Genomic DNA, 113638 nt, shown 5'->3' on the forward strand with positions numbered 1-113638 from the left:
ACCGCATCCCGATCCGTGGTCAGATCCCCCGCGAAGTGACGATCACCCGTGGCATCGGGCACATACTTCACTGCGACAACGATCCTCAAGCTCACTTGATGTCCCTCCACACTCTCGGTTTGCTGATTACGGCAGGTTGCGGGCCATGACGATGCGCTGGACCTGGTTGGTGCCCTCGTAGATCTGGGTGATCTTGGCGTCGCGCATCATCCGCTCCACCGGGTAGTCCCGCGTGTACCCGTAACCACCGAGCAACTGCACCGCGTCCGTGGTGATCTCCATCGCCGCGTCCGACGCGTAGCACTTGGCCGCCGCACCGAAGAACGTCAGGCCTTCCTCCCGGCCGGCGGCCTGACTGCGCTCCGACTTCGCCGCCGCCGCGTAGGTCAGCTGCCGCGCCGCCTCCAGCTTCATCGCCATGTCCGCCAGCATGAACTGAATGCCCTGGAACTCGGCGATCGCCTTGCCGAACTGCTTGCGCTCCTTGACGTAGCCCTTGGCGTAGTCCAGCGCGCCCTGCGCGATGCCGATCGCCTGGGCGGCGATCGTCACCCGCGTGTGGTCCAGGGTGCGCATCGCCGTGGCGAAGCCCGTGCCCTCCGCGCCGATCATGCGGTCCGCGGGGATCCGCACGTTGTCGAAGTACACCTCGCGCGTCGGCGACCCCTTGATGCCCAGCTTCTTCTCCGGCGCACCGAAGGACACGCCCTCGTCGCCCTTCTCCACCACGAAGGCCGATATGCCCTTGGAGCGCTTGTCCGGGTCGGTCACGGCCATGACGGTGTAGAACTCCGACACCCCCGCGTTGGTGATCCAGCGCTTGACGCCGTTGAGCACCCACTCGTCGCCGTCGCGCACCGCACGGGTCTTCATCCCCGCCGCGTCCGAGCCGGCCTCCGGCTCCGACAGGCAGTAGGAGAACATCCCCTCACCGCGCGCCAGCGCGCCCAGGTACTTCGCCTGCAGCTCCTGCGAGCCCGACAGCTGCACCGGCAGCGACCCCAGCTTGTTCACCGCCGGGATCAGCGAGGACGAGGCGCACACCCGCGCCACCTCCTCGATCACGATCACCGTGGAGAGCGCGTCCGCACCCGCGCCCCCGAACGCCTCCGGCACGTGCACCGCGTGCAGGTCGTTCGCCTCCAGCGCCTCCCGCGCCTCCTGCGGGAACCGTCCCAGCTCGTCCACCTCCGCGGCGAACGGCGCGATCTTCGCCTCGGCCAGCGAACGCACCGCGTCCCGGAGCATGTCGTGCTCCTCCGACGTCCGGAAGAGGTCGAAATTGTCACTCACGTCCGTTACTCCAGTCCGCGTCAGGCATTCATGGCATCGAGTACCCTCAATTATGCACACTCAGTGCCATCGATCGATCGGCCCCCGGTGTTAGGTTCGCCTCCATGACCACGAAGCCCCCGATGCGGGACGCGCTCGTCGCCGCGGCCTTCCAGCTCTTCCTGGAACGCGGCTACGAGGCGACCACGATCGACGACATCGTCACCCTCGCGGGCGTCGGCCGCCGGTCGTTCTTCCGCTACTTCCCCTCCAAGGAAGACGTGGTCTTCCCCGACCATGAGCGCGCCCTCGCCGACATGACCCGGTTCCTGGAGGCCAGCGCCGACACGGACGACCCGGTGACCCGGGTCTGCGACGCGGCGCGCCTGGTGCTGAACATGTACGCCGAGAACCCCACCTTCTCCGTGCAGCGCTACCGCCTCACCAAGCAGGTGCCCGGGCTGCGGGCGTACGAACTCTCGGTCGTCTGGCGCTACGAGCGCGCGCTCGCCGAGTACCTCGGCGGCCGCTACGCCGACCGCCCCGACGGCAAGCTCCGGGCCGACGTGATCGCGGCCGCCGTGGTCGCCGCGCACAACAACGGCCTGCGCTCCTGGCTCCGTTCCGGCGCGGAGGGCGACGCCGGCGCGGCCGTGGACCACGCTCTGGAGTATGTACGCACCGCCTGGAACGGGGAGGGCGCCGCGCGGCAGGGCTCACCGGAGGCGGAGGACGACGTGGTGATCGTGATCACCAAACGGCGGACGCCCATGTGGCGGGTGGTCCGGGAGATCGAGGCGGGCCTGGCCGAGGAGAGCCCGTCCGCGTAAGGCACTCAGTGCCTTCCCAAAGTGCACTGAGTGCCATATGGTGTGCGCCATGAATGACCGGACTCTCGACGCGCACGACGAATCGGTTGACGGCGGGCTGCTGGTCCAGCGCTGCCGTTGGTGCGGCAACACCGCCTTCCAGCGCCTCCTCTGTCCCACCTGTGCCTCCACGGACCTCGACGAGGTGCGCAGCGACGGCACGGGGGTGATCGTCCGCTCCATGCGGGACATGTCCCTGGTCGATCTCACCGAGGGATTCTCGGTGCGCGGCCGGATTGTCGGCGCGTCACCGATGCAGGTGCGCAGCGGCGCACGCGTCCGGGTGGCACGTACGCCGGAGGCCGACGCGAACGAGCTCGTCTTCGAGCTCTGCGAGCCGCCGGTGACCCAGTACAGCTGGTAGTGCCGCGGCGGCCGGCCCTCAGTCCATCGCCTGACGGGCGTGGTGATGGTCGAGCAGCCGGGCCAGCAGCCCGGTCAGTTGCTCGCGCTCGGGCCCGCTGAGCGGTGCCAGGAGTTCGTCCTGCACCTGCGCGAGCAGCGCGTCGAGCCGGCGCAGGTGCGCGCGGCCCCGCGCGGTCATGGTGATGACGTTGCGGCGGCGGTCGTCGGGGTCGGGCGCCCGCTCCACGAGCCCGCGCCCGGCCAGTTCGTTGATGACCGCGACGAGGTCGCTGCGGTAGATGCCGGTGCGACGGCTCAGCGCGGCCTGGCTCGCCGGTCCGGACTCGCGCAATGTGGCGAGGGCCGCGTAGTGCCACTTGCGGGCGTCCAGGCCGGCCAGCCCCTCGTTCACCAGGCGGTCGGCGGTCAGCGCGGTCAGCGACAGCAGTCTGCTGGGCAGTTCCCGCAGCGGGGCGGGGCCCTCCGCCGGCCCGTCACCCGTGTCCCTCGTGTTCACGACGGCGATCCTACCCCCTTGCGTTAGTGGCCCTAACGACCTAATTTCGTTAGTGCCGCAAACGTTAGTGTCACCAACGATATGGAAGGGCGCGCCATGCCCGTGATCGACGTGCTCGACTCGACCATGTACTACGAGGAGACCGGGAGCCGCGACGGCACCCCCGTCGTCTTCCTGCACGGCAATCCCACCTCCTCCCACCTGTGGCGGCACGTGCTGCCCCGGATCGGCGGGGACGCCCGCTGCCTGGCACCCGACCTGATCGGCATGGGCCGCTCGGGCAAGCCGGACCTGCCCTACCGGTTCGACGACCACGCCCGTTACCTCGACGCCTGGTTCGACGCGCTCGGGCTGGACGGAGAGACCGTGCTGGTGGGCCACGACTGGGGCGGCGCCCTCGCCTTCGACCGGGCCGCCCGCCGTCCCGGGCGGACCCGCGGCCTGGTCTTCCTGGAGACCATCGTCCGGCCGATGACCTGGGACGACTTCCCCGCCGCCGCACGCGACCGCTTCACCGCCTTCCGTACGCCCGGAGTCGGCGAACGCCTCGTCCTGGAGGAGAACGCCTTCATCGAGCAGGGCTTCGGCCCGACCGTGCTCTCCGGGATCAGCCCGGAGGACCACGACGTCTACCGCCGCCCCTACCCCACCCCCGAGAGCCGCCGGCCGCTGCTGGAGTGGCCGCGCGCGATGCCGCTGGAGGGCGAACCGGCGGACGTGGTCGCGCGCATCGAGCGGTACGACGCCTGGCTGGCGGACAGCCCGGACGTGCCCAAGCTGCTGCTGACCTTCGACTCGTCCCCGACGCTGATGATCGGGGACGGGACGGCGGCCTGGTGCGCCGACCGCATCGCGGCCCTGGAGACCGAGCACTGCGGACCCGCCGGCCACCACGCGCCGGAGGACCAGCCCGAGGCCATCGCGGCGGCCGTCACCAAATGGGCGGAACGGCACCGGCTGCTGGCGTAGCGGGGCCCGCGATGCCCTCAGGTCCCTCAGGTGCCCTCGGGATGCTGGTACTGACGCGACTGGATCAGGTACATCTCGCGGAAGGCCCCCGTGCCGGCCCCCGGGCGCATCAGGTCGGTGAAGGCGCCGTGCTCGACGACGCGGCCCCGGTCCAGGACGTAGATCTCGTCGGCGTGCCGGACGCTGTGCAGCCGGTGCGTGATCAGGACGACCGTCTGGCCGTCGGCGGCGAGCTCCCGGATCAGGTCGAAGACCCGCTGCTCGGCCTGGGCGTCCAGGGCGCTGGTCGGCTCGTCGACGATGAGGATCCGGGCGTCGCGGTACTGGGCGCGGCTCAACTGCAGCCGCTGCCACTGTCCGCCGGATATCTCGTGGCCGCCCTTGTAGCCGCGGCCCAGCAGGGTGTCCCAGCCGCGCGGCAGGCCCGCGACGACCTCGTCGGCGCCGGAGTAGCGGGCTGCGGCGTCGAGCCGCTCGTCGGAGAGGAAGGCGTCGGGGCGGCCGATCCCGACGTTGACCCGCGCCGTGAACGGCCAGCGGTACGCGTCCTGCGAGACCAGGGCGATCCGGTCGGTGATCTGGCGGGGGTCGGCGTGGGCGGCGTCCACGTCGTCCCAGCGGATGCGCCCGGAGTCCGGGGCGTACAGCCCGCACAGCAGCTTGGCCAGGGTGGTCTTGCCGCTGCCGTTGCGGCCGACGAGGGCGACGACCCGGCCGATGGGAATGGTGACGTCGACCTCGCAGAGGGCGGGTGCCTTCACGACCCCGGCGCCGGACTCGACGGGGGAGGCCGGATAGCTGAAGCTGACCTTCTCGAAGTGGATCGCCTCGACCTGTTCCGGCAGTCGACGGCCGCCCTGCGGGATGACCCGGCGTTCCGCCTCGGCGCACAGGCGCTCCAGGTCGGCGACGAACAGCGCCTCCTCGTGGAGGTCGCCGAGTTGGACGACGAGCCGGTCCAGGGCGGCGGAGCCGGTGCGGATGGCGATCACGGCCGTGCCCGCCACGGACAGCGCCATCGCGCCGCTCCACATCAGCGCGCCCAGCACGCCGTACGTGGAGGCGGTCGCGAGCCCGGTCCACGCCGAGGCGATCAGTCCGGTGCGCGCGGCGAGCCGCGCGAGCCGGGTCTGCTCCCGCTCGCCGTTCTCCGCCATGGCCCTGAAGTGCCCCAGCAGGAACGGCCCGAGGTTGTGGACGCGCACCTCGGGCGCCGCGTGCACCTCGATCAGCAGACGGCCCAGCAGCTGGCCCGCGCGGGCGTGCTGCACCCAGTTGTGGAAGGAGACGTAGCGGCGGCGGGCGATGGTGAGCGCGCTCCAGGCGCTGGGCAGCGTCATCACGGCGAGCAGCGGGAGCAGCGCGGGGTGCAGCGCGGTCAGCACACCGGCCGCCGCGACCAGCGAGATCAGCGCGTTGACCACCGACGTGCAGTAGTTGATCATTCGCCGGGCGGACGCGGCCCCCCAGGAGGCCGAATCCAGCAGCTTGTGGAACTCGTCGTCCTCCACGGCCGCGAGCTCCACGCGGGCGACCCGTTCCAGGTACATCTCGGTGGCGGCGCGCTCCACGGTCGGCTCCAGCCTTCCGGTACCGGCCGTGGAGGCCGAGCGCAGCAGCGCCCCGGCCAGCGCGGCGAGGGCCACGAACGCCAGCGCCGGGGCGGCGCCCGTGAGCCGCTCGGTGGTGTCGCCGGGCGCGAGCAGCCGCTCGAGCACCCTGTTGACGGCGACGAGCCCCACCGCCTGGACGACCCCTCGGCCGACCTCGGCGCACACCACGACGCGCAGGGCCCGCGGATCGGCCCGGTGGGCCAGGCGCACGGTGGTCGCGATCAGCTGCGGCAGCCGCCGGATCATCGAGCGCAGGCCCAGCTCCAGGAAGGAGCCGTCGTGCTTGTTCCAGCCCATGTCATACCGCAACGGGCCGCCGAACAGCAGCCGTTCGGAATCCGACACCTCCCCGGGCGCCAGGGAGTCCGGGCTCTTCGCGTCGGCGCGCTGTTTCCCCTTGGTCATGTGCGCTCCCCCCTCGGCAGCCGCGCCGGCGAGGTGCTCGGGCGGCCTGCCCACAGACTTCCCCGCCCGGGGCCGTTCCGTGCTTCGCCGCCCTCAGTGCGCCCCGTCCCCGCTCCCGCCGCTTCCGGCGTCGCCGTCCGCTCCGTCACCGCGTTCCGCCCAGGCGCGGTAGGCCTCGACCGCAGTCGGCAGGGTGGGGAAGATGCGTTCCCGGCCCACCGTCCCGGTCAGCCCGTACGCGTCCAGGTCGTCCAGCAGGTCCTGCTTGACGCGGGCGAGCGCGAGGACGATGCCGCGCTCGGCCAGTTCGCGGCGCAGGGCGTCCAGGGCGTCCAGGGCGGTGATGTCGACCTCGACGTTGGCCTCGGTGTTGAGGACGAACCACCGCACCTTGTCGTGCTGCCGGTCGACGGAGGCGAGGGCGCGGCGCCGGAAGTCCTCGGCGTTGGCGAAGAACAGTGGCGAGTCGTAGCGGTAGACGAGCAGTCCGGGGATCGTGCGGGCCTCGGGGTAGTCGTCCACGTCGTGCATGCCGGCGAGGCCCGGCACCAGACCCTCGACGGCGTCGTGCGGGCGGGCCACGCGGACCAGCATCTCCGCGACCGACAGGGCGACGGCGACCATGACGCCGTACAGGATGTCGAGGGCGAGCACGCCCACCAGACACGCGAGGGCCAGCAGCAGTTCGCGGCGGCGGAACGCGGCCAGGCGGCGGAATCCTGCGAGGTCGATCAGCCGGCAGGCGGCGAAGACCACGATGGCGCCGAGGACGGTGGAGGGCATCGCGGACAGCACCGGGTTCAGGAACAGCAGGACGCAGACCACCGCGACCAGCGTGACCAGCGAGTAGAGCTGAGTGCGGCTGCCCGCCGATACGCCGAGCGCGGTGCGGCTCGCGCTGCTGCTGACCGGGAAGCCGTGCAGGGCGCCCGCTCCCAGGTTGGCGGCGCCCAGGGCGAGCAGTTCCTGGTTGTTGTCGAGGCGGTCGGCGTCCGGGCCGGCGAAGGCCCGCGCGGTGAGGACGAAGTCGGTGTACCCCACCAGCAGCACCCCCACGGCGGGCAGCAGCAGACGGGCCAGGTCGCCCGGGGTGGGCAGCTCCGGACTGGGCAGGCCGGCGGGGACCTGGCCGATGACCGCGATGCCGTGCTCCTCCAGCCCGAACACGCCGACGACGACCGTGCCGATCACCACCGCGAGGAGCGGCCCCGGCGCCCGGGGGACGTATCGCTGGACCAGGAAGAGGAAGAGCAGCGCCGCGGCGGCGAAGACCACCGTCCCCACCTGGGCCTGCGGCAGGTTCCGTACGAAGGAGACCAGCTGGGGGAAGAACGCGTCGCCTGTGACCGGCACTCCGGTCAGTTTGGGCAGCTGGTCGATGATCATGATGAACGCCACTCCGGCCAGATAGCCGACGAGTACGGGCCGGGACAGCAGATCGGCGACGAAGCCCGCCCGTACCGCCCACGCCACCACGGCCAGCAGGCCCACCACGACGGCGAGCGCCGCCGCGAGCACGGCGTAGCGGCCGGGGTCGCCCGACGCCAGCGGCGCGACCGCGGTCGCCGTCATCAGCGCGGTCGTGGACTCGGGGCCGACCGACAGCTGCCGGGACGATCCCAGCAGGGCGTACAGCGCGAGCGGGGCGAGGACGGCCCACAGCCCGGCGACCGGGGGCAGCCCCGCCAGCTCCGCATAGGCCATGACCTGCGGTACGAGGTACGCCGCCACCGTGATGCCGGCGAGCAGGTCGCCGCGCAGCCACGTCCTGCGGTAGCCGGTGAGGGTGGCCAGGCCCGGCAGCAGCCCGCGCCACCCCCGCTTCGTGGTGGACCTCTTCGGTGGCCCGGAGGGCGTGGACACGGCTGACGGCATGGGCTCATCCTCCCCGCCGGGGAGGTCCGCGGCGAGCAGATCGGCGCGGTGCCCCCGACGGCCCGCCATGGGGGCCGGTCGGCCCCTCCTCGCGGTCCCGCGTCCTGACGGACCCTGGAGCCAGGGGCGTACCGGACGAGAGGGAGGACGGCGATGACCACCACCACGACGGGCCTGCTCGACGCGCTGCCCCCGGAGACCCGCGGGCGCCTGCTGGAACTCGCGCGCGACGTGTCCTTCCCGGCCCGGGCCCGGATCTTCGAGGAGGGACACAGGGCCGACCGGTTCTGGATCATCCGATCCGGCTCGGTCGCGCTCGACCTGCACGTTCCCGGCCGGCAGCCCGCCGTGGTCGAGACCCTCGGCCCGGGCGACCTGCTCGGCTGCTCCTGGCTCTTCCCGCCCTACTCCTGGCACCTGGGCGCGCGGACGCAGAGCCCGGTGCGGGCGGACGAGTTCGACGCGACGGTGGTACGTGCGCTGTGCGAGGCCGACGCGGTCTTCGGGCGCGCGGTCGCCGGGCGCATCGCGCAGATCGTCTCGCACCGGCTGCAGGGCGCCCGCGCCCGGCTGCTCGACCTCTACGGTCCGCAGGGCAGCGGCACGGCGCACTGACCTGCGGGTGGTCCGTTCGGCCCTGTCGCCGGGGGGCCGCCCGGGCGATGATCGGGGGATCCGGCGGTGCCGGCGACAGCGGAGGGCGAGGGGCCGGGATGAGCGAGGCACGGGAGTTCACCGCGCAGACGCCGATCAGGGTGTTCCTGGTCGACGACCACGAGGTGGTGCGGCGCGGGCTGCACGATCTGCTCGACGCGGAACCGGACATCGAGGTGGCGGGCGAAGCCGGCACGGTCGACCACGCCCTCGCGCGGGCACCGGCCCTGCGGCCGGACGTGGCGATCCTCGACGTGCGCCTGCCGGACGGCGACGGGATCGGTGTCTGCCGCGAACTGCGCTCGCGCATGCCGGGACTGGCCTGCCTGATGCTGACCTCCTTCGACGACGACGACGCCCTGCTCGACGCGATCATGGCCGGCGCCGCCGGCTACGTACTGAAGCAGATCAAGGGCTCCGACCTGGTCTCCGCCGTCCGCACCGTGGCCTCCGGCCAGTCGATGCTCGACCCCGCCACCACCGCCCGCCTGATGAACAGCCTGCGCGAGCACGAGCAGCCGCCCGAACCGCAGGACGAGGCGCTGGCCGGGCTCACCCCGCGCGAGCGGGAGATCCTGGAGCTCATCGGCGAGGGGCTGACCAACCGCCAGATCGGCAAGCGGCTGTTCCTGTCGGAGAAGACGGTCAAGAACCACATCTCCCGGATGCTGGGAAAGCTCGGCGTGGAACGCCGCATCCAGGCCGCCGTGCTCGCCACCCAGCACCAGCCCGGAGGCGCCGCGCCGGGATCCGGCCCCTGACGTCGTGCCCCGGCGGCCCCCCGCGGCGGGGCCGGTCGGCCCTCCCGCCCGGGCGGCGGGGCGTGCAAGGTGAGACCGTACGTCGGCTGGAGGGAGCGCGCCATGAATCCCACCACACTCAACGGGGCGACGCTGGAGAAGCTCATCTCCGCCGCGGTCGCGGCGCCCTCGTTCCGCGGCAGCCGGCCCTGGCGGTACCGCCTGGATCCCGACACCGGCACCTTCCAGGTGCGCGCGGTCCCCGAGCCGGGCGGCGTGCCCGAGTCGGACGCGGCCGCCCGTGCCCTGCACGTCTCGGTCGGCGCGGCGGTGTTCAACCTGCGGGTCGCGCTGGCCCACTTCGGCTGGGAGCCGGTCGTACGCCTGCTGCCCGTCCCCGCCGACCCCGACCTGCTCGCCACCGTACGGCCGTCCGGCCCGCGCCTTGTCGGCAACCGCCCGTTCCGGGACCTGTACGACGCGATCTGGCGCCGGCACAGCTGTCGTACGACGTTCTTCGCGCACTGCCCGACCGGGGCGGTCGTGCTGGAGCTGATCGACGCCGCGCACTCGGAGGGCGCCTCGCTGGCCCTGCCGCGCACCGAGGAGGCGCTGCGCCTGCTGCGGCTCACCGCCGAGGCGGAGCAGCGCGGTCCCGCCGCCGGCACAGGCCGCGCCGTCGGTTCCGGGGGCCGGATCCACGAGGACTCCGGCGCCGTGACGACTCCGTGCGCCGATCCCGAACGGCGGCCCCTGGTAGCCGTCCTGTGCACCCCGCACGACTCGTGTGCGGACTGGCTGCGGGCGGGGCAGGCCATGGAGCACGTCGTACTGCTCGCCACCGCGCACACCGTCCAGGCGTCGCTGCTGCACCAGGCGCTGGAGTGGCCGGATCTGCGGGCGGCGATGCGGACCACGGACTGCGGCCCGGGTCTGGTGCAGATGCTGATCCGGTTCGGCTCCGGGGCGGCCGCCGGCGGCGCTCCGCGGATGCCGGCCCGCCAGGCCGCCGAGCGGGACTGATCAGGCCGGGCGGCCGCCGTCGGTGGGCACCCGCCAGACCAGGCGGGTGCCCCCGTGGTCCGGTGCCTCGGCGGTCAGCGTGCCGCCCAGTCTCTCCGCGCGCTGCGCGAGATTGGCGAGGCCGCTGCGGCGCCCGCCCTCCGGGATGCCGACACCGTCGTCGCTGACGGTGAGAGTCAGCGCCCCCGAGCCGACCACCAGGGAGATCTCCGCGGCGTGGGCCCGGGCGTGGCGGGCCACGTTCGACAGGGCCTCGCCGAGCACCGCCACCACGTGGTCCGCGACCTGGGCGGGCACATCGGTGTCGATCAGCCCCTCCATGCGCAGCGACGGGGTGAAGCCCAGGGCGGGCACCGCCTCCTCCAGCGCACGGACCGTGCGGACCCGCAGCCCCTGGCGGCCGGGGCCGGTCTCGTGGCTGCGCAGCCCGAAGATCGTCGAGCGGATGATCTTGATCGTCTCGTCCAGGTCGTCCACCGCCCGCAGCAGCCGTTCGCTCGCCTGCGGATGGTCCACGAACCGCATCGCGCTCTGCAGTGTCATCCCGGTCGCGAAGAGCCGCTGGATCGCCAGGTCGTGCAGATCGCGGGCGATCCGGTCGTGGTCCTCCAGAAGGACCAGCTGCTCGGCCGCCCGCCGGCGATCGGCCAGTTCCATCGCCAGTGCCGCCGCGCCGGCGAAGCCCATCAGCGGCGCCGTCTCGGTCTCCGTGAAGCCCGGCTCCCCCTCGGCGCGGGCCAGCAGCAGCGCGCCGCGCACCCCCTGCGGGGTCGCCATCGGCACCGCCACCGCCGGGCCGAGTCCGCCGAACCGGGGCGGGCCCGCGACCACGCGCGGGTCGTGTTGGATGTCGCAACTGGTCAACGGCTCGTTCGCGGCCATCGCCGCCCCGGTGAAGGACCCTTCCTGCGGCAGTGTCAGCCCCCGGTGGACGTCGGCGTCGGTGCCGGTGGCGATCGCCACCGTGATCCCGTCGCCGCCCTCGGTCGGCAGCGCCAGCACCCCCAGGTCGGCGCCGAGGATGCGCCGCGCGTGCTCGACGATCAGCTCCAGCACCGAGGTCTCCGCGATGTCCGACAGCAGACCGCTGGTGATCTCGGCGTTCGCCTCCAGCCAGCGCTGCCTCGTCCGGGCCTCCTCGTACAGCCGGGCGTTGTCGATCGCCACGCCCGCCGCCACGGCCAGCGTGGACAGCACCGACTCGTCCTCCCCGTCGAACTCCTCGCCGCCCCGCTTCTCGGTCAGGTACAGGTTGCCGAACACCTCGTCGCGGACCCGGATCGGCACCCCCAGGAACGAGTGCATCGGCGGATGGTTCGCCGGGAAGCCGTACGAGGCCGGGTGCCGCGAGATCTCCTCCAGGCGCAGCGGCGCCGGATGACGGATGAGCTCGCCCAGGATGCCGTGTCCCGAGGGCAGCGGCCCGATCGCCTCGATCTGCTGCTCACTCACCCCCACCGGCAGGAACTGCGCCAGCCGCGCGTCGTCACCGATCACGCCCAGGGCCCCGTACCGGGCGTCCACCAGCAGCACCGCGGCCTCGACGATCCGCTGCAGCACCTGCGGCAGGGCCAGCTCGCGCCCGACCGACAGCACCGCCTCCAGCAGGCTGTGCACCCGGTCCCGCGTCCCCCGCGCCGCGTCGATGCGCGTCTGCAGCTCGTCCAGCAACTCGTCGAGCTGCAGCCGTGGCAGGCCCTCGGCATCCTTGCCGACGTCAGTCCCCACCGGCACCTCCGTCCGCTGTGGCGGCCCCCGTGGAGCCTCTCTTCAAAGTAGCGCCACCCCGGTACGCGGCACGCGCGGAACCGCGCCGCTACTCGGAGCGGCCACGCTCCCGCGGCGGAACCGCCGCCCAGTACTCGATCTTCTCGTCGGGCGCGAGCCGGGACAGGGCCTCGCCGAGCCTGCGGCAGACCTGCTCGATCTCCCGGCGGGTGTGCTCCCGTTCGGTGACGATCGCCGCCAGCAGCAGGGCGGTCAGCGCGGCGGACCCGTTGAATGCCTGGAGGGTGACCATCTTGGCGAACAGGTCGTGCCCGGCGAACGGGCCGGAGCCGGACGCGGCGGCGCCGATCGCGATGAGCGAGGTGATCAGGGCGCAGGGCGCGGCGCCGGCCAGCTGGAAGCGGAAGGCCGCCCAGATCAGCAGCGGGAAGACGAGGAAGAGCAGCCCGTGGGTGCTGCGGGTGGCCACCTCCGTGACGAACACGGTGCCGGCCAGCAGGGCCAGCGCCTCCACCCAGCGGTACGCCCGGACCCCGCGCGGCAGCCGGCCGGTGCGCAGGACCAGCAGCAGCGGCGCGATCACCAGCACCCCCATCGCGTCGCCCGTCCACCACACCGACCAGGTGGGCCAGAAGTTGCTCGCGGGCACGGCGCCGGATGCCACCAGCACGCCGCTGCCGATCGTCGCGCTGATCAGCATGCCGCCGAGTGCCCCGAGGAAGACCAGGGCGAGCGCGTCCTGCAGCCGGTCGAGTTCGATGCGGAACCCCACTTTCCGCAGCAGCAGGCAGGCGCAGACGGGCGCGATGGTGTTGCCGGCGGCGATCCCCAGCACCGGGAGGATCGACGGCCCGATCGCCACGTTGACCAGGAAGGCGCCGATGGCGATCCCCGGCCACAGCCGGATGCCCCCGAGCAGCAGGCCCACCAGGGCGATGCCGGTCGGCGGCCACATCGGGGTGACCTGTCCGCGGACCAGCTGCTGTTCCAGGCCGATGCGGGCCGCACCGTAGTAGGCGGCGACCAGGACAAGGATCCACAGGACCGTGGCGCCGTGGCGCCGGGGCCCTTCGCGGTGCTCGCCGGCCGTGGTCATGGGGCCGCCTCCTCCGGACCGCCGTGCCGCAGGACCAGGACAGCGGCGTCGTCGCTGTGGCCGGTCAAGTCGGCCACGGCGATCACCCGGGCGGCCAGCTCGTCGGGATCCGCGGCGCAGTCGCCGCCGACCAGCTCCGCGACACGTTGCAGCCCCTCGTCGATCGGGTGCCCGGGACCCTCCACCACGCCGTCGGTGACCAGCACGAACGCGCCGGTACCGGTGAGGACGCGCCGGGTCGACGGGTACTTCTCGCCGTCGAGGATGCCCAGCGGCAGCCCTCCGTCGTCGAGGACGACCTCGCAGCGGCCGTCGGTCGTGGCCCACACCGCCGGGACGTGCCCGGCCCGTGCGTCGGTCAGTTCGCCGGTCGCGGGGTCGAAGCGGAGGAAGGAGCACGTCACGAAGAGCCCGGACCCCATGGAGATCAGCAGGTCGTTGGTGCGCGCGAGCACCTCGGCCGGTTCCGTGGTGGCGACGGCGACGGCGCGCAGGCAGGTCCGCACCTGGCCCATGTAGGCGGCGGCCTCGACGTCATGCCCCTGGACGTCGCCGATCGCGCAGCCGACGGAGCCGTCCGGCATGGGGAACACGTCGTACCAGTCGCCGCCGATGTCGAGTCCGTCGCGTGCGGGGGCGTACCGCCCGGCCACCCGCAGGCCGGGGACGGTCGGGAGCGCGGCGCCGAGGGTGTGCCGCTGAAGTGCTGCGGCCAGCTCCACCCGGGCCTGCTGCATCTTGATCCGCTCGAGGATCCGGCCGGTGAGCTGTCCGAGAGTGTGCAACAGCTCCTCGGCGCTGCTGGAGGGAGCGGTGTGACGTCGGGACATGGCACCAACGCTCCGGGGCCTTGGGCACTCGCGCCACCTCTCACCTTACCGCCGCGGGTCCCTCCGCACCCTGCTCAGAGCCAGCCCCGGCGGGCCGCCTGCCAGGCCAGCTGCATGCGGGTCGCGGCGCCGGCGAGGGTCATCATGTGCTGGATGTGGCGCTGGACGGTGCGCCGGCTCAGGCCCATCTGGCTGGCGATGGCCTTGTCCGCGACGCCGGCGACGAGCAGCGAGAGCAGTCTGCGGTCGGTCTCGCTCAGGGGGTCGGTCTCGTCGGCGCCGTCGGCGCCGCTCATCGCGCCGGACGCGCTGACGTGCAGCGGCACCGCGTCCTCCCAGTAGCGCTCGAAGAGCGCGGTCAGCGCCCCGAGGAGGCTGCTGTCGCGCAGCAGGGCGGCGGTCGGCTCGTTCGGGCTGCCGTGGGGGCCGCCAGGCACCAGTGGGCAGATGGCGATGGTGCGGTCGGCGACGGCGAGACGCAGCGGGAGGTGGGGCACGGAGCGGGCGATCTCGCCGGCCTGGACGCCCTCAACAACGTTGTCAATGGCTCCGTCGTCGTCGAAGAACGCCCGCTCGTACACGACGCGGTAGCGCACGCCGCGGGCCAGTGCCTCGTACTCGGCCCGATTGCTGCCCGAGGGCATGGCGACGTACTCCGCCTTGCAGAACCAGAGCACCTCGTGGCGCGCGTTGTCCTGCATCTGCCGCAGGTGCTGGCGCAGCGCCTCGGCGCCGGTGATGACCTCTATAAGCTGGCCGGCGTCCTGGCGCCGCACGGTGCTGCGGTAGCTCTCCAGCAGGTCGGTCACCGCGGTGCGGGCCTTGTCGAGGGCGTCGGCGTGACGCTGCAGGCGCGGCAGCAGGGCCACGTCGGGCGGGCTGGCGGCGTAGTGCCGGGGCTGCCGGTCGGTGCGGCTGGCGAGCCCCTTGGTGGCGAGGGACGCGAGGACGCCCTCCGTCTGCCCGGGCGGGAGGCCCGTCTGTGCCGCGATCTCCTCGGCCGAGGCCGTCACGGTGCTGACAAGAAGCCGGTAGACGGTCTCCTCGACCGTGGTGAGGCCAGCCGCCTCGAGCATGCCGCGTTCCTCCGGGTCCGTGACGGGTCCAGGGAGGCATGCACAGGTTGCGTACAAGCCGCCCATATCGTTAAAGATTGGACTATACCCGGGAAAGGTTTCGTGCATATGGCGCGGCGGGTGCCGGGGCCCACACTCCCCTGCACCCGCCGCTGTGTCAACGGTGACGCCCCACCGTCACCGTCCTTCGGCGGCCCGTGCGCCGCTGTGCAGATAGGCACGGTCCACCGTCTGCCGGACGCTGTTGCCCGCCGCATCGGTCGCGGTCACGCGCAGCGTCACGTAGGCGTCGCCGCGCACCCGCGACGGACGCTCCACGGTGGCGGTGAAGCCGCCGCCCTTGCGGGCCGTGGCGGCCCGGGTCCAGGTCCGTCCGTCGTCGTAGGACGTCTCGACCCGCAGGGTCACACCGCGCGGCGCCGTCATGCCGTCCTGCATCCGCACGTTCAGGCCGAGGCTGTACCGGCGGGCGGAGCCCACCGCGTTGCGGGCGTCGACCGGCACGGTGTAGTCGACCTGGAGCAGGGGCAGCGCCGTCGGCTCGGCCGCCGTGCCCGAGCGGAACGTCCAGGAGGTCCGGGTGCCGGTGCCGAAGGCCCAGTCGGGGGAGGTGCGGGCGGTCGTCAGGTCCAGCCGGTACTCGGCCTCGCCCGCGGGCACCTCGAAGTTGCCCCACGCGCCCTGGTCGGACTCGGCGATCCGCGTCCCGTCGCGGTACAGCTCGGCCGTGGCCGTGTCGCTCACCATCGGCGCACGGACACCGCCGCCGACACCGCCGCCGAAGGGGTCGACCTCGGCGAACGACCAGTGGTCGGCGCCGGAGTCGTTGAACTCCGGCACGTACACCGCCAGGGTGTCGCCGTTGCGCACCGACGGCAGGTTCCCACCGCGCGGGATCGACGGGCGGACCACCGCTCCGAACCACCGCTCCGTGGCGTGCTGACCGGCCCGGTAGGTGTGCGGGGCGTCGTGCATGCCAGCCAGCAGCGGGAAGTCGGGGTCGCTGACGACGTTGTGGTGCACGACGTGGTTCCACAGCGTGTCACCGCTGCTCACGTACTCGACGCGCTCCTTGCCCACCGGAACGTAACGGTTGTACTGGTTCCAGGCGGTGTCCTCGAACGGCCGCCATCCGAAGCGCTGCTCGCTCGTCCACTCCGAGGCGCCGGTGCGGGTGTAGGTGCTGCGCACCTCGGCGGTGTTCCGCTCCGAGACGGTGTGGACCAGCTGCTTGGGGATGGAGCCCTTCGAGACCTGCATCACGTCGTACAGGTACGGGCTGCGCACCGTCCCGGAGAACTCCACCGAGGTGGTGCCCTTCTCGACGCGCGCCAGGAGTGCCGACCCGTTCTTCCAGGAGGTCCGCATGATGGGCAGGGCCCACCGGTCACCGTCCGGCTGCCACCGGGTCCAGTCGTACAGCTCCTCGGGCTGCACCGTCATCAGCGCCTTGGCACCCGCGGCCGCCGCGGCCTGCGCGAGCGCCCGGTCGTCGACGGGGTATTCGAGCCGTACGATTGCCAGCTTGCCGCGCACCCCGCTGAAGTTGGGCGCGGTCGAGGTCCCGGCGTCCACGGCGGTCAGCCGCGCGCCGCGGTCGCTGAAGACCTGGGACATCGGGTAGTAGTACGGGGTGAAGCCCAGCGAACCGCCGGAGACCTTCGCCCGCAGTTGCGGGGCCGTCAGCTGCCAGCGCGAGGAGTACTCGAAGGCGCCGTCGGTGACCGGGGCGACGGGGCTGACGTAGAGCCGCTTGACCTCGTCGAAGTACATGGCGCCCTGCAGCAGTCCGTGGCCGTCGATCTGACGGTAGAGCATCGTGCTGAGGATGCCGTGCTGCTCGGCGGGACGAGGAGTGCGGATCTTCACCTCGGTGACCTTGGAGGCGTCCAGCGTCACCGTCATGTCCTTGGTGACGTGCACGTCGGGAGCGACGACGTCGCCCGCCTCGTGACCGCCCTCGACCCGGTCGTAGAAACCGCCGCTGATGTTGTACGTGCCCTCTTCGACGACCGCGACCGCCGCGTCCCGGTCCGTGTACTGCACGAACCCGTCGGGGCCCCAGATGTTGGGCAGCCAGCCCGGCATGAGCTTGCCGCTGCGGTCGCGGTAGAGCACGGTCAGCCGGTGCTGCGGGGCGTGCACCACGAGGGAGACGGTGGTGTGGGCGACCACGGTGCCGTCGGCGGACTTGGCGGTGATGTAGCCGTAGTAGTCGCCGCGCGCCGCGTGGGCGGCGTCGGTGCTCAGCGGCACCTCGGCGGTGGCGCCGGGAGCCACCGTCACGGTGTCGGAGCCGAGGGTGACCACACCGTCCGTGAGGGCGCGTCCGCTGCTGGTGGCCAGAGCGGCGGCGAGGGAGAGCTTGACCTCGCGGTCACCAGTGTTGGTGTAGCGGACGGTGGCCGTCTGGCCGCCGCTGCCGCCGGCCTGGAGGGGTGCGAGGGTGACGCTGCCGGTGGCCGTGACCGGGCCGATGGCCGCGGCCAGGTCGATGCGGCCGCCGCCCTGCTCGGTCACCTGGGTGCCGGACACCGTGTGCGAGGTGCTGATCAGGGCGTCCTTCAACTGCTGGGCGCTCCAGTCGGGGTGCTCCTGGGCCAGCAGCGCGGCGGCACCGGCGACATGCGGGGTCGCCATCGAAGTGCCGGACGCCGAGGTGTAGTTGGCGTCGATCGGGTCACCCATGGTGGTGCCGGACGCGCGGGCGGCGACGATGCCGACGCCGGGGGCCGTCACGTCGGGCTTGACCGCCTTGTCGCCCCAGCGCGGGCCACGGCTGGAGAAGGAGGCGATGGAGTCGTCCCGGTCGACGGCTCCGACCGTCAGGGCGGCGTCGGCCGCACCGGGGGAACCGACGGTGCTCGGCCCCGGGCCCGCGTTGCCCGCGGCCACGACGAAGAGCGTGCCGGTCGACGCGGTCAGGGCGTTGAGGGCCTGGCTCATCGTGTCCGTGCCGTCGGTCTCCCCGTCCGAGCCGAGGCTCATGTTGACGACCTTGGCGTGCTCCTCGTTCGCCGCCCACTCCATGCCCGCGATGACCTGCGACTCCGAGCCGTAACCCTGGTCACCCAGCACCTTGCCGACCAGCAGATCGGCCTTGTCCGCCACACCGCGGCGGGTGCCGGACGACGCGGCGCCGGTGCCTCCGACGATCGAGGCGACATGCGTGCCGTGGCCGAAGTGGTCCACCGTGTTGCCGCTGTCGGAGAAGTCCTTGGCCTCCGCGATGCGCCCGGCCAGGTCGGGGTGGTTCGCGTCGACACCGGTGTCGAGGATCGCCACCTTGACGCCCTGGCCCTCGTAGCCGGCCTTCCAGGCGGTGGGGGCGTTGATCTGACCGGTGCTGCGGTCCAGCACGGCCTTGACCCTGCCGTCCAGCGAGACCCGCGGAGTGACCGCGGCCCGGGCCGCGTCCGACGTTCCGCCGGGGTTCAGCGTCTTCCAGAACGCGCCGAGGTCGTCGCCGGCGACCCGCAGCGACCGCGCGTGGATGCTCTCCAGGCTGCGGGAGGGCGTCGCGGCCGCACGGAACGCCACCAGCCGGTCGGCGGTGGCCGCGGCGGTCTTCGCCGCCTGCGCGGTGACCCTGGCACCGTCCCGTGCCGGCTCCGGCTGCGAGGAGACGATCAGCGGCAGCGCGGGGGCGTGTGCCTCGTCGTAGCCGGCGGCGATCAGGGCCGTGACGTTGAACAGCCGGGCGTCCAGGGTGCCGGCGGACACCAGCCCCTCGGCGTCGAACGGCATCACGGTCAGCGCCTTGTCGTCACCCTCCAGCGTGCGGAAGGGGATGTGCTCGCGCCCAGGTCCGGGCTGAACCGACGCGGTACGCCGTCCACCGGGCAGCGACGTCACCGTCACCCGGTCACCGGTCACCAGTCGGACGGTGGCGGACGTCGTGCCCTCGCGGCCGGCGGATCGCGCCGTTCCGTCCGTGGACGTCTGGGCGGAGGCGGTGAATGTGCCCCCGACTGTCACCACCAGCACTGTCGATATCGCCGCCGATAGGCGGAACCATGCCATCAGCCAAACACCTTTCGTACAGCTCCGGGTCACGTGCTGTCCGACAGAATCGGCTGATGGCGAAGAGCGTGTCACCGGGTATCAGCTGTCACAGCTGTGACATGTCCCAACGGCGACAGGGGCGGACCGGACGCGGGCGAGGGCCGCGCCAGGGCGCGGCGATCCCCCGGGACGGCATGAATCGACGCGCCAGAACGGTCATGGAAGGACGAAGCGGCGGTCGCACGGCGGCTGGATGTGGACGGCGGACCGCGGACACGGACTGGAGGTCGCCCGGCGGGTCCGCACCGGCACCTTCCACGTCAACGGCGCCGCCTCCGGCATGGCCGCCCCGTTCGGCGGCTGCAAGGCGAGCGGTCCCGGTCGCGACTTCGGCGCGGTGGGCCTGTCCCACTGCACCGGGCTGAAGACCGTCGCGGTCCGACCCGCGGCCGCGTCCCCCGGGCGGCCCCCGGCGGTCAGGCGCCCGGGGCTGCGTCCCGGGGCGTGCCGGCCAGGGCGGCCTCCACCGCCTCGACCGCCTCTTCGGCGGAGGCCGCCCGCAGGAACGTCTCCCCGGCCGGGGGGCCCTGTACGGCCCAGCCGTCGACCACGACCACGGGCTTGCCGGTCCGCAGCGCGAGCGCCACCTCGCTCAGCGTGCCCCAACTGCCGCCGACCGCGACGACCGCGTCGGCGGCGCTGACGACCAGGCCGTTGCGGAGTTCGCCGAGGCCCGTGGCGATCGCCACCGAGAGCGACGGGTCACCCGCCCGGCGGTCACGGCCCGGAAGGAGTCCGACGGTCATCCCGCCCTGGGCGCGGGCGCCCTCGGCCACGGCGCCCATGACCCCGCCGAGCCCGCCGCAGACGACGACGGCGCCGCGACGGGCCAGCAGTCCGCCGAGTCTGCGGGCGATCTCGCGCTCCCGCTCACCGGCCTCGGCAGGCCCCACCACGGCGACATAACGGCTCGCCACAACCCCTCCCCCGGCGTCCGGCTCCGATTGACACGCAGGACGTTCAGGATATTCGCTGCAAGTGTGACCCTGTACGCCCTCACCTCCCGACGCGTGTCCCTCGCCCTGCTGGCGACGACGCTGGCCCTGGCCGCCTGCCAGGGGGCGCCGTCCACCCCGGAGTCCATGGTCGCCACGGGGCGCGCGGCGGCCACCGCCTCCCCGAAGGCGTCCTGCGCGGACCGGGTCCTGGCGGCGATGAACGACACGCAGCGCGTCGGTCAGCTCTTCATGGGCGCGGCCCAGCTGCCCTCGCCGCCGAAGGCGGACCAGGACGCGTTGCGGTCGTACGCCGTCGGGTCGGTGTTCCTCGCGGGCCGCAGCACGGCCGGGGTGACGAAGACCCGGACCCTGGTGGACGGGCTGCAGAAGTCGCTCGGGCAGACGGTGGCGGGACAGCGGGTCGGCCTGCTGGTCTCCACGGACCAGGAGGGCGGCCAGGTGCAGGTCCTCAAGGGCCCCGGCTTCTCCACCATCCCCAACGGGAAGACCCAGGGCACCTGGTCCACCGCCACGCTGCGCTCGCGCGCGGAGGGCTGGGCGAAGGAGCTGAAGAAGGCGGGCGTCAACGTCAACCTGGCACCGGTCGCCGACATCGTCCCCGCCTCGATCGGCACCGCGAACGCCCCCATCGGCCGCTACGGCCGCCAGTTCGGCTCGACGTCGAGCGTGGTGTCCCCGCACGTCACGGCGTACGTCCAGGGCTCGAAGGCAGCCGGGGTGCTGACCACGCCCAAGCACTTCCCGGGCCTGGGCAGCGTCAAGGGCAACACCGACACGACCGCCTCGGTGACGGACACGACGCTGACCCGCACGGGCAGCAACATCGCCCCCTTCCGCGCGGGCATCTCCGCGGGCGCGGGGCTGGTGATGGTCTCCCTGGCGACGTACAAGCGCATCGACCCCAAGCACAAGGCCGTGTTCTCCTCGCTGATCGTCGATCAGACGCTCCGCCACGACCTGGGCTTCAAGGGCGTCATCATCTCCGACGACCTCGGCAAGGCGGCCTCCGCCCAGTCCGTGGCCCTCGGCCAGCGCGCTCTCTCCTTCCTCCGCGCCGGCGGCGACCTCACCCTCACCGTCGCCCCCAAGGGCATCCCCACGATGGCCGAGGGCATCCGCTACGCCATGCGCCACGAACCGAAGGTGCGGACCCTGGTCGCGAACAGCGTCCGCCGCGTGCTGGCCGCCAAACAGGCGGCGGGCGTGCTGCGCTGCACCTCCTGACGGCCGCGGCGCGTGAACCGGGACCGGCCGGCTGCGGGTCGGGGGCGGACGGCGGACGGCGGTTCCCTCGGGAGACGGCGCACCGGCTCCCGAGCGATCCGGCCCGCCTGATCGCGCTGCCAGAGGGTGGCACCGCCGCCCGCACCACCGCCGGCCAGCGCCCCGCGTGCCGGCGCACGAGCAGGCCCGCGCCACCCGTGGGACACGGCCGGGATGGCGGACCGGGGCCGGGCGGTGGCAGTGTCAGGGCATGGAGCACCTCTCCCGGACGCATGCCGCCCAGCGCTGGCTGGCCCGCCTCGCGCTGGCCGCGGCGGGGGCGGCCGTGGCACTGCCGCTGGCCTTCGCGGGGCTGCGGAGCATCACGCTGGTCGCCGCCGGGCTGGGCGGTACCGCGGTGACGGCTGCGGGGGCGTGGTGGGTGCTGACCCGCCGCGGTGTGATCAGGGCGCTGGCCGTACTGCTCACCGTCGTGACCCCGCTGGCCGTCCTGGTGTACTACGGCACGGCCAATCTGCTGTGGGTCGTGATCACCTCGCTCGCGCTGTGGGCGCTCGCCGTGGCCGCCGGGCGGACCGCGGTCCGTGCCACCCGGGCCCACGAGGCGCGCGTGCGGGAGCGCATGGCGGCCAGGCCGCGCCGGCCGTTCCTGATCATGAACCCGCGTTCGGGCGGCGGCAAGGTCGGCACGTTCGGGCTGCGGGAGAAGGCCGAGGCGCTCGGCGCCCGGGTCGTCCTGCTCGACCCCGAGCACCCGCAGGACGTCGCTGAGCTCGCCCGGCAGGCGGCCGACGAGGGCGCCGACCTGCTCGGCGTGGCCGGCGGGGACGGCACGCAGGCGCTGGTGGCCGGGGTCGCCGCCGAGCGGGGACTGCCGTTCCTGGTGATCTGCGCGGGCACCCGCAACCACTTCGCCATGGATCTGGGCCTGGACCGCGCCAACCCCGCGGCCTGCCTGGACGCGCTCACCGACGGCGTGGAGCTGCGCGTCGACCTCGGCTACGTGGGCGACCGGCCCTTCGTCAACAACGTGTCGTTCGGCGCCTACGCGGCCGTCGTGCAGAGCCCCGCGTACCGGGACGACAAGGTGGGCACCACCCTGGAGCTCCTGCCCGATCTGCTGACCCACCGGACCGGGCCCCGGCTGACCGCGACGGCCGGGACCGCGGTCATCGACGAGCCGCAGGCCGTGCTGGTCAGCAACAACCCCTACCGGACCGACGATCCCGCCGGGCTCGGCCGCCGCGACCGCCTCGACACCGGGCTGCTCGGGGTGCTGGGCGTCAAGGTCGACAACGCGGCCCAGGCGGCGGGGCTGCTGATGGGTCCGCGGGTCGCCTCCGGGCTCACCGTCCTGACGGCGCGGGACGTGGTGACCACGGCCGACGCCGCCGAGGTCGACGCGGGCGTGGACGGCGAGGCCCTCGTGCTGACCACGCCCGTGCGCTGCTGGATCCGGCCCGGCGCGCTGCGGGTCAGGGTGCCCCGCTCCCGCCCCGGTCTGCCGGCGACGGGCGTGCGCACGGACTGGCGGCGGCTGCGGAAGCTGGCGCTGACGATGGGACGGACCGCGGCCGGCCGCCCGGACCGGGCGGACTGACCGGTCCGGGCGGCCGCGCCGGACCCACCGGACCGACCGGCCGGACCGCCTCAGCGCCTGATCAGGCTGGAGTCCCGCACCACCAGCTCCGGCTGGAGCACGACCCTGCGGTGCCGGTGCTCCCGGGCCTGCGGCCCGGTCTCCTCCAGGAGCATCCCGGCCGCCAGCGAGCCCATGGAGACGGCGGGCTGCCGCACCGAGGTGAGCGGCACGGCCGCGGCCGCCGCGAACTCGATGTCGTCGTAGCCGACGATCGCCATCTCGCCGGGGACGTCCACCCCCGCCGCGTACAGCGCCTGCAGCACCCCGAGGGCGAGCAGGTCGTTGGCGCAGAACACGGCGGTCGGCCGTTGCGGGAGGCCGAGCAGCCGGTGGCCGGCGTCCCGTCCGGCCGCGACGTCCAGCCGCTCGGTGGGCAGCTCGCGCAGCGTCTCCGCGGGCAGGCCGGCCTCGGCCAGGGCCGCGAGCGCCCCCGTGCGGCGGTCGCGGACCTGGTGCAGGTGCGCCGGACCGGAGACGTACGCGATGTGCCGGTGCCCCGCGGCGACCAGGTGGCCGACGGCCATCCGGCCGCCGGCCACGTCGTCCACCGACACCGAGCACTCGGCGGTGCCCGCCGCGACCCGGTCGACGAGGACGAAGGGGATGCGGTGCCGCCGGAACGCGGCGAGGTTGCCGCCGTCGGCGTCGGCCGGGGTCACCAGCACCCCGCGCACCCGCTGCTCCGCGAAGAGCGACAGGTACGCGGCCTCCTCCTGCGGGTTCTCCGCGCTGTTGCAGACCATGACGCCCAGCCCCGCCTCCCGGGCCGCCCGTTCCGCGCCGCGCGCCACGTCGACGAAGAACGGGTTGCCCATGTCGAGCACGAGCAGCGCCATGATCCTGCTGCGGCCCGCCCGCAACTGGCGGGCGGACTCGCTGCGTACGTACCCCAGCCGGGCGATGGCGCGCTGCACGCGGACCCGGGTCGCCTCGGGGACCGCGTCCGGCCGGTTGATCACATTGGAGACCGTGCCCACGGACACCCCCGCCTCACGGGCGACGTCCTTGATCCCCACCGTGCGGCCCTTCTCCGCCACGCCCGGACTCTCAGAACTTGAACTGGTCGATGTTGTCCCTGGTGAACACCGTCGGCTTGCCGAGCACCACCACGCCGTCCTTTCCGATGGTGTAGCTGCCCAGGTCACCGGCCTTGAAGGTCTGTCCCTCCGCACCGGAGATCTGGCCGGAGGCCAGGGCGACGGCGGCGTACGAGGCGAGCGAGCCGAGCTTGGCCGGGTCCCACAGCTCGAAGGCCTCGACGGTGCCGTTCTTGACGTAGGCGCGCATGTCGTTGGGCGTGCCCAGGCCGGTCAGCTTGACCTTGCCCTTGTACTTGGAGCCCGACAGGTACTGGGCGGCCGCCTTGATGCCGACGGTGGTCGGGGAGATGATCCCCTTCAGGTCGGGGTACTGCTGGAGCAGGCCCTGGGTCTGCTGGAAGGACTGCTGGGCGTCGTCGTTGCCGTAGGCGACCTTGACCAGCTTGACGTCCTTGTACTTGGGGTCCTTCAGCTCGTCCTTCATGAAGTCGATCCAGGTGTTCTGGTTCGTGGCGGTCTGCGCCGCCGACAGGATCGCGATCTCGCCCTTGTAGCCGATCTGCTCGGCCAGCAGCTGCACTTCGGTGCGGCCCAGGTCCTCGGAGCTGGCCTGCGAGACGAACAGGTCGCGGCACTCCGGCTTGGTGTCCGAGTCGTAGGTGACGACCTTGATGCCGTTCTTGCGCGCCTGGTTGAGCGAGGTGCACAGGGCGCCCGGGTCCTGCGCGGAGACGGCGATCGCGTCGACCTGCTGCTGGGTGAGGGTGTTGACGTAGCTGACCTGTCCGGCGGTGTCGGTGCCGCTGCTGGTGCCGACCTCCTTGTAGGTGGAGCCCAGCGCGTCCAGGGCCTGCTTGCCGCCGTTGTCGGCGATGGTGAAGTACGGGTTGTTGACCTGCTTGGGCAGGAAGGCGACGTTCAGGTCCTTCTTCGTCGCGGCGTTGGGGTCGGCCGAGGCGGTCGCCTTGGCGGCGCCGTCGCTGTCCTTGGAGGAGTTCTTGGTGGTGCCGCCGCAGGCCGTGGCACCGAGCGCGACGGCCGCGGTGACGGCGACGACGACGGTGGCGCGACGGGTGAGGGTTCTGGTGGACATGGTGATCCTTTCGCTGCCGGAGCGGGCGCCGGAGTGAGGACGGGAGGGAGCGCGGGGGGTGGTGGTGCCGTGTGACGCGTGCGGGGGGAGGTCGGGGATCAGGAGGAGGCGAGCGCCGCGGGGGCCTTGTCGGCGGACCTTCGGCGCGCCCTGGCCTGCGAGACCTGGCGGCCGATCCTCGGGGCGAGGACGGAGATCACCAGGAGCACACCGGTGACGACGATCTGGGACTGGGCCGAGACGTTGAGCAGGCTCATGACGTTCTGGCCCGCGCCGAGCAGGAACACGCCGGCGATCGCGCCGCCCAGGGTGCCCCTGCCGCCGTCGAAGTCGATACCGCCGAGCAGGACGCCTGCGATGACGGAGAGCTCCAGGCCGGTGGCGTTGTCGTAGCGGGCGCTGGCGTAGTGCAGGGCCCAGAAGACCCCGGTGAGGGAGGAGACCAGACCGGTCGTCACGAACATCGCCATCTTCAGGCGCCGCACCCGCACCCCCGCGAACCGGGCCGCCTCCTCCGAGGCGCCGACGGCGAACAGGGAGCGGCCGACCGGGGTCGCGTGCAGCACGAGGACGGCGATCAGCAGCAGGACGACGAAGGGGATCGCCGCGTACGGGATGAAGGTGCCGTCGATCCGGCCGGCGCCGAAGTCGAGGTACTGCTGCGGGAAGTCGGTGACGGAGTCCGCGCCGAGCACGATCTGCGCGATGCCGCGGTAGGCGGCGAGCGTGCCGATCGTGACGGCCAGCGACGGAAGGCCCAGCCGGGTCACGAGCAGGCCGTTGACCAGACCGCACAGCGCGCCGAGGAGCAGGCAGAGCGGGATGATCGTCTCGATCGCCATGCCGCCGTTCCACATCGCGCCCATGACGGCGCCCGACAGGCCGGCGGTCGAGCCGACGGACAGGTCGATCTCGCCGGAGACGACGAGCATGGTCATCGGCAGCGCGATCAGTGCGATCGGCAGGGTGTTGCCGATCAGGAAGGACACGTTCAGCGCGTTGCCGAAGTTGTCCACGAAGGAGAAGGAGCAGATCAGCAGGACGACGAGCAGGGCGCCGACCGCGGTGTCCCAGCGCACCGCGCCGCCGAGGCGGGCGAGCGGGGCGGGAGCCTTGGTGGTCTCAGGCATGGTGGGCACTCCTCATCTGTGCGGCCCGCTTGCGGAGGACGCCGGCCACCCGCAGCGCGACGATCCGGTCCACGGCGATGGCGAGCAGGAGCAGGACGCCGTCGATGGCCAGCACCCACACCGAGCTGACGCCGATGGAGGGCAGGACGCTGTTGATCGAGGTCAGCAGCAGGGCGCCGAGCGCGGCGCCGTACACGGTGCCGGAGCCGCCGGTGAAGGCGACGCCGCCGACCACCACGGCGCTGACGACGGTCAGTTCGTAGCCGTTGCCGGTGCCGGAGTCCACGTTGCCGAAACGGGCGAGGTAGAGCGCGCCGGCGAGTCCGGCGAGCGCCCCGCACACCACGTACGCCGTCAGGATCCGCTTGCGGACCGGGACGCCGGCCAGCCGGGCGGCCTCCGGGCTGGAGCCCAGCGCGTACAGGTCGCGGCCGCCGCGGTAGCTGCGCAGGTAGTAGCCGGCCGCGACCAGCACCAGGAGCGTCACCAGCGCCAGGTAGGGGATCACCGACAGGCCGTCGTGGCCGAAGTCGACGAAGCTCGCCGGCAGGTCGTTCGCGGTGATCTGGCGGGAGCCGACCCAGATGGAGTCGATGCCGCGGATGATGTAGAGCGTGCCCAGGGTCACCACGAGGGCGGGCACCTGACCCAGGCTCACCAGCAGGCCGTTCAGCAGGCCGAAGAGCACGCCGAGCCCGACCGCGATGAGCACGGCGACCAGCGGGTTGCCGCCGCCGTGCAGATAACTGCCCGCGGCGAAGGCCGAGATGCCGAGCACCGAGCCGACCGACAGGTCGACGTTGCGGGTGATGACGACCATGGCCTGGCCGATGGCGACCAGCACGAGGATGGTGGCGTTCAGCAGGAGGTCCTTGACGCCCTGCTGGGACAGGAACTCGCTGTTGTAGATCTGCGTCGCGCCCAGCATGGCCACGAGCACGGCGAGCACGGCGAGCGCCCGCAGTCTGAGCACCCGGTCCAGGAAGCGGCGGGACGCGGTCGGTTCGTCCGCGGCGATCTGCTGCGCGGTGTCGGCGGTCACGGTCACGCCGCCCTCCTCACGCGGCCGGTGGCCGCCGCCATCACGGATTCCTCGGTCGCCTCGGACCGGGGGATCTCGGCCGTCAGTCGTCCCTCGTGCATCACCAGGACGCGGTCCGCCATGCCGAGGATCTCCGGCAGGTCGGAGGAGATCATCAGTACGGCCACACCCTCGGAGGCGAGCCGCGAAAGCAGCCGGTGCACCTCGGCCTTGGTGCCGACGTCGATGCCGCGCGTGGGCTCGTCGACGATCAGCACCTCGGGCGCGGTCGCGAGCCACTTGGCGAGGACGACCTTCTGCTGGTTGCCGCCGGACAGGGTGCCGACGAAGTCGGCCATCCGGGCGTACTTCACCTGGAGCCGCACGGCCCAGTCCACCGCGCGGTTCCGCTCCGCGCGACGGCTCATCAGACCGCCCTTGGAGGTCGCGGCGAAGCCGGTGAGGCCGATGTTCCGTTCGATGGACATGTCCATCACCAGGCCCTGGGCCCGGCGGTCCTCGGGGACCAGCGCGATCCCCGCGGCCATCGCGAGGCTCGGCGCCCCGCCGCGCAACGGCTTGCCGTTGACGACGACCTCGCCGGCGTCCCGGCGGTCCACGCCGAAGACCGCCCGCGCGACCTCGCTGCGCCCGGCGCCGACGAGGCCGGCCAGGCCCACGATCTCGCCGCGGCGCACCTCGAAGGAGACGTCGGTGAAGACGCCTTCGCGGGTCAGCCGGCGCACGCTGAGGGCGACTTCGCCGATCTCCGCGTCCTGCTTGGGGTAGAGCTCGTCCAGGTCGCGGCCGACCATGCGGCGGACCAGGTCGTCCTCGGTGAGCCCGTCGAGGGGCTCGCTGGCGATCCACGCACCGTCCCGCAGGGTGGTGACCCGCTGGCAGAGGGCGAAGATCTCCTCGAGGCGGTGGGAGATGAAGAGCACCGCGGCGCCCTGCTCGCGCAGGGACTTGACGACCCCGAAGAGCCGGGCGACCTCAGTGCCGGTGAGCGCGGCGGTCGGCTCGTCCATGATCAGGACGCGGGCGTCGAAGGAGAGCGCCTTGGCGATCTCCACCAACTGCTGGTCGGCGATGGACAGTCCGCGGGCCGGCTGTTCCGGGTCGAGGTCCACGCCGAGGCGGCGGAAGAGATCGGCCGCGGCCTCGCGCACGGCCTTGTGGTCGACCCTGCCGAACGAACGGCGGGGCTGGCGGCCGACGAAGATGTTCTCGGCCACCGACAGGTCGGGAAAGAGCGTCGGCTCCTGGTAGATGACGGCGACCCCCGCGTCACGGGCGTCCCCCGGGCCGTGGAACTCCACGGGCCGGCCGTCGAGCAGCACCGTGCCGGTGTCGGGGCGGTGCACACCCGCGAGTGTCTTGATCAGTGTCGACTTGCCGGCGCCGTTCTCGCCCGCCAGGGCATGGGCCTCGCCGGCGTGGAGCCGGAGCGATACACCGCGCAGAGCGCGAACCGCACCGAAGGACTTGCTCACCCCCTCGAGCGCGAGCACCGGAGTGGTCTCCGGTTCGGGGTGCGTCATTGCGCCCTCCTGCTATGAAATGTTTCAACGGAGTTGCCGGGAAGCTAGCCCCGCCCCGCGAAGGCGTCAAGAGCTGCCGCCTCCCCCTCCTGACCTGCATCCTCGCGAAACCCGCAGGTAACAGGCCCGACAACGCCCAACGAACAGCCACAACGCGCTTTTCCGGCACGGATGACACGATTCAATAACGGGGATCAAGGCCCGGCAGACCCCTTGACGCCCACCCGCCGACGTGGATAGCTTCACAGGCTAATGAATCGATTCACTGAGCCGATTCACTGAGCCATCCGAGGTGGACATGCCTGACTTCGCAGCCGTCAAGGCCGCACTCACAGCCCAGCGGATCGAGACGCCGTCCTGGGGTTACGGCAATTCCGGCACTCGTTTCAAGGTGTTCGCCCAGGCCGGGGTGCCCCGCGACCCGTACGAGAAGCTGGACGACGCGGCCAAGGTGCACGAATTCACCGGCGTCGCCCCCAAGGTGGCCCTGCACATCCCCTGGGACAAGGTCGACGACTACTCCGCGCTCGCCGCCCACGCCAAGGACCGGGGTCTCGAACTCGGCGCGATCAACTCCAATGTCTTCCAGGACGACGACTACAAGCTCGGCAGCGTGTGCCACCCCGACCCCCGGGTCCGCCGCAAGGCCACGGACCACCTGCTGGAGTGCGTCGACATCATGGACGCCACGGGCTCCGGCGACCTCAAGCTCTGGTTCTCCGACGGCACCAACTACCCCGGCCAGGACGACATCGTCGGCCGCCAGGAGCGGTTGGCCGAGGCCCTGGCAGAGGTCCACGAGCGGCTCGGCGACGACCAGCGGATGCTCCTGGAGTACAAGCTCTTCGAGCCCGCCTTCTACACCACCGACGTCCCGGACTGGGGCACCGCCTACGCGCACTGCCTCAAGCTCGGCCCCAAGGCCCAGGTCGTCGTCGACACCGGCCACCACGCGCCGGGCACCAACATCGAGTTCATCGTCGCCTTCCTGCTGAGCCAGGGGAAGCTCGGCGGATTCGACTTCAACTCCCGCTTCTACGCCGACGACGACCTCATGGTCGGTGCCGCCGACCCCTTCCAGCTCTTCCGGATCCTGCACGAGGTCGCCAAGAACGGCGGCTTCGAGGCCGAGACCAACGTGGCCTTCATGCTCGACCAGTGCCACAACATCGAGGCCAAGATCCCCGCGGTCATCCGCTCGGTGATGAACGTCCAGGAGGCCACCGCCAAGGCGCTCCTGGTCGACCTCGACGCACTGGGCGCGGCCCAGCGCTCCGGTGACGTGCTCGCCGCCAACGCCGTGCTCATGGACGCCTACAACACCGACGTGCGCCCGCTGCTGCGCGAGGTGCGCGAGGAGCGGGGCCTGGCGCCCGACCCCGTCGCCGCCTACCACGCGTCCGGCTGGCAGGAGCACATCGTCGCCGACCGCGTCGGCGGCACGCAGGCCGGCTGGGGCGCGTAGGCCCCGGGCCGTCGCATCCTGTCCCCCTCCCCCGCACGCCCCGTTCCTCCCCTCCCGAAGGACACCCCCATGGCACCCGCCCCCCACCCGGAAGTCGCCGCCCTGCTGGAGCGCGCCCACCGCCTGGGCGCCGACCCGCGCAACACCAACTACGCGGGCGGCAACGCCTCCGCGAAGGCCGCCGCCACCGATCCCGTCACCGGCGGCTCCGTGGACCTGATGTGGGTCAAGGGCTCGGGCGGCGACCTGGGCACGCTCACCGAGGCCGGACTCGCCGTCCTGCGGCTGGACCGGCTGCGCGCCCTGACCGCCGTCTACCCGGGCCCGGAGCGCGAGGACGAGATGGTCGCGGCGTTCGACTACTGCCTGCACGGCAAGGGCGGCGCCGCTCCGTCCATCGACACCGCCATGCACGGCCTCGTCGACGCCCCCCACGTCGACCACCTGCACCCCGACTCGGGCATCGCGCTGGCCTGCGCCGCAGACGGCGAGAAGCTCACCGGGGAGTGCTTCGGCGACAAGGTCGCCTGGGTCCCGTGGCGCCGTCCCGGCTTCCAGCTCGGCCTGGACATCGCCGCCGTCAAGGAGGCCAACCCGCAGGCCGTCGGCGTGATCCTCGGCGGTCACGGCATCACCGCCTGGGGCGACACCTCGGAGGAGTGCGAGCGCAACGCCCTGTGGATCATCCGCACGGCCGAGGAGTTCCTGGAGAGCCACGGCAAGCGGAACCCGTTCGGCGCCCCGCTGCCCGGTTACGAGCCGCTGCCGAAGGCCGAGCGCCGCGCCCGCGCGGCCGCCCTCGCCCCGGTCCTGCGGGCCATCGCCTCCCAGGACCGGCCCCAGGTCGGCCACTTCACCGACTCCGCGCCCGTCCTGGACTTCCTCGCGCACGACGGGCACCCCCGGCTGGCGGCGCTGGGCACCTCCTGCCCCGACCACTTCCTGCGCACCAAAGTCCGCCCGCTCGTCCTGGACCTCCCCCCGACCGCCCCGCTCGAGGACGCCGTGGCCCGCCTCGAGGAGCTCCACGCCGCCTACCGCGCCGACTACCAGGCCTACTACGACCGGCACGCCACCGAGGACTCCCCCGCCATCCGCGGTGCCGACCCGGCGATCGTCCTCGTCCCGGGCGTCGGCATGTTCAGCTACGGCAAGGACAAGCAGACCGCGCGCGTGGCGGGCGAGTTCTACGTCAACGCGATCAACGTGATGCGCGGGGCCGAGGCGGTCTCGACGTACGCCCCGATCGACGAGGCGGAGAAGTTCCGCATCGAGTACTGGTCGCTGGAGGAGGCCAAGCTCCAGCGCATGCCGGGGCCCAAGCCGCTGGCCACCCGCATCGCGCTGGTGACGGGGGCGGGTTCGGGCATCGGCAAGGCCATCGCGCACCGCCTGGTGGCGGAGGGCGCCTGCGTGGTCGTCGCCGACGTCAACGCCGGCAACGCGGAAGCGGTGGCGGAGGAGCTCGGCGGCCCGGACCGCGCGGTCGCGGTCACCGTCGACGTCACCAGCGAGGAGGCCATCCGCGCCGCCTTCGACGAGGCGCTGCTGGCCTTCGGCGGAGTGGACCTGGTCGTCAACAACGCGGGCATCTCCGTCTCCAAGCCGCTGCTGGAGACCACGGCCCGCGACTGGGACATCCAGCACGACATCATGGCCCGTGGCTCCTTCCTCGTCTCCCGCGAGGCGGCCCGCGTGCTCATCGCGCAGAGGCTCGGCGGCGACATCGTCTACATCGCCTCCAAGAACGCGGTCTTCGCCGGTCCCGACAACATCGCCTACTCCGCCACCAAGGCCGACCAGGCGCACCAGGTCCGGCTGCTGGCGGCCGAGCTCGGCGAGCACGGCATCCGCGTCAACGGCGTCAACCCCGACGGGGTCGTGCGGGGTTCGGGCATCTTCTCCTCCGGCTGGGGCGCCCAGCGCGCCGCGACGTACGGGGTGCCGGAGGAGAAGCTCGGCGAGTTCTACGCCCAGCGCACGATCCTCAAGCGCGAAGTGCTCCCCGAGCACGTCGCCAACGCGGTGTTCGCGCTGACCGGCGGCGACCTCACCCACACCACGGGGCTGCACATCCCGGTCGACGCGGGCGTGGCCGCGGCGTTCCTGCGCTGAGGCAGGCCCGGATCGCGCGGGGGAGCCGGCCCGCCGGCTCCCCCGCGTCCGTACCCCCGATCGACCGCGGTACGCGCACCGCACCGCACCGACCGCACCCGTCGCTGCGACCCGAACGACCAGAACACGAGGGGCCCACGTGCCATTCGCCGCCATCGACCTCGGCGCCACCAGCGGCCGCGTCATCCTCGGCCGGGTGGGCCCGGACCACCTCGTCCTGGACGAGGTGCACCGCTTCGCCAACACCCCCGTACGGCTGCCCACCGGACTGCACTGGGACGTCCTCGCCCTCTTCCGGGAGAGCCTGGAGGGCCTGCGCCTGGCGGCCCGGTCCGGGGACGGCGTCACGTCGGTCGGCATCGACAGCTGGGCCGTCGACTACGGCCTGCTCGACGCGGACGGGGCCCTGCTCGGGATCCCCCACCACTACCGGGACTCCCGGACGGAGCACGTCGCCGAACGCGTCAGGGACCGGTTCGGCCCGCAGGAGCTGTACGGGGTCACCGGGCTGCAGCACCTGCCGTTCAACACGGTCTTCCAGCTGGCCGCCGCCCGCGACGGGGCGCAGTTCGCGGCCGCCCGGACGCTGCTGATGATCCCCGACCTCCTCACCCACTGGCTCACCGGCAGCGTCGGCGCCGAGGAGACCAACGCCTCCACCACCGGCCTCTTCGACGCCCGCACCGCGACCTGGTCGAAGGAACTCCTCGACCGGCTCGGCATCGAGCCGCGGCTGCTGCCCCCGCTGCGGCGCCCGGGCGCCCCCGCCGGCACCCTCCTCCCCCATGTGGCCGCGTACACCGGGCTCCCGGCCGGCACTCCGGTCGTGACCGTCGCCTCGCACGACACCGCCTCCGCGGTCGCGGCCGTCCCGGCCACGGCGCCGCACTTCGCCTACATCTCGTGCGGCACCTGGTCCCTGGCGGGCCTGGAACTGGACGCCCCGGTGCTCACCGAGGCCTCGCGGATCGCCAACTTCACCAACGAGCGCGGCATCGACGGCACCATCCGCTATCTGCGCAACATCATGGGCATGTGGCTGCTCGAGGAGTGCCGCCGCACCTGGGAGCAGCGTCAGGAGGGGCAGCCCCTGGAGGACCTGCTCGCCGCGGCCGCCGCCGCGGAGCCCTTCGCCGCCCTCATCGACCCGGACGACCCGGTGTTCCTGGCGCCCGGCGACATGCCCGCCCGGATCCGCGGCTACTGCGCCCGGACCGGCCAGGAGCCCCCGGCGTCCCACGGCGCGATCGTCCGCTGCGTCCTGGAGAGCCTCGCCCTGGCGCACCGCCGCACCCTGCGCGAGGCGGCGGAGCTCGCCGGCCGGGACATCCACCGCGTCCACCTGGTCGGCGGCGGCTCGCGCAATGAACTGCTCTGCCGGTTCACCGCCGACGCCACCGGGCTCCCGGTGATCGCGGGCCCCACCGAGGCCACGGCCCTGGGCAACATCCTCGTCCAGGCCCGTGCCCACGGCGCGCTCGGCGACGGTCCCGACGGCCTGGCGGCGATGCGCGCCCTGGTCGCGGCCACCCAGCCGCTGCGCCGCTACGAGCCGGGCGGCGACGGCCGCGCCTGGGACGCGGCGGCGGCGCGTCTGGCCGGGCTCGCCGCGGCGGTGTCGCTCCGCGACCGACCTGCGGGGCCCGCCTAAGCTGGTGCCATGCCGCACACCCGTCGGTTACCGCGGCGGAACTGGGTCTGGTGGCTGCCGATCGCTCTGGTGGTCCTGGACGTCGTGGTGGACCTGGCGTTGCTGAGCCGCGAGCCGGTCAGTTTTCTGCTCGTCGGAGTGCCGCCCCTGACGGCGGCCACGCGCACACCGCGGGTCGTCGCCGTGACCACCGGGGTGTGCGTGCTCCTGCAGATGACCTTGGCCTCGCTGCGCCCCGGCCATTTCAGCGAGCAGCACCATGTGGCGCTCTACCTCGCGACCGCGGTCATCGGGATCAGCAGCGTCGTGCTGGCGCGGCAGCGCGTCCGCGCCGAAACCCATCTGGTCAGGGCGAACTCGGTCGCCGAGGCGATGCAGCTGGCGCTGCTGCGCCCCGTCCCGCAGATCCTCGGGCCGCTGCGGGCGGCGGGCTTCTACGAGGCCGGGGACTGCGGCACGCTGGTCGGCGGGGACCTGTACGACCTGGCGTGCACGCCGTTCGGGGTGCGGGTGATCGTCGGCGACGTCCGCGGGAAGGGGCTGGGCGCGGTCGAGACGGTGTCGGCCGTACTGGGCTCCTTCCGGGTCTCGGCGCACGAGTGGCCGGACCTCGCCCGGCTGGCGGAGCGCGTGGAACTCGGCGTCGCCCGCGCCATGGAGGGCGAGGCGGACGACACGGAGCTGTTCGTGACGGCCGCGCTGCTGGAGTTCTCGGAGGACGGCTCGGAGGTCCGGGTGGTCGACCGGGGCCACCCTCCGCCCCTGGTCATCGGCGGCCCGGGTGGCCCGCGCCGGCTGCGCACCGCGCCCGCGCCACCACTGGGGCTGGGCGACCTCTCCCCCGTTCCCACGCGGATCACCTCGCATCGACTGGCCCCGGGCGAGGTGCTCGTCGTCTGCACGGACGGCGTGACCGAGGCGCGGGACGGCAAGGGCGTCTTCTATCCGCTGCTGGACCGGCTGGCCGGCCGCTTCGGCGGGCACGTGCCCGTCGACCCCGCGTCGGTGGCGGACTTCGTCCGCGCCGATGCCGGGCAGTGGGCGACCGGCGCGTCCGACGACCGCGCGCTGCTGGCGCTCGCCCTCGCGCGGCGTCCGTAGGTGTACTCGGTCATGAAGTCGGTGCCGGTGCCGGTGGGTGGGTGCGGGTTCGCGCTTTTCGGGCGCAAGGATGCGGGACAGCCGAAAGGCCGGCACCGCCGGCGGGGCCACCACGCCCGGAGGTGACAGGTCACCCGCCTCCCGGGCGAGTACGTCTAGGCGCCCGTGTGACCGTCGGCCATCTCCCGCAGGAGGTCGAGGTGGCCGTTGTGGCGGGAGGTCTCCTCGATCAGGTGCAGCAGGATCCACCGCAGGCTCGGGTGCCGGCCGTCGCGGATCGGGCGCTTGGCCGGGGCGTCCAGGTCGTGGCCGGCGACGAGCTCGCGGTAGCGGGCGGTGTGCGCCTCGTAGTCGGCCAGCAGGTCGGCGAGGGGGATGTCCACGGCGATCCGCATCTCGCGGTCGGGATCCTCCTCCGTCCAGGGGCCCTCGTCCTCGCCGCCGAGGAAGACCACCTCGAACCAGTAGTACTCGACCCAGCGGAGGTGGTTGATCAGTCCGCTGAGCGTCATCAGGGGGGAGCCCGGGAGCGGGGCGCTGCGGGCGTGCTCGGGCGAGACGCCCTCGCACTTGGCGCGGGCGGTCTCCCGGGCGTAGTCGAGAAGGGTCGTCAGTGAGGAGCGCTCGTCCCATGCGGGAGGCGTGTCTGTTCGAGTCATCGGCGGCATGCTGTCGGGGACGGCGGCAGCGCGTCCACCGATTAAACGCGCGCCGGCAGTCACCAGGTGCGTCACCACTGACAGCGGATGTCAGGGAAGACCCGGACCATCGGTCCCCGTGACCACCGAACGCACACAACGCCTGCTCCTTCCCGCCGTGTTCATCACCTCCCTGGGCAACAACATCCAGCTGATCGCCGCGGCCCTGCTGATGGTGCGCGCCCAGGGGTCGCTGCTCGACGTGGGCTGGCTCTTCATCGCCGTCGCCGTCCCGCAGGCCGTGCTCTCGCCGCTGTTCGGCCGGGTGGCGGACCGCTTCGACCGGCGGGTGCTGTGGGTGGGATCCGACCTGCTCAGCGCCGTCGTGGCCGTCGCGCCGGCGGTGGGTCTCGCCCTGGGGTGGCCGCGGGGGGCAGTCGTCTACGGCAGCAACTTCGCGCTGGCGGTGACGGCGGCGCTGTTCGTTCCGGTCAGCGCCGCCCTGATCAAGGAGCGCGTGCCCGCCGGGCGGCTGCGGCGGTTCAACGCGCACTACGAGATGGCACTGCAGAGCGGCATGCTGCTGTCGGCGGCGGTGGGCGGCCTCGCGCTGCAGTTCCTCGGCCCGGCCCCGCTGTTCGTGTTCAACGCGGCGACCTTCCTCGCTTCCGCGGCCCTCGTCCTGGCGACCGGCCGCGGGCCGCGGCGGGGCGCCTCCGCGGTGGCCCCGGCGCCCGTGGCGCAGGCCGGCGCCCCGCGGGCCCCGCTCGGGCCGCTGATCGTGCTGTACGCCCAGGGCAGTGTGGTGGTGACCGTCTTCAACGCCCTCATGCCGGTGCTGGTCATCGCCGGACTGCACCGCGGCGCGGCGGTCGTCGGTGTGGTGGACGCCCTCGGCGGCACCGGATTCCTGCTCGCCGCGGCCGCGTACCGGCGGACGGGGGCGCGGCTGGGGGATCTGCGGCTCGCGTTCTCGGGCTTCCTGCTCTGCAATGTGCTGTTCGCGCTGCAGCCCCGGTTCGGGGTGACGGGGCTGCTCCTGCTCGTCCCGGCCGGGGCCTTCGTCTTCGGGCAGGCGCGGATCGCCTCGCGGACGCTGCTGATGGCCTCGGTCGACGCCGGCCGCGTGGGGCGGGCCTTCGGGGCGGCCAACGCCTACGGGCTCGCCGCCACCGTGGCCGTGATGCCGGGGACCTCGGCTGTCACCGACCGGGCGGGGGTCGTGACCGGTTTCGCGGCGGTGGCCGCCGTCAGCGCGGCGGCGTCCGCGGGGGCGGCGGCGTGGATCGCGGCAGGCCGTAGAGGGCGGCCAGTGCCCGCGCCGACTCCGCCAGCAGCTCCCGCAGCGAACCGGGCGCCAGAACCTCGAGGTCGGCGCCGAGTCTGAGGAATTCGCCGTGCGCGTGAGCGACGGATTCGATGGGCACCCGGGCGCGGATCCAGCCGTCCTGATCCCGCTCGCCGCCCTCGGCCACCGCCCGGGCCACGGGCCGTGACAGGAGCCCGGGCAGCCGCTCGGCGCCGCGCGGCGAGAGGCGGATGAGCGCCTCGTCCTGGTGCAGCCTCGCCTGGAAGCCGGCCAGGTACTCCCGCCAGTACGCGGCCAGGTCGAAGCCGGACGGGGGCGCGAAGGTCTCGTCGAGGGCGTGCGCGTCGAGGATCCGGTCGACGCGGTAGGTACGCGGCGCGCTCCCGTTGTGGGCGACCACGTACCAGCGGCCCGCCTTCAGCACCAGTCCGTACGGTTCGAGCCGGCGGTCGGCCTCGGCGGGCTCGCGCCAGCGGCGGTAACGCACCCGCACGGCCCGCCGGTTCCACACGGCGTCGGCGACCACCGGCAGGTGCGGCACCTGCTCGTCGGAGCTGTACCAGCCGGGCGCGTCCAGCAGGAACCGCTCCCGCACCCGCTCCGCCCGTTCCCGCAGCGCGGGCGGCAGCGCGGCGCTGAACTTCAGCCGGGCGGCGGCCGCGGCCTCCCCGAGCCCCAGCTGCGCCGCCGGATCGGGCAGCGCGGCCAGGAACCACGCCTGCGTCTCGTCGGCGGTCAGGCCCGTGAGCCGCGTCCGGTAGCCGTCGAGCAGCCGGTAGCCGCCCTCGTGCCCGGCGTCGCCGTACAGCGGGATGCCCGCCTCGTGCAGCGACTGCACGTCGCGGTAGATCGTGCGGACGGACACCTCAAGCTCGTCCGCCAGTTGCGCGGCGGTCATGCGGCCCCGCGACTGGAGCAACAGGAGGAGGGAGACCAGCCGGCTCGCGCGCATGGCGGCAGTATCGCCGCCGCCACCGACAGCGGGTCCGGGACGGGCGGCCATGAACGATTTGATGGTGCCCGGCGGAGCGCGCACCCTGGGGAGGGGGACTGCGACGGGTGTGTGATCGCCGACGATGAACAGAAGTGACCCCGAGGACCCGGCCGGGACGGCCGTGGTCACCGTCAGCGCGCGGGGGGTGGTCACGGGCTGGAGCGCGGGGGCACGGCGGCTGCTCGGCCGCACGGCCGCCGAGGCGGTGGGCCGCCCCTTCGCGGAGGTGTTCGGAACCGGTGCGGACGCGGTGGCGTTCGACCGGGAGTGGCGCGGCCGTCTGCCCGCGCGGCACCGGGACGGGCGGGAGGTCGAGCTCGACCTGCGGGTCTCCCCCGCCCTGGACGCCGAGGACCGCCCCAGCGGCTGTGTGATCACCGCCGCACCTGTGGACCGGGACGCCGCGGTCCTGCTGTGGGCCTTCGAGCAGTCGTCCGTCGCCATGGCCACGTTCGACACCGATCTGCGCTACCACCGGGTCAACGACGCCGCGGCGGGGATGATCGGTGTCCCCGCGGCGGCCCTGCGGGGCCGCCCCTGCTCCGGGTCCTCGCCCGGCGAGCAGGCGCGGCGCCGACGCGGGTTCGGCGAGCACCTGCGGCAGGTCGCGGAGACGGGCCTGGCCGCGCACTACGAGAGCCCGATGGCCGAGGGGTCCGAACAGCGCGACCAGGCGTGGAGCACCGAGACGTGGCCGGTGCGGGATCCATCGGGCCGGATCAGGGGCGTGGCCAGCGCGGCGTTCGACAGCACCGAGCAGTTCCGGGCACGCCGGCGGCTGGCGCTGCTGAACGAGGCCGGCGCACGGCTCGGCACCACCCTGGACGTGGTGCGCACCGCCGACGAGCTCGCGGACCTGGCCGTGCCGCGCTTCGCCGACTTCGCCGGCGTCGACCTGCTGGACTCGGTGCTGCACGGCGAGGAGCCCCTGCCCGGACCGCCCGGCTCCGGGGTGGAGTTGCGCCGGGTCGCCCACCGCTCCACGACCGGGCGGCCCCCGGACGCCGCCGTCGACCTCGGCGAACTGGACGTCTACCCGGAGTTCTCCCCGCCGTCCCGGTGCCTGGTGACCGGCCGGCCCGTGCTCAGCCGGCTGGGGCATCCGGACTTCACGCTGTGGCTCGCCCAGAACACCCTGCGGGACGCCAAGGTGCACGAGTACGGCATCCACTCGGTGCTGGCGGTGCCGCTGCAGGCGCGCGGCATCACCCTCGGGGTGGCGGTGTTCGCCCGGTGGGCGCGTCCCGAGTTGTTCACAGAGGACGACCTGACGCTGACCGAGGAACTGGCCGGGCGGGCCGCCGTGTGCGTCGACAACGCCCGCCGCTACACGCGGGAGCACTCCACGGCGCTGGCCCTGCAGCGCAGCCTGCTGCCGCTGCGGCTGCGCGAGCAGGCCGCGGTGGAGGCGGCCTCCCGCTATCTGCCGGCGGGGTCCCGGGCGGGGGTGGGCGGCGACTGGTTCGACGTCATCCCGCTGTCCGGCACACGCGTGGGCCTGGTCGTGGGTGACGTCGTGGGCCACGGCATCCACGCCTCGGCGACGATGGGGCGGCTGCGGACGGCGGTGCGCACCCTCGCGGACGTGGACCTGCCGCCGGACGAGCTGCTGACCCACCTCGACGACCTCGTCACCCACCTGGATCCCGAGGACGGCCACGGCCGGGAGGTGTCGCCCGCCGAGACGAGCGGCGAGCTGGGCGCGACCTGCCTGATCGCCGTGTACGACCCCATCGCACGCCGCTGCACCCTCGCCGCGGCCGGTCACCCGCCGCCCGCGGTGCGCTTCCCGGACGGCACGGTCGAGATCGTCCGGATGTCCCCGGGCCCGCCGCTGGGCATCGGCGGGCTGCCCTTCGAGGCGATCGAGCTGGACCTGCCGGAGGGCAGCGTGCTCGCGCTCTACACCGACGGCCTGGTCAAGAGCCGGGACTTCGACCTCGACGCCGGCCTGGAGCGGCTGCGCTGCGCACTGGGCGCGCCGGCGCCGACGATCGAGGCGGCCTGCGACATGGTGCTCAAGACGCTCCCGTCGGACCGCCCGTTGGACGACGTCGCCCTGCTGCTGGCCCGTACGCGGGCGCTCGACGACTGCCAGGTCGCGGTGTGGGACCTGTCCGACGACCCCGCGCGCGTCGCGGACGTCCGGCAGGCGGTGGCGGACCGGCTGGCCGCCTGGGGCCTGGAGGAGGCGGTGTTCGTCTCCGAGCTGGTGGTGAGCGAACTGGTCACCAACGCGATCCGGTACGGCGCCCCGCCGATCCAGCTGCGGCTCATCCGGGACCGCTCCCTGATCTGCGAGGTCTCCGACGGCAGCAGCACCGCCCCCCACCTGCGCCGTGCCCTGTCCGACGACGAGGGCGGCCGCGGTCTGCTGCTGGTCGCGCAGCTCAGCCAGGCCTGGGGCACCCGGCAGACCTCCGCCGGGAAGACGATCTGGGCCGAACAGGCGTTTCCCCCGGCCGGCCGATGACCGCGGCGCGTCAGGGCCGCCCGCGTCGCGGCGACCCTGACGAGCTGTCAGTCTCGGATGCATGACCGCTCGCCTCCGTGTGTCCGCCCTGCACTGGACGGTCGTCGTCCCGGTGCTCTCGGTGGTCCTGCTGGCCCTGACCTGGGGGCGGGGGCTGCCGGTGGCGGTGGTCGTGGTGGTGGCGCTCTTCCTGTGCGCCGCGGTGCTCTCGGCGGTCCACCACGCGGAGGTGGTGGCGCACCGGGTGGGCGAGCCCTTCGGTTCGCTGGTGCTGGCGGTGTCGGTGACGGTCATCGAGGTGGCCCTGATCCTCACCCTGACGGCGGACGGCGGGCCGAAGAGCGCGGGGCTGGCCCGCGACACCGTCTTCGCCGCCGTGATGATCACGTGCAACGGCATCATGGGGCTGTGCCTGCTGGTGGGGGCGCTGCGCCGGCGGGTGGCGGTCTTCAACCCCGAGGGCACGGGCGCCTCCCTGGCTACGGTCGCGACCCTGGCCACCCTCAGTCTCGTGCTGCCGACGTTCACCACCAGCACCCCGGGACCGCGCTTCTCCACCGCCCAGCTCACCTTCGCCGCGCTGGCGTCGCTGCTGCTGTACGGCCTGTTCGTGGCCACGCAGACGGTGCGGCACCGCACCTACTTCCTGCCGGTGACCGCGGGCGGCGAGGTGATAGACGCCTCGGCGGAGGACGACTTCGTGCCGCCGACCACGCGGGCCGCGTTGTTCAGCCTGGCGCTGCTGGTGGTGGCGCTGATCGGGGTCGTGGGGCTCGCCAAGGTCGAGTCGCCGACGATCGAGCAGGGCGTGCAGTACGCGGGCCTGCCGTCCTCCTTCGTCGGCGTGGTCATCGCCCTGCTGGTGCTGCTGCCCGAGACCATCGCCGCCGTCCGCGCGGCCGCCCGCGACCGCGTGCAGACCAGCCTGAATCTGGCGCTCGGCTCGGCGATGGCGAGCATCGGGCTCACCATCCCGGCGGTCGCGGTGGCGTCGGTGTGGATGTCCGGCCCGCTTCTGCTGGGGCTCGGGGCCACGCACATGGTGCTGCTCGCGATCACCGTCGCCGTGGGCACCCTGACGGTGATACCGGGGCGCGCCACGCCGTTGCAGGGCGCGGTGCACCTGGCGCTGCTGGCGGCGTATGCGGTACTCGCGATCAGCCCGTGAGCCGGTGGGGAAGTCCTAGCGGCAGCCGGCGACGACGCGGCCCGCGAGCACGGCCTCGACGAAGGCCTCGGGCGGGGCGTAGCGGTGGGCCAGGACGTAGTGCACGACCAGGTCGGGGGCGATCAGCCAGGTGCCGTCGCCGCCGTCCACCCGTACCTCGCCGTGGCCCACGAGGATCCGCTCCCCGCCCCGGGAGACGCCCACCGGGTTGAAGCGGCCGCCGCCGAAGAGCCGGCGGCGGCACAGGGTGCATCCGTACCAGCCCTGGGTGATGGCGCACAGATGGTCGCGGCACAGGGCGAAGAGCCGGTCGGCGAACTCCTCGATGGGGTCCGCCCGGCGGAAGGGCCGGCCGGGATCCAGCCAGCCCACGGTGCGGGCGGAGACATCCGGCGGAATCGTTTCTGTGAAGTACGCGTACGGACTCAGGTCCTCGTAGTACGGCATCGCAGCCTCTCCCGCCCGCGGCCCCGTCCGCGCGCACCGATCGATCAACCGCGGGCAAGCGTCCAGCAGCGGCGCCCGCGGGTCAATCACCCGTACGTGACGTGCCGTTGTCAGCGCGCCCGCGAGGGCCGCACGGAGCGCCCGAACGAGACCGGCTCCGGACACCAGTCCCGCGCGCACAGGCCGTCACCCGGCGACCGGCTCCTCGTCCCTGCCGTCCGCGACCGGGGGCACCTGAGTCGCGGGCTTGCGCCCGAGCCAGCAGCCCAGCAGGTCGTGCACCGCCCCCGCCCCCACCAGCCGTTCGAGCGGATCGGGCCCGTCCAGGTCGAAGGGGTGCAGCAGGAAGGCGCGGCTCTGATCGCCGCCGAGGCCGCCGTGCGAGCCCAGCTGCTCCTCGAAGGCGTGGACGGCTCGGGTGACCGGGTCGTAAGCGGAGTTGACCATGACATCGGCGGCGTGCGGGAACCGGGCGGTGCGCAGCACGGCAGCCGCCGCCCCCGGCCCGAACAGCGCCAGCGGATCGCGCCCGGTGACCCTGCCCGTCTCCAGCTCGTGCTCGCCGCCGTCACCGCCCAGCACGAGCGGCCCGCGCTCCCGGTCCAGGACCAGCACGAAGCCGATGCCCGGGTGCTCGGCCAGCGTCCGCAGCAGGGCCGGGTGGCGGGCGTCGACGCTCTGCCGGTCCGCCCGTCCGGGGAGGTCGGGGAAGGAGATCAGCGCGAGGTTCCCCGAGGCCAGCACCACGGGCTCCGAGGAGGGCCCGGCCGTCTCCTGCTCCTCGCCCGCGCGGCCCCCGCGCTCGGGGCGGTGCAGTGCCGCGCGGGCCGCGGCGCGCGCCTCGGTGCCGCTGGCCGTGCCCCGGGCGCGGCGCCGCACCGGCAGCCCGCACCCCGCCCGGACCAGGTCCTTCAGGGTCAGCCCGTACGCGGTCTCGAAGGTCTCGCCATGGCTCTGGCCGTGGTCGGAGAGCAGCACCAGCCGGTAGGGGCGCGGCGCGTACCGGGAGGCGTCGGCGATCAGCCGGATGGCGCGGTCCAGGCGTCGCAGCACCCGCATCGCGTCCCGGCTGCGCGGCCCCGAGTGGTGTGCGACCTCGTCGTACGCGACCAGGTCCGCGTAGACGGCACTGCGCCCGGCGAGCATGTCGCCGACGACGGCCGCCACGGCCACGTCGCGCTCGACGACGGTCGCGAAGGCCCGCAGAAAGGGGTAGAGCCCGCCGCGCCGCACCCGGGGGCGCTCGTGGCGCAGGCGCGCCGCCGTGGACTCGGTGATCTCGCGGACGACCTCGGCGAGGAAGGACGCGGCGGTGCGGACGGCGTTGGCCGGATCGGAGAAGTACGCGAAGTAGCCGGTCCGGGAGCGGGTGGCGCTGGCCCGCGCGCGGGCGGCCGCGGGATCGCCCGCCTCCGGTGCGCCGACGGCCCGGGACCGGAGCCGGGCCATCGCGAGCCGGTCGGCGGAGAAGCGCCTGCGGCGGGTCGAGACCGACATCACCAGGGCCAGCTGCCCGGCGCCGCCGCTGAAGAGGTTGCCCCGGCTCGCGCCGTCCGGGGCCAGCAGCCCGGCCCGCCCGGTGCGGGCGACCGCGCGGCGCTCCAGCTCGGCCGCGCACGAGGGCCGGTTGCAGACCATGACCTGCCCCGTCTCCTTCTCGTACCAGCGGAAGGCGGGCACGTCCTCGTTGGAGCCGTGCAGGATGGCGAGCTGGCTGGCGCCGGTCTGGCTGCTCCAGTCGGTCGTCCACGGCACCAGGCGGTGGCTGCTGTCGAGCCAGTCGGCGACGGTCTCCATCGCCGGGGGGCGCAGCCGCCCCTTGCGCGTCACCGGACGCACGGCCTCCCGCAGCACGTCGTGCCCGACGCCGTCCAGCTGGACGAAGACGAAACCCGGTTCGCGCGGGCCGTCCACGGCGGCCTCGTGGCCCCGGCTCCTGCGCCGGCCGGCCAGGCGGGCCAGCCGGCGGCCGTACGCCGCGTCGTCGCGCATGGCGAGCGCCGTGCTCGTCGCGGACGAGGCGGCCGACATCACGGCGGCGATCACCACCGCCGTGACCGGCGCTATGTCGCCCTGCCAGTCGGGGGTGAAGCGGAACGCGAGCAGCAGCAGCGAGCCGTTGAGGAAGAACACCAGCAGCCCCAGCACCAGCGCGGGGACGAGCAGGACGGCCCGCACGAGCACCGGCCAGACCAGCGCGCTCAGCAGGCCGAAGGCACCGGCCGCGGCGGCGGCCGTGATCGCGATCCGGGTCGGGCTGTCACCGCTCGGCGACTGGATGCGGAAGTCGGGCAGGATCCCGGCGAGCACGGCCATCGTGGCCGTCGACACCGCCCACACGACCAGCACACGGGCGCTCGCGCCCCCGGCGGCCCGCCACCGACGCAGCACGCCCACCCTCTCCTCACGTCTCCTCACGGCACCTCGCGTCCCCGAACACGAATACCCCCAGACTGTCACAGTCCTCCCCGCGCTCCGCGAGCACCGGGGGCACGCGGCGGGCGCGCCGGAGCATAGGCTCGGGGTGAGACGAGGAGGCGCCAGTGGCGGTCGAGATCACCTGGTGGGGGCATGCGACGGTGACCGTGCGGGACTCGGGGGTGCGGGTGCTCACCGATCCGCTCCTCGTCTCCCGGCTCGCGCACCTGCGCCGGCGGCGCGGCGCGGTCCCCCCGCCGGGCGCGGCGCTGGCGGACGTGGCGGTCGTCTCGCACCTGCACGCCGACCACCTGCACACCGGCTCGCTGGCCCGGCTCTCCCGGGGTACCCGGGTACTGGTGCCGCGCGGGGCGCTCGCCGCGGTGCCGCGGCTGCGGCGGCTCGCCGCGGACCGGCGGCTGGACCTGACCGAGGTCGTTCCCGGTGACGAGGTGAAGGTGGACGCGCTGACCGTACGCGTGGTGAACGCGGCGCACGACGGACGGCGGCTGCCGTACGGGCCGCGGCGCTCGCCGGCGCTGGGCTACGTGCTGGAGGGCGAGGAGCGGACGTACTTCGCCGGGGACACCGGGCTGTTCGACGCGATGGCGGACGAGGTCGGTCCCTGTGACGCGGCGCTGCTGCCGGTCGGCGGCTGGGGACCGTTCCTCGGCACCGGCCACCTGGACGCCTCCCGTGCCGCGCAGGCGCTGGCCCGGCTCGCGCCGCGCGCGGCCGTGCCCATCCACTACGGGACGTACTGGCCGATCGGCATGGACGCCGTGCGCCCGCACGAATTCCACTCCCCCGGCCACGAGTTCGTCCGGCTCGCCGGGCAGTTGGCGCCGCAGGTTGCGGTGCACCTGCTGGAGCACGGCGAGAGCGTGCTGCTGGAGGCGGCCCGGTGAGCGGTCTCACCCTGCTCGCCGAGCAGACGTCCTCGCAGTCCACCGGGCAGGTGGTCGGCTACCCCTCGCTCTTCCTGCTGGTCGTGCTCGGCTCCCTGGTGCCGGTCGTGCCCACCGGCGCGCTCGTCAGCAGCGCCGCCGTGGTGGCCTTCCACCAGACGGCCCCCTTCTCCCTGGCGCTCGTGTTCGTCATCGCCGCGGGCGCGGCCTTCATCGGCGACATGGGCCTGTACCTGCTCGGCCACCGCGGCGTCCGCTCCCGCAACGGCTCGCGCTGGCTGCGGCAACTCCAGGAACGCGCCGACCCCACCCGGCTCACCGACGCCCAGCGCAGACTCGACGAGCACGGTGTCACCGTGCTCGTGCTGTCCCGGCTGATACCGGCCGGCCGCATCCCGGTGATGGTCGCCTGCCTGCTCGCCGAGATGCCGGTCCGCCGCTTCGCCCGCGGCGACGTCCCCGCCTGCCTGGCCTGGGCGGCGGCCTACCAGCTGATCGGCATCCTCGGCGGCAGCCTGTTCCCCGAACCCTGGCAGGGCGTCCTGCTGGCCGTCGCGCTCACCCTCCTCATCGCCTCCGCCCCGCAACTGTGGCGGCGCCTGCGCGGCGCCGGCACCTCCCGCGCCGCCGCGGACGACACACCGGTGGAGCACACCGGTCACTGACGGCCCCGGACCGCGCCCCGAGCGAGCGACCGAGCGACGTTCGCAACATCGGACAGCACGGCGCGATGCCTGTGCGGCCTTCGCCGCAGCCGCGTTGGCAGCACTGCGAGACCTTCACGCGGCGAGCGTGACGAGCATGCGGGTGCGAACGTCCTCGGCCCCGCGCACGGCCCCGTTCAGGACCGAGCCCTCCGGCGTCACACCGTCAGCCAGGTTGTCGGGATCACGCACCGCCGGTCGACAGCCCCGCGATGGCCTCCTCGAGGGCGGACAACGCGGCTGCGACGTAGGGGAGTTGCAGGGGATCGTGGGCTTCGAGTGCGGCGCGGCGCTGGGTGTCGTCGGTGCCGTGGAGGGGGCCGGTGTCGAGGCGGACGTGCAGCGCGGAGGGGTCGTCGCCGAAGCGGTGGCCGCCGGGGACGGGGCGGTCGAGGCGCTCCTCCAGGGCGGTCTCCAGGGTCGGGGCGTCCGTGATCCCCGCGGCGGCCAGGGCGTGCCGCAGGGGGCCCAGGTCGGCGTACAGGTGGAAGCCCGCCTCGGGCGGGCGGCTCAGGCCGCCCGCGCGGGTCACCGCACGGTGCGCGGCGGCGCCCAGCACGGCGTGCAGCCGCGTGGCGGCGGCCAGATGCGCCCTCACCTCCTCGCCCTCGGCGAGCGCGTACGCGGCCGCGTCGGCCACCGGTCCCGGCAGCACGGCGCGCAGCACGGCGCAGCGTCCCACGACGGCGGCCCGCAACTCCCCGCCCTCCGGGGTGGCCGGGAACCGGGCGATCGCGACGGGCCAGGCCGGTGGGGCGAGGGAGGCGCACAGGTCGGCGAGCACGACCGTCCGGCCGGGCAGCATCTCGGCCGGGGTGAGGAGCACCGTCTCGTGCGGCTGGTGCACCGCGTCGCCGTACGTCTCGTCGGAGACGAGCAGCAGTCCGCTCTGCGCGGCCGCCTCGCACACCTCGTAGAGCAGTTCCGGAGGCGTCACCGTCCCGCTGGGGTCGTCGGCCGCCGACATCACCAGCACCCGCGGATCCGCACCCTCCGCACGGGCCCTGCGCACCGTCTCCAGCAGCGCGAACGGATCCGGCGCGCCGCCGCCCGCCGCGGGGGTCTGCACGGTCGTCGTCCGCCGGCCGGCAGTGCGCGCCAGCGGCGCCTGCCACGCGGCGGCGGGCCTGGCCAGCACGACATCGCCGCCCGTCGCGGCGAGCAGCGCCAGCAGCAGCGGCTCCGCACCCGGCGCGGCCACGACGTCGGCCGGGGCGGTGGCGAGCCCCCGGCGCTCCCAGTAGCCCGCGGCAGCGGCACGCAGTGCCTCCCCGCCCCCGGGCGGCTCCGGCGCGGCACCGCCCGGCATCCCGGCGGCCAGCCGCCCCGCCCAGTACGGCGGCACGGGCAGACCGGGGTCGGGCCGGAACCCGCCCCGTGCGAGGCGCCCGGCCGGAGCCGGCGGTGACGTCCGCTGCATCCGTACCTCCGGTGGAATCGGGTGGGCCGGTGGGCTCCGGGGGCCGGGCGCGCGGCCCGGCTCCCGCCGCCACCCTCGCACGCGGCCCCGCCACCCGCCGCCGCGGCACGCGAATTGCCCTGCGTGACGCCGGGAATCCAGGGCAACCGGAATCCAGGAGGTGTTCCCATGGTCCCGTTGCTGGTGGTTCTGCTGCTGGCCCTCGTCCTTTTCGGCGCGGGTTTCGCTGTCAAGGTGCTCTGGTGGGTCGCCCTGATCGTCCTGGTGCTCTGGCTGCTCGGATTCGTGGCACGCAGCGGTTCCGGCGGCTCGCGCTGGTACCGGTGGTAGTGAACGCGACCACGAGCGGGGATCGGGGCGTGCGACGGCCTGCAGGCCGTCGCACGCCCCGATCTCCCGGAGGTTCCCGCCTCCGGCCCGGTGAACACGGAGGGGGAGCGCCCGGTTCGCTACTGCTGGGCCTGGACCGGCATCCGGAGGGTCCGGGCCCGCGCCCCGGCGCGGGTACGGCCGGAGGAGACCATCCGCTGCGGATGACGGCGCAGGTACTCGCCCTCCAGGGCCGCCATACGCGAGTTGTGGGCGTCGAGGGCCGCCCCGGATCCGTAGAGCAGTGTCTCGTGGCGGGTCCGGTGGACCGACTCCAACTCCTGCACCAGCTGCCGTTCGTCCAGGTTTGCGGGGTCGACCCCGCCGGGGTAGCGGCTCATGGGTCGCGCACCTTCCTTTCGCCTCCCTGTCACCTCGCCCGTTTGGTACCCCCGGGACGGGGATTCATCCGCTTCTGTGGGCATTCAACAGGCATCGGACCCCAGGTCCGGGTAGACGATGGAAAGACCTGACCCCTGAGGAAAGGAGCCACCGTGCAACGAGGAAGCGACCGTCTGAGCGTCCACCGTGACGACGAGATGAAGCACGAACTGCGCGAGCTGCTGCGCTCCGGGCACTCGACCCGGGTCGAGGAGTGGCACGACGCCGAACCCGCCGCCGACGACGACCCCGAGGTCGGCACCGGTCCGGCCTGGGCGGGCGCCCCCGAGGGCACGTCGGTGCGGTTCGAGCTCGCCAGGCACCTGACCCGGCAGCCGTTCCCGGCCCGGCGCGGGGACCTGCTGCGGGCCCTGCGCGACCGGCACGCTCCGGACCCGCTGACCGACCTGGTGGACGGACTCCCCGGCGACAACCGGCGGTACGCCAACGTCCAGGAAGTCGTACGGACCCTGGGCATGCGCCCGGAGGCATGACGGGCGGCACGACCGCGACGCGGGCCGCGGGGCCGCCGATCCGCCGATCCGCCGGCCCCGCGCGCCGCGTCGCAGCACACCACACCGTCCGGGAACCGATCGATCAAGGAGGGAGCCGTTGTGCGCCGGATCCTGAGCGCATGGGACAAAGAGCTGTTCCTGAACGTGGCGAACCGCTCGTGGCCGGCCGCGGAGCCGGTGCTGCCGCGGCTCAGCAGGGCCGCGAACCACGGGTTGCTGTGGTTCGGGATCGCGGCCGGCATCGCGACCGTCGGCGGCCGCTCCGGCCGGCGTGCCGCACTGCGCGGCGCCGGGTCGCTCGCGGTGGCCTCGGCGGTGGTCAACACCATCGGCAAGGGCGCGGTGCGCCGCGACCGCCCGGTCCTCGACACCGTGCCGGTGATCCGCCGGCTGTCCCGGCAGCCCGGCACCACCTCCTTCCCCTCCGGCCACGCCGCCTCGGCCGCGGCCTTCGCGGCGGGCGTCGCCCTGGAATCGCCCCGCTGGGGGGCCGCGGTGCTTCCGGTCGCGTGGTCGGTGGCGTTCTCCCGGGTCTACACCGGCGTGCACTACCCCAGCGACGTCGTCGCCGGCATGGCCCTGGGCGCGGGCGCGGCCCTGGCCGTACGCGGGCTCGTCCCGACCGGCAAGCAGCTGGCCGTGCCCCCGACCCCCCGGGCCGACGCCCCAGCGCTGCCGGGCGGACGGGGCCTGTACGCGGTGGTCAACGAGGTCTCCGGTCCCCCGCCGCTGCTCGGCCCGCCGGTCGAACGGCTGCGCAGCGCGCTGCCCGAGGCCGTGGTCGAGGAGTGCTCGGAGGACGACGACCTCGCCGAGATGCTCGAGAAGGCCGCCCAGCAGGCCGCGGGGGCCGGCGGCGCGCTCGGCATCCACGGCGGGGACGGCAGCGTCAGCCTCGCCGCAGCCATCGCGCTGCGGCACGGCGTGCCGCTGCTGGTCTCCCCCGGCGGCACGTACAACCACTTCGCGATGGACCTGTCGATCGAGAACATCGAGGACGCGGCCAGGGCGGTCGAGGCGGGCACCGCCATCGCCGTCGACGTCGCGCGCGTCACCCCGGTCGCCGACGCCACGGGCAAGCCGGCCGAGTCCACCGTCTTCCTCAACACCTTCAGCATCGGCGTCTACCCCGACCTCGTCCGCTACCGCGAGCGCTGGTCGCGCCGCGTGGGCAGCTGGCCCGCGGGCGTGCTGGCCGCGCTGCACGTGCTGCGCACGTCCGGCCCGATCGACATCGACATCAACGGCCGCAGGCACTCGGTGTGGATGCTCTTCGCCGGCAACGGCGCCTACCGCAGCCTCGGGCCGGCGCCCGTCCGCCGCCGTGCGCTCTCCGACGGCCAGCTCGACGTCCGCATCGTCCCCGGCAGCCCCTACGCCCGGACGCGCCTGCTGGCGGCCGCCCTCACCGGTTCCACCACGGCCCTGCTGCGGCGGATGCGGATCGGCGGCGTCGAGGAGGGCACCCGCCTCGCCTACGACGGCGAGATCGCCCCGGCGCCGCGCGAGCTGGTGATCGACAAGGCCAACGAGGCCCTGACCGTCTACCGGCCGATGTGACGCCCGGCGGCACGTCGGCCCGCCTGCCCGGTGGCGACGGCACGCGGGCCGCGCTCCCGAAGAGCGCGGCCCGCGTCGTCCGGGCCGGGCCCGGGGCGTGGACGGTCGGTCAGCCCGACAGGCCCGCCAGTGCCCGGACGCCCTCGCCCTTGATGGTGAGGGTGTCCGGCGACCCCGCGTCTATCGCGAGCGTGAGGTCGTCCGACGGCCAGCCGCTGCTCAGCGCGGCGAGGGGCAGGATGCGGTAGCCCCGCGCGTTCGGCAGCGCGTGCGCCAGCCGCACTTCCGAGGTGAAGACCGGGACCAGCTTCGTACCGTCCTCCTGCTCGAAGACCGGGAGGCTGATCATCTCCTGCTCCGCCCCGTCGTCCCCGGACTCCTGCGGCGGCCCGGGCACCGGCAGCAGGACGTCGCTCGCGGCGAGGGTGCTGAGCGCGGTCGCGTTGTCACCTCCGGTGGCGATCTCGTGCAGGGCACGCTGTGCCGGGGGCTGGGCGCCGTTCGGAGTGGTGAAATCGGTCATGGCCGTTCCCTTTCCGTTGCTTGCGTACGGGGTGGCTCGGGGGCTGCGCCTGCCCAGCGAGGCAACGGTCATGCGCATCCGTCCGCGTCACTCGTACTCGGTGCCGCCCTTTCGCGTGACGTAGGCGTCGCTGACCGCCTTCAGGACGGCGCGGCCGCCGAGCTCGGGACTGTGGCGGTCCGGGGCCGCCCGGACCACGACGCCTTCGCGCAGGTGCAGGTCACGTCCGGAGACGGTCTCGGCGCCCGTCGCGAGCTCCAGGACGACGGAGAGGTCGAAGGGACCCGCGTACAACCTGGGCACCAGCGGCAGCACGCCGTTCGGAAGGACCTCGGCGGGGTCGAGCCAGCGGACGGCCCCGTCGATCTCGGCGGCGACGTCGAAGGCCGCGTAGCCGGGGGTGTCGCGGCGCGCGTCGGCGCCGTAGCCGAGGTCCTGGACGCCGGAGCCGTAGACCTCACCGAAGATCGCCACGCGGGTGGCACCGAGCCGGGCGGCGAGATCGGCAGCGATCTGCGGGAGCCCGTGGCCGCGCACGGCGCGCCAGTAGAGGTTGCCGCCGGCCTCCTTCAGGGCGAGGCGCTGGGCGCCCAGCCCCTTGGAGGTGACCAGCACCTGCCCCGTGCCGGAGATGTGGGTCAGGCAGCAGGCCGTTCCGTGGAGCTTCTCGGTGATCACGACCGGCTCGCCGTCGGCGAAGACGCCGGGGTGGCGCTTGATGTTCTCGATGTCGATCCAGGGCAGCAGGTCCGCAGCCGCCTCCACGTCGCCGCTCATCGACAACGGGACCGGCGGCACCCACTTGGTGATGCCGAGCAGCTCCGCGAAGTCGGTGCCGTCCTCGGCCGCCCGCGCCAGGTCCGCGCCGTCGAGCGCGGCCGGGCGGCAGACGATGCCCTGGGACAGCTCGCCACGCAGCCGCACCGCCTTGACGCGGTCGGCCGCGGGGCCGGCGAGCCGTCCGGTGAGGCCGAGTTCGGCGATCAGCGGGTCGGGCAGCACGGACTGCTCGGGGATGTAGAGCGCGAAGTCGCCGGTACGGTAGGCACCCTTGGCCACGACCGCGCGGTAAAGGCCGACCTGGGCGAGCTCCAGGGCGTCCGCGTTCGGGTGGTCGTGGATGGTGAGCCGTTCGGCCGTGACGCGGAGCGTCGACATCGGGGTTCCCCCTCGTGGTGATGCGTGGATCGCACCACTGTGCGGGCTGCCGTACGCCGCGGGCCAGCGGTTTTCAGGGCGCGGGCGCCATGCGGAAGTCGTACGTCCCCGGCAGCGGGTCGTCGGTGATGGCCCGCCAGGTGGTGTGCAGCGACTCCTCGCCCTCTCTCAGGTCGTCGACGGTGAAGCCCGCGTCGAAGACGGCCCGCGCGCCCGCGATGTCGCCCGCGGCGACCAGGACTTGGGCGTGCAGCAGCCGGAAGCGGCCGCGCGCGCGGGTGGCCGGGGGAAGGGCGCCGAGGACGGCGGCCGCGTCGGCCGGACGGCGGGCGGCGAGGAGGGCCGGGACGGCCTCGCGGGCGAGGGCGTCCGTGGCGGTGGCCCAGGCCTCGCCCCCGGGTAGGGCGTGGAAGGCGTCGAGGTAACGCTGGGCGGCGCGCCCGGGGTTGCCGTCGGCCTGGTCGGCGACGGCGAGGCAGCGCAGCGGGAGGCAGGAGCGGGACCCCGCGGCGGCCCGTTCCCAGCTGCGGACGGCCTGGGCTCGGTCGCCTGCGTGCCATTGGGCGAGGCCGAGGTGGTAGTCGAGAGCCCAGGCGTTGCCGGCGTAGGTGCCCGCGGTCTCGAGCAGTTCGCGCCACTCGGGGGAGACGAGCGCGGGGCCGGGGACGGCGTCCTCGCCGGTACGGGGGAAGACCCCGGCGAGGAGGAGTTCGAGCCAGGGCTTCTGCCGCTCGCCCATGGTGTCCGCGGCGAAGGGGGTGCCCGGCAGCTCGAATCGGCCGCGGGTGACCTCCAGCGCGCCCCAGCCGGAGCCGGTGGCGAGGACGTCCTTGGGTTCGGCGTCGGCGACGAGGAGCCAGGCCTCGTGGGCGGCGTGCAGGCGTTCGCGCGGCAGGACGGTCTCCAGGCGCTCCGCCACGGTGTGGCCGTCGGCGTCGGGGGCCGTCTCCAGGGGACCGTACGCCTCCAGCCAGGAGACGGTGGCGCCCGCGGCCAGCGGGAGGTGTTCCAGCTGGGTGGGGGCGAGTCCGGCCTGGATCTCCAGGTAGCCGGGGCCCTCGCCCTCGTCGCCGGCGAGCCAGCGCTGCCAGCGGCGGCCGCCGGGGCCCTCGCCCCAGACGAAGAGCTTGCGGCCGCGAAGGGCGTCGGTGGAGGTCTGGACGAGGCCGCGGCCGTCGGCGCCGAGAGCGGCGATCCACGGGCGGGTGCCGTCGGGGAGGTCGTAGAACCAGTCGGCGGGGTGCTCGGAGGCGGTGGGGGCAGCGGGGACGGGCACCCGCTGGAGGCTGCGGGAGGCGCCGAAGTGCCAGGCGTGGGTGGCGGGTGCGACGACGCGGGTGCCGGGTGTCTGCGGTACGGCGGTGTTGGACCACCAGTAGAGGGGAACGGTCCGGTGGTGAGGATTGCGGACGCGTACCCCCGCGTAGAGGAAGTCGGAGCCGTCGGGGAGCCACAGGTCGATCTGGAAGGGCAGGTCGCGCAGCCGCTCCCACTCCCAGAGGCGGAGCATCTCGCCGCCGTCCGGGGCGGGGACGCGGGCGGCGTGCAGCGGGGCGCAGCTGAGCGTGGTGTGCCCGGTGGCGCCGGGGTTCCACTCGACACCTCCGGAGAACCAGGCCCCGGCGAGGCCGAAGTCGGCGTACTGCAGGACGGGGTCGGCGTGCAGCAGCTCGCGGCCGGTGGGCTTGTGGTGCAGGGCGTACAGGCGGCCGCCGAGACCGGGCAGCACGGTGGCGCGCAGCCGGTCGTTCTCGATGACGACGGCGTCCAGCGCGGTGGGCACGCGTTCGCGGGTGTAGCCGTCCAGGCGCGGTACGGGGAGCAGGGTGCGCAGCTGCCCGTAGGCGATGCGGCGGGCCATCCCGGCCGGGAGCGCGGCACTTTCGGCCTGGTCGAGGACGTGCGGATCCCCTGGCGCCCGGAGAGCGGGCAGTGGGTTCTCCGGGCCGAGGGGGCTCGCGGGGAGGGTGAGGGTGGTGCGTCGCACGGTGGTGGCCAAGAGGTCCCTCTCTCTGTCACCGGTGATCGGGTGAGGACATGGAACCCCGTATCGGCCCGCCCCGTCAGGGGTTTTGACGGCACGGAACGGGCCGCGCGCGGACTTCAATATATGGTGAGCATCATTTTGGCCTTCTTTTGCCGTCGGATGGGTCCGGGAGGGTTTGCCGATCATGCTGTCCACGCTCTGGAGCCCCCCTACCGGCACGCCCTCACGTGCGCCCCGCGTCCCGCGGCCCGCTCCGGTCGAACGCGCGAGCAGTCCGCGGGTGGCGGCACTCGCCGCCCGCCCCGAGCGGGAGGCCGAGTTCTGGCGGGCCGTGGAGGCCGAGGGAACGCCGCTGGTGGAGCGGCTGGACGGCGATCCCGGGCACGCCGCGGTCACCTTCCTCTGGCGCGGCACGGCCGCGACCCGCGCGGTGCTGGCGCTGCCCAACCAGGTGCTCGACCCTGACGACCTGGCGGGCAATCTGATGTCCCGCGTGCCCGGCACGGACGTGTGGCACTGGACGATAAGGATGCGGGCCGACTGGCGGGCCACGTACACGCTGTGCGTGGACGAGGACGATGAGGAGGACGCGGACGAGCGCCTGGGCGAACGCGCGGACGGAGCCGACCACGGCGCCGTGCCGCCGGACGGCAGGGGGCAGACGTATCTGCGCGGGCTGCGCCGCCATCCGCGGCGGGATCCGCTCAACCGGACCGTCTTCCCGACCCGTTGGGGCACCGAGCCGCTGTCGGTGGTCGCCCTGCCCGGGGCGCCGGCGCCGCTCGGCGCGTGGCGGGACCGGCCCGGGGCTCCGGCGGGCGAGGTCTCCGTCCACACCATGCGCAGCGCGCACCTGCGCAACTGGCGCCGGGTGTGGGCCTACGCCCCGGCCGGGTACGAGGACCTGGCCGGGCTGCCGGTGGTGGTGCTGCTCGACGGGGACGTGTGGCAGCAGCATCTGGACGTCTCGGCACTGCTCGACGGGCTGGTCGGGGCCGGTGTGCTCCCGCCGCTGGTCGCGCTGATGCCGGACGCGCTGGACAGCGACACCCGGCGCCGCGAACTCACCTGCGACGAGCGCTTCGTGGCTTTCCTCACCCGTGAACTGCTGCCCTGGGCGGCCCGCCGGTGGCCGGTGAGCGCCGACCCGGCGCGCACCGTCGTCGCGGGCCAGGGCCTGGGCGGACTGGCGGCCGCGTACGCCGCGCTGCGGCGGCCCGAGCGGTTCGGGAACGTGCTGGCCCAGTCCGGGTCCTTCTGGTGGCCGGCCGGGCGACGCGCGGGAGCGCGGCCCGAGGAGTGGCTGACCGGACGCGTGGCGTCGCTGGCGCGAAGGCCGGTGCGCTTCCACCTGTCGGCCGGGCTGCAGGAGTGGGGGCTGACGGCGGCGGTACGGCGGCTGCGTGACGCGCTGCTCGCCCAGGGGTACGAGGTGGCGCACCACGAGTACAACGGAGGCCACGACTACCTCTGCTGGCGGGAGGAACTTGCCCACGGGCTCGTGGCGTTGCTGCGCGGCCCGTTCCCCGGCTCGGTGCGCGGGCGGTGGCAGCAGGCGGCCGACACGAAGCCGGTCTGACGCCGTCCCCGTGCTGCCCGCCCGTGGCGAGGGCCACCGGCCGTCGAGGCTGCCGCCGACCGCGTCGTGCCGCTCCACGCGATCACCGCGTCACTCGATCCGTGCGTCCCGGCGCGGGCCTTCGGCTTCGCGGGGGTGCCTCGGCCGGTCGAGCCCGTTCGCCCGCCCGCACCACGGCGGCCCGCCCGGGCCGGGCGGGGCGGGGCGGGGCGGGGCCGAAATCGGGTTGCCGGGCGGCGTCCCCGCCCGCAGACTGCCCGGGTGCTGATTCGACGTGAGACCCCCGACGATGTCCCCGCCGTCCAGGCCCTCACCGCGGCGGCGTTCGCCACGCAGGACCGTCCCGTCCCCGTCGAGGCCGAGCTCCTGGCCGAGCTGCGGGAGTGCGACGCCTGGCTGCCGGAGTTGTCCCTGGTCGCCGAGGACCCGCACGGCGACGCCGCCGTCGGCCATGTCGTCTGCACGCGCGCGCACATCGACGGAACGCCCGTCCTCGGCCTGGGCCCGCTGAGCGTCGCCCCCGGCCACCAGCGCAAGGGCGTCGGCCTGGCGCTCGTGCACGCCGTGCTGGGCGCCGCAGACGCGCTGGGAGAGCCGCTGGTCGCGCTGCTGGGCAGCCCGGACTACTACGGCCGCTACGGCTTCCGCGCGAGCACCGACTACCGGGTCACGCCACCCGACCCGGCCTGGGGTCCGTACTTCCAGGTCCGTCCGCTGTCCGCCTACTCCCCCTCGATCAGCGGGGCGTTCCGCTACGCGGAGCCCTTCGACCGGGTCTGAGTCAGCCGCGGCAGCCAGTCGGGCACGGCAGGCCGGTACTCCTCGTACTCCTCGCCGTGGGCCGCGCGCAGCGCCGGCTCCTCGTACCAGCGGACGAAGGCGGCGACGGTCGGCCGCACGGCGGCGCCGTAGAGCAGCAGGACGGGCCGCAGGAGCAGCAGGACGGGCCGCAGGAGCAGCAGGCCCCGCCCCGCGATCAGCGCGACGACCGCCAGGTACACGGGGTTGCGCACCCGGGCGCAGGCGCCGCCGGTGACGAGGCGTTCGGTCGGGGCGACGGGGGCAGGGGAAGGGTGCGGCGCATGGGCACTCCCTGACCTGATCGGCCTTGTTCGCACAGTGGACTGTCGTTCATTGGGTGGTGCGCCGAGTGACGGTAAGGGTGCCGTGCGGCCGCGCCAACGGGATCGCGCAAGGGCCGCTGGGCGGCGATTCTGTCGCGGGCGGGAGAGCAGGGGCACAAGCGACACATGGGGCGGGATTACGCGAAGAAAATTGTGAATTAGCGGCATTTGCCCCTGGTGGTCTGCTTCCGCCCTGAGTACATTGAATGGTGGCCTACGGGGCGAGCGAGGGAGTCCGGTAGCACCGATTCCAGGGCGGGAGCAGCGGCTTCCACCGGAGCCGGGTTCAACGGCCGGGCTGAGAGGCTTGAAAGTCAGGGAAGAGGTTTTGAGACCGGAGAGCGACCCCTAGCACCTGATCCGGACCATGCCGGCGAAGGGAGTCCCACCTCGTAGGTCGTTGAATTGCCGTCGATGAGCCCGCGCGATGAGCGCGGGCTCTGTTGTGCGCGGTGTGCGCGTGGTCGTATGCGGTCCTGTACGCCGGGAGCCGGCCATCGGCATGGCCGGGCAGTCCGTCGCTGCGGTGATCGTGGCGGGGTGGGTGACGCCCTGACCGCCGCGATCCCGGCCCGCCCGCGCGCGGGGTTCGGGGCGCGGCGCCTGACCCGGGCGACGGTCAAAGGGCGCTCCCGGCACGCCAGTCCGCCCAGCTCGCGTTCCAGGCGCCGTAGCCGTTGTTGATCTGCACGGTGTCGGTGGAGTGGACGACGGTGACCGGGTCACCGGGCGAGACGTGCTCGTAGAACCACTTGGCGTCGGACGTGCTCAGCCCTATGCAGCCGTGACTGCCGTTGACGCGGCCGAACTTGCCCTCGTTCCAGGGGGCGGCGTGCGCGAAGGTGCCCGACGCGGTGAGCCGGACGTCCCACTTCACGTCCTTGAGGTTGTACGCCTCGGGACCGAAGATGCGCACGGTACGTGAGTTCATGGTGATGCTGGGCGTCTTCTCCAGCACGACCATGGTGCCGTTCCAGGTCTCGAAGCCGGGTTTGCCGGTGGAGACGGGCAGGGTGCGCAGGACCTCGCCGTTCCGGCGGAGGGTGAGGGTCTTGCGCGCGGTGTCGACGGTGGTGACGACCGAGGGCCCGATGCGGAAGTGGACGACCCGGTTCTGCGTGCCGTAGAGGCCGCCGCCCGCGTTGACGCCGTCGAGGTCCATGCGGAGCGTGACCTCGGTGCCGGCCGTCCAGAAGGAGCGCGGGCGGTAGTCCACGCGGTCGCGGCCGCTCCAGTCCTTCATCCAGCTCCAGGCGCCGTCCACCGCCGGGCTCGCGGTGACGCTCAGCTTGCGCTCGACGGCCGCACGGTCGCGTATGGGCTTGTTGAAGACGATCGACACGGGCATGCCGACGCCGACGGTGGTGCCCTTGTCCGGGTGGTACTCCCCCACGAAGCTGTGGGCGGGCTCCGCGGTGGTGAAGGAGGTGTGCTCGGTCAGCCGCTTGCCGTCGGAGCCGGTGGCGCGGACGAGGACGTCGTAGGTGACGCCGGGCGCGAGCCGCTCCGCCGAGGTCCAGGCGGCCTTGGAGGGGGCGAGAGTGCCGCGCAGCGGTCCGGGTCCGGGAGCGGTGACGCGTACGGAGTCGATCCGCGCGGCGGTGGCCCGTATCGTCACCTTGCGGTCGACGGGCACCGCGCGCCCGCCGGAGGCGGGGGCGACGGCGACGGACGGACGCTCGGCGGCATGGGGCCCCGGGTCACCGGAGCCGCTGCACGCGGAAAGTGAGGCGGCGACGGCCATGGCGAGCGTCGCGGCGCAGGCGCGCAGGGTCCGGATCCGGGTCCGGTCGTGGGTCATGTGACGGCTCCTCCCCAGTGGTGTCGTACCTCTGCTCCTGCCCGAACTCGGCGCGGTCCACCACATGCCGGACAGCGGCGCCGGCGCCCCGGCGGACGCCCGGGTGCGCGTGGTGTCGCTGGAGCCGGAGGGCGCGTACGCGGTGACGGAGATGGGCGCGCGGTACGCGCGTGATCCGCTGACTCCGCTGGCGGTGTGCCCGCGAGTCTCCGGACGCAGTCCCCGGTGTCAAGGGTCCGGGGCCCACCGATTCCGCTTCGATACCCCGGCTACCGCCACAGCTCGACGAAGCAGCGCCCGTCGACGCTCCACTCCCCCGCCGTCGTCCACCCGGTGGCGGCCGCCGCCCTGCGCAGCGCCGCCGTACCGAGGCGCGCCCAAGGGAAGTCGACACCGTGGCGGCCGTGGGCGTCCTCGATGCGTACGGTCAGCCGTTCGTCGACGTCGTAGGCGGCGGCCTCGGCGAGAAGCCGGCCGCCGGGGGCGAGCAGGGCGCGGACGCGGCCGAGCAGGCCAAGCGGGTCGCCGCCGATGCCGATGTTGCCGTCGGCGAGGAGGGCGGTGCACCAACGGCCCTCGGCGGGCAGGCGGTCGAACACCGAGCGGCGCAGCACCGCCGCGCCGGCCCCGCGGGTGCGGGCGACGGCCGCCGGGGAGACGTCGACACCCAGGGCGGGCAGGCCGTGCGCGGCGAGGGCCGCGACGAGCCGGCCGGGGCCGCAGCCGATGTCGAGGACCGGTCCGCGGCACCGGCGCAAAACTGCGGCGTCGGCCGCGTCGGGCTCCGCGCACCAGCGCTCCACCTCCAGCGGGAGCAGCCAACCGTCCGCGCGGCGCAGGAACAGCGGGCCCCTGCCGGTGCGCAGCGCACGCGCGTACGGGTCGTCGGCCCAGGCCGTCGCGGTCACCGGGCGAGTTCCGCGGCGAAGCGGGTGGCGGGGGCCGCGGCGGCGACGGCGTGCGCGTCGGCGGCGGTGTCCACGTCGCGCAGCACGGGGAGATGACGGACCCTCAGCCCGGCGTCGAGCAGACGGCGGCGCTGCAGCGCCCCCGTACGGGCCGTCGACATGGGCACCCCCCGGAGCAGGTCCGGGTCGGGGGCGGCGAGGCCCAGCGCCCAGAACCCGCCGTCGGCGGCGGGGCCGAGGAAGGCGTCGCAGCCGACCCAGGCGTCATCGGCGAGCGCGGGGGCGAGGAGGGCGGGACAGATCTGCGGGGTGTCCATCCCGACGAGCAGGGAGGGGCCGTCGCAACCGGCGAACGCCGCCGCCAGCCGTTCGTCCAGACCGCCGGAGACCTGCGGGACGACCTCGATGTCGGACGGAAGCCAGGGCCCGGGGCGGCCGTCGAGCACCAGGACGCGCCGCCGCGCCGGGGCGGCGAGCACGGCGTGCAGGGTGTCGGCGAGAGCGGCGGCGGCCAGCGCGGCCGCCCGCTCCGGGCTGTAGGGCGGCGTGAGCCGGGTCTTCACCCGGCCGGGCAGCGGCTCCTTGGCGATGACGAGCAGCGCGGTGGGGCCGCAGGGGCGGCCCTCGCGCGGCGCCGCCCCCGGGCGCCTGCGGCGGGCATGGGCGCTCATGGGCGACCGCCCGTCGCCACGGCGGCGGGCACGCGGCGCGCGGCCGGCGGCTCGGCCGGCACCGCCCGCATGTCGCGCACGGCGTGCCAGGTGCCGCGCCAGGTGCCCGTGATCTTCGAGCGGCCCGTGCGGGGCAGACAGGGCACCTCGGGCTCCCGTACCCGCCATCCGGCGTCCGCCGCCCGGACCACGGTCTGCAGCGGACAGCCGGAGCGCCGGTCGGTGAGCTCCAGCGCGAGCAGGGCCTCACTGCGGGCGGCGCGCATCGGGCCGGGGTCGTGAAGGCGCAGACCGGTGCGGCGGCGGATGAGGCGGGCCGGTTCGCGGTTGCCGAGCCGGGCGTGCAACGGCCACGCACCGCGTGCCGTGGGGCGGCGGCGGGCGAGGACGAGATCGGCGGCGACGGCCAGGACGGGTCCGGCGACGGTGGGCAGGAGGCCGGGATCGAGCGAGCCGTCGCAGTCGCAGAAGCGCACGACCTCGGCCTCGGCGGCCGGCAGCCCCGCGTGGCAGGCGGCGCCGAACCCGCGTCGCGGTTCGTGGACCACGGTCGCGCCGAGGCGGGCGGCGATCGCGGCGGAGCCGCCGGCGGAACCGTTGTCGACGACGACGGCCCGCCGTCCGGCCGGGATGCGCTCCAGCACCCACGGCAGCGCCGCGGCCTCGTCGATGCAGGGAAGGATCACGTCGACCCGTGGAGGGGAGGTGTCGGTCACCCCTCCGACCCTACGAACCCGCGCCGGACATACCGGGCATCGACTCCTTACGAAACCCGGACGTCCGCCCGGCGGGCCGCCTGCGGCAGCCCCGGCCCCTGCCCACGGTGCGAGACTCGTCGCGTGACCGACAACGCCGCTCCCGCTCGGGTCCTCGTCGTGGACGACGACCCGACCGTGTCCGAGGTCGTGGCGGGCTATCTGACCCGCGCGGGCTTCACCGTGGACCGGGCCGCCGACGGCTCCGCGGCGCTCGCCGGCGCGGCCGCCGTCCGCCCCGACCTCGTCGTCCTCGACCTGATGCTGCCCGGCATCGACGGGCTGGAGGTGTGCCGCCGCATCCGGGCCGAGTACGGCGAGGTGCCGGTGGTGATGCTGACCGCGCGCGGCGACGAGGACGACCGCATCCTGGGGCTGGAGATCGGCGCGGACGACTACGTCACCAAGCCGTTCAGCCCCCGTGAACTCGTACTGCGCGTCGAGTCGGTGCTCCGCCGCGCGGGCCTCCGGCGTGCCGCGGCGGACGCCGGGGGCGGCGCCCTGTTGCGTTCGGGCTCCCTCGCGCTGGACCCGGCCGCCCGCAGGGTCACCCGTGACGGCGTGGAATTCACCCTGACCATGCGCGAGTTCGACCTGCTGGCGTTCTTCCTGCGGCACCCGGGACGGGTGGTGGGCCGCGAGGAACTCATGCGCCGCGTGTGGGGCTGGGAGTTCGGCGACCTGTCCACGGTCACGGTGCACGTGCGCCGCCTGCGGGAGAAGATCGAGGACGATCCGGCCCGCCCCCGGCTGATCAGCACCGTATGGGGCGTCGGCTACCGCTTCGACCCGCCCGGGGACGCGTCTTCGACGAAGGCGTCCGATGCGTGATCTCCTGCTCATCGTCGCCTACGCCGGGCTCGGCGCGGTCCTCGCAGGCGTGGCCGGCGGGGTGGCGCTGCGACTGCTGCGGCACCGTTCGGTCGCGCTGTCGCTGGCGGTCGTGGCCGTCGTCACCGTGGGCGCGATGCTCGCGGGGACCCTGTCGGTGGCCTGGGCGATGTTCCTGTCCTCGCACGACCTCGGCGTGGTCACCACGGTGTGCGCCATCGCGGCGGCCGTATCGCTGGCGGTGGCGCTGCTGCTGGGCCGGCGTGTCGTGGCGGGCAGCCGGGCGCTCGCGGAGGCCACCCGTGCCTTCGGCGAGAACGGCGGCTTCACGGCACCCCCCTCCGCGCCGACCGCCGAACTCGCCGCGCTCGGCCGCGAACTGGCCGCCACCAGCGCCAAGCTCGCCGCCTCGCGGGAACGCGAACGTGCCCTGGAGTCCTCGCGGCGCGAACTGGTCGCCTGGATCTCCCACGACCTGCGCACCCCGCTCGCGGGGCTGCGGGCCATGACCGAGGCGCTCGAGGACGGGGTGGCCGAGGACCCCGCCCGCTACCACCGCCGCATCCGCGCGGAGGTCGAGCGGCTGAGCGGGATGGTCGGCGACCTCTTCGAGCTCTCCCGGATCCAGGCGGGGGCGCTGCCCCTGGAGCCCACCCGCATGTCGGTGTACGACCTCGTCGACGACGCCCTCGCCGGTGCCGACGCGCTCGCCCGCGAGCGCGGAGTGCGCCTGGTCGGCGAGCGGGTCGATCCGGTGCCGGTGGAGGTGGACGGGCGCGAGATGACACGGGTCCTGGCCAATCTGCTGGTCAACGCCATCCACCGCACCCCGGCCGACGGCACGGTCGCGGTCGCCGCCCACCGCGCCGAGGGCTCCGTCGTGCTGTCGGTCACCGACGGCTGCGGCGGCATCCCCGCCGCGGACCTCACCCGGGTCTTCGACACCGGCTGGCGCGGCACCCATGCCCGCACGCCTCCCGCGGGCGCCGGCCTCGGACTGGCCATCGTCCGCGGCATCGTCGAGGCGCACGAGGGCCGGGCGGCGGTGCGCAACGTCCCCGGCGGCTGCTGTTTCGAGGTCGTGCTCCCGGCCGCGGGCTGAGGCCACGGGACTGCGGGTCGTCGGGGGCCGGGGCGCGGCGCGTCGTCAGGTCGGGCCGGTCGCGGCGCGTCGGGCCGGTTCCGCGGATCAGGCGGCCGGGGCGGCGAACTCGCCCATGCCCTCGGCGAATCCGACGCGCGCTTTCCAGCCGAGTTCGTCGCGCAGCCTGCGGGAGGAGGCCGTGATGTGGCGGACGTCGCCGAGGCGGTACTCCCCGGTGGTCACCGGGGGCGGGCCACCGCAGGCGGTGGCCAGCGCGGTGGCGAGGTCGCCGACCGTACGGGGCTCGCCGCTGCCGACGTTGTAGGCCCGCAGGGTGCCGGAGGGCCGTTCCCGCAGGGCGGACAGGGCGGTGGCGTTGGCCGCCGCGATGTCGCGGACGTGCACGAAGTCACGACGCTGGCCGCCGTCCTCGAAGAGGCGAGGGGCCTCGCCTCGGGCCAGGGCGGAACGGAAGATGGCGGCGACTCCGGCGTACGGGGTGTCGCGGGGCATGCGGGGGCCGTAGACGTTGTGGTATCGCAGGGAGACGGCGCGGCCGTGGACGGTGCGGGCCCAGGAGGCGGCGAGGTGTTCCTGGGCGAGTTTGGTGGCGGCGTAGACGTTGCGGGGGTCGGCGGGGGCGTCCTCGTCGACGAGGCCGGGACTCAAGGGTTCCCCGCAGTGCGGGCAGGGCGGTTCGAAGCGGCCCGCGTCGAGGTCGCAGGGGCGCCGGGGGCCGGGGCGTACGACACCGTGCCGGGCGCACTCGTAGTGGCCCTCGCCGTAGACGACCATGGACCCGGCGAGTACGAGGTCGCGTACGCCCCGCTCCGCCATGGCGGCGAGCAGCACCGCCGTGCCCAGGTCGTTGCAGGCCACGTAGTCCGGGGCATCGGCGAAGTCCTTGCCGAGGCCGACCATGGCGGCCTGGTGGCACACGGAGTCGGCGCCGCGCACGGCGTCCGCGACGGCGGCGGGGTCGCGCACGTCCCCCCGCCGCCAGTCGAGGTCTCCGGCCGCGGGGACGGAGGGGCGCGCGGCCCGGTCCAGGACGCGCACTCCGTGGCCGGAGGAGAGCAGGTCGGTGACGATGTGCGAGCCGATGAAGCCCGCGCCGCCCGTGACGAGTACCAGCATCCTCCGACCGTAGAGCGCCGCAGTGCCCCGGCGGCGCGGGCGCGCGCGGGCGTCAGGGGTTCGTAAGGTCCGGTCCGGTCAGCCGCGCGGCCCGTCCGCCGTCCGGTGCGGTCAGCCGTCCAGCGCGGGCACCTCCACGGTGAGGGTGCCCGCGTCCGCGTCGAGGACGGCGGGGACACCCAGCGGCACGGTCAGGCTGCTCTCGCAGTGCCCGAAGCCCAGCTCCTCGACGACCGGAACACCGAGTCCGCCCAGCCGGTCCAGGAGCACCGCCCGCACCTCCTCGTAAGGGCCGCACTCGTACCAGGAGCCGAGGGCGATGCCGGCGACGCCGTCCAGCCAACCGGAACGCAGCAGTTGGGTGAGCATCCGGTCGATCCGGTACGGCTCCTCCCCGACGTCCTCCAGCAGCAGGATGCCGCCGGGGACTCCGGGCCGCCCGTCCGGGGTGCCCAGCCCCGAGGCGAGCAGGGCCAGGCAGCCTCCGACGGTGACACCGCGTGCCGTCCCGGGGACGAGGGGCCGGGCGGTCGGCGCGCCGAGCACCCGCGTCCGCTCCGGCCCGAAGAGGGTGTCCCGCAACTGCGCCCGCGTGGGCTCGTCCTTGAGGAAGCCGTGCGCGCCGATCATCGTGCCGTGCAGGGTGGCCAGGCCCAGCCGGACCGCGAAGGCCTCGTGGAGCGCGGTGATGTCGCTGAAGCCGAGGAGCACCTTGGGCCCGGAGGCCCGCAGCGCGTCCCAGTCCAGGAGGTCGGCCATGCGCTGGGCGCCGTAGCCGCCGCGCGCGCAGAGCACGGCGGCCACCGACGGGTCGCACCACGCCTCCTGGAAGTCCCGGGCGCGCGCGGCGTCCTGTCCGGCCAGGTAGTCGAACCGGAGGTGGCGGTCCAGGACGTGCGGTGCCACCACCGGATCGAGGTCCCAGCCGCGCAGGATGTCGAGCCCCGCGTCGAGCCGCTCCCGGGGCACGGGTCCACTGGGGGCGACGACGGCGACCCGGTCGCCGGGGACCAGGCGGCGCGGGCGGGTGAGGGGAACGAGCGGTGTCACTTGGTGAGCTCCAGGGGCGGTACGGACGGCGGGGTGAAGCGGAAGACCTGCCCGTAGAGGGCGAGTTCGGCCTCGAGGCAGGTGATCAGCGTGTCCTCGCGGCGGAAGCCGTGGCCCTCGCCCTCGAAGGTGAGGTAGGCGTGCGGGACGCCGCGCCCCGCGATCCGTTCCAGGAACCGCTCGCACTGAACGGGCCGGCAGATCACGTCCTCCAGCCCCTGCAGCAGCAGGAAGGGCGCGGTGAGCCGGTCGGCGCGGGTGACCGGCGAGCGGTCGCGGTAGCGCTCGGGGACCTCGGCGTAGGGCCCGATGAGCGAATCGAGGTAGCGGGACTCGAAGTCATGGGTCTCGCCGCCCACCGCCCAGCCGGTGAGGTCGAGGAGGGGGTACTTGATCACGCCGCAGGCGTAGACGTCGGTGCCGGTGAGGGAGGCGGCGCTGGTCCAGCCGCCGGCGCTGCCGCCGCGGATCGCGAGCCGCCCACCGTCCGCGATGCCCTCCTCGGCCAGCGCCTTCGCGACTGCGGCACAGTCCTCGACGTCGACGACACCCCACTGCTCGCGCAGCCGCTCACGGTAGGCACGCCCATAGCCGGTGGAACCGCCGTGGTTGACCTCGACGACACCGATCCCCCGCGAGGTGAAGTAGGCGATCTCCAGGTCGAGCACGAGCGGTGCCCGGCTGGTGGGGCCGCCGTGCACCCAGACGACGTAGGGCGGCAGCTCGCCGTCGGGCGCGGCGAAGTACGGGTTGGCCGGGGGATGGAGCTGGGCGTGGATCTCCCGCCCGCCGGGGCCGGTGAAGGTGCGCTCCACTGGCTCGGGCAGGAACTCCGGGGGCACGGTGTCGTGGTGGGCGGCACCGATGACCCGGGTACGGCCCGTGCACGTGTCGAGTTCGAGTACCTCGAAGGAAGTCCGCGCCGAGGCGGCCACGGCGGTCACCCGGGTGCCGGAGGTGGACAGCGGACCGGTCCACTCGCTCCACGGTCCCGGCGCGTCGGCCACCTCGCCGGTCGCCGGGTCGAATATCCCGAGGCGCTGTGCCCCCTTGCCGTGGAGCACCGCCAGCGTCCCGCCGTCGAGCGGGGCGAACCAGCGCGCGCCCATCTGCCAGCCGGGCCCGGCGAACTCCTCCCGCGCCGGGCGCAGGTTGACCGCCTCGCCGGTCACCGGGTCGACGCGGTGCAGATTCCACCAGCCGTCACGGTCGGTGGCGGCTATCAGGGTGCCGTCCGGGGTCCACTCCGCCTGGGCGACGGACTCCTCGGGACCGCCGAGGACCGTCCGCGCCTCGCCGAAGGCGCCGTCCGCACCGACGGCGGCCAGCTTGAGCTCCGTACCGTCCCACGGCATCCGGGGGTGGTCCCAGGCGATCCATACGGCCTGCCGCCCGTCCGGCGAGAGCCGCGGCGAGGTCACGAAGTGGTGGGTGTCGTCGGAGAGTTCGCGGACCACGGAGCGATCCCGGACGGCCGAGCCGTCGAGCGGAACGGCGGCGATGACCCGTCGTACGTCACTCGGGCCCTCCCCGGTGAACTCCTCCAGAACGCACCACACCTCGCCCCGGTCCGCATGAATCTGCGGATCGGCCCAGCGCAGCCCGTCACCGACCGGGGAGACCGGGGTCAGCGGCCGCGGCTCGGCGCCCGGCACGTCGGGCTCGTACGCGTAGAGCCGCTGGTCGGAGAAGTGGGAGAAGACGATCAGCGGCCCCTCCGGCCGGTCCGTGCCCGCCCAGGCCCGGCCGCCGTACTCGATGACGCGGGTGCGGGGATTCCACGGCGCGGGCAGCGGGCTGTCGACCGCACCGTCCGCGCGGCGCCGCACGAGGGCGCGGCGCCCGCCTTCCGCGGGGCGCGGTTCGGTCCACCACACCTCGTCACCGACGAAGCCCGGGAATTCGGGGCGTCCGTCGTGGGAGGCGGCGGTGCGGGCGTCGACCGGCGACTCCCACGCACCGTAGGGGGCGATGATCGGGGCACGGGTCATCGGGAACCTCCGTCGGTCGTGTCCTTCCGGCCCAGCATGAAGCGGTCCAGTACGCGGACCCCGAAGTGCAGTCCCTCCACCGGGACCCGCTCGTCGACGCCGTGGTACATCCCCGCGTAGTCGTAGCCCTCGGGCAGCTTGAGCGGCGAGAAGCCGTACCCCTTGATGCCGAGCCGGGAGAACTGCTTGGCGTCGGTGCCGCCGCCCATCACATAGGGAACGACGTGCGCGTCCGGATCGAAGTGGATCAGGGCCTCCCGCATCGCCGCGTAGACCGGCGCGTCAAGGGGCGCCTCCAGCGGGATCTCGCGGTGGTGGAACTCCCAGTCGACGTCTGGGCCGGTGAGCTCGTCCATGGTGGTCGCGAACTCCTCGTCCCCGCCGGGCAGGATCCGGCCGTCCACGTAGGCGACCGCGCTGCCCGGAATGACATTGATCTTGTACCCGGCCTCGAGCACGGTCGGGTTGGCGCTGTTGCGGATCACCGGCTCCACCAGCGCGGAGGCGACGCCCAGCTTGCTGAGCAGGGTGTCCACGTCGTCGAAATCTGGCTCGACCTCGTGCAGCGCGGCGAGCTCGGTCAGCGCGGCCCGGACGGTGGGGACGATCCGCACCGGCCAGCGGTGCTCGCCGATGCGGGAGACGGCCGCGGCGAGCCGGGTCACGGCGTTGGTGCGGTTGACCTTGGAGCCGTGCCCCGCTCTGCCGTGGGCCGTCAGCTTCAGCCAGGCAGTGCCACGCTCCCCCGCCGCCACCGGATACAGCCGCAGCCCGGGACCGGCGTGGAAGGTGAAGCCGCCGGACTCACTGATGCCCTCGGTGCAGTCGCGGAACAGCTCCGCGTGCTGCTCCACCAGATACGTCGCCCCGTAGGTCGCGCTGTCCTCCTCGTCGGCCGTCAGCGCGAGCACGATGTCCCGCGTGGGCCGGACGCCCTGCCGGGCCCAGGAGCGCACGGTGGCGAGCACCATGGCGACGGTGCCCTTCATGTCCACGGCGCCACGACCCCAGACCACTCCGTCCCGGACCTCGCCGGAGAACGGGTGCACGCTCCAGTCCGCCGCCTGGGCGGGCACGACGTCCAGGTGGCCGTGGACCAGCAGCGCCCCCTCCCCGTGCCCGGGGCCGGAGGTGCCCTCGATCCGCGCCACGACGTTGGCCCGGCCGGGCGCGGACTCCAGGATGCGCGCCTTGATCCCGGCCTCGTCGAGCAGCTGCGCTGCGTACTCGGCCGCCGGACGCTCGTTGCCTTCCCCGCCGCCGCGGTTGGTGGTGTCGATCCGGATCAGTTCCGAGGTGAAGCGGACCGCCTCGTCCAGTGCCCGGGTGTCAGCCATACTGCTCCTCCACTGCTGCCGATACGAGGGTGGTCACGGCCTTGTAGCAGCGAATCCCCTCGTACATGGTCGGTGAGGTGTACGTGACGCGGCGCTCGCCCGTACGCTCCACGCCGGGCACCACCGCGGCGGCCCCCGCCAGATGGGCCGCGTCGAACTCGACCTCGATCGTGAACGGCCCGCCCCGCACCGGCTCGTGCCGCACCGCGAGCACGACCGCGTCCTTCGCCGCGGCGCGGATGTCCGCAGCCGTGCGCGCCGGGGGCCGGCATACCGCCGCGTACCGCGACACATAGTCCTTGACGGCGACCGTTCGCGCCGCCGGCGCGTAGTCCGCCGCGTCCAGGCCGGTCCGGTCGTCCCCCGTGACCAGCACGACGGGCACTCCGTACTCGGCCGCCACCAGCGCGTTCAATCGGCCCTCGCTCGCCGGCGGGCTGCCGTTGACCCATACGCCGGTGATGGAATTGGGCAGGTAGGTGTGGGCGAGCACGCCTTCCGTCCCCGCTCCCGTGTGGAAGCCGACGAAGGCGATGCCGTCCACGTCCCCGTGCTGCACGCCCTCGACCATGGACAGGTCCTTGTGCCGGCCGGTGACCATCTGCGCCCGCTCGTCCAGCTGCTCCAGCAGCAGGTTCCGCATCGACCAGTGGGCCTCGTTGACCAGGACCTCGTCGGCGCCGCCGTCGAAGAAGCCGGCGATCGCGGCGTTCACATCGGAAGTGAACAGATGCCGGAACCGCTGCCACCCGTCGGTGCCGGGCAGCACGTCGCCGGGCCAGGTCACGCCGGTCGCGCCTTCCATGTCCGCGCTGATCAGGATCTTCATGGCATGGAACGTTACGCAAAGTCACCGGCGCATACCAGGCCCCCGCCCCGCCTGTGGAAAACTTCAGTGGCCCAGACCGGTGGAGGTCAGCCGTTACCCCCCGCCACCAGCCAGTTCGTCGGTACCTCGATCCGCGAGCCGTCCGCCCGCCGTTCCGTCGTCGTGAGGGCGGCCTCACCACGCGCGAGGACCCGCAGCCCCGCCGCGCGGAAGAGCTCCGGGATCGTCTCGTCGGGCATCTCGGCCGGCGCGATCCCGTGCGAGAAGACCGCCGCGAGCTTGGCCGGCGGACCGCCCGGCCCCTGCGCGATGCCCATGAGCACCTCCTTCGCCGACGCGGCGAGTTCGTCCGCGAAGGCGCGGCCGCGCCCTCCGGTCAGGACGGCTATGCCCTCGACCAGCGGTGCCCGTTCCTCGGGCAGGCACTGGTGGAGCACCCCGCGCATGTACACGTTCGCGTCGCCCAGTTCCTCGCTCAGCCGCCGGACCGCGTCGAGGTCGGCCGCGTCCAGCTGCCGGTACTCCGCGACACCGCCGGGGTCCTGGCGCCGCGCGTGGCCGATCGCGGCCTCCGCGAGGTCCACCCCGACGGCCCGTCCGTACCGCCCGGCGAGGAAGCGGGTCTGGGTGCCGTTGCCGCAGCCGAGGTCGACGACCGGCAGCGACGGGTCGAAGTAGTCGGCGAAGAGCGGGAGATGCAGTGCCGCGGTGACCTCGGCCTCCGCGTCCCAGAACACCGCCCCCGGCTCACCCGGGGCGTCCTGCCAGAAGCTCTCCCACGCCTTCGTGTTCTTGCCGGTGACGTCCAAGCGATCTCCCCAGGTCCACGTGTCCGCCGCCGCGGGGCCGAAGCCCGGCCGCGCGGCCGATGCCCCGTCAAGCTCTTTGCCACAGCCCGCTGTCGGCGACGGCAAGCGTCCGGGGAAAGTCGTGATCCGGCGTCCGCTACGTTCGGGAACCGCCCTGCGTGTCGCCGCGCCCGCCGGTGCGCCGCCACGGCAGGGACTGCTCGAACCAGACGGTCTTGCCCTGGGCCGTGCGGCTCGCGCCCCACTCCCTGGCCAGTCGGCTCACGATCCGCAGCCCCCGCCCGAACTCGTCGTCCGGCCCGGCGTTCAGGAGGACGGGCACCGCGTGGTCGTCGTCCGTGACCTCGCACAGCAGCGCGTCCGTACGGACCAGGCGCAGTTCGACGTGCCGGGTGTGCGCGTGCCGGACGGCGTTGGTGACCACCTCGCCGACCATCAGCTCGGCCGCCTCCGCGGCCTCGTCCAGCCCCCACCGCTCCAGCGCGCCCCGGGTCAGGACACGGGCCCTGCCGACCTCGCGGGGATCGAGGGCGAGCTGCCAGGTGACGACGTCCTCGCGGGCGATGCCGTTGAGCCGGGCCATCAGGAGGGCGACGTCGTCCTTGCGGCCGCCCGGCGGGTTGAGCGCTCGGATGATCGAGTCGCAGGCGTCGTCCATCGAGGCCGCGGGGTGCGCGGCGCTCTCGCACAGCGCGGCCAGCCCCGTGCCGATGTCCTGGCCGCGTACCTCGACGAGCCCGTCCGTGCACAGCACCAGCCGGTCACCGGGGGAGACGGCGACCTTCGCCGTCTCGAAGGGGACCCCGCCGATGCCGATCGGCGCGCCCGTCGGCACGTCCAGCAGCTCGCTGCGGCCGTCCTCGGCGCGCACCAGCACGGGCGGGATGTGGCCCGCGTTGGCGATGAGCAGTTCGGAGCGGATCGGGTCGTACACGGCGTACAGGCAGGTGGCCAGGTAGTGCTCGCCGAGACGCTGCGCCAGGTCGTCGAGGGTGCGCAGCAACTGGGCGGGGGGCATGTCCAGCGCCGCCATGGTCTGCACGGCGGTGCGCAGCTGACCCATCATGGCGGCCGCGTTGAGGCCGTGTCCCATGACGTCGCCCACGACGAGCGCGAGCCGCGAGCCGGGCAGCTTGATGGTGTCGAACCAGTCGCCGCCGACCCGGCCCAGTCGTGTGCCGGGCAGATAGCGCGTGGCCACGTCGCAGCCCGGCATGCGCGGGGTGATCTGCGGCAGCATGCTGTCCTGGAGCGTGTCGGCGGCGTTCTCCTGGTACGTGTACATGCGGGCGTTGTCCAGCACAAGCCCGGCACGGGCGGCCAGTTCGGCACCCGTCACACGGTCCATGTCGTTGAACGGCGGGCGCTCCCGGTGCCGCAGCAGGATCATGAAGCCCAGCACGACGTCGCGCGCCTTCAGCGGCACGACGAGCATCGAACGGCCGGTGATCAGCGGCCGGATGTCCCGCTTCTCGAACTGCGAGGCGATGGCCTCGCCCATGGGCTCGGTGATCCGGGGGACCAGCACCGGCTGACCGCTCGTCATGCACTGGAAGAACGGCGTGTGCTCGGGGAACGGCATGGACTCGCCGACCGGCACGACGTCGTCCCAGCGGCCGGGCTCGTCGGTGTGCTCAAGGGCGACCCGGTACCACATGGTCGTGACATCGGGCGGCCCGTCGGGGAAGCCCTCTCCCGCCAGTACCTGTTCGCGCAGATAGGTGCCCGCGACGTCGGTGAAGCGCGGCACGACGGCGGCGCTGACCTCCTGGATCGTCAGGGCCAGGTCCAGGGAGCTGCCGATGCGCCCGCTGACCTCGTTGAGGAACTCCAGGCGCTCGCGGACGGCGGCGTACTCCAGGTCGGGTTCGAGGTCCTCGGACGCGTCCGCGAGCGGACCGGCCGCGGCCTCGCGGGCGGCGCGCAGCCTGCGCGCCCGGCGTTCGTCGCGCCGGGGCACCCCCCAGTCGGGGGTGACCGGCACCCGGTCGTGCCGGCTGATCTCCAGCACGGGATAGCCGAGTTCCAGCACCTGGGAGACGATCCGGCCGCTCTCGGCGACGCTCATGCTGGGCAGGATCTCGGGGAGCCGCTTGGCGAGCCCGTCTGCACCGGGGAACTCGGTGTGCAGGGCGAAGCCCGGTGCGATCCGCTCGAACTCCCCGGGCGCCGTGTCGTCGGCGCCGTGCAACTGGGCCGCGTCGGCCGCCAGTACGAGCAGGCGCTCGGGGCCCGGGCCGACCAGCGGGTAGGCCCACCACAGGACGTCGGCCGGGAGGCTGCCGGGGTCCGGGTCGGGCCCCTGGTTGAGCCGGGCACGGCCCGCGGTCGGGTAGGAGGTCGCGCCGCTGAGCGAGGCGTCCAGGTCGGGTCCGGGATCGGCGTCCCGGGGGTGTGAGGTGCCGTCGACGGGTCCGGGGGTGTCGTCAAGGGCGTCGTCAGTCGCGTCGTCCTCGGCGAGCGCGCCGGAGACCGGCAGCAGGTCGACGGCCGGGCGGCCGACGGCCTCCTCCCGGGTGCGCCCGAACAGTTTGCGGGCGCCCGTGCTCCAGTGCGAGACCAGCCCGTCGCCGTCCACCACGACCACGGCGAGCGGGATGCGTCCGGAGAGTGCGGTCCGCTGCTCCGGCAGCGCGGCGCGGCTCTCCTCCTGCGGCGGAGTGCGACGTTGCATGACGCGTCCGGCTCCTTCCCCTGCGGTGCCCGAATCCCGACCGGGGCCGGGGTGGTCGGCCCCGGCGCAAGATCTGCGGCTCCGCCACCACGGTACGACCGACACTGGGTGCCGCGTAGGGCATTGGGGGAATCCGGCGTGCGCCCGCGCGAGGGATGCGGGGCGCCAGGGCGTAAGCGGGCGCGCGTCGGCCGCCGCGGTGCCCGTCAGTCAGTCCTCGTGGCCCAGGTGGACGTCGCGCTCGGTGCGCTCGCCGCCGCTGAGCCGCAGCACGGTGGCCACCGGCGGATAGCCCGAGGCCACGACGGTGTACTCCCCCGCCGCCAGGTCGACGAAGCGGAACACGCCGTCCGCGCCGGTCGTCACGGTGTCCAGGACGTTGCCCGCCGCGTCCAGCAGGGTGACCCGGGCGTCCTCCACCGGGCGCCCGCCCGGGCCGCGGACGGTGCCGCGCAGCATGGCGCCGCCCGCGAGTTCGACGTCCTGCCGGGTCTCCCGGGCGGCGTGCACCGACACGGGGAGCGCCGCGGGCCGGTATGCGGGGGCGTTGGCGGCGAGGGTGTACTCCCCGGCGACGAGGTCGCTGAGGACGTACTCCCCGTCCCGCCCGGTACGGGTCGTGGCCACCACGTCGCCGCGGGAGTCGGTGAGGGTGACAGTGGCCTCCCGCACGGCCGTGCCGTCGGCGGTGTGCACCGTGCCGGCGAGCCGGCCGGCGCCGCCGAGCACCACGTCGAGCTCGACCGGGCGTTCGCCGACGGTCACGCTCACGGCCTGCGGCTGGTGTCCGCCCGCGGCGGCGATCAGTACGTAACTGCCGCTGCCCGGGGTGCTCAGCGCGTAGCGCCCGTCCTCGCCCGTGGCGCCCCGCCCGATCTGTCGGCCGGTCACATCGATGAGGGTGAGCGCCGCACGGCCGACGGTGCTGCCGTCGGCGTGCTGGACGGTGCCGCACACCGGTACGCCGACGGTCTCGGACTTGCGGGCGGTGGGGACGTGCTGGGTCACCAGGGGTTTCTCCTTGAGCAGGAAGGCGAGCAGGAAGCCGAGGGCGAGCACCGGCACCAGGTAGAGGAAGATGCGCGGCATGGCCTCCGCGTACGCCCGCACATAGGCGTCGCGCAGCGGCGCCGGCATCGCGTGCACCATGTGCGGGGTGATCGACTGCGGATCCGGCAGATCGACACCACGGGGCAGCCGCTCGGCGAGCCCGTCCGCGAGCCGGTTGGCGAACAGGGTGCCGAAGACCGCCGCGCCGACCGAACCGCCGATCTGCCGGAAGTAGTTGTTGGCGCTGGTGGCCGTACCGAGGTCGGCGGGGCGTACGGAGTTCTGCACGGCGAGGATCAGCACGGGCAGGACCAGGCCGATGCCCAGCCCCAGCACCGCCATGTAGGCGCTGTACTCCGCGCGCGGGGTGTCGGCATCCAGCAGCGACAGCAGCCACATGCCGGCCACCGAGAGCGCCCCGCCGGCCAGGGGGAACACCTTGTACCGTCCGGTGCGGCTGATCAGCTGGCCGGAGACCACGGAGGCCAGCACGACGCCGAGCATCATGGGCAGCATCAGCAGTCCGGACTCGGTGGCGCTGACGCCGTTCACCATCTGCAGGAAGGTGGGCAGGTAGCTGGCGGCGCCGAAGAGACCGACGCCGACGACGGCCCCGATGAGGGCGGAGACGGTGAAGACGCCGTCACGGAAGAGCCGCAGCGGGATGACCGGCTCGACGGCGAACCGTTCCACCACCACGAACAGGACGGCGCAGCACACCGTTCCCGCGCCCAGCCCGATGATCACGTCCGAGCGCCAGGCGTACGTCGTGCCGCCCCAGCTCGTCAGCAGCACCACGCAGGTGGAGCCGGCGGCCAGCAGCAGCGCGCCCAGCACGTCCAGCCGGGGGCGTGCCGCGGGCCGCGGCAGCTTCAGGACGACGGCGATGACGGCCAGGGTCAGCAGCCCGAAGGGCACGTTGATGTAGAAGCACCAGCGCCACGAGGCGTGGTCGGTGAAGAAGCCGCCGAGCAGCGGCCCGGCCACGGAGGCCAGGCCGAAGGAGGCGCCGATCAGCCCCATGTAGCGGCCGCGTTCCCGGGGCGGGACGATGTCCGCGATGATCGCCTGGACGCCGATCATCAACCCGCCGCCGCCGACGCCCTGGATGGTGCGGAAGGCGATCAGCTCGTCCATGGAGCGTGACCAGCCGGCGAGCGCGGAGCCGATGACGAACACGACGATGGCGAACTGGAAGACGCTCTTGCGGCCGAAGAGGTCGCCGAGCTTGCCGTAGATCGGCAGTCCGACGGTGGAGGCGAGCAGGTAGGCGGTGACGGCCCAGGACATCCTGTCCAGGCCGTGCAGCTCCCCGACGATCTTGGGGAGCGCGGTCGCCACGATCATCTGGTCGAGCGCGGCCAGCAGCAGGGTCAGCATGAGCCCGAGGAAGACCAGCCTCACCCTGCGCGGACTCAGGCCGGCGACGGGCGCGCCGGCCTCCCGAGGGGCCGGTGCGGCGCGGTCCTCGGGGGCCGTACCGGCGCCGGCCCCGTCCGTGAGGGGACCGGTCTTCTCGGACAGCGTCGTCCCGGTGGTGCCGCCCATCTGCGTACCGCTCCCCTCGTCGCGCCTGCCCTGCGACAACGATCAGGGGCGCCGTGGATGCGCCGGAGCGCGGCAGAACCACCCGTTCAAGTGACCTGCCCACCGGCGTGCGCCCGCCGGGTGCGTCAAACCGCGGCACACCCGGCACGGGCAGGCACAACACGGGCGGGCACGCACGGCGCGCCGAAGGAGGCGGCCGGGGTCACCCGAACCCGGCCGCCCCTTTGTGGCGCCTGCTACTTCTCGGTCTCCGCGGCGAGCCGCGCGAGCACCGCGTCGTGGATCCTGTTCAGGCCCTTGGGCGCGAAGGTGCGCTCGAAGAAGCCGCCGATGCCGCCGGCGCCGGTCCAGGTGGTCGTGACGACCGCCTTGGCGCGGCCCTCACCGGCCGGGGTGACCGTCCAGGTGGTGACCATGGAGGAGTTGCGGTCGGTCTCGACCAGCTGACCCGGGGTCGGCTCCGTCACGGCGAACAGGCAGTCACGGATGCGCTTCTCGGTCGCCTGCAGTTTCCAGTGCACCAAGGTGCCCGCGCCGCTGCCGCCCTCGCGCACCTCGTACTCGCTGTACTGCTCGGGAAGCAGCCGCTGCCGGGTGCCCGAGTAGTCGGCGAGCGCCGCGAAGACACTCTCCGGGCTCGCCTCGATCTCGCGCTGCGTGGTGGCCTCGACCTGTGCCATCGCCGTCCTCCGTCGTCTGTGTGCCGTCGACGGCAAGCCAATCACCACGGCCCCGCGCCCGCGAAATCGGGCCGCCCACACGGTGCGACCGAGCCCGGCGGTAAATCGTGTGACCCGGCGGGTCGGACGCGTTATCGTCACCGCATGAACGTCACCGGCCCAAGCCTCACCGCGACCGCGCGAGCGACCAGCTCGCCGGTTGCCGCCGCCTGACGTAGTTCCCGCTTCCCATCGGCGACCGGAAACGGCCCGCCGGTGGTTTCCGTGGCCTTCCCGCCCCGATGCCGATGATCGTGCGGACCCGTTGTCCGGTGCCTCCCCCGCTGTGCGCGCGAAGGAGCCACCCCCATGAACACCGAGCAGATCGTCCGCACGTTCGTCGAGTACTTCCAGGAGCGCGGCCACCGAAGGATCACCGGCTCGACGCTGCTGCCACCGCCCGGTGATCCGGTGCTGTTCACCACCTCGGGCATGCATCCGCTCACCCCGTACCTGGAGGGGCGCCCGCACCCGCTCGGCAGGCGGCTGGTCAACGTGCAGCGATGTCTGCGCACCACGGACCTGGAAGAGGTCGGCGATCCCACCCATCTGACGGTCTTCGAGATGCTCGGCACCTGGTCGCTCGGCGACTACGAGGGGCCGCAGAGCCTGGAGTGGGGTTACGGACTGCTCACCGAGGGGTTCGGCGTCGATCCGGATCTGCTGCACGTCACGGTCTTCGGCGGCGACGACCGGACCGGCCCGGACACGGCTTCCCAGGAGCTGTGGCAGGAGCACGGAATCCCGGTGGAGCCGACCGTCGAGGACAACTGGTGGTCCAACGGACCGACGGGCCCGTGCGGCCCCGACTCGGAGATCTTCCTGTGGACCGGCGACACCCCGCCGGAGTCGACGCCCACCCGCGACGACCGCTGGGTGGAGGTGTGGAACCACGTGATGATGCGCCATCGCCGGCTCGCCGACGGTTCGCTGGTGCCGCTGCCCCAGCGCAACGTCGACACAGGGCTCGGCCTGGAACGGCTGGCCTCGCTGCTGCAGGGCCGGACGTCGGTGTTCGAGTGCGATGTCTTCGCCCCCTGGCGCCGTCTCGTGCCGCTTCTGTGGCAGCTGGACGAACCGTCGCTGCGCGTGGTCTGCGACCACCTGCGCTCGGCCATCGTGGTGATCGGCGACGGGGTGCGCCCGGCCAACACCGGCCGCGGCTATGTGCTGCGCCGGCTGGTACGACGGGTGCTCACCGTGCTGTGGCGGGACGATCCGTCGCGCGGTCTCGGCGACCTGCCGGACGAGCTGGTCCGGCACACCCTGGACCGCTTCCGCCAGGACATGGATCCGGACGACGTGCGCCGGGTGCTGCTCGAGGAGGAGCGCCGCTTCCGGCGGCTCCTGGAGCGCGGACGGCAGGTACTGGCCCGGCCCCGGTTCCGGGGTCCGCTGGACGAGGAGGACCTCCACTACCTCCACGACACCCACGGCCTGCCTCGCGACCTCGTCCTGAGCCTGCGGCCGCAGTGACGGCTCGGGTCACCACGCCGGGTCCGGCTCCGCCGGAGGCGTGACCCGCCTCCGGCGGCGGGTCCCGGTCGCAGAGCAGCGGCGGTGCCACATGGGCGGATCCCCCGTCGCCGAGGACCGGGGATCCGCCGCACCGTCGAGTCGTCCACCGCCGTCCGCGACCGGGTCGCGCACGGGTGTCCCAGGAATCACGCGGATCCCCCTCGACGCTATTCGCTCAGATGTTCTATTCTCTGGGGAGGGCAACGAATGGAGGCGGCATGAGGTGGGACAACCTGAGCCGCGACACGGCGGCGACCACACCCGCGCTCTTCGGCGTGGACGCCGTGACCCGTACGTTCGACACACCCGAGTTCCGCGGCATCACCTTCCATGAGGTGCGGGCCCGCACGATCGTCAACCGCGTGCCCGGGGCGTCCCGGATGCCGTTCGAGTGGACGATCAACCCCTACCGCGGCTGCAGTCACGCCTGCGTGTACTGCTTCGCCCGCAAGACGCACACCTACCTGGACCTCGACAGCGGCCTGGACTTCGACTCCCAGATCGTCGTCAAGGTCAACGCGCCCGAGCTGCTCCGCCGCGAACTCGCCTCGCCGCGCTGGCAGGGCGAGCACATCGCCATGGGCACCAACGTCGACTGCTACCAGCGCGCGGAGGGCCGCTACCGGCTCATGCCGGGCATCATCGCCGCGCTGCGTGACCACGCCAACCCGTTCTCCATCCTCACCAAGGGGTCGCTGATCCTGCGCGACCTGGACCTCCTGGTGCAGGCGTCCCAGGTCACCGATGTGTCCACCGCCGTCTCCGTCGGCTTCGTGGACCGGGACCTGTGGCGCACCGTGGAGCCGGGCACCCCGTCGCCCATGAAGCGGCTGGAGGTCTGCCGGACACTCAATGAGCACGGCATTCCCTCGGGCGTGCTCATGGCGCCGGTGCTGCCGTACCTCGGCGACTCCCCCGAGCAGTTGCGCGAGACGGTCCGCGCGATAGCCGGGACCGGAGCCACTTCCGTCACCCCTTTGGTGCTGCATCTGCGCCCCGGTGCCCGGGAGTGGTTCATGGCCTGGCTCTCCGTGCACCACCCGCGGCTGATCTCCCGGTACAAAGCGCTGTACGCCGGCGGCGCCTACGCGCCCACCTGGTACCAGCGGCGCATCACGCGGCAGGTGCACGAATTCGCCGACGAGTTCGGGATCGGCCCCAGCCGGTCCGGGGCCGCGCGCCGGATCAGCGCGCCCGATGAGCCCGCCCGCGAGGCTCCCGGGGCCTCCGGGGTCCCGGCGGACCCCGAGCCGACCCAGCTGACCCTGATCTGACCTGGCGAAAACCGGGTGCAGGCCCCGGTCCCGCCCCCTTAACGTCGCGGCCATGACGCATGTGAGGGTGATGACCCGTGACGACATCGACGCCGTCTCGGCGATCCGTGTACGCGGCTGGCAGGCGGCGTACGCCGGGATCGTGCCGCGGTCGTACCTGGACGCCATGAACGTCGAGACGGACGCCGACCGCCGCAGGGAGTGGTTCGACACGGGCAACAAGCGGGTCGACAACCTCGTCGCCACGGACGGCGACGAAGTGACGGGCTGGGCCGCGGTCGGCCCCTACCGCGGCGAACCGGACGACGCCCGGGTCGGCGAGCTGTACGCGATCTACATACGCCCCGACCGGCTCGGCCAGGGCACCGGACGGGCGCTCATGGACGCCGTACGGGCCCGCGCCGGCGAGCGCGGTTTCCGGAGCATGCGTTTGTGGGTTCTCGCGGACAACGAGCGGGCGCTGCGCTTCTACAGGCGGTCGGGTTTCGCACCGGACGGCGCCGACCAGATCGAGATGTACGACGGCGTCCCGCTCAAGGAGCTGCGGTACGCGTCGGATCTGGCCTGAAGCGTCCGGCGAGACGGCGCGTCGCGGCACTCGGTGCCCGGTCGCGCACCGCGGCCAGTACCGGTGCGGCCACCGGGTCGCCCGAGAGCACGAGGGCGCGCACGATCCGCCTCGGGTACGGCGGTACGCACAGCCCGGCCAGGGCGGAGGTCGCCCGGGGCTCGCCCTCGTAGCCGGCCAGGCCGCGCGCCGCGGCCGCCCGCGCCTCCGCGTCCTCGTCGGAGGCGACGCCGAGCAGCGTCTCCAGTACCTGCGGGCCGCCGATCCGGCCGAGGGAGTCCACCGCCGCGACGCGCAGGCGAGGATCCGCGACGGCCCGGACCAGGACGGGCACCGCCCGCGCGTCCCCGAGCCGTCCCAACTCCTCGACGCAGCCGGCGGCCGCCTGACAGGCCGTCCGGCCTTCGTCCATGAGCCATCCGAGGGTGGACGCCAGAGCGGGCAGCGACTCCGGTGCCCGCAGCCGCCCCAGGATCCGCACGGCGGCCAGGGCGTAGGCGATCCGGAGCCGGTTGGTGGCGAGCGCGGCGGCGGCGCGGGCGGTTCGCGGGTCGCCGAGGCGGAGGAGGGCGTCGGCCGCCGCGACGTTGCGCCAGCCGTCGCGGTGGTTCAGGAAGAGCACGAGGGTCTCGAAGGCGCGCCGGTCACCGGCGCGCCCCAATGCCACGGACGCGATGAGCCGGTCGTCCAGGGAGTGCGAGGGCCCGTACAGGACGGCGGCGAGGTGTTCCCGGGCGGTGGGGTGGTCCAGCCGGCCCAGGGCGAGCAGCGCCTCCGCGGCCACGTCCTGCTCGGGGTCGGCGGCGGCCGCCACGAACAGTTCCAGGTGCGCCGGGTCGGCGGCCCGGGCCAGCAGGTGCAGGGCGAGCGCCCTCGCTTCGGGCGCCGCATGGGTGGTCTGCCGAACCAGCAGCGGCACCAAGAAGGCGGTCGGCGCGGCCGTCGGCTCGGTGAACCTGGACCAGTAGGGGCGGGCCCGCCCGGTGACGATGCGGCTGACGGCAGCCTCGATCCCGCCCCGGTACCAGAGGGGCGCGTCGCGTCCGAGGTCGCCGAGCAGGTCGAAGAGCGGTCCGGCCGTCGCCGGGGCGCGGAGCACGGCCAGCGCCTCCAGGGCGTAGCGGCGTTCCCGCTCCGTACCGCCGGGCAGCATGTCCAGGAGTTCGGCCACCCCCGGTGACCGCCCGCCTGCGACGTCGAGCAGGGCGCGTTCGGCGGGCGCGAGCCGGGGCCGCACCATGGCGGCGGCGTCCGGGCAGCCGGCGAGCCGCCGCACATAGGCGTCGCGCCGCTCGCTGCGCCCCTGGGTGGCGAATTCCAGCAGTCCGGTGGCGCGGCGTGGTTCTCCCCGCTTGCGCAAGTCCTCGACGCCGATCTCCCCCGACCGCACGGCCTCGTACAGCTCGGCCGCCCGCGCTGCGGCGTGGCCACCGCCCCCGTCCACCCGGTCCACGGTCCCCCCTCTCCCCGGCCCCCACCCTAGTGGCGCGCTCATCTGTCAGCGATGCAAATCACATGGGCGGGAGGGCTGGCGCGAAGGTTACTCACCGGTTACCCTCTAACCAACGCACGCAGCGGCCTGGTGACGCAGCCGCCGTGTGCAGCCGTTGTCGGTTCGGCACCATCGCGGCGCAGCCCCGGGACAGGGCTCGCCAGCTTTTCCACGCGGGCACGCACACCACGCGTACGCACTCCCGCGGCTCCTCGACTCCTCCTCCCGCCCGCGCCTGCGCAGCAGAGACGCACGGCGCGGACCCTCAGCATTCGGAGTTCCGCGATGGACCGTCCACGACCCTTCCCCACCGTCGCCATCATCGGTCTCGGCACCATGGGCACCGGCATCGCCGAAGTCGTCGCCCGTGCCGGCCACGAGGTGATCGGCATCGAGATCGACGACGCGGCGGCGCACCGTGCCGTGACCAATCTGGAGGCCTCCACCGCCCGCGCCGTGCAGCGCGAGCGGATCACGGAGTCCGAGCGCGGGGACATCCTGGCCCGTTTCCGCACCTTCGCCGACCTGCAGGCGGCGGCCGAGGCCGATCTGGTGATCGAGGTCGTCACCGAGCACTTCGACATCAAGCGCGAGGTCCTGACGGCCCTCGACGCCATCGTGAAGCCGGGCGCGATCCTCGCGACCGGCACCAACGCGCTCTCGGTGACACAGCTGGCCTCCCACACCTCGCGCCCCGACCGCGTCCTGGGCCTGCACTTCTTCGCCCCGGCCCCGGCCATGAAGCTGGTCGAGGTGGTCTCCACCGTGCTGACCTCCCCGGAGACCACGGACGCCGTGACGGAGCTGGTCCGCTCGCTGGGCAAGGAGCCCGTCGCGGTCGGCGACCGTCCGGGCTTCATCGCCGACGGACTGCTCTTCGGCTACCTCAACCAGGCCGCCGCCATGTACGAGGCCCGGTACGCCACGCGCGAGGACATCGACGCGGCCATGCGGCTGGGCTGCGGCCTGCCCATGGGCCCGCTCGCGCTGCTGGACCTGATCGGCATCGACACCGCGCAGACCGTCCTGGAGGCGATGTACGAGGCCTCGCGGGACCGGCTGCACGCCCCCGCGCCGATCCTGAAGCAGCTCACGGCGGCCGGCCTCAAGGGCCGCAAGTCCGGGCGCGGCTTCTACTCGTACGAGGCCCCCGGCAGCGCCACGGTCGTCGCGGACACCGAGACCCCGGCCGGGCCGGGCGCCGCCGCCGGCGGACGTCCGGTCCGCAGCGTGGGCGTCGCGGGCTCGGGCACGATGGCCACCGGCATCGCCGAGGTCTTCGCCAAGGCCGGGTACGAGGTGGTCCTGGCCGCCCGCGGCCAGGAGAAGGCCGACAAGGCGGTCGCGGCGCTGGCCAAGTCGCTGGACCGCTCGGTCGCCAAGGGCAGGCTCTCCCAGGAGCAGCGCGACGCGGCCGTGGCGCGGGTGACCGCGGCCGGCTCGGTGGACGCCTTCGGAGAGGTGGACCTGGCCGTGGAGGCGGTCGCCGAGGACCTGCAGGTCAAGCAGCAGCTCTTCGCCACCCTGGACAAGGTCTGCAAGCCGGGCGCGGTGCTCGCCACGACGACGTCCTCACTGCCCGTGGTGGCCATCGCCGGCGCGACGTCCCGCCCGCGGGACGTCATCGGGATGCACTTCTTCAACCCGGCGCCGGCCATGAAGCTGGTCGAGGTGGTCCGCACCGTCCTGACCGCCGACGACGTGCACGCCACCGTCCACGAGGTCTGCGGCCGGATCGGGAAGCACGCCGTGGACTGCGGCGACCGCGCCGGCTTCATCGTCAACGCGCTGCTGTTCCCGTATCTGAACAACGCCGTGAAGATGGTCCAGGAGCACTACGCGACGGTCGAGGACATCGACTCGGCGATGAAGCTGGGCGGCGGCTACCCGATGGGGCCCTTCGAACTGCTGGACGTCGTCGGGCTGGACGTCTCGCTCGCGATCGAGCAGGTGCTGCACAAGGAGTTCCGCGACCCGGGCCTGGCGCCGGCGCCGCTGCTCGAGCACCTGGTCTCCGCGGGCTGCCTCGGCCGCAAGACGGGCCGCGGCTTCCGCGAGTATGCCCGCCGCTGATTTCGCGGGCGGCTGGGACGGACGGGGCGATCCGAGCGGCTGGGGCGGTCTTCTTGGGCCGCCCCACCGGCTCCGGAAACCGGGCCCGGCCCACGGGTCAGCGGGAATGCAGTACGTTCGCGGTATGTCCCAGCCCGCGAAGCCCGCCCGCGCGTCCTCCAGCACCGCCCAGCGCCATCGTGTACGCCAGGAACTGGCCGCTGCGGCGATGCACCTGTTCGCGACCCAGGGCTATGAGGCGACCACGGTCGACGAGATCGCCGCGGCGGCCGGGGTCGCGCGCAGGACGTTCTTCCGGCATTTCCGCTCCAAGGAAGAGGCGATCTTCCCGGACCACGACGACACCCTGGTGCGGGTGGGCCAGGTGCTGGACTCCGCCGAACCGCACGAGCACCCGCTCGACACGGTCTGCCGGGGCATCACCGAGGTGCTGCGCATGTACGCGGAGGCCCCCGAGGTCTCGGTGGAGCGCTACCGCCTGACCAGGGAGATCCCGATCCTGCGGGAGCGTGAGATCGCCTCGGTGGCCCGCTACGAGCGGCTTTTCACCCGCTATCTGCTGGGCCACTTCGACGAGGGCGCCCACCACGACGGGGACGACGACCCGCTGCTGGCGGAGGTCGCCGCGTCCGCCGTCGTCGCCGCCCACAACCACGTGCTGCGCCGCTGGCTGCGCGCCGGCGGCAAGGGCGACGTGGAGGCGCAGCTCGACCACGCATTCGAGGTCATCAAGCAGACCTTCGGCACCGGCATCGGCCGCCGTCCCACCCCCGTGCCCGTGCTCGCCTCCGGGATGGGCGAGGTCATCGTGGCCGTGGCCCGCACCGACGCCTCTCCCGCCGAGGTCATGCGCACGATCGAAAAAGCCCTCAAGGGCGCGTAGCGGCCCGATCGCGCCGCCCGCGCCCCCTTTCGCCCCCGGCATCCAACCGGCGCCCCCAGGCCCCCGTGCCGGGGGCGCCGTCTTGTGTTGCTCAAACGTGAAGCCGTGATGCCATCTGAGAAAAATTGTTGGCACGCAGTGTCTTGCAGGGTGGCACGCGGTGCCATAACGTGAGAGTTGTCCGGGCGGGCGGCGTGCTGGGATCCGTCGTACGCCGTCTGTCCCCAAAGGCCCGGACGCCTGCGTCACAGGCATTCACAGCGCCACCACGCGCTCCGCTCCATCCGTGCGACCGCCACGGACAGCAGCACCACCGCCGAACCGACGGCACCACCCCACAGCAACCCCCCGACGTTCCCTCAAGCGTCCCTACGTCGCGCTTCGCCGGAGGCATCACCGTGAAGGACATCCTCGACGCAATCATGGCGTCCGAAAGCACGGCCGCGGACTTCGCCGCGCTGCCGCTGCCCGAGTCGTACCGCGCCATCACCGTCCACAAGGACGAGGCCGGCATGTTCGAGGGCGTGGACAGCCGCGAGAAGGACCCGCGCAAGTCGCTGCACCTGGAAGAGGTGCCCGTGCCCGAGCTCGGTCCGGGCGAGGCCCTGGTGGCCGTCATGGCCAGCTCGGTCAACTACAACTCGGTGTGGACCTCGATCTTCGAGCCGGTGTCGACGTTCGGTTTCCTCGAGCGGTACGGCAGGCTCTCCCCGCTGACCAAGCGCCACGACCTGCCGTACCACATCATCGGCTCCGACCTGGCGGGCGTGGTCCTGCGCACGGGCCCCGGCGTGAACGCCTGGAAGCCCGGTGACGAGGTCGTCGCCCACTGCCTGTCCGTCGAACTGGAGTCCGCGGACGGCCACAACGACACAATGCTCGACCCCGAGCAGCGCATCTGGGGCTTCGAGACCAACTTCGGCGGCCTCGCCGAGATCGCGTTGGTCAAGTCGAACCAGCTGATGCCCAAGCCCAAGCACCTCAGCTGGGAGGAGGCCGCGGCCCCGGGCCTGGTGAACTCCACCGCCTACCGGCAGCTGGTCTCCCGCAACGGCGCCGGCATGAAGCAGGGCGACAACGTCCTGATCTGGGGCGCCAGCGGCGGCCTCGGCAGCTACGCCACCCAGTTCGCGCTGGCCGGCGGCGCCAACCCGATCTGCGTGGTCTCCTCCCCGCAGAAGGCGGGGATCTGCCGCAGCATGGGCGCCGAGGCGATCATCGACCGCACCGCCGAGGACTACCGGTTCTGGAAGGACGAGCACAACCAGGACCCGAGGGAGTGGAAGCGCTTCGGCAAGCGCATCCGCGAGCTCACCGGCGGCGAGGACGTCGACATCGTCTTCGAGCACCCCGGCCGCGAGACCTTCGGCGCCTCGGTCTACGTCACGCGCAAGGGCGGCACCATCGTCACCTGCGCCTCGACCTCCGGCTACAACCACGAGTACGACAACCGCTACCTGTGGATGTCGCTCAAGCGCATCATCGGCTCGCACTTCGCGAACTACCGCGAGGCGTGGGAGGCCAACCGGCTCATCGCCAAGGGCAAGATCCACCCCACGCTGTCGAAGACGTACCGCCTGGAGGAGACCGGCCAGGCCGCGCACGACGTGCACCGCAACGTCCACCAGGGCAAGGTCGGCGTGCTCGCACTCGCCCCGGAGGAGGGCCTCGGCGTCCGCGACGAGGAGATGCGGGCCAAGCACATCGACGCCATCAACCGCTTCCGGAACATCTGAGAACGGGAACGAGCATGAGCGAGCGTCAGAAGGATCGTCCGTGGCTGATGCGGACGTACGCGGGACACTCCACCGCGGAGGCGTCCAACGCCCTGTACCGGCGTAACCTCGCCAAGGGCCAGACCGGCCTGTCGGTCGCGTTCGACCTCCCGACGCAGACCGGATACGACCCCGACCACATCCTGGCCCGCGGCGAGGTGGGCCGGGTCGGGGTCCCGGTCGCCCATCTCGGCGACATGCGCCGGCTCTTCCAGGACATCCCCCTGGAGGAGATGAACACCTCGATGACCATCAACGCAAGCGCCATGTGGCTGCTCGCGCTCTACCAGGTGGTCGCCGAGGAGCAGGGCGCCGACGTCACCCGGCTCCAGGGGACGACGCAGAACGACATCGTCAAGGAGTACCTGTCGCGCGGGACGTACGTCTTCCCGCCCGGCCCGTCGCTCCGGCTGACGACGGACATGATCGCCTACACGGTCAACCACATCCCCAAGTGGAACCCGATCAACATCTGCAGCTACCACCTGCAGGAGGCCGGGGCCACGCCGGTGCAGGAGATCGCGTACTCCATGTCGACCGCGATCGCCGTCCTCGACGCGGTCCGGGACTCCGGCCAGGTGCCGCAGGAGCGCATGGGCGACGTCGTGGCGCGCATCTCCTTCTTCGTGAACGCGGGCGTCCGCTTCGTCGAGGAGATGTGCAAGATGCGGGCGTTCACCCGTATCTGGGACGAGATCACCCGTGAGCGCTACGGCATCGAGGACCCCAAGCAGCGCCGCTTCCGGTACGGGGTCCAGGTCAACTCCCTCGGCCTGACCGAGGCCCAGCCGGAGAACAACGTCCAGCGCATCGTGCTGGAGATGCTGGCGGTGACGCTCTCCAAGGACGCCCGGGCCCGCGCCGTGCAGCTGCCGGCCTGGAACGAGGCGCTCGGCCTGCCGCGCCCCTGGGACCAGCAGTGGTCCCTGCGCATCCAGCAGGTGCTGGCGCACGAGAGCGACCTGCTGGAGTACGGGGACATCTTCGACGGCAGCCACGTCGTCGAGGCGAAGGTCGCCGAGCTCGTCGAGCAGTCCCTCGCCGAGATCGAGCACATCCAGGAGATGGGCGGCGCCATGGCCGCCGTCGAGTCCGGCTACCTCAAGTCCCAGCTGGTCTCCTCGCACGCCGAGCGCCGGGCGCGCATCGAGTCCGGCCAGGAGAAGATCATCGGCGTCAACTGCTACGAGGGCACCGAACCCAGCCCGCTCACCTCCGACCTCGACGGCGCCATCATGACCGTCGACCCGGAGAACGAGGCCCGGGTCGTCGCCGCCCTCCACGAGTGGCGCGACAACCGGGACGAGGTCCGGGCGCAGAGGTCGCTGGAGGCCCTCAAGGCCGCGGCGGCCGGCTCCGGCAACCTGATGGAGGCCACGCTGGAGTGCGCCCGGGCGGGTGTCACCACCGGCGAGTGGTCCTGGGCGCTGCGCGACGTCTTCGGCGAGTTCCGCGCCCCGACGGGCGTGAGTAGCGCCCCCGTCGCGGTCACCGCGGAGCCGGGCACGCCGCTGGCCGAGGTGCGCCGCAAGGTGGCGCTCACCGCCGAGGAACTGGGCAGCGGCAAGCTGCGGCTGCTGGTGGGCAAGCCGGGCCTGGACGGCCACTCCAACGGCGCGGAGCAGATAGCCGTACGGGCTCGCGACGCCGGCTTCGAGGTGGTCTACCAGGGCATCCGGCTGACACCCGAGCAGATCGTCTCCGCGGCGGTCGCCGAGGACGTGCACTGCGTGGGACTGTCGATCCTGTCCGGTTCGCACGCCGAGCTCGTGCCGGACGTGCTGGACCGGCTGCGCAGAGCCGGGGTGGACGACGTCCCGGTGATCGCGGGCGGCATCATCCCGCCGGCGGACGCCGCCAAGCTGATCGAGTCCGGTGTCGCGGCCGTGTTCACGCCGAAGGACTTCGGAATCACCGAGATCATCGGCAGGATCGTGGACGAGATCCGCAGGGCCAACAAGCTGGAGCCGCTGGAGGTCCCCGCGTGACCGCCGCCGGCACCACCCGTACGAACACGTTCGACACCCCGGAGGCGTAGAAGAGATGCAGTTCGGCCGCACGTATGAAGAGTTCGAGATCGGTGCTGTCTACAAGCACTGGCCCGGGAAGACGGTCACCGAGTACGACGACCACCTCTTCTGCCTCCTCACCATGAACCACCACCCGCTCCACATGGACGCGAACTACGCCGAGAAGACCACCGACTTCGGGAAGAACGTGGTCGTGGGGAACTACATCTACTCCCTGCTGCTCGGCATGTCCGTGCCGGACGTCTCCGGGAAGGCGATCGCCAACCTGGAGATCGAGTCGCTCAAGCACGTGGCGCCCACCTTCCACGGCGACACCATCTACGGCGAGACGACGGTGCTGGACAAGTGGCCGTCGAAGTCCAAGGACGACCGCGGCATCGTCCATGTGGAGACCAAGGGGTACAAGCAGGACGGCACCCTGGTGTGCGTCTTCCGCCGCAAGGTGATGGTGCCCACCGCCACGTACATCAAGGAGCGCGGCGGCGAGCAGCCCGGCCGCCCGCCAGTCTCCCCCCACCACCCTCAATCGGCGCCCCCGCGGGGCGGCACCCCCGGTCCCGAACTGGACTCCTAGGAGATACGACACATGAGCCGCCTCGCACAGACCGACGGGCTGACCGACATCCAGCAGGAGATCCTCTCCACCGTCCGCAGCTTTGTCGACAAGGAGATCATTCCGGTCGCCAATGAGCTGGAGCACAAGGACGAGTACCCCACCGACATCGTTGAGGGCCTCAAGGAACTCGGCATCTTCGGCCTGATGATCCCGGAGGAGTACGGCGGCCTCGGCGAGTCCCTGCTCACCTACGCCCTGACGGTCGAGGAGATCGCCCGCGGCTGGATGAGCGTGTCGGGCATCATCAACACCCACTTCATCGTCGCCTACATGCTCAAGCAGCACGGCACGCAGGAGCAGAAGGACTACTTCCTGCCCCGCATGGCCACCGGCGAGGTGCGCGGCGCCTTCTCGATGTCCGAGCCGGGCCTGGGCTCCGACGTCTCGGCGATCCGCACCAAGGCGGTCCGGGACGGCGACGACTACGTCATCAACGGCCAGAAGATGTGGCTGACCAACGGCGGCACGTCCAACCTCGTCGCGGTACTGTGCCGCACCGACGAGGGCCAGCCCGAGGGCGCGGCCCCGCACAAGTCCATGACGACCTTCCTCATCGAGAAGGAGCCGGGCTTCGGCCCGAACCCGAAGGTGAAGGGCCTCACCGTGCCCGGGAAGATCGAGAAGATGGGCTACAAGGGCGTCGACACGACCGAACTCATCCTCGAAGATGTGAAGATTCCGTCAAATCGCGTCCTGGGCGGTCAGAGCGGTCGCGGTTTTTACCAAATGATGGACGGCGTCGAGGTCGGCCGGGTCAACGTGGCCGCCCGCGGCTGCGGCGTGGCGCAACGCGCCTTCGAGCTGGGCATCGCGTACGCCCAGCAGCGGCAGACCTTCGGCAAGCCGATCGCCCAGCACCAGGCGATCCAGTTCAAGCTGTCCGAGATGGCCACGAAGGTCGAGGCGGCCCACGCCCTGATGGTCAACGCCGCCCGCAAGAAGGACTCCGGCCAGCGCAACGACCTCGAGGCCGGCATGGCGAAGTACCTGGCCTCGGAGTACTGCAAGGAGGTAGTGGAGGACGCCTTCCGCATCCACGGCGGCTACGGCTACTCCAAGGAGTACGAGATCGAGCGCCTCTACCGCGAGGCCCCGATGCTGCTCATCGGCGAGGGAACCGCCGAGATCCAGAAAATGATCATCGGGCGCCGACTGCTCGAGGAGTACCGAATCCAGGGGTGAATGTCTGGGTTGTGACACTTTGTGCGAACCAAAGGTCACACCCAGTCATCAAATACCGGCCACGGACTCGGCTGCTGGCTTGCCCAGTTGCCGGTCACTCCCGATACCATTCACGGAAAGCCGCCGTCCCCAGCACCATCTTTGCGGCACCCTCCGCTACGAAGGTCTTCCATGCCCCACAGCCATTCCTCTGCACAACGCGACAGCCGGGCCGGCGTACGCCTCGCGCGCGGAGCGTCGCCGTGGCTCCTCCCGACCGTGGCCACCGCGGCGGTCAGCCTGGTCCGCGCCCGCCGCTCCGGGCGCTGGGCGGCCGTGGCCGTCCCCACCACCGCCCTCGCGGCGGGCATGCTGTGGTTCTTCCGCGACCCCGAGCGCGAGATCGCGCAGGGCCGCGTCATCTCGCCGGCCGACGGTGTGGTGCAGAGCATCATGCCGTGGAAGGACGGGCGCACCCGCGTCGCGATCTTCATGAGCCCGCTGAACGTCCATGTGAACCGCGCGCCGCTGGCGGGCACGGTCACGTCCGTGGAGCACATCCCCGGCGGATTCGTTCCGGCGTTCAACAAGGAGAGCGAGAACAACGAGCGCGTCGTCTGGCACTTCGACACCGAGCTCGGCGACATCGAGATGGTGCAGATCGCCGGAGCCGTGGCGCGCCGCATCGTTCCTTACGTGCCGCAGGGCACCAAGGTGGAGCAGGGCGAGCGCATCGGCCTGATCCGCTTCGGCTCCCGGGTCGACATCTACCTCCCGGAGGGCGTCGAGCCCGCCGTCGAGGTCGGCCAGACCACCGTGGCTGGGGTGACTCGCATTGACCGTGATTGAGCCCGACACGCAGGCACCGTGGGTCACCGCGGTGGACGAGGACGACGATGACGACATGCCGCTGTCCACGCGGCTGTCGATAGCGGACGGCCTCACCCTCGGCAACGCGATCTGCGGATTCATGGCGGTGTACTTCACCACCACAGGAGTCCTCGTTCCGCACCTCATGGGCAACACCGACGGCGGCATGACGCGGCACAGCGCCGCCACCGCCGTGCTGCTGATGCTCATGGCGTCGGTCTTCGACCTCTTCGACGGGCTCGTGGCGCGCAAGCTGCGCAGCTCGGCGATGGGCGCGGAGCTGGACAACCTGTCCGACCTGATCAGCTTCGGCCTGGCCCCCGCCTACTTCGTGGTGGTCTGGGGCCTGATCTCGGACGACGCCTACGGCAGGGTGTCGGCGGTGGCGGCCGTCGTGGTGCTGCTCGCGGTCGTCCTGCGGCTGGCCCGCTTCTCCTGCACGACGGTGCGGGAGGGGATCTTCCAGGGCATGCCGAGCCCCTTCGGGGCGATGACGGTCATCTCGGTCGTGCTGCTGCAGCTGCCCTTCATCCCGACGGTGCTGGCCATCGTCGGTGTGGCGTGGCTGATGGTCAGCCGGGTCGAGTACCCGAAGCCGCGTGGCCGGCTCGCCGTGATCACGCTGGCCTGGATCGTGCTCAGCATGGGCTGCCTGGTCTGCTGGGCGTTCGACGTCCCCGGCGGCGACGTGCTGCTGCAGACAGGCGCGGCCCTGCAGATCTGCGCGGCGGCGGTCATCCCGCTGTTCGCGACGACCCGCCGGGTCAACACGATCCGCAACAACCGCCGTGAGGCGCGTACGGCGCAGCTTCCGTAGCCGTACGACGTACGTGAGTGGGGCCCCGAGCCGGGAAGGCTCGGGGCCCCACTGCGTTCGGTCCGGACGGCCGGGGCCGCCCGGTCAGGCCAGCAGGTCGCGTGCGATGTCGCCGGCGAGGCGCTCCAGCAGCGGCCCGGCCTCGGCCATGCAGCGCGCCGGATCCGGTTCGAGGTCGGTCAGGGCGTACGCACGCCGGATGCCGACCGCGCCGAGGGCGGCCCCCGACAGGGCGAGACGACCGCAGACGGCGACCACGTCGACGTCCCGGGCGCGGGCGGCGGCCGCGACACCGGCCGGGGCCTTCCCGTGCAGCGTCTGCTCGTCCAGCGAGCCCTCACCCGTGATCACCAGATCGGCCCGCTCCAGCGCCCCCGCGAAACCGAGCATGTCCAGGAGCACCCGGACACCGGGCCGGAACGCGGCCCGCAGGCCCACCAGCGCGCCGAACCCGAGGCCGCCGGCCGCGCCCGCCCCCGGGGCCTCGGCGTCCGCGCCGGCCCCCAGCACCCGCGCGTAGCGGGCGAGTGCCGCGTCGAGCATCGCGACGTCCTGCGGCGTGGCACCCTTCTGCGGGCCGTAGACGGCGGCCGCGCCCTTCGGGCCGAGCAGCGGATTGTCGACGTCGCCAGCCAGGACGACCTCGGTCGCGGCGAGCCTCGGGTCGAGCCCGGACAGGTCCGCCGTGGCCAGCTGCGCCAGCGCGCCGCCACCGGGGCCGACGGGCTCGCCCCGGCCGTCCAGCAGCCGGGCACCGAGGGCGACGAGCATGCCCGCGCCCCCGTCGTTGGTCGCGCTGCCGCCGACACCGAGCACGACCGAGCGCGCCCCCGCGTCGAGTACGGCGCGCAGCAGCTCACCGGTGCCGCACGTGGTCGCCGTCAGCGGCGCGAAGACGCCCGGCGGCAGACGACGCAGCCCCGAGGCCTCGGCCATCTCCACCACCGCGGTGCCCTCGCACAACGCGTACGCGGCCGTGACCGGGTCCCCCAGGGGCCCGGTGACCTCCACCAGCCGCCGCTCGAATCCCGCGGCGACGGCCGCGTCCACCGTCCCGTCCCCGCCGTCGGCGACGGGCACGGACTCGACGACGACACCGGGTGCGGCGCGCCGCAGCCCCGCCCCGAGCCGCTCGGCCACCTCGACGGCGGTGAGCGACCCCTTGAACTTGTCCGCGGCGATCAGCACCCGCGAAGGCCGTGCGTCCATCACATTGATCTCCCTTACGGCAGGTCGCGCCGCCTTGGACCCTATCCCCGGGCACCTGGGCGGTACACCGGATGCATGGCCCTCTCTCTCGAAGACCGCATCCTCGGCGGCTGGCTCGGCCGGATCGCCGGCAACATGCTCGGCAAGCCCGTCGAGCGCGGCGACCACTGGACCCGGGAGCGCATCGACCGGTACCTGCGCAAGGCCGGGGCGCTGCCGCTGACCGACTACATCCCGGCGCTGGACCCGCCCCCGGATCCGGCGGAGTTCGAGCTGCGCCCCGAGTGGCCGCAGTGCACCCGCGGCAACATCCGCGGCAGCGCCCGGGACGACGACGTCGACTACGCGATCCTCGGGCTGGACCTGCTGGAGACCTACGGCCCGGACTTCACCACGGAGCAGGTCGGCGAGCTGTGGCTGCTGCGGCTGCCCTATCTGCAGACCTTCACCGCCGAGCGGGCCGCGTACCGCAATCTCGCCAACGGGCTGAAGCCCCCGCTGACCGCCACCGCCGACAACCCGTACCAGGAGTGGATCGGCGCGCTGATCCGCGCGGACATCCACGGCTGGACCTCCCCCGGCGATCCCCGGCGGGCGGCCTCGCTCGCCCGGCGGGACGCGGTGCTGTCGCACACCGGCAACGGGGTGTACGGCGCGATGTGGGCGGCGGCGCTGATCGCTGCGGCGTTCACGGCGTCCGGCGTGCGGGCCGCGCTGGAGTCGGCGCTGGAGCACGTCCCGCCGGGCTGCCGGCTGGCGCGCACGGTGCGGCGGACCATGGCGCTGCACGAGGCCGGGCTCGACTGGGCCGGGACGCTGGCGGAGCTGGACGAGGAGAACGGACGGCTGCACTGGATCCACACCGTCCCCAATGCCGCGCTGATCACCGCGGGGCTCCTGTACGGCGCGGGCGACTTCAGCGCCACGATCGCGCTGACCGTGCGCGGCGGCCTGGACACCGACTCCAGCGGCGCGACGGCCGGTTCGGTGGCCGGAGTGCTGTGCGGCGCGGCCGCGATCCCGCCGCAGTGGACCGAGCCGCTGGAGGACCGGGTGCGCAGCGCGGTGTTCGGCTTCGACGGTGCGGCGATCAGCGAACTGGCCCGCCGCACGGCCCTCCTGGTGCCGTAGGGTCCTGCATGTGCGATACATCGTTGTGGGGGCGGGCGCCGTCGGCGCGACCATCGGCGGCAGGCTGCACGAGAGCGGGCACGACGTCGTCCTGGTCGCGCGGGGAGCGCACCTGGAGACGCTGCGCGAACGCGGGTTGACGCTGCGGACGCCGGACGGGACGCTGTCGCTGCCCGTCCCTGTGGCCGACGGTCCGGGCGGGCTCGCCCTGCGCGAGGACGACGTGCTGGTCCTGGCCGTGAAGACGCAGGACACGGCGGCCGCCCTCGACGCCTGGGCCCCGGTGGCGGACCGCCTGCCGCTGATCTGCGCCCAGAACGGCGTCGCCAACGAGCGGATGGCGCTTCGCCGCTTCCGCGACGTGTACGGGATGTGCGTGTGGCTGCCGTCGACCCACCTGGAGCCCGGCGAGGTGGTCGCCCCGTGCGGGCCGCTGACCGGCATCCTCCACCTGGGGCGTTATCCGCACGGCACGGACGACCTCGCCGGCGCCGTCTCCGCGGACCTGGAGAAGTCGTCCTTCGCCGCCCCGGTCGTGGCCGACGTGATGCGCTGGAAGTACGCCAAGTTGCTGTCGAACCTCGGCAACGCCGTCGAGGCGCTGTGCGGCGGCTGGGACGACACGGCGGCCGACCTCCTGAGGCGGGCGAGGGCCGAGGGCGCCGCGGTGCTGCAGGCCGCCGGCATCCCGTACGCGAGTGAGGAGGAGCAGGCCGCGGTGCGCGGGGACCGGGTGAGCCTGCGGCCGGTCGACGGGTTCGCCCGGGGCGGCGGCTCGTCATGGCAGAGCCTGACCCGGGGCACCGGGAGCGTCGAGGCTGACTGGCTCAACGGTGAGATCGTGCTGCTGGGGCGGCTCCACGGGACGCCGGTTCCGGTCAACGAGGCGCTGCGGCGGCTCGCGAACCGTGCGGCGCGCGACCGCCGCGCCCCCGGGAGCCTGGACTCCGCGCAGGTGGCCGCCGCGGCCGAGGGCCGCGACCCCCTAGGTTGGGGAGGGTGACGACCACCGATTTCGCCGCGTACATCGACAGCCTGCCGAAGATCCTCGCCGGGGCCAGCACGCTCTTCCGTGACGCCGAAGGCCGGATCCTGATCGCCGAGACCACCTACCGCGAGGACGGCAAGTGGGTGCTGCCCGGTGGCACCGTCGAGTCCGCCGACGGCGAGACGCCGCGCGAGGCGGCGCGCCGGGAGACGCTGGAGGAGGTCGGGCTGGACGTCGAGCCGGGCGCGCTGCTCGTCGTGGACTGGGTGCAGGGGCCCGGCCGTCCGCCGCTGGCCTCGTACATGTACGACGGCGGTGTGCTGGACGAGGCCGCGCTCGGCTCGATCGTCCTGCAGGAGGAGGAGCTGTCGGCGTGGCGCATGGCGACGCCCGAAGAGGCCGAGGAGTACCTCTCCCCCGGCCTCTACCGCCGGGTCCGCGCCGGCCTGACCGCGCTGGAGGACGGCGCGGGCGCCGTCGAGCTGGTCAACGGCCGCACTCCGGCGCAGGGTCAGCGGCCCACGGCGTAGCCCTGCATGCCCCGGGGATTGGCGGCCGAGGACAGGACGCCGGTCTCCGGATCGCGGGCCACGGCGCACAGACGGCCCTCGGACCAGGGCGCGCCGACGGTGACGTCGTGGCCGCGGCGGCGGAGCCCGGCGACGACGGACTCCTCGAAGCGGCTCTCGACGGTGACGCTGCCCGGGCGCATCTCACGGGGGTGGAAGGAGCTCGGGAAGCTGTCGTTGTGCCAGTTGGGCGCGTCGATGGCGCCCTGGAGGTCGAGACCGCCCCGGACGCGCGCGCGCAGGGCGACCCCGAGGAAGAAGTGCAGCGACCACTGGTCCTGCTGGTCGCCGCCCGGGGTGCCGAAGGCCATCACCGGGACGCCGTCGCGCAGCGCGAGCGACGGGGTCAGCGTGGTGCGCGGACGGCGGCCGGGGGTGAGGGAGTTGGGCAGCCCGGGCTCCAGCCAGGTCATCTGCAGGCGGGTGCCGAGGGGGAAGCCGAGCCCGGGGATGACCGGGTTGGACTGGAGCCAGCCGCCGCTGGGGGTCGCGGCGACCATGTTGCCCCAGCGGTCGACGACGTCGAGGTGGCAGGTGTCGCCCCGGGTGGCGCCGTTGTGGGCTACGGTCGGCTCGCCGACGCCCATGGCGTCGAACCCGGGCGCGGCGGCGGGGTCGTGGAGCGGGAAACGGGGCAGCCGGGGCGTGCGGCCGCCGGGGCTGCCGGGGCGCAGCTCGTGGGAGGCCTTGGCCTCGTCGACGAGGGCGCGCCGCGCGTCGTTGTAGGCGGGTGACAGCAGCTCGGCGAGGGGGACGTCGTCCTGGGCGTCGCCGTACCAGGCCTCGCGGTCGGCCATCGCGAGCTTGGCGCCCTCGATCAGGGTGTGCACATAGTCGGCGGACCCGTACTCCAGGCTTCCGGGGTCCTCCGGCAGCAGGGCCAGTTGCTGCAGGAAGGCCGGGCCCTGGCTCCACGGGCCGGCCTTGCAGACCGTCCAGCCGTTCCAGTCGTACGTCACCGGATCCTCGTGGCGCGCCTCGTACGCCACGAGGTCGTCGCCGGTCAGGGTGGACACGTGGCGCTCGCCCGTGGTGTCCATCGCGGGCCGGGCGGCGTGGGCGGCTATCGCCTCGCCGATGAAGCCCTCCCGCCACACCCTCCGGCCCGCCTCGATCTGCGCCTCCCGGCCGCTGCCCGCGGCCTCCGCCTCCCGCAGCAACCGCCGCCAGGTGGCGGCGAGTCCGGGATTGCGCAGCAGCGCTCCCGGCCGGGGCGGGCGGCCGCCCGTCAGGTACAGCTCCGCCGAACTCGTCCACTCCGTCTCGAACAGCGCCCGGACGGAGGCGACCGTGGCGCCGACCGCCTCCACCGCGGGATGGCCGTGCTCGGCGTAGCCGATGGCGTACGACAGCACCTCGGCGAGCGGCTTGGTGCCGTGGTCGCGCAGCAGCACCATCCACGCGTCGAAGGCGCCGGGCACGGCGGCCGCGAGCGGCCCCGTACCGGGGACGAAGTCCAGGCCCAGCGCCCGGTAGTGGCCGACACTCGCCCCGGCCGGTGCCGGGCCCTGCCCGCAGAGCACGCGCACGGGGCCGCCCGCGGGCGCGACGATGATCGGCACCTCGCCGGCGGGTCCGTTGAGGTGCGGTTCCACGACGTGCAGAACGAATCCGGCGGCCACCGCCGCGTCATAGGCGTTGCCGCCGCTCTCCAGCACGGCCATCGCCGACTGCGAGGCGAGCCAGTGGGTGGAGGATGCCATGCCGAAGGTGCCCTGCAAGGTGGGCCGGGTGGTGAACAATTGGATACTCCTCACGCCGGGGGTGCTCCTACACTCGCACGGTGCCCCATGAACCTTTCCCCGCACCCCCTGTGTCGTCGATGGCGGAGACCCTGGCCCGGGTCCCCGGTGTCGTCGGCGTGATGCTGGGCGGCAGCCGGGCGCGCGGCACGCACCGCCCCGACTCCGACTGGGACCTCGGCGTCTACTACCGCGGCGAACCCGACCTTCCGGCGCTGGCGGCGCTCGCCGCCGAGGTGACGGGCGAGGCGGTCGAGATCGCCGGCCCCGGCGGCTGGGGGCCCTGGGTCAACGGCGGGGCGTGGCTGCACGTCGACGGTGTGCAGGTCGACTGGATCCTGCGGGACCTGGACCGCGTGCAGCGGGTGTGGGACGACTGCCGCGCCGGCCGCTACGAGGTGGGCGTCCAGGCCGGCCATCCGCTGGGCTTCTGGTCCCCCGGGTACCCCGGGGAGGTCGCCCTCGGCCGCGTCCTGGCCGACCCGGCGGGTGAGCTGACCGCGCTGCGCGAGCGGACGCTGGTCTACCCGGAGCCGCTGCGCGAGACCCTCGTCGCGGCCTCCTGGGAGGCGGACTTCCTGGTCGTGAACGCCCGCAAGTCCGCGGCCGCAGGGGACGTCCTGCACGCCGCGCTCTGCCTGTCCCGGGCGGTCGGGGTGCTGGCGCAGTCGCTCCACGCCCACCACCGCGTCTGGTGCCTCAACGAGAAGGGCGCCCTCGCCGCCGCCGACGCCCTCCCGGACACCCCCGCCGGCTTCCGGGCCCGCGCCGAGGCGGTCCTGTCCGGCCTCGGCGCTCCCGTCGGGGCGGTGGAGGACGCGTCGGCCCTGGTCGCGGAGGTACGGGCGGCGCTGGGCTGACCCGGGCGGAAACCGTTGGCCGCGGCTACCCCGGTCTGCGTACGCTCGCCACATGAGCGCGAAGAAGCCGCTTGTCGCGATTCTCAGCGGCGCGGGGATCTCCACCGACTCCGGCATCCCGGACTACCGGGGCCCGAACGGGCTGTGGCGGCGTGATCCGGGCGCCGAGAAGCTGGTGACGTACGAGCACTACATGGCCGACCCGGAGATCCGCCGCATGTCGTGGCAGATGCGCCGGAACAGCCCGGCGCTGGGGGCGCGGCCCAACGAGGCGCATGCCGCGATCGTCCGGCTGGAGCGGTCCGGGGTCCCGGTGCGCGTGATCACGCAGAACGTGGACGGGCTGCACCAGATGGCCGGGCTGCCCGAGCGCAAGGTGCTGGAGCTCCACGGCACGGCCCGCGCCGTCGTGTGCACCCGGTGCCACGACCGCGCGCCGATGGCCGAGGCGCTGGAACGGGTCCGGGAGGGCGAGGAGGACCCGGCGTGCGCGAAGTGCGGCGGGATCCTGAAGTCGGCGACCGTCATGTTCGGGCAGCGGCTGGACCCGGTGGTGCTGGGCAACGCGATGGCCATCGCCAAGGGGTGCACGGTCTTCATCGCGGTCGGCAGCAGCCTCCAGGTGCAGCCGGCGGCGTCGCTCGCAGGGATCGCGGCGGAGCACGGGGCGCGGCTGGTGATCGTCAACGCCGAGCCGACGCCGTACGACGAGTTCGCGGACGAGCTCGTGCGCGAGCCGATCGGGTCCGCGCTGCCCGCGCTCCTGGACGGGATCGCCCTGGAGGCGCAGGCGGGTTGACGCGGCCGGCCGGCGAGCCGGCCCCCGTCACGGGCCCTTACGTCCGTCCGGGACCGCCCGTGCCCCGGACGGAAACGTCCGGGGGCACGGGCGACGTCCGTCCCGCGGCGGCTACCAGCGGTGGTGGACCTGGGCGCGGATCCGCCGGTCGTAGAGGTCCCGCACGGCGTCCAGCGTGCTCTGCGGCAGCGGCGGCAGGGCGGCGGCCGCTGCGTTGGCGCGGGCCTGCTCGACGGAGCGGGCGCCGGGGATCACGGTGGTGACGCCGGGCTGCTGGATGATCCAGCGCAGCGCGGTCTGCGCCGGGGTCGCTCCCTCGGGGGTGAGGGCGGAGAACTCGGCCGCGGCCTCCAGGCCGGTCTCGTAGTCGACGCCGGAGAAGGTCTCGCCCTGGTCGAAGGACTCGCCGCGGCGGTTGTAGGTGCGGTGGTCGTCGGCGGAGAAGACCGTGTCCTTGGTGTAGCGGCCGGACAGCAGGCCGGAGGCGAGCGGCACTCGCGCGATGATCCCCACCCCGGCCTCGGCCGCGGCCGGCAGGACCTGCTCCAGGGGCTTGAGGCGGAAGGCGTTGAGGATGATCTGCACGCTCGCGACACCCGGGCGGGCGATCGCGGTGAGCGCCTCCTCGCAGGTCTCGACGCTGACGGCGTAGGCGGCGATGCGCTGCTCCTCGACGAGGGTGTCGAGGGCGTCGAAGACCGCGTCCGAGGAGTAGACGGCGGTCGGCGGGCAGTGCAGCTGCACGAGGTCGAGGGTGTCGACGCCGAGGTTGGCCCGGGAGCGGTCGTTCCAGGCGCGGAAGTTGTCCAGGACGTAGTTCTCCGGGACCTGGGCGACCCGGCGGCCCATCTTCGTGGCGACGAAGATCCCGGCGTCCGGGCGCTCCCGCAGGTAGCGGCCGATCAGCTGCTCGCTGCGGCCGTCGCCGTAGACGTCCGCGGTGTCGAAGAGGGTCACGCCCTCCGCGACGGCCGCGTCGAGGACGGCCAGTGCGTCCTCCTCGCGGACGTCGCCCCAGTCGGCACCCAGCTGCCAGGTGCCGAGACCGACGACGGACACCTTGCGGCCCGTCCTGCCCAATACGCGCTGCTCCATGCTCGCGATGCTAGTCGCTGCCCGGGCGAAGCCGTGCCCGGGCCGTGCCTTCCAGGTGCCGGCGGACCGCGCGGGCCGCGTGGTGGCCGGACATGCCGTGGACGCCCGGTCCGGGCGGGCTGGCGGAGGAACAGAGGAAGACACCGGGGCGGGAGGTGGTGTACGGGTTCCACCTGAGCTTGGGGCGGAAGGCCGTCTGGAGGCCGGCGAAGGCGCCGCAGCCGAAGTCGCCGCCGACGTAGTTGGCGTTGCGGGCGGCGAGTTCGGCCGGACCGCTGACCGCCCGGGCGAGGACGAGGTCGCGGAAACCGGGGGCGAAGCGCTCGATCTGCCGCTCGACGGCCTCGGTGGCGTCGCCGCGCCAGCCGTTGGGCACGTGGCCGTACGCCCAGAAGACGTGCTTGCCCTCGGGGGCGCGTCCGGGGTCGACGAGGCTGGGTTGCGCGGTGATGAGGAACGGCGCGCGCGGCGGCTGCCCGCCGACCGCCCGGTTCAGGGCGTCGCCGATCTCGCCGAGGGTCGGCCCGAGGTGCACGGTGCCGGCCCGCCGGGGCTCGGCGGCGGTCCAGGGCACGGGACCGTCCAGGGCGTAGTCGATCTTCCAGGCCGATGGTCCGTAGCGGTAGTTCCGGTACGCGTCGCCGAGCCCGGCGATGCGTGCCAGCGCGGTCGGCGAGGTGTCGAAGACGTACGCGCGGGCGGGCGGCAGCTCGTCGAGCTTGCGGACCATGACACCGGTGTGGATGGTGCCGCCGAGCAGCCGCAGATAGGAGGCGAGGGCGTCGGAGAGGGCCTGGGAGCCGCCGCGCGGGAGCGGCCAGCCGACCTCGTGCCCGGAGACCGCGAACATCAGCGCCGTCGCGCCGGTGAGCGGGCTGGTCAGCGGGGCCACGGCGTGGGCGGCGAGGCCGGCCAGCAGCCCGCGGGCCTTCTGGCCGTGGAAGAGCCGGGCGAGCACGGCCAGCGGCGGCAGCCCGGTCAGCCCGAGGCTCGCGAAGCGCAGCGGGTCGCGCGGCAGGCCCTGCCACTGGGGGCGCAGGAAGTCGTGGGCGAGGGTCTTCCAGCGGCCGATGTACGGGGCCATGAGCCGCCGGTAGGTGCCGGCGTCGCGGGGTCCGAGGGAGGCGGCGGTCGCTCCCACGGTGCGGTCCAGCACCGCCGCGGTCCCGTCGTCGAAGGGGTGGGCGAGCGGCAGCTCGGGGTGGAGCCAGTGCAGGCCGTGGTCGGCGAGCGGCATCGCGTTGAAGGCGGGCGAGCCCGCGCCGAACGGGTGGACGGCGGAACAGGGGTCGTGGAGGAAGCCCGGCAGGGTCAGTTCCTCGGTGCGCGCGCCGCCGCCGACCCGGTCCCCGGCCTCGAAGACCTCCACGGAGTACCCGGCGCGGGCGAGTTCGGCCGCGGCGGTGAGGCCGTTGGGCCCGGCGCCGACGACGATCACGTCCGTGATGTGCGCCCTGCTCATCGGCCACCCGCCATGAGGTCCACGATGCGTCGCGCGGTCGCCTCGTCGCGCGCCACGGAGAAGGGGAAGGTGTTGCCGCCGCCGATACGGAAGGGCGCGCCGTCGGCGGTGACGCTGGCGCCGCCGGCCTCGGCGACCAGCAGCACCCCGGCCGCGTGGTCCCAGGGGGACTCCCAGGTGAAGGCGACGGCGTCGATGGCGCCCCGGGCGACCTCCAGGTAGTCCAGCCCGGCGCAGGTGCACTGGCGGGCCTCGACGCCGCCGCTGCCGAGCCCCTCGAACCGGCGCCGTTCCTGTTCGTCGAGGAAGGCGAACTGCGAGGTGGCGACCTTGAGCACGGGCTCTCCGGTGTCGCGGGCGGTGTGGATCGGCTCGCCGTTGAGCAGGGCGCCCCCGCCGCGCCGGGCGGTGGCCATCAGGGCCAGCTGCGGCACGTACGTCCAGGAGGCGTGGACCTCGCCGCCCCGGGCGAGGGCGACGAGCGTGGCGAACTCGGGCCTGCCGGCGACGAAGTTGGCGGTGCCGTCGACGGGGTCGACGATCCACACCGGGTCGTCGCCGCCGATGCGCCGCAGGACACCGGGGTCGGCGTGCACCGCCTCCTCCCCCACCACGACGGAGCCGGGCAGCAGCGCCTGGAGCTCCTCGGCCAGCCGCAGTTCCGCCTCGCGGTCGGCGACGGTGACCAGGTCCCCCGGTCTGGTCTTGTGGCTGATGTCGGCGGCGCCCAGCTGCCGCCAGCGCGGCACGACCTCCGCCTCGGCGGCCGCGCGCACCGTGTCCTCGACCGCCTTGAAGAGTGCGTCATCGATCACTCCTCCATCAGACCAGATCGCCCGCGGCGCCGCGCACCCGCGGTGGCTTTGGCGGGTTCACGCCGGGTGCGGGGCAGGCCGCGCCCTCCACATGAGGGCGGTGTAGATCACCAAGGAGGTGCCCAGGCCGACCGCCCAGCCGTAGTCGGCGAGCGGTTTGAGCAGCGGGATCAAACCGTCGACGGGGAACGGCCGCTGCTTGTGGCCCTTGGCGTCGACGGTGGAGTAGGAGCCGCCGATCGCCAGCAGCCCTCCCACGGCGAGGGCGAGCACCGCCCGCCAGTTCCAGCCACCCCGGTACCAGTAGTGTCCGGCGCCGGCCTCGTACAGCTCGGGCAGGAGCAGGTGCGTGCGGCGGATGACCCAGTAGTCGGCGATGAGGACGCCGGCCACGGTGCCGAGGACACCGCCGACCACGCCGAGCCAGGTGAAGATGTACAGCTCGGGGGTGGAGGTCAGCTTCCACGGGAAGATCAGCACCCCGACGACGCCCGTGATGAGCGCGCCGGTGCGGAAGTCGATGTGCCGGGGCGCGAGATTGGACAGGTCGTACGCCGGGGAGACGACGTTGGCCGCGATGTTGACGCTCAAAGTGGCGACCAGCACGGTCACGAGCGCGTACAGCAGCCCGATGACGTTGTCGGTCTTGCCGGCCAGCTCGACCGGGTCCCAGATGGCCTCGCCGTAGACCGCCTCGGAGCCGGAGGTGACGAGCACCGACAGGACGGCGAAGAAGGTCATCGTGGTGGGCAGGCCGAGGGTCTGGCCCCAGACCTGGGCGCGCTGCCCGGCCCCGAAGCGGGTGAAGTCGGGGATGTTGAGGGAGAGCGTCGACCAGAAGCCGATCATGCCCATGAGGGCGGGGAAGAAGACCTTCCAGAAGTCACCGCCCCAGCCGAGCGCGGAAGGCTGGTTCAGCAGTTGTCCGAAGCCGCCCGCCTTGTTCGTGATCCAGATCAGCAGGACGACGGCACCGACGAGGACGAAGGGCGCGGCCCAGTTCTCGAAGCGGCGGAGGGTCTCCATGCCCCGGTAGATGATGGCGAGTTCCAGGGCCCAGAAGGCGATGAAGCAGACCCACAGCGTCCACGGGTACCCCGCGACGTGGGCCGCACCGGTCCAGCCGCCCCAGATCTTGCCGAGCAGGACGAAGATGCCCTGGCCGCCGATCCAGGTCTGGATGCCGAACCAGGCGCAGGCCACGGCGGCGCGCAGCATCGCGGGCAGGTTGGCGCCGCGCACCCCGAAGGACGAGCGGGCCAGGACGGGGAAGGGAATGCCGTACTTGGGTCCCGCGTGGCCGGTCAGCAGCATCGGCACGAGCACGATGACATTGGCGAGGGCGATGGTGAGCACCGCCTGCTTCCAGTCCATGCCGAGGGCGACCAGGCCCGAGGCGAGGGTCCAGGACGGGATGTTGTGCGCCATGCCGATCCACAGCGCGGTGAAGTTGTAGGTGGTCCAGTGCCGTTTGGCGACCGGGATCGGCAGCAGGTCCTCGTTGGCGTAACGGCCGTGCGGCGCGGCCGCGCCGACGGGGAGTTCGACGCGGCCGCCGGGGTGGGTGATCTGGGCCGGCGGTGTGGGGACCTGCATGGGCGTGGTGCTCCCCCTCAGCCGCGGAAGGCGGGGATGACGGTGGAGCCGTAGGCGTCGATGGTCGCCTCCTTGGCGTCGTGCATGTCGTAGACCGCGAACTGGTCGACGCCGAGGGCCTGGAGGGCGCGCAGCTTCTCGATGTGCCGCTCGGGGGTGCCGAGGAGGCAGAAACGGTCGACGATCTCGTCGGGGACGAACGCGGTGTCGGGGTTCCCCGAGCGGCCGTGGTGCGAATAGTCGTACCCCTGACGGGCCTTGATGTAGTCGGTGAGGGCGTCGGGCACGGAGGCGGAGTGCTCGCCGTACTTGCTCACCAGGTCGGCGACGTGGTTGCCGACCATGCCGCCGAACCAGCGGCACTGCTCGCGGGCGTGGGCCAGCGCCCGCGGCGAGTCGTCCTCGGTGACGTAGGCGGGCGCGGCCACGCAGATCTTCACCTCGGACGGGTCGCGCCCCGCGGCGACCGCGGCGTCCTTGACCGCCCTGACCATCCACTCGGTCAGGTAGACGTCGGCGAGCTGCAGGATGAAGCCGTCGGCCTTCGCCCCCGTGATCGCCAGCGCCTTCGGCCCGTACGCGGCCATCCACACCGGGAGCTTCGCACCCTCCTTGATCCAGGGAATGCGGATGACGGTGCCGCTGCCGAGGTCGGCCTCACGGCCCTCGGCGAGTTCGCGGATGACGTGCATCGCGGCTTCGATGCGGGCGAGGGTGTTGGGCTTGCGGCCCGCGACGCGCATCGCGGAGTCACCGCGGCCGATGCCGCAGATCGTGCGGTTGCCGAACATCTCGTTGAGCGTGGCGAAGGTGGAGGCGGTCACCTCCCAGGTACGGGTGCCCGGGTTGGTGACCATGGAGCCGACGACCAGCCGTTCGGTGTTCGCCAGGATCCGGCTGTAGATGACGAAGGGCTCCTGCCACAGCACGGCCGAGTCGAAGGTCCAGCCGTGGGTGAAGCCGTTGCGCTCGGCGCGCCGCATCAGCTCGACGACCTCCGCGGCGGGCGGGTCCGTCTGCAGGACGAGTCCGAAGTCCATGGGGCCACGTGCCTTTCTCAGACGAGGTACTGGCAGGTGCCACGCGGGGTGTACTGGCCGTGGCCGGCCCGTCCGACGTACTCGCGGTTGTCGATGACGGCCTCGCCGCGGGAGAGGACGGTCTCGACCCGCCCCGTGATCCGTTTGCCCTCGTAGGCCGAGTAGTCGACGTTCATGTGGTGGGTCTGCGCGGACATGACCTGCTCGGCGGCCGGGTCGTAGATGACGATGTCGGCGTCCGCGCCCGGCGCGATCGTGCCCTTGCGCGGGTAGAGGCCGAACATCCGCGCCGGGGTCGCGCAGGCGATCTCGATCCAGCGACGGCGGCTGATGCGCCCGTCCACCACGGCCTGGTGCAGCAGGTCCATCCGGTTCTCCACCCCCGGCAGACCGTTGGGGATCTTCGAGAAGTCCCCCCGGCCCAGTTCCTTCTGGCCCACGAAGCAGAACGGGCAGTGGTCGGTCGACACCACCTGCAGGTCGTTGGTGCGCAGCGCCCGCCAGAGGACCTCCTGGTGCTCCTTGGGGCGCAGCGGCGTGGAGCAGACGTACTTGGCGCCCTCGAAGTCCGGCTCGGCGAGGTTGTCCGTGGACAGGAACAGGTACTGCGGGCAGGTCTCCCCGAAGACGTTCAGCCCGTGGTCCCTGGCGACGGCGATCTGCTCGACGGCCTGCTGCGCGGAGACGTGGACGACGTACAGCGGGGAGCCCGCGACCTGGGCGAGCCGGATGGCGCGGTGGGTCGCCTCGGCCTCGAGGAGTGCGTGGCGCACCTCGCCGTGGTAGCGGGGGTCGGTCTTGCCGGCGGCCAGCGCCTGCTCGACCAGGACGTCGATGGCGATGCCGTTCTCCGCGTGCATCATGATCAGGCCGCCGTTGTCGGCGCCGCGCTGCATGGCCCGCAGGATCCTGCCGTCGTCGCTGTAGAAGACGCCCGGGTAGGCCATGAACAGCTTGAAGCTGGTGACGCCCTCCTCGACGAGGATGTCCATCTCCTTGAGGGTGTCCTCGTTGACGTCGGAGAGGATCATGTGGAAGCCGTAGTCGATCGCGCACTGCGCGTCGGCCTTGGCGTGCCACGCGTCCAGGCCGCCGCGCAGCGACTCGCCCACCGACTGGACGGCGAAGTCCACGATGGTGGTGGTGCCGCCCCAGGCGGCCGCCCGGGTGCCGGTCTCGAAGGTGTCCGAGGCGAAGGTGCCGCCGAAGGGCAGCTCCATGTGGGTGTGCGCGTCGACACCGCCCGGGATGACGTACTTGCCGGTGGCGTCGATGACGCGGTCGGCGGACGCGGTCCAGCCCTGTGCCAGGTCGGAGTCGTGCGAGGCGAGGGCGGTGACCCGGCCCCCCTCGACGAGAACGTCGGCGTGGATCTCCTCGGCGGCGGTGACGACCAGTCCGCCACGGATGACGATGCGGCTCATGCTCCCACTCCTTCCAATGGCTGAGGGCGGGGTCCCCGGAGACCTCGATGCCATGTCAGAACGGCTCTACGCACGTAGACCCCGCCATGGTGGAAAACGTATGACCCGTTACCCACGGTGGCAATACCACTGCTGTCAATCGACGGGGACGATCGCGTTTCCTCCGCACCCCCGCAAGGCGAACGTTCACAATATGCCATGAACCGGGCGCGAGGGTCTGCATACGGCGACGTGCGAAATCGCGTTGCCCCGTCGCGGTGGCACGCCCAGGATGAGCGGATGAGGGATCCCGCGTGCGCCTGAGACTGCGTCACTTCCGCGCGCGCACGGGCCCGGTGGAGCACCGCGTCGTGCAGCCCTGGCATCCGCTGCGCCACACTGCGCTCACCGACCCGGCCGGGTACGGCTTCCTGGTCGGCGACCACGCGGGGCTCTCGGCACTGGCCGGGCTGTTCTCCTTCGCGGCGTACTCGCGGCACACCCTCGTCCACGTCCCGCTGCGCGGCGGCGTCCCCCTGGACGAGGAGGCGTACCTGGAGGCGTGCGGCGGCCGCGTCGACCTCGTACTGGCCCACCACTCGCTGGGCCTGCGGGCGAGCGCGTGGCCCCGCCTGCGCCGCCGGCTGACCGGTGGGGTGCCCCTGACGGTCCGTACGGACGAGGCGCGGACGGAGCGCGACGGCGACGTCTGGTGGCAGCAGTACGGGCGTACGGGGGCGCGCGACCGGCTGCGGCCGGTCGGTCATGCCCGCACGCTGTTCCTCATCGGCAGTCGTGGCACGTTCGCCTTCGCGGCCGCGCAGTTGGCGTGGGCGGCCGGCTGGGGTCCGCGCCAGAAGGGCGTGGTGAAGGGCCACGCGGCGCTGGTGGCCAGCCTCACCCCACTCCTCGCGCCCGGCGACGGATGGCGCGGGCCCGAGATCGACATCGCCTTCAAGGCCTATCCGCCGTACGCCCACTTCCGCAGACCGGGCCTGCCGCACCGGCGAGGTGACTGCGCACCATCCATACCCGTCGACCCCCGCCCCCGCCTATTGTCGGGCGGATGAGGCTCGCGACCTTCAATGTGCTGCACGGCCTGCCGATCAGGGACGGCAAGCCCGCCCCTCTCCCTACCGGTGTCGCGGCCGGGGAGCCGCTCGCCCGGGCCGTCGCCGCCCTGGACCCCCATGTCCTCGCGCTGCAGGAGCTCGACCGCTTCCAGGAACGGTCGGGCCGGGAGGACCAGGCCGCGGTCGCCGCGGCGGCGGCGGGCGCGCGGGAGTGGCGGTACGCGTCGGCGGTGCACGGCCGATTGGTGCCGGGCACCGGATGGGTGCACGACCCGGCCGAGCGCGGGCTCCGCGTGTACGGGCCGGAGGAGGCGGCGGCCGGGGCAGGCGGGCCGTCGCACGGGATCGCGCTGCTCACCCGTCTCCCGGTGCGGCAGTGGCGGGCCCGGCGTCTGCCCCCCGCGCCCCTGGGTCTGCCGCTGAGGGTGGCCGGGCGGCCCGGGCTCGCGGTGGTCACCGACCAGCAGCGGTGCGCGCTGGCCGCCGTGCTGGAGGGCGAACGCGGCCCGTTCACCGTGGTCGCCGTGCACCTGTCCTTCGTCCCCGGCTGGAACACCGGCCAGTTGATCGCCGTCCGCCGCTGGATCGCCGGGCTGCCCCGGCCGCACCTGCTCCTGGGCGATCTCAATCTGCCGGGCCCGGTGCCGGCCCTGGTGCTGGGCGGGGCCTGGCGGGCTCTGGCCCGTGCGCGCACCTACCCCTCGCACCGTCCCACCGTGCAGTTCGACCACGTGCTGGCGTCGGGGGTCCGGCGGGAAGCCGTGCGGGCCGTGACGACGCCGCAGGTTCCGGTCTCCGACCACCGGCCGCTGGTGGCCGACCTGGCGCTCTGACCGCGGCGCCCGGGCCGGGAGGCCGGGGCCGCTGGGCCCCGGCCTCGTGACGCGTGGTCAGGCCGGGCCGTCGCCCAGCTCGCTCTGCGCCTGCTTGAGCGCGGACTCCAGGACCGAGGCCCCTTCCTCCGCCTCGCCGACGGTGAGGGAGAGCGGTGGGGCGATACGCAGCGCGTCGCCGCTGCGGCCGCCCTTGCCGATCAGCAGGCCCCCTTCACGGGCGGCCTCCAGAACCAGGGTCGCGGCGGCCGGCGAGGTGAGCTCGATGCCGAGCATCAGCCCGCGGCCGCGCACCTCGCGGACCACCGGCAGCCCGGCGGAGATCGCCTCGAGCCGCGACTTGAGGAGGCCGCCGACCCGCCGGGCATTGCCCTGCAGGTCGTGGTCGAGGAGGTACTGGAGGTTGGCCAGCGCGCCGGCCGTGGTGATGGGGCTGCCGCCGAAGGTAGAGATGGAGTTGGAGGTCAGGCAGTTCATCACCTCGGCGCGGGCGACGACGCCGCCCATGGACAGACCGTTGCCCACGCCCTTGGCGAAGGTGAGGACGTCCGGTGGGCCGGAGCCCTCGTGCGCCTGCCAGCCCCAGAAGTGCTCGCCGGTACGGCCCCAGCCGGTCTGCACCTCGTCGGTGATCCAGAGGATCCCGTGCCGGTCGAGGACCTCCTTGAAGGCGGCCAGCAACCCGTCCGGGCCCGAGGTGAAGCCGCCGACACCCTGGATCGGCTCGGCGATCAGGGCGGCGACCTGGCCGTTGGCCTGCCCGAGCATGTCCTCCAGGTCCGCCACGCACGCCGCGGTGAACTCGGCGTCGGACAGGTGCGCGTACGGGCCGCGGTGGCGGACGCCCCCGTGCACGTACAGCGTCTGCAGCGGCGACAGGCTCGTCGGCGACCAGGAGGTGTTGCCGGTGATGCCGATCGCGGAGAAGGAACGGCCGTGGTAGCTGTTGCGCAGCGCCAGGATCTGGTTGGACTTCCGGTACGTGGTGGCGAGCAGCAGCGCGGTGTCGTTCGCCTCCGTGCCGGAGGTGGTGAAGAAGACCCGTGCGTCCGGGATGCCCGACAGGCGGGCGATGCGCTCGGCGAGTTCCACGGCCTGGGAGCTCAGGTAGAGCGTGGAGGAGTGCAGGATCTTCCCTGCCTGCTCGCGGATCGCGGCGGTGACCTCCGGCAGGGCGTGCGCGGTCATGGTGGTGAGGATGCCGCCGAAGAAGTCCAGGTACTGCCGGCCCTCGGCGTCCCAGACGTGGCGGCCCTCGCCGTGGGTGATCTCGATCGGCTCCCGGTAGTAGGTCGCCAGCCACTGCGGCATCACTGCCTTGTGGCGGGAGTGGAGCGCGCTGTGCGGGTTCTCGGTCATGGTCATGGATGAGATCACGCCTCCGTCAGGGTGCCGTAGGCGTCAGGGCGGCGGTCCCGGTAGAAGGCCCACTGCTGGCGCACCGCGGGGATCAGGTCGAAGTCCAGGTCACGCACGATCAGTTGTTCCTCCTTGTCGGAGGCGACGTCGCCCACGAACTGGCCGCGCGGGTCGACGAAGTAGGAAGTGCCGTAGAAGTCGTTGTCGCCGTAGTCCGGTTCCTGGCCGACCCGGTTGATGGCGGCGATGTAGTACTCGTTGGCGACGGCCGCCGCGGGCTGCTCCAGCTGCCACAGGTACGAGGACAGCCCGCGGTGGGTGGCCGAGGGGTTGTAGACCAGCTGCGCGCCGGCGAGGCCGAGGGCCCGCCAGCCCTCGGGGAAGTGCCGGTCGTAGCAGATGTAGACGCCGACCTTGCCGACGGCGGTGTCGAACACCGGCCAGCCCAGGTTGCCGGGCTTGAAGTAGTACTTCTCCCAGAAGCCCTTGACCTGCGGGATGTGGTGCTTGCGGTACTTGCCGAGGTAGCTGCCGTCGGCGTCGATCACGGCAGCGGTGTTGTAGTAGAAGCCGTCCTGCTCGATCTCGTAGACCGGCACGACCATCACCATGCCGGTCTCACGGGCGAGGGCCTGCATGCGCTGGACGGTCGGCCCGTCCGGCACCCGCTCGGCCCACCGGTAGTTCTCGGCCTCCTGCACCTGGCAGAAGTAGGGGGAGTTGAACACCTCCTGGAAGCCGATCACCTGGGCGCCCTGCGCGGCCGCCTCGCGGGCGTGCTCCTCGTGCTTCGCGATCATCGACTCGGTGTCACCGGTCCACGTCGCCTGGACGAGCGCGGCGCGTACGACATTGGGCATGACAGCTCCTTTGACGCGAGGTCACGCCGGAACGGCGGGCTGGTCTACGCACGTAGATCCGGCGCTGGGACGAACGTAAGAGCCCACAGCCCACTGTGGCAATACCGGAGCCGTTACTCAACGAAGCCGATCAGATTTCACGGTCGGGCAGACCCGCTCGGCGCAGTGCGGCGGCCACGTCGCGGCGTTTGGACACCGACACCAGTCCCGCCGCGTCCAGGAGCGGGCCGACGAGGTCGTAGCGCTCGTACGCGATGCCGACCGCCGTCTCCGGGCTGCGGGCGCGGACCAGGGCCACCAGCAGGGTCAGCGCCCGGTCCCGGTGCCCGGCGTCGCACAGGGCGGCCGCGGTGCCGGCGACCTCGGCGGCGGGCCGGGCGGCCGCCTGGTGCAGCAGGGTGCGGCTGTCGTCGCCGCGGCCGGCGGCGTCCAGAGCGGTCGCGGCGTCCGCCAGGCGGTGCGGCGGCTGGGCGGCCAGCTCCCACAGCAGGGTGGCCACGTCGGCGGCCAGTCCCGACCGCTCCAGCGCGGCGGCGAGCTCGGGGACGTCCTCGGGTGGACCGGCCACTGCCTCGCTCATCAGGACGTACGCCTCGCCGCTGCGGCCGGTGCGGCGCAGCTCCGCCATCCGTACCGCGGTCGTCCGGGCGACCTCCCTGCGGGCCTGCGCCTCGCGGGCGTCCGCGCGCCGGTGCTCGGGCTCGCGGGCATGGACCGTGCCCTGGTCCGCCGCGCCGGCGAAGCGCGCTCCCCGGGGGCCGGGGGACCCCGCGGGCTCCTCCGGCGCCGCTGCGACAGGTGGCGCGACCACGTCCGCCTCGGGCGCCCCCGCGAACCGGGCCCCGCCGTAGCGCGCGCCGCCGCGGGAGCGCTCCTTGCGCGCGCGGCCGAAGGACCGCTGGGGCGCCGGTGCCTGTGCGGGGGCGCCGTCACCGGGGCCGGGTGCGGGGGCCGGGCCGTCGCCCTCCGGGCGCGGGGGCGCGACCGGGGCACGGGGCGCCGGCACGCTGGGGGCCGGGTTCCCGGGCGGGCGGAACCACTCGTCGAGGAAGGCGGGACGGGAGCGGACCGCGTCGAGGCGCGCCTGGACCTCCCCGCAGCGCGCGACGGCCCGTTCCCGGTCGTCGCGGGCCCAGGCGAGGTCGTTGGCGAGGCGCTCGGCCTCGGCGGGGGTGGCGGCGCTCCGCAGCGCTTCCGCGACGTCGCGCTCGCGCACCACCGTGTACTGCCGTTCACCGAGCAGGGCGTCGAGCCGGGCGCGCAGCGCCGCTTCGCCGCCCGGGGCTGCGTCGTGGGCGGCGACCGCGGCGGCGTGCAGCTGCCGCGCGGGCGCCACCACCGCCTCCCCCAGGTGGGTGCCGCGTACGGCGGCGACGTCCTGGAGCAGGGCGAGGACGACGTCCCACGGCGGGACGTCGGCGCCGTCGAGGTAGGCCCGTACACCGTCGGGATCGCGTTCGGCGAAGACCGCGAACCAGCCGGGCGAGTCGCCGGCTGCGGCGGCAAGCCCCCGGAGGTACTGGGCGAACTCGCTTACTGACGCCGTGACTTGGCTGCGCGGCCCGCGTTCCACTGTCGCTCCTCCCTGTCCGCCGCCGGGCGGCGGAAGCGTGTGGTCCGCCTGGCATTCGACACCAGTTGTGTTACGGGAGCGCTACGGAGAGTTTTCACTCCGGGAGCGGAGGCTGCACGGGCGCCCGCACCCCGCGCGGAGGTGCCGCGGTGCGCCCCCTGTCGCGGGGGACGGCCGGGAGGGGCCTCAGTCCTGAACCGCCTCCGGGTCCCGGCGACGGTAATGGCGGGCGACACGGGCGCGGTTGCCGCAGGACGGCTTGCACCACTCCTGACGGCCATGGGATTTGACGAAGTACCGGACGCACCGGGGCGCGGTGCACGCCCGCAGCCGCTCGCGCTGCGGGCCGGCGAGGAAGTCGACAGCGGCGCGCGCGAGTTCGGCGACGACCCGGGCGGCAGGATCGGCCGGGCCCACGGCGGGAATCAGCCGGGCCACGGGGGCGGCCTCCGCCGTCCAGTCGAGGCGCGGGACTACGGGCAGCCGCGCCGCCGCGGCGTTGAGGCGCACGACGGCCTCCTCGACGGGCATGAGGCGGTGGGCATCGGCCGAGCTGGGCGGGCCGGGCGCGACAGCGCGGGCGAAGAGGGAGCGTACGGCGCGGCGGAGGGCCAGGACGTCGACGAGCACGGCCTCGTCCGCCACGAAGTCGCCGGCATCGGGCAGGCGTTCACGGACCCACGCGGTCAGCGCGCCGGCATCACCGAGGTCGTCGGCGACGCCTCCGTCGCCGTCGTGCCGGATGGTGCTCGCCAGTTCCAGAGCCACGTAGCGCTCCACGGCGCCCACCCTCCTCTTGATCGTCCGCCGATCACACTCTACCGTTCTAATGGTTAAAGCGAAATTAAGCATTAAGCTTGGAGGGGAGCGGCCCATGCTGCTGGCTCACATCAGCGACCTGCATCTCGACGGCACCGATCGCGCGACGGAGCGCGCCACCCGCGTCATGGCCTACCTGCGCGGTCTCCACCGGCCGCCGGACGCGCTGCTGGTCACCGGGGACATCGCCGACCACGGCGCTCCGGCCGAGTACGAGGAAGCCGCCCGCATCCTGGCCGCACCGTTCCCGGTGCTGCCCTGCCCGGGCAACCACGACCGGCGCCCCGCCTACCGCAAGGCACTGCTGGGCGAGGCCGGGACGGAGGGACCGGTGAACCGGGCGCACCTCGTCGCCGGGACGGCGGTCCTGATGTGCGACTCCACGATCCCGGGCGAGGACGACGGGCTCCTGGACGAGGAGACCCTGCAGTGGCTGTCCGCGACGCTGGACGGCCTGGCCCCCGGGACCCCCGCGCTGGTGGCCTTCCACCACCCGCCCGTCGCGCTGCACCATCCGCTGCCCGACGGCTACCGGCTCGGCCGGACACGGGCCTTCGAGGAGCTGCTCGCCTCGCACCCCGAGGTGGCCGCCGTCCTGACCGGGCACGCGCACACGCCCGCCGCCACGACCTTCGCCGGGCGGCCGCTGATCGCCGCGCCAGGGGTGACGTGGACGCTGCGCATGCCGTGGGAGGGTGAGGCGGAGGGCTCCGTGGCCGACCGTTCGGCGCCGCCCGGCGTCGCCTTCCACGTGCTGGACGACGAGCGGCGCCTGACGACCCATTACCGCGTGGTGCTCTGAACCACCATCGCCGAGCCGCCGCCGCGGCGCACCGTCTCGGCGGCCGCGAGCCAGCGCCCGTCCGGCAGCCGCTGGACGCCGGTGGCGGCGCCGATCTCGCCCGCGTCGGCGAAGCTGTGACCGATGTCCTTCAGCTCCGCCGCCACGTCACTGGCGAGGAAGGCCGGCTCGACCTGGGTGGTCGCGGCGTTGCGCTGACTGGCGCGCGGCGCCGCGATCGCGTCCACCAGCGGCATCCCGCGGTCGACGTGCTCGGTCAGGACCTGCAGCACGGTGGTGATGATCGTGGCGCCGCCGGGCGAGCCGAGCACGAAGTCGACCCGGCCGTTCTTCAGCACGATGGTCGGCGACATCGAGGAGCGCGGCCGCTTCCCGGGACCGGGGAGGTTCGGGTCGTGGACCGCGGGGCTCGCCGGGACGAACGAGAAGTCGGTCAGCTCGTTGTTGAGCAGGAAACCGCGGCCGGGGACCGTGATGGCGCTGCCACCGGTCTGCTCGATGGTGAGGGTGTACGAGACGACGTTGCCCCACTTGTCGGCGACCGTGAGGTGCGTGGTGTTCTCGCCCTCGTACGTCGCCGGGGCGGCCTTGCCGCCGTCGGC

At 73.3% G+C, this 113638-nt stretch carries 94 protein-coding genes and 3 pseudogenes (1 of these 97 cut by a window edge); 44 read left to right on the forward strand and 53 right to left on the reverse strand.

The annotated features are described in order from the left end of the window. A pseudogene (locus ACWDAS_RS18385) lies at positions 1 to 95 on the reverse strand (electron transfer flavoprotein subunit beta); the annotation flags it as partial. 31 nt (positions 96 to 126) lie between these two features. Continuing rightward, the gene (locus tag ACWDAS_RS18390; RefSeq protein WP_450391668.1) at positions 127 to 1293 is read right to left on the reverse strand and encodes an acyl-CoA dehydrogenase family protein; all 1167 of its coding nucleotides are present in this window, start codon (positions 1291 to 1293) and stop codon (positions 127 to 129) included. A gap of 104 nt (positions 1294 to 1397) precedes the next feature. Here ACWDAS_RS18390 and ACWDAS_RS18395 point away from each other — a divergent pair, with 104 nt between their 5' ends. Both ACWDAS_RS18395 and ACWDAS_RS18400 read left to right on the forward strand, forming a co-directional pair. Beyond that, positions 1398 to 2102, forward strand: a complete 705-nt coding sequence (locus ACWDAS_RS18395) for a TetR family transcriptional regulator (RefSeq protein ID WP_450391671.1) — start codon at positions 1398 to 1400, stop codon at positions 2100 to 2102. A gap of 49 nt (positions 2103 to 2151) precedes the next feature. After that, on the forward strand, positions 2152 to 2505 hold the full coding sequence (locus ACWDAS_RS18400) for a Zn-ribbon domain-containing OB-fold protein (protein ID WP_450391673.1): 354 nt from the start codon (positions 2152 to 2154) through the stop codon (positions 2503 to 2505). Between the two features lie 18 nt (positions 2506 to 2523). Here the strand turns inward: ACWDAS_RS18400 and ACWDAS_RS18405 are convergent, their stop codons facing one another. Then, complete coding sequence (locus ACWDAS_RS18405; protein WP_450392131.1) at positions 2524 to 3012, reverse strand: MarR family winged helix-turn-helix transcriptional regulator; 489 nt, start codon at positions 3010 to 3012, stop codon at positions 2524 to 2526. An 87-nt stretch (positions 3013 to 3099) separates the two neighbouring features. Here ACWDAS_RS18405 and ACWDAS_RS18410 point away from each other — a divergent pair, with 87 nt between their 5' ends. Further along, positions 3100 to 3972, forward strand: coding sequence for a haloalkane dehalogenase (locus ACWDAS_RS18410; protein ID WP_450391676.1), 873 nt, complete (start codon positions 3100 to 3102; stop codon positions 3970 to 3972). Between the two features lie 26 nt (positions 3973 to 3998). On the opposite strand, the gene ACWDAS_RS18415 is transcribed toward ACWDAS_RS18410, so the two are convergent. Together ACWDAS_RS18415 and sulP are read right to left on the reverse strand one after the other, a co-directional pair. Then, entirely contained in the window at positions 3999 to 5990 is a 1992-nt protein-coding gene (locus tag ACWDAS_RS18415; RefSeq protein WP_450391679.1) for an ABC transporter ATP-binding protein, read from the reverse strand. Positions 5991 to 6083: 93 nt separating this feature from the next. Continuing rightward, on the reverse strand, positions 6084 to 7865 hold the full coding sequence (sulP, locus tag ACWDAS_RS18420) for a sulfate permease (RefSeq protein ID WP_450391682.1): 1782 nt from the start codon (positions 7863 to 7865) through the stop codon (positions 6084 to 6086). A gap of 153 nt (positions 7866 to 8018) precedes the next feature. Here sulP and ACWDAS_RS18425 point away from each other — a divergent pair, with 153 nt between their 5' ends. The 3 genes from ACWDAS_RS18425 to ACWDAS_RS18435 all read left to right on the forward strand — a co-directional run bounded on the left by ACWDAS_RS18425 (position 8019) and on the right by ACWDAS_RS18435 (position 10282). Then, a complete protein-coding gene (locus ACWDAS_RS18425) occupies positions 8019 to 8480 on the forward strand; it encodes a Crp/Fnr family transcriptional regulator (RefSeq protein ID WP_450391685.1) in 462 nt (153 codons plus the stop codon). Between the two features lie 98 nt (positions 8481 to 8578). After that, positions 8579 to 9280 (forward strand): response regulator, encoded by a 702-nt coding sequence (locus tag ACWDAS_RS18430; protein ID WP_450391687.1) that lies wholly within the window; start codon positions 8579 to 8581, stop codon positions 9278 to 9280. 102 nt (positions 9281 to 9382) lie between these two features. Beyond that, positions 9383 to 10282 (forward strand): hypothetical protein, encoded by a 900-nt coding sequence (locus ACWDAS_RS18435; RefSeq protein WP_450391689.1) that lies wholly within the window; start codon positions 9383 to 9385, stop codon positions 10280 to 10282. Here ACWDAS_RS18435 and ACWDAS_RS18440 read toward each other — a convergent pair whose 3' ends face one another. The 5 genes from ACWDAS_RS18440 to ACWDAS_RS18460 all read right to left on the reverse strand — a co-directional run bounded on the left by ACWDAS_RS18440 (position 10283) and on the right by ACWDAS_RS18460 (position 19035). Further along, on the reverse strand, positions 10283 to 12010 hold the full coding sequence (locus ACWDAS_RS18440; RefSeq protein WP_450391691.1) for a GAF domain-containing protein: 1728 nt from the start codon (positions 12008 to 12010) through the stop codon (positions 10283 to 10285). Between the two features lie 88 nt (positions 12011 to 12098). After that, a complete protein-coding gene (locus tag ACWDAS_RS18445; protein WP_450391694.1) occupies positions 12099 to 13106 on the reverse strand; it encodes an MASE1 domain-containing protein in 1008 nt (335 codons plus the stop codon). Further along, the gene (locus ACWDAS_RS18450) at positions 13103 to 13936 is read right to left on the reverse strand and encodes a PP2C family protein-serine/threonine phosphatase (RefSeq protein WP_450391697.1); all 834 of its coding nucleotides are present in this window, start codon (positions 13934 to 13936) and stop codon (positions 13103 to 13105) included. The genes ACWDAS_RS18445 and ACWDAS_RS18450 overlap by 4 nt, the downstream gene beginning before the upstream one ends. A 74-nt stretch (positions 13937 to 14010) precedes the next feature. Then, the gene (locus tag ACWDAS_RS18455; protein WP_450391700.1) at positions 14011 to 15012 is read right to left on the reverse strand and encodes a helix-turn-helix transcriptional regulator; all 1002 of its coding nucleotides are present in this window, start codon (positions 15010 to 15012) and stop codon (positions 14011 to 14013) included. Between the two features lie 177 nt (positions 15013 to 15189). Next, entirely contained in the window at positions 15190 to 19035 is a 3846-nt protein-coding gene (locus ACWDAS_RS18460) for a S8 family peptidase (RefSeq protein WP_450391703.1), read from the reverse strand. A gap of 235 nt (positions 19036 to 19270) precedes the next feature. Here ACWDAS_RS18460 and ACWDAS_RS18465 point away from each other — a divergent pair. Beyond that, positions 19271 to 19438, forward strand: a pseudogene (locus ACWDAS_RS18465) (aldehyde dehydrogenase family protein); the annotation flags it as partial. 55 nt (positions 19439 to 19493) lie between these two features. On the opposite strand, the gene ACWDAS_RS18470 reads toward ACWDAS_RS18465, so the two are convergent. Further along, on the reverse strand, positions 19494 to 19994 hold the full coding sequence (locus ACWDAS_RS18470; RefSeq protein WP_450391704.1) for a TIGR00725 family protein: 501 nt from the start codon (positions 19992 to 19994) through the stop codon (positions 19494 to 19496). A gap of 63 nt (positions 19995 to 20057) precedes the next feature. Between ACWDAS_RS18470 and ACWDAS_RS18475 the strand changes: the two genes are divergently transcribed. Both ACWDAS_RS18475 and ACWDAS_RS18480 read left to right on the forward strand, forming a co-directional pair. Then, complete coding sequence (locus ACWDAS_RS18475) at positions 20058 to 21260, forward strand: glycoside hydrolase family 3 N-terminal domain-containing protein (RefSeq protein WP_450391706.1); 1203 nt, start codon at positions 20058 to 20060, stop codon at positions 21258 to 21260. A 250-nt stretch (positions 21261 to 21510) separates the two neighbouring features. Further along, positions 21511 to 22860: a diacylglycerol/lipid kinase family protein gene (locus ACWDAS_RS18480; RefSeq protein ID WP_450391709.1), complete on the forward strand. Its 1350-nt coding sequence runs from the start codon at positions 21511 to 21513 to the stop codon at positions 22858 to 22860. 50 nt (positions 22861 to 22910) lie between these two features. On the opposite strand, the gene ACWDAS_RS18485 is transcribed toward ACWDAS_RS18480, so the two are convergent. The 5 genes from ACWDAS_RS18485 to ACWDAS_RS18505 all read right to left on the reverse strand — a co-directional run bounded on the left by ACWDAS_RS18485 (position 22911) and on the right by ACWDAS_RS18505 (position 28730). Beyond that, on the reverse strand, positions 22911 to 23939 hold the full coding sequence (locus ACWDAS_RS18485) for a LacI family DNA-binding transcriptional regulator (protein ID WP_450391712.1): 1029 nt from the start codon (positions 23937 to 23939) through the stop codon (positions 22911 to 22913). 10 nt (positions 23940 to 23949) lie between these two features. Next, positions 23950 to 25035, reverse strand: a complete 1086-nt coding sequence (gene rhaS / locus ACWDAS_RS18490; protein WP_450391714.1) for a rhamnose ABC transporter substrate-binding protein — start codon at positions 25033 to 25035, stop codon at positions 23950 to 23952. 98 nt (positions 25036 to 25133) lie between these two features. Further along, positions 25134 to 26165 (reverse strand): ABC transporter permease, encoded by a 1032-nt coding sequence (locus tag ACWDAS_RS18495; RefSeq protein ID WP_450391717.1) that lies wholly within the window; start codon positions 26163 to 26165, stop codon positions 25134 to 25136. Continuing rightward, the gene (locus tag ACWDAS_RS18500) at positions 26158 to 27213 is read right to left on the reverse strand and encodes an ABC transporter permease (RefSeq protein WP_450391720.1); all 1056 of its coding nucleotides are present in this window, start codon (positions 27211 to 27213) and stop codon (positions 26158 to 26160) included. Before ACWDAS_RS18500 ends, ACWDAS_RS18495 begins: the two co-directional genes overlap by 8 nt. After that, positions 27210 to 28730, reverse strand: coding sequence for a sugar ABC transporter ATP-binding protein (locus ACWDAS_RS18505; protein ID WP_450391723.1), 1521 nt, complete (start codon positions 28728 to 28730; stop codon positions 27210 to 27212). The genes ACWDAS_RS18500 and ACWDAS_RS18505 overlap by 4 nt, the downstream gene beginning before the upstream one ends. 298 nt (positions 28731 to 29028) lie before the next feature. On the opposite strand from ACWDAS_RS18505, the gene rhaI reads away from it, so the two are divergent. The 4 genes from rhaI (at position 29029) to ACWDAS_RS18525 (ending at position 35062) form a co-directional block, all read left to right on the forward strand. After that, positions 29029 to 30195, forward strand: coding sequence for an L-rhamnose isomerase (gene rhaI / locus ACWDAS_RS18510; protein ID WP_450391726.1), 1167 nt, complete (start codon positions 29029 to 29031; stop codon positions 30193 to 30195). 69 nt (positions 30196 to 30264) lie between these two features. Further along, on the forward strand, positions 30265 to 32310 hold the full coding sequence (locus tag ACWDAS_RS18515; protein ID WP_450391728.1) for a bifunctional aldolase/short-chain dehydrogenase: 2046 nt from the start codon (positions 30265 to 30267) through the stop codon (positions 32308 to 32310). Positions 32311 to 32449: 139 nt separating this feature from the next. Beyond that, positions 32450 to 33961 carry a rhamnulokinase gene (locus tag ACWDAS_RS18520; RefSeq protein ID WP_450391730.1) on the forward strand — a complete coding sequence of 504 codons (1512 nt, stop codon included), beginning with the start codon at positions 32450 to 32452 and terminating at the stop codon, positions 33959 to 33961. Positions 33962 to 33970: 9 nt separating this feature from the next. Continuing rightward, positions 33971 to 35062, forward strand: coding sequence for a PP2C family protein-serine/threonine phosphatase (locus ACWDAS_RS18525; protein WP_450391733.1), 1092 nt, complete (start codon positions 33971 to 33973; stop codon positions 35060 to 35062). A 155-nt stretch (positions 35063 to 35217) separates the two neighbouring features. On the opposite strand, the gene ACWDAS_RS18530 is transcribed toward ACWDAS_RS18525, so the two are convergent. After that, positions 35218 to 35721: a DinB family protein gene (locus ACWDAS_RS18530; RefSeq protein WP_450391735.1), complete on the reverse strand. Its 504-nt coding sequence runs from the start codon at positions 35719 to 35721 to the stop codon at positions 35218 to 35220. Positions 35722 to 35728: 7 nt separating this feature from the next. On the opposite strand from ACWDAS_RS18530, the pseudogene ACWDAS_RS18535 reads away from it, so the two are divergent. After that, a pseudogene (locus tag ACWDAS_RS18535) lies at positions 35729 to 36856 on the forward strand (MFS transporter); the annotation flags it as partial. 94 nt (positions 36857 to 36950) lie between these two features. Here the strand turns inward: ACWDAS_RS18535 and ACWDAS_RS18540 are convergent. Further along, complete coding sequence (locus tag ACWDAS_RS18540) at positions 36951 to 37961, reverse strand: helix-turn-helix transcriptional regulator (RefSeq protein ID WP_450391738.1); 1011 nt, start codon at positions 37959 to 37961, stop codon at positions 36951 to 36953. Positions 37962 to 38085: 124 nt separating this feature from the next. Between ACWDAS_RS18540 and ACWDAS_RS18545 the strand changes: the two genes are divergently transcribed. Then, positions 38086 to 40476 carry a SpoIIE family protein phosphatase gene (locus tag ACWDAS_RS18545; protein ID WP_450391741.1) on the forward strand — a complete coding sequence of 797 codons (2391 nt, stop codon included), beginning with the start codon at positions 38086 to 38088 and terminating at the stop codon, positions 40474 to 40476. A 61-nt stretch (positions 40477 to 40537) separates the two neighbouring features. Further along, positions 40538 to 41644 (forward strand): calcium:proton antiporter, encoded by a 1107-nt coding sequence (locus tag ACWDAS_RS18550; protein WP_450391744.1) that lies wholly within the window; start codon positions 40538 to 40540, stop codon positions 41642 to 41644. A gap of 15 nt (positions 41645 to 41659) precedes the next feature. On the opposite strand, the gene ACWDAS_RS18555 is transcribed toward ACWDAS_RS18550, so the two are convergent. Both ACWDAS_RS18555 and ACWDAS_RS18560 read right to left on the reverse strand, forming a co-directional pair. Next, a complete protein-coding gene (locus ACWDAS_RS18555; protein WP_450391747.1) occupies positions 41660 to 42091 on the reverse strand; it encodes a DUF7919 family protein in 432 nt (143 codons plus the stop codon). Positions 42092 to 42277: 186 nt separating this feature from the next. After that, entirely contained in the window at positions 42278 to 44488 is a 2211-nt protein-coding gene (locus ACWDAS_RS18560; RefSeq protein WP_450391749.1) for a phage holin family protein, read from the reverse strand. A 146-nt stretch (positions 44489 to 44634) separates the two neighbouring features. On the opposite strand from ACWDAS_RS18560, the gene ACWDAS_RS18565 reads away from it, so the two are divergent. After that, positions 44635 to 45417 carry an MBL fold metallo-hydrolase gene (locus ACWDAS_RS18565; protein WP_450391752.1) on the forward strand — a complete coding sequence of 261 codons (783 nt, stop codon included), beginning with the start codon at positions 44635 to 44637 and terminating at the stop codon, positions 45415 to 45417. Then, complete coding sequence (locus ACWDAS_RS18570) at positions 45414 to 46082, forward strand: DedA family protein (RefSeq protein ID WP_450391755.1); 669 nt, start codon at positions 45414 to 45416, stop codon at positions 46080 to 46082. Before ACWDAS_RS18565 ends, ACWDAS_RS18570 begins: the two co-directional genes overlap by 4 nt. 223 nt (positions 46083 to 46305) lie before the next feature. Here ACWDAS_RS18570 and ACWDAS_RS18575 read toward each other — a convergent pair whose 3' ends face one another. Continuing rightward, positions 46306 to 47541 carry an aminotransferase class I/II-fold pyridoxal phosphate-dependent enzyme gene (locus tag ACWDAS_RS18575; RefSeq protein ID WP_450391758.1) on the reverse strand — a complete coding sequence of 412 codons (1236 nt, stop codon included), beginning with the start codon at positions 47539 to 47541 and terminating at the stop codon, positions 46306 to 46308. A 168-nt stretch (positions 47542 to 47709) separates the two neighbouring features. On the opposite strand from ACWDAS_RS18575, the gene ACWDAS_RS18580 reads away from it, so the two are divergent. After that, entirely contained in the window at positions 47710 to 47871 is a 162-nt protein-coding gene (locus tag ACWDAS_RS18580) for a hydrophobic protein (RefSeq protein WP_450391761.1), read from the forward strand. A gap of 119 nt (positions 47872 to 47990) precedes the next feature. Here ACWDAS_RS18580 and ACWDAS_RS18585 read toward each other — a convergent pair whose 3' ends face one another. Next, positions 47991 to 48251 carry a DUF6158 family protein gene (locus tag ACWDAS_RS18585; RefSeq protein WP_450391763.1) on the reverse strand — a complete coding sequence of 87 codons (261 nt, stop codon included), beginning with the start codon at positions 48249 to 48251 and terminating at the stop codon, positions 47991 to 47993. 153 nt (positions 48252 to 48404) lie between these two features. Between ACWDAS_RS18585 and ACWDAS_RS18590 the strand changes: the two genes are divergently transcribed. Together ACWDAS_RS18590 and ACWDAS_RS18595 are read left to right on the forward strand one after the other, a co-directional pair. Continuing rightward, on the forward strand, positions 48405 to 48785 hold the full coding sequence (locus tag ACWDAS_RS18590; RefSeq protein ID WP_450391766.1) for a DUF2795 domain-containing protein: 381 nt from the start codon (positions 48405 to 48407) through the stop codon (positions 48783 to 48785). Between the two features lie 120 nt (positions 48786 to 48905). Continuing rightward, complete coding sequence (locus tag ACWDAS_RS18595) at positions 48906 to 50366, forward strand: phosphatase PAP2 family protein (RefSeq protein WP_450391768.1); 1461 nt, start codon at positions 48906 to 48908, stop codon at positions 50364 to 50366. Between the two features lie 109 nt (positions 50367 to 50475). Here ACWDAS_RS18595 and ACWDAS_RS18600 read toward each other — a convergent pair whose 3' ends face one another. The 3 genes from ACWDAS_RS18600 to ACWDAS_RS18610 form a co-directional block, all read right to left on the reverse strand. Continuing rightward, positions 50476 to 50889, reverse strand: coding sequence for an SseB family protein (locus tag ACWDAS_RS18600; protein WP_450391771.1), 414 nt, complete (start codon positions 50887 to 50889; stop codon positions 50476 to 50478). A gap of 87 nt (positions 50890 to 50976) precedes the next feature. Then, entirely contained in the window at positions 50977 to 52047 is a 1071-nt protein-coding gene (locus tag ACWDAS_RS18605) for an RNA ligase (ATP) (protein WP_450391773.1), read from the reverse strand. Positions 52048 to 52120: 73 nt separating this feature from the next. Further along, positions 52121 to 54046, reverse strand: a complete 1926-nt coding sequence (locus ACWDAS_RS18610) for a DUF5107 domain-containing protein (protein WP_450391776.1) — start codon at positions 54044 to 54046, stop codon at positions 52121 to 52123. Positions 54047 to 54218: 172 nt separating this feature from the next. Between ACWDAS_RS18610 and fes the strand changes: the two genes are divergently transcribed. Next, on the forward strand, positions 54219 to 55613 hold the full coding sequence (gene fes, locus ACWDAS_RS18615; protein ID WP_450391779.1) for an enterochelin esterase: 1395 nt from the start codon (positions 54219 to 54221) through the stop codon (positions 55611 to 55613). Between the two features lie 261 nt (positions 55614 to 55874). Further along, on the forward strand, positions 55875 to 56393 hold the full coding sequence (locus ACWDAS_RS18620) for a GNAT family N-acetyltransferase (RefSeq protein WP_450391782.1): 519 nt from the start codon (positions 55875 to 55877) through the stop codon (positions 56391 to 56393). On the opposite strand, the gene ACWDAS_RS18625 is transcribed toward ACWDAS_RS18620, so the two are convergent. The 5 genes from ACWDAS_RS18625 to ACWDAS_RS18645 form a co-directional block, all read right to left on the reverse strand. Beyond that, positions 56366 to 56626, reverse strand: a complete 261-nt coding sequence (locus ACWDAS_RS18625) for a hypothetical protein (RefSeq protein WP_450391784.1) — start codon at positions 56624 to 56626, stop codon at positions 56366 to 56368. The two genes, ACWDAS_RS18620 and ACWDAS_RS18625, sit on opposite strands and share 28 nt — an antisense overlap. Positions 56627 to 57356: 730 nt before the next feature. After that, a complete protein-coding gene (locus ACWDAS_RS18630) occupies positions 57357 to 58538 on the reverse strand; it encodes a L,D-transpeptidase (protein WP_450391787.1) in 1182 nt (393 codons plus the stop codon). 269 nt (positions 58539 to 58807) lie between these two features. Then, positions 58808 to 59446: a class I SAM-dependent methyltransferase gene (locus ACWDAS_RS18635; RefSeq protein ID WP_450391789.1), complete on the reverse strand. Its 639-nt coding sequence runs from the start codon at positions 59444 to 59446 to the stop codon at positions 58808 to 58810. After that, on the reverse strand, positions 59443 to 60117 hold the full coding sequence (locus ACWDAS_RS18640) for a TIGR04282 family arsenosugar biosynthesis glycosyltransferase (protein ID WP_450391792.1): 675 nt from the start codon (positions 60115 to 60117) through the stop codon (positions 59443 to 59445). The genes ACWDAS_RS18635 and ACWDAS_RS18640 overlap by 4 nt, the downstream gene beginning before the upstream one ends. Next, on the reverse strand, positions 60114 to 60833 hold the full coding sequence (locus tag ACWDAS_RS18645) for a glycosyltransferase (RefSeq protein WP_450391795.1): 720 nt from the start codon (positions 60831 to 60833) through the stop codon (positions 60114 to 60116). Before ACWDAS_RS18645 ends, ACWDAS_RS18640 begins: the two co-directional genes overlap by 4 nt. 123 nt (positions 60834 to 60956) lie before the next feature. Between ACWDAS_RS18645 and ACWDAS_RS18650 the strand changes: the two genes are divergently transcribed. Both ACWDAS_RS18650 and ACWDAS_RS18655 read left to right on the forward strand, forming a co-directional pair. Next, the gene (locus ACWDAS_RS18650) at positions 60957 to 61703 is read left to right on the forward strand and encodes a response regulator transcription factor (RefSeq protein WP_450391797.1); all 747 of its coding nucleotides are present in this window, start codon (positions 60957 to 60959) and stop codon (positions 61701 to 61703) included. After that, the gene (locus tag ACWDAS_RS18655; protein ID WP_450391799.1) at positions 61696 to 62805 is read left to right on the forward strand and encodes a sensor histidine kinase; all 1110 of its coding nucleotides are present in this window, start codon (positions 61696 to 61698) and stop codon (positions 62803 to 62805) included. Before ACWDAS_RS18650 ends, ACWDAS_RS18655 begins: the two co-directional genes overlap by 8 nt. Positions 62806 to 62892: 87 nt before the next feature. On the opposite strand, the gene ACWDAS_RS18660 is transcribed toward ACWDAS_RS18655, so the two are convergent. The 9 genes from ACWDAS_RS18660 to ACWDAS_RS18700 form a co-directional block, all read right to left on the reverse strand. Continuing rightward, entirely contained in the window at positions 62893 to 63924 is a 1032-nt protein-coding gene (locus ACWDAS_RS18660) for an NAD-dependent epimerase/dehydratase family protein (protein ID WP_450391802.1), read from the reverse strand. A gap of 111 nt (positions 63925 to 64035) precedes the next feature. Beyond that, the gene (locus ACWDAS_RS18665) at positions 64036 to 64974 is read right to left on the reverse strand and encodes a S66 peptidase family protein (protein WP_450391805.1); all 939 of its coding nucleotides are present in this window, start codon (positions 64972 to 64974) and stop codon (positions 64036 to 64038) included. Continuing rightward, entirely contained in the window at positions 64971 to 66965 is a 1995-nt protein-coding gene (locus ACWDAS_RS18670) for a dipeptidyl-peptidase 5 (protein ID WP_450391808.1), read from the reverse strand. Before ACWDAS_RS18670 ends, ACWDAS_RS18665 begins: the two co-directional genes overlap by 4 nt. Next, complete coding sequence (locus ACWDAS_RS18675; RefSeq protein ID WP_450391811.1) at positions 66962 to 68302, reverse strand: M20/M25/M40 family metallo-hydrolase; 1341 nt, start codon at positions 68300 to 68302, stop codon at positions 66962 to 66964. Before ACWDAS_RS18675 ends, ACWDAS_RS18670 begins: the two co-directional genes overlap by 4 nt. Beyond that, entirely contained in the window at positions 68295 to 69131 is an 837-nt protein-coding gene (locus ACWDAS_RS18680) for a M55 family metallopeptidase (protein ID WP_450391813.1), read from the reverse strand. Before ACWDAS_RS18680 ends, ACWDAS_RS18675 begins: the two co-directional genes overlap by 8 nt. Before the next feature lie 86 nt (positions 69132 to 69217). Continuing rightward, a complete protein-coding gene (locus ACWDAS_RS18685; protein WP_450391814.1) occupies positions 69218 to 69940 on the reverse strand; it encodes a class I SAM-dependent methyltransferase in 723 nt (240 codons plus the stop codon). A gap of 136 nt (positions 69941 to 70076) precedes the next feature. Beyond that, complete coding sequence (locus ACWDAS_RS18690) at positions 70077 to 72614, reverse strand: ATP-binding SpoIIE family protein phosphatase (RefSeq protein WP_450391817.1); 2538 nt, start codon at positions 72612 to 72614, stop codon at positions 70077 to 70079. A 210-nt stretch (positions 72615 to 72824) separates the two neighbouring features. Then, positions 72825 to 75212, reverse strand: a complete 2388-nt coding sequence (locus ACWDAS_RS18695; protein ID WP_450391819.1) for an MFS transporter — start codon at positions 75210 to 75212, stop codon at positions 72825 to 72827. Between the two features lie 236 nt (positions 75213 to 75448). Continuing rightward, positions 75449 to 75892, reverse strand: coding sequence for an SRPBCC family protein (locus ACWDAS_RS18700; protein ID WP_450391821.1), 444 nt, complete (start codon positions 75890 to 75892; stop codon positions 75449 to 75451). Positions 75893 to 76240: 348 nt separating this feature from the next. On the opposite strand from ACWDAS_RS18700, the gene ACWDAS_RS18705 reads away from it, so the two are divergent. The 3 genes from ACWDAS_RS18705 to ACWDAS_RS18715 all read left to right on the forward strand — a co-directional run bounded on the left by ACWDAS_RS18705 (position 76241) and on the right by ACWDAS_RS18715 (position 79291). Then, the gene (locus tag ACWDAS_RS18705) at positions 76241 to 77407 is read left to right on the forward strand and encodes an alanine--tRNA ligase-related protein (RefSeq protein ID WP_450391824.1); all 1167 of its coding nucleotides are present in this window, start codon (positions 76241 to 76243) and stop codon (positions 77405 to 77407) included. A gap of 260 nt (positions 77408 to 77667) precedes the next feature. Beyond that, positions 77668 to 78723, forward strand: a complete 1056-nt coding sequence (locus ACWDAS_RS18710) for an Rv2578c family radical SAM protein (RefSeq protein WP_450391827.1) — start codon at positions 77668 to 77670, stop codon at positions 78721 to 78723. A 52-nt stretch (positions 78724 to 78775) separates the two neighbouring features. Next, positions 78776 to 79291, forward strand: coding sequence for an N-acetyltransferase family protein (locus tag ACWDAS_RS18715; RefSeq protein ID WP_450391830.1), 516 nt, complete (start codon positions 78776 to 78778; stop codon positions 79289 to 79291). Here ACWDAS_RS18715 and ACWDAS_RS18720 read toward each other — a convergent pair. Further along, positions 79257 to 80744 (reverse strand): HEAT repeat domain-containing protein, encoded by a 1488-nt coding sequence (locus tag ACWDAS_RS18720; RefSeq protein ID WP_450391832.1) that lies wholly within the window; start codon positions 80742 to 80744, stop codon positions 79257 to 79259. The two genes, ACWDAS_RS18715 and ACWDAS_RS18720, sit on opposite strands and share 35 nt — an antisense overlap. Before the next feature lie 324 nt (positions 80745 to 81068). On the opposite strand from ACWDAS_RS18720, the gene ACWDAS_RS18725 reads away from it, so the two are divergent. From ACWDAS_RS18725 to pssA, 8 genes are all read left to right on the forward strand, one after another. Then, positions 81069 to 82856 (forward strand): 3-hydroxyacyl-CoA dehydrogenase family protein, encoded by a 1788-nt coding sequence (locus tag ACWDAS_RS18725; RefSeq protein WP_450391835.1) that lies wholly within the window; start codon positions 81069 to 81071, stop codon positions 82854 to 82856. A gap of 124 nt (positions 82857 to 82980) precedes the next feature. Then, the gene (locus ACWDAS_RS18730; protein WP_450391838.1) at positions 82981 to 83739 is read left to right on the forward strand and encodes a TetR/AcrR family transcriptional regulator; all 759 of its coding nucleotides are present in this window, start codon (positions 82981 to 82983) and stop codon (positions 83737 to 83739) included. 398 nt (positions 83740 to 84137) lie between these two features. Beyond that, positions 84138 to 85475 (forward strand): crotonyl-CoA carboxylase/reductase, encoded by a 1338-nt coding sequence (gene ccrA, locus ACWDAS_RS18735; RefSeq protein WP_450391840.1) that lies wholly within the window; start codon positions 84138 to 84140, stop codon positions 85473 to 85475. Between the two features lie 14 nt (positions 85476 to 85489). Then, positions 85490 to 87502 (forward strand): protein meaA, encoded by a 2013-nt coding sequence (locus ACWDAS_RS18740; protein WP_450391843.1) that lies wholly within the window; start codon positions 85490 to 85492, stop codon positions 87500 to 87502. Positions 87503 to 87557: 55 nt separating this feature from the next. Next, a complete protein-coding gene (locus tag ACWDAS_RS18745) occupies positions 87558 to 88118 on the forward strand; it encodes a MaoC family dehydratase (protein WP_450391846.1) in 561 nt (186 codons plus the stop codon). Positions 88119 to 88130: 12 nt separating this feature from the next. After that, positions 88131 to 89342 (forward strand): acyl-CoA dehydrogenase family protein, encoded by a 1212-nt coding sequence (locus tag ACWDAS_RS18750; protein WP_450391849.1) that lies wholly within the window; start codon positions 88131 to 88133, stop codon positions 89340 to 89342. A 171-nt stretch (positions 89343 to 89513) separates the two neighbouring features. Next, positions 89514 to 90170 (forward strand): phosphatidylserine decarboxylase, encoded by a 657-nt coding sequence (locus ACWDAS_RS18755; protein WP_450391852.1) that lies wholly within the window; start codon positions 89514 to 89516, stop codon positions 90168 to 90170. Further along, a complete protein-coding gene (pssA, locus tag ACWDAS_RS18760) occupies positions 90157 to 91008 on the forward strand; it encodes a CDP-diacylglycerol--serine O-phosphatidyltransferase (protein ID WP_450391854.1) in 852 nt (283 codons plus the stop codon). The genes ACWDAS_RS18755 and pssA overlap by 14 nt, the downstream gene beginning before the upstream one ends. Before the next feature lie 84 nt (positions 91009 to 91092). On the opposite strand, the gene ACWDAS_RS18765 is transcribed toward pssA, so the two are convergent. Next, positions 91093 to 92217 carry a glycerate kinase gene (locus tag ACWDAS_RS18765; protein WP_450391857.1) on the reverse strand — a complete coding sequence of 375 codons (1125 nt, stop codon included), beginning with the start codon at positions 92215 to 92217 and terminating at the stop codon, positions 91093 to 91095. A 75-nt stretch (positions 92218 to 92292) separates the two neighbouring features. Here ACWDAS_RS18765 and ACWDAS_RS18770 point away from each other — a divergent pair, with 75 nt between their 5' ends. From ACWDAS_RS18770 to ACWDAS_RS18780, 3 genes are read left to right on the forward strand one after another with little or no spacing between them, the layout of a single operon-like run. Further along, positions 92293 to 93348, forward strand: a complete 1056-nt coding sequence (locus ACWDAS_RS18770; RefSeq protein WP_450391860.1) for an ADP-ribosylglycohydrolase family protein — start codon at positions 92293 to 92295, stop codon at positions 93346 to 93348. A 10-nt stretch (positions 93349 to 93358) separates the two neighbouring features. Next, positions 93359 to 94351, forward strand: a complete 993-nt coding sequence (locus ACWDAS_RS18775) for a ketopantoate reductase family protein (RefSeq protein ID WP_450391863.1) — start codon at positions 93359 to 93361, stop codon at positions 94349 to 94351. Continuing rightward, a complete protein-coding gene (locus ACWDAS_RS18780) occupies positions 94348 to 94866 on the forward strand; it encodes an NUDIX domain-containing protein (RefSeq protein ID WP_450391865.1) in 519 nt (172 codons plus the stop codon). The genes ACWDAS_RS18775 and ACWDAS_RS18780 overlap by 4 nt, the downstream gene beginning before the upstream one ends. Here ACWDAS_RS18780 and ACWDAS_RS18785 read toward each other — a convergent pair. After that, entirely contained in the window at positions 94848 to 96647 is a 1800-nt protein-coding gene (locus tag ACWDAS_RS18785) for a gamma-glutamyltransferase family protein (protein ID WP_450391868.1), read from the reverse strand. The two genes, ACWDAS_RS18780 and ACWDAS_RS18785, sit on opposite strands and share 19 nt — an antisense overlap. 80 nt (positions 96648 to 96727) lie before the next feature. On the opposite strand from ACWDAS_RS18785, the gene ACWDAS_RS18790 reads away from it, so the two are divergent. Both ACWDAS_RS18790 and ACWDAS_RS18795 read left to right on the forward strand, forming a co-directional pair. Continuing rightward, positions 96728 to 97507 (forward strand): nucleotidyltransferase domain-containing protein, encoded by a 780-nt coding sequence (locus tag ACWDAS_RS18790; RefSeq protein ID WP_450392133.1) that lies wholly within the window; start codon positions 96728 to 96730, stop codon positions 97505 to 97507. Between the two features lie 52 nt (positions 97508 to 97559). Next, a complete protein-coding gene (locus tag ACWDAS_RS18795) occupies positions 97560 to 98306 on the forward strand; it encodes an SIR2 family NAD-dependent protein deacylase (RefSeq protein WP_450391871.1) in 747 nt (248 codons plus the stop codon). Positions 98307 to 98417: 111 nt separating this feature from the next. Here the strand turns inward: ACWDAS_RS18795 and ACWDAS_RS18800 are convergent, their stop codons facing one another. The 6 genes from ACWDAS_RS18800 to hydA are packed head-to-tail and all read right to left on the reverse strand — an operon-like array spanning position 98418 to position 105738. Continuing rightward, the gene (locus ACWDAS_RS18800) at positions 98418 to 99401 is read right to left on the reverse strand and encodes an aldo/keto reductase (protein ID WP_450391874.1); all 984 of its coding nucleotides are present in this window, start codon (positions 99399 to 99401) and stop codon (positions 98418 to 98420) included. Positions 99402 to 99411: 10 nt separating this feature from the next. Continuing rightward, a complete protein-coding gene (locus ACWDAS_RS18805; protein WP_450391877.1) occupies positions 99412 to 100863 on the reverse strand; it encodes a phytoene desaturase family protein in 1452 nt (483 codons plus the stop codon). Beyond that, entirely contained in the window at positions 100860 to 101678 is an 819-nt protein-coding gene (locus ACWDAS_RS18810) for an inositol monophosphatase family protein (RefSeq protein WP_450391879.1), read from the reverse strand. The genes ACWDAS_RS18805 and ACWDAS_RS18810 overlap by 4 nt, the downstream gene beginning before the upstream one ends. Positions 101679 to 101735: 57 nt before the next feature. Further along, a complete protein-coding gene (locus ACWDAS_RS18815) occupies positions 101736 to 103274 on the reverse strand; it encodes an NCS1 family nucleobase:cation symporter-1 (protein WP_450391881.1) in 1539 nt (512 codons plus the stop codon). 17 nt (positions 103275 to 103291) lie between these two features. Continuing rightward, the gene (locus tag ACWDAS_RS18820) at positions 103292 to 104314 is read right to left on the reverse strand and encodes a TIGR03842 family LLM class F420-dependent oxidoreductase (RefSeq protein WP_450391884.1); all 1023 of its coding nucleotides are present in this window, start codon (positions 104312 to 104314) and stop codon (positions 103292 to 103294) included. A gap of 17 nt (positions 104315 to 104331) precedes the next feature. Beyond that, on the reverse strand, positions 104332 to 105738 hold the full coding sequence (gene hydA / locus ACWDAS_RS18825; RefSeq protein WP_450391887.1) for a dihydropyrimidinase: 1407 nt from the start codon (positions 105736 to 105738) through the stop codon (positions 104332 to 104334). A 293-nt stretch (positions 105739 to 106031) separates the two neighbouring features. Here hydA and ACWDAS_RS18830 point away from each other — a divergent pair, with 293 nt between their 5' ends. Beyond that, entirely contained in the window at positions 106032 to 106787 is a 756-nt protein-coding gene (locus ACWDAS_RS18830; RefSeq protein WP_450391890.1) for a hypothetical protein, read from the forward strand. After that, on the forward strand, positions 106784 to 107623 hold the full coding sequence (locus ACWDAS_RS18835) for an endonuclease/exonuclease/phosphatase family protein (protein ID WP_450391892.1): 840 nt from the start codon (positions 106784 to 106786) through the stop codon (positions 107621 to 107623). Before ACWDAS_RS18830 ends, ACWDAS_RS18835 begins: the two co-directional genes overlap by 4 nt. Before the next feature lie 57 nt (positions 107624 to 107680). Here the strand turns inward: ACWDAS_RS18835 and ACWDAS_RS18840 are convergent, their stop codons facing one another. The 4 genes from ACWDAS_RS18840 to ACWDAS_RS18855 form a co-directional block, all read right to left on the reverse strand. Further along, the gene (locus ACWDAS_RS18840) at positions 107681 to 108982 is read right to left on the reverse strand and encodes an aspartate aminotransferase family protein (RefSeq protein WP_450392135.1); all 1302 of its coding nucleotides are present in this window, start codon (positions 108980 to 108982) and stop codon (positions 107681 to 107683) included. A 14-nt stretch (positions 108983 to 108996) separates the two neighbouring features. Continuing rightward, positions 108997 to 109842, reverse strand: a complete 846-nt coding sequence (locus ACWDAS_RS18845) for a nitrilase-related carbon-nitrogen hydrolase (RefSeq protein ID WP_450391895.1) — start codon at positions 109840 to 109842, stop codon at positions 108997 to 108999. A gap of 130 nt (positions 109843 to 109972) precedes the next feature. Beyond that, positions 109973 to 111415 (reverse strand): hypothetical protein, encoded by a 1443-nt coding sequence (locus tag ACWDAS_RS18850; RefSeq protein WP_450391898.1) that lies wholly within the window; start codon positions 111413 to 111415, stop codon positions 109973 to 109975. Between the two features lie 186 nt (positions 111416 to 111601). Continuing rightward, positions 111602 to 112195 (reverse strand): CGNR zinc finger domain-containing protein, encoded by a 594-nt coding sequence (locus ACWDAS_RS18855; protein ID WP_450391901.1) that lies wholly within the window; start codon positions 112193 to 112195, stop codon positions 111602 to 111604. 94 nt (positions 112196 to 112289) lie between these two features. On the opposite strand from ACWDAS_RS18855, the gene ACWDAS_RS18860 reads away from it, so the two are divergent. Beyond that, on the forward strand, positions 112290 to 113036 hold the full coding sequence (locus ACWDAS_RS18860) for a phosphodiesterase (RefSeq protein ID WP_450391903.1): 747 nt from the start codon (positions 112290 to 112292) through the stop codon (positions 113034 to 113036). Here ACWDAS_RS18860 and ggt read toward each other — a convergent pair. Then, positions 113018 to 113638: the final stretch of a gamma-glutamyltransferase gene (gene ggt, locus ACWDAS_RS18865; protein ID WP_450391904.1), read on the reverse strand. Its footprint extends 1194 nt past the window's final position; 621 of the gene's 1815 nt are visible here — the last part of the coding sequence; its start codon lies off the right edge, out of view — the gene reads right to left on this strand; the stop codon is at positions 113018 to 113020. The two genes, ACWDAS_RS18860 and ggt, sit on opposite strands and share 19 nt — an antisense overlap.

The organism is Streptomyces sp. NPDC001070 (assembly GCF_053598835.1).

What these genes read in the sequence shown, in the direction of transcription:
- sulP (WP_450391682.1), bottom strand. Translation starts at nt 7,865, where the DNA reads ATGCCGTCAGCCGTGTCCACGCCCTCCGGGCCACCGAAGAGGTCCACC.
- ACWDAS_RS18695 (WP_450391819.1), bottom strand. Translation starts at nt 75,212, where the DNA reads ATGGGCGGCACCACCGGGACGACGCTGTCCGAGAAGACCGGTCCCCTC.
- ACWDAS_RS18400 (WP_450391673.1), top strand. Translation starts at nt 2,152, where the DNA reads ATGAATGACCGGACTCTCGACGCGCACGACGAATCGGTTGACGGCGGG.
- ACWDAS_RS18445 (WP_450391694.1), bottom strand. Translation starts at nt 13,106, where the DNA reads ATGACCACGGCCGGCGAGCACCGCGAAGGGCCCCGGCGCCACGGCGCC.
- ACWDAS_RS18675 (WP_450391811.1), bottom strand. Translation starts at nt 68,302, where the DNA reads ATGGCTGACACCCGGGCACTGGACGAGGCGGTCCGCTTCACCTCGGAA.
- fes (WP_450391779.1), top strand. Translation starts at nt 54,219, where the DNA reads ATGCTGTCCACGCTCTGGAGCCCCCCTACCGGCACGCCCTCACGTGCG.
- ACWDAS_RS18740 (WP_450391843.1), top strand. Translation starts at nt 85,490, where the DNA reads ATGAGCGAGCGTCAGAAGGATCGTCCGTGGCTGATGCGGACGTACGCG.
- ACWDAS_RS18585 (WP_450391763.1), bottom strand. Translation starts at nt 48,251, where the DNA reads ATGAGCCGCTACCCCGGCGGGGTCGACCCCGCAAACCTGGACGAACGG.
- ACWDAS_RS18395 (WP_450391671.1), top strand. Translation starts at nt 1,398, where the DNA reads ATGACCACGAAGCCCCCGATGCGGGACGCGCTCGTCGCCGCGGCCTTC.
- ACWDAS_RS18575 (WP_450391758.1), bottom strand. Translation starts at nt 47,541, where the DNA reads ATGCAGCGGACGTCACCGCCGGCTCCGGCCGGGCGCCTCGCACGGGGC.
- ACWDAS_RS18425 (WP_450391685.1), top strand. Translation starts at nt 8,019, where the DNA reads ATGACCACCACCACGACGGGCCTGCTCGACGCGCTGCCCCCGGAGACC.
- ACWDAS_RS18430 (WP_450391687.1), top strand. Translation starts at nt 8,579, where the DNA reads ATGAGCGAGGCACGGGAGTTCACCGCGCAGACGCCGATCAGGGTGTTC.
- ACWDAS_RS18505 (WP_450391723.1), bottom strand. Translation starts at nt 28,730, where the DNA reads ATGACGCACCCCGAACCGGAGACCACTCCGGTGCTCGCGCTCGAGGGG.
- ACWDAS_RS18455 (WP_450391700.1), bottom strand. Translation starts at nt 15,012, where the DNA reads ATGCTCGAGGCGGCTGGCCTCACCACGGTCGAGGAGACCGTCTACCGG.
- ACWDAS_RS18680 (WP_450391813.1), bottom strand. Translation starts at nt 69,131, where the DNA reads ATGAAGATCCTGATCAGCGCGGACATGGAAGGCGCGACCGGCGTGACC.
- ACWDAS_RS18755 (WP_450391852.1), top strand. Translation starts at nt 89,514, where the DNA reads ATGCCCCACAGCCATTCCTCTGCACAACGCGACAGCCGGGCCGGCGTA.
- ACWDAS_RS18725 (WP_450391835.1), top strand. Translation starts at nt 81,069, where the DNA reads ATGGACCGTCCACGACCCTTCCCCACCGTCGCCATCATCGGTCTCGGC.
- ACWDAS_RS18525 (WP_450391733.1), top strand. Translation starts at nt 33,971, where the DNA reads ATGCCGCACACCCGTCGGTTACCGCGGCGGAACTGGGTCTGGTGGCTG.
- ACWDAS_RS18815 (WP_450391881.1), bottom strand. Translation starts at nt 103,274, where the DNA reads ATGCAGGTCCCCACACCGCCGGCCCAGATCACCCACCCCGGCGGCCGC.
- ACWDAS_RS18710 (WP_450391827.1), top strand. Translation starts at nt 77,668, where the DNA reads ATGAGGTGGGACAACCTGAGCCGCGACACGGCGGCGACCACACCCGCG.
- ACWDAS_RS18580 (WP_450391761.1), top strand. Translation starts at nt 47,710, where the DNA reads ATGGTCCCGTTGCTGGTGGTTCTGCTGCTGGCCCTCGTCCTTTTCGGC.
- ACWDAS_RS18795 (WP_450391871.1), top strand. Translation starts at nt 97,560, where the DNA reads ATGAGCGCGAAGAAGCCGCTTGTCGCGATTCTCAGCGGCGCGGGGATC.
- ACWDAS_RS18630 (WP_450391787.1), bottom strand. Translation starts at nt 58,538, where the DNA reads ATGACCCACGACCGGACCCGGATCCGGACCCTGCGCGCCTGCGCCGCG.
- ACWDAS_RS18860 (WP_450391903.1), top strand. Translation starts at nt 112,290, where the DNA reads ATGCTGCTGGCTCACATCAGCGACCTGCATCTCGACGGCACCGATCGC.
- ACWDAS_RS18840 (WP_450392135.1), bottom strand. Translation starts at nt 108,982, where the DNA reads ATGACCGAGAACCCGCACAGCGCGCTCCACTCCCGCCACAAGGCAGTG.
- ACWDAS_RS18655 (WP_450391799.1), top strand. Translation starts at nt 61,696, where the DNA reads ATGCGTGATCTCCTGCTCATCGTCGCCTACGCCGGGCTCGGCGCGGTC.
- ACWDAS_RS18705 (WP_450391824.1), top strand. Translation starts at nt 76,241, where the DNA reads ATGAACACCGAGCAGATCGTCCGCACGTTCGTCGAGTACTTCCAGGAG.
- ACWDAS_RS18495 (WP_450391717.1), bottom strand. Translation starts at nt 26,165, where the DNA reads ATGCCTGAGACCACCAAGGCTCCCGCCCCGCTCGCCCGCCTCGGCGGC.
- ACWDAS_RS18605 (WP_450391773.1), bottom strand. Translation starts at nt 52,047, where the DNA reads ATGTCGACGCTCCGCGTCACGGCCGAACGGCTCACCATCCACGACCAC.
- ACWDAS_RS18415 (WP_450391679.1), bottom strand. Translation starts at nt 5,990, where the DNA reads ATGACCAAGGGGAAACAGCGCGCCGACGCGAAGAGCCCGGACTCCCTG.
- ACWDAS_RS18750 (WP_450391849.1), top strand. Translation starts at nt 88,131, where the DNA reads ATGAGCCGCCTCGCACAGACCGACGGGCTGACCGACATCCAGCAGGAG.
- ACWDAS_RS18410 (WP_450391676.1), top strand. Translation starts at nt 3,100, where the DNA reads ATGCCCGTGATCGACGTGCTCGACTCGACCATGTACTACGAGGAGACC.
- ACWDAS_RS18805 (WP_450391877.1), bottom strand. Translation starts at nt 100,863, where the DNA reads ATGAGCAGGGCGCACATCACGGACGTGATCGTCGTCGGCGCCGGGCCC.
- ACWDAS_RS18730 (WP_450391838.1), top strand. Translation starts at nt 82,981, where the DNA reads ATGTCCCAGCCCGCGAAGCCCGCCCGCGCGTCCTCCAGCACCGCCCAG.
- rhaS (WP_450391714.1), bottom strand. Translation starts at nt 25,035, where the DNA reads ATGTCCACCAGAACCCTCACCCGTCGCGCCACCGTCGTCGTCGCCGTC.
- ACWDAS_RS18515 (WP_450391728.1), top strand. Translation starts at nt 30,265, where the DNA reads ATGGCACCCGCCCCCCACCCGGAAGTCGCCGCCCTGCTGGAGCGCGCC.
- ACWDAS_RS18450 (WP_450391697.1), bottom strand. Translation starts at nt 13,936, where the DNA reads ATGTCCCGACGTCACACCGCTCCCTCCAGCAGCGCCGAGGAGCTGTTG.
- hydA (WP_450391887.1), bottom strand. Translation starts at nt 105,738, where the DNA reads ATGAGCCGCATCGTCATCCGTGGCGGACTGGTCGTCACCGCCGCCGAG.
- ACWDAS_RS18820 (WP_450391884.1), bottom strand. Translation starts at nt 104,314, where the DNA reads ATGGACTTCGGACTCGTCCTGCAGACGGACCCGCCCGCCGCGGAGGTC.
- ACWDAS_RS18555 (WP_450391747.1), bottom strand. Translation starts at nt 42,091, where the DNA reads ATGCCGTACTACGAGGACCTGAGTCCGTACGCGTACTTCACAGAAACG.
- ACWDAS_RS18690 (WP_450391817.1), bottom strand. Translation starts at nt 72,614, where the DNA reads ATGCAACGTCGCACTCCGCCGCAGGAGGAGAGCCGCGCCGCGCTGCCG.
- rhaI (WP_450391726.1), top strand. Translation starts at nt 29,029, where the DNA reads ATGCCTGACTTCGCAGCCGTCAAGGCCGCACTCACAGCCCAGCGGATC.
- ACWDAS_RS18530 (WP_450391735.1), bottom strand. Translation starts at nt 35,721, where the DNA reads ATGACTCGAACAGACACGCCTCCCGCATGGGACGAGCGCTCCTCACTG.
- ACWDAS_RS18550 (WP_450391744.1), top strand. Translation starts at nt 40,538, where the DNA reads ATGACCGCTCGCCTCCGTGTGTCCGCCCTGCACTGGACGGTCGTCGTC.
- ACWDAS_RS18640 (WP_450391792.1), bottom strand. Translation starts at nt 60,117, where the DNA reads ATGAGCGCCCATGCCCGCCGCAGGCGCCCGGGGGCGGCGCCGCGCGAG.
- ACWDAS_RS18800 (WP_450391874.1), bottom strand. Translation starts at nt 99,401, where the DNA reads ATGGAGCAGCGCGTATTGGGCAGGACGGGCCGCAAGGTGTCCGTCGTC.
- ACWDAS_RS18600 (WP_450391771.1), bottom strand. Translation starts at nt 50,889, where the DNA reads ATGACCGATTTCACCACTCCGAACGGCGCCCAGCCCCCGGCACAGCGT.
- ACWDAS_RS18660 (WP_450391802.1), bottom strand. Translation starts at nt 63,924, where the DNA reads ATGCTGGTACTCGTCACGGGCGGCGCGGGCTTCATCGGCTCGCACATC.
- ACWDAS_RS18715 (WP_450391830.1), top strand. Translation starts at nt 78,776, where the DNA reads ATGACGCATGTGAGGGTGATGACCCGTGACGACATCGACGCCGTCTCG.
- ACWDAS_RS18460 (WP_450391703.1), bottom strand. Translation starts at nt 19,035, where the DNA reads ATGGCATGGTTCCGCCTATCGGCGGCGATATCGACAGTGCTGGTGGTG.
- ACWDAS_RS18835 (WP_450391892.1), top strand. Translation starts at nt 106,784, where the DNA reads ATGAGGCTCGCGACCTTCAATGTGCTGCACGGCCTGCCGATCAGGGAC.
- ACWDAS_RS18670 (WP_450391808.1), bottom strand. Translation starts at nt 66,965, where the DNA reads ATGACCCGTGCCCCGATCATCGCCCCCTACGGTGCGTGGGAGTCGCCG.
- ACWDAS_RS18790 (WP_450392133.1), top strand. Translation starts at nt 96,728, where the DNA reads ATGGCGGAGACCCTGGCCCGGGTCCCCGGTGTCGTCGGCGTGATGCTG.
- ACWDAS_RS18540 (WP_450391738.1), bottom strand. Translation starts at nt 37,961, where the DNA reads ATGCGCGCGAGCCGGCTGGTCTCCCTCCTCCTGTTGCTCCAGTCGCGG.
- ACWDAS_RS18545 (WP_450391741.1), top strand. Translation starts at nt 38,086, where the DNA reads ATGAACAGAAGTGACCCCGAGGACCCGGCCGGGACGGCCGTGGTCACC.
- ACWDAS_RS18480 (WP_450391709.1), top strand. Translation starts at nt 21,511, where the DNA reads ATGGAGCACCTCTCCCGGACGCATGCCGCCCAGCGCTGGCTGGCCCGC.
- ACWDAS_RS18845 (WP_450391895.1), bottom strand. Translation starts at nt 109,842, where the DNA reads ATGCCCAATGTCGTACGCGCCGCGCTCGTCCAGGCGACGTGGACCGGT.
- ACWDAS_RS18700 (WP_450391821.1), bottom strand. Translation starts at nt 75,892, where the DNA reads ATGGCACAGGTCGAGGCCACCACGCAGCGCGAGATCGAGGCGAGCCCG.
- ACWDAS_RS18765 (WP_450391857.1), bottom strand. Translation starts at nt 92,217, where the DNA reads ATGGACGCACGGCCTTCGCGGGTGCTGATCGCCGCGGACAAGTTCAAG.
- ACWDAS_RS18745 (WP_450391846.1), top strand. Translation starts at nt 87,558, where the DNA reads ATGCAGTTCGGCCGCACGTATGAAGAGTTCGAGATCGGTGCTGTCTAC.
- ACWDAS_RS18435 (WP_450391689.1), top strand. Translation starts at nt 9,383, where the DNA reads ATGAATCCCACCACACTCAACGGGGCGACGCTGGAGAAGCTCATCTCC.
- ACWDAS_RS18770 (WP_450391860.1), top strand. Translation starts at nt 92,293, where the DNA reads ATGGCCCTCTCTCTCGAAGACCGCATCCTCGGCGGCTGGCTCGGCCGG.